The sequence below is a fragment of the Pseudomonas sp. S3E12 genome, assembly GCF_001702295.1.
Lineage (GTDB): Bacteria > Pseudomonadota > Gammaproteobacteria > Pseudomonadales > Pseudomonadaceae > Aquipseudomonas > Aquipseudomonas marginalis.
This window is the reverse complement of record NZ_MBDT01000021.1, coordinates 226,561-340,711: the sequence shown is the minus strand read 5'-3', so window position 1 is coordinate 340,711 and position 114,151 is coordinate 226,561. Positions and strand designations below refer to the sequence as shown.

General features: G+C 62.7%; 101 protein-coding genes, 4 tRNA genes and 2 pseudogenes (1 of these 107 cut by a window edge). 47 read left to right on the top strand and 60 right to left on the bottom strand.

The features are described from left to right. Positions 1-60 precede the first annotated feature (60 nt). The gene (locus tag BB029_RS32965) at positions 61-519 is read left to right on the top strand and encodes a hypothetical protein (protein ID WP_141696564.1); all 459 of its coding nucleotides are present in this window, start codon (positions 61-63) and stop codon (positions 517-519) included. 43 nt (positions 520-562) lie between these two features. Here the strand turns inward: BB029_RS32965 and BB029_RS18160 are convergent, their stop codons facing one another. From BB029_RS18160 to BB029_RS18150, 3 genes are all read right to left on the bottom strand, one after another. After that, a complete protein-coding gene (locus tag BB029_RS18160; RefSeq protein WP_065940429.1) occupies positions 563-2,089 on the bottom strand; it encodes a glycosyltransferase family 39 protein in 1,527 nt (508 codons plus the stop codon). Next, a complete protein-coding gene (arnT, locus tag BB029_RS18155; protein ID WP_065940226.1) occupies positions 2,089-3,744 on the bottom strand; it encodes a lipid IV(A) 4-amino-4-deoxy-L-arabinosyltransferase in 1,656 nt (551 codons plus the stop codon). Before arnT ends, BB029_RS18160 begins: the two co-directional genes overlap by 1 nt. Before the next feature lie 187 nt (positions 3,745-3,931). Next, positions 3,932-4,606, bottom strand: coding sequence for a histidine phosphatase family protein (locus BB029_RS18150; RefSeq protein ID WP_065940225.1), 675 nt, complete (start codon positions 4,604-4,606; stop codon positions 3,932-3,934). Positions 4,607-4,880: 274 nt separating this feature from the next. Here BB029_RS18150 and BB029_RS18145 point away from each other — a divergent pair, with 274 nt between their 5' ends. From BB029_RS18145 to BB029_RS18120, 6 genes and pseudogenes are all read left to right on the top strand, one after another. After that, the gene (locus BB029_RS18145; RefSeq protein WP_065940224.1) at positions 4,881-5,540 is read left to right on the top strand and encodes an ABC transporter ATP-binding protein; all 660 of its coding nucleotides are present in this window, start codon (positions 4,881-4,883) and stop codon (positions 5,538-5,540) included. Further along, the gene (locus BB029_RS18140; protein ID WP_065940223.1) at positions 5,537-7,999 is read left to right on the top strand and encodes an ABC transporter permease; all 2,463 of its coding nucleotides are present in this window, start codon (positions 5,537-5,539) and stop codon (positions 7,997-7,999) included. Before BB029_RS18145 ends, BB029_RS18140 begins: the two co-directional genes overlap by 4 nt. A 76-nt stretch (positions 8,000-8,075) precedes the next feature. Next, positions 8,076-9,167 (top strand): lipocalin-like domain-containing protein, encoded by a 1,092-nt coding sequence (locus tag BB029_RS18135; RefSeq protein WP_065940222.1) that lies wholly within the window; start codon positions 8,076-8,078, stop codon positions 9,165-9,167. Between the two features lie 137 nt (positions 9,168-9,304). Next, positions 9,305-10,290 (top strand): annotated as a pseudogene (locus BB029_RS18130) (hypothetical protein). Between the two features lie 2 nt (positions 10,291-10,292). Beyond that, positions 10,293-10,670, top strand: coding sequence for a hypothetical protein (locus BB029_RS18125; protein WP_065940221.1), 378 nt, complete (start codon positions 10,293-10,295; stop codon positions 10,668-10,670). A gap of 116 nt (positions 10,671-10,786) precedes the next feature. Next, complete coding sequence (locus BB029_RS18120) at positions 10,787-12,298, top strand: hypothetical protein (RefSeq protein ID WP_065940220.1); 1,512 nt, start codon at positions 10,787-10,789, stop codon at positions 12,296-12,298. Positions 12,299-12,358: 60 nt separating this feature from the next. Here BB029_RS18120 and BB029_RS18115 read toward each other — a convergent pair whose 3' ends face one another. The 15 genes from BB029_RS18115 to BB029_RS18045 form a co-directional block, all read right to left on the bottom strand. Next, on the bottom strand, positions 12,359-13,456 hold the full coding sequence (locus tag BB029_RS18115) for an SMP-30/gluconolactonase/LRE family protein (RefSeq protein ID WP_065940219.1): 1,098 nt from the start codon (positions 13,454-13,456) through the stop codon (positions 12,359-12,361). Beyond that, positions 13,453-14,130, bottom strand: a complete 678-nt coding sequence (locus tag BB029_RS18110) for a sterol desaturase family protein (protein ID WP_065940218.1) — start codon at positions 14,128-14,130, stop codon at positions 13,453-13,455. The genes BB029_RS18115 and BB029_RS18110 overlap by 4 nt, the downstream gene beginning before the upstream one ends. An 89-nt stretch (positions 14,131-14,219) precedes the next feature. After that, positions 14,220-15,083, bottom strand: a complete 864-nt coding sequence (locus BB029_RS18105) for a LysR family transcriptional regulator (RefSeq protein ID WP_065940217.1) — start codon at positions 15,081-15,083, stop codon at positions 14,220-14,222. Between the two features lie 111 nt (positions 15,084-15,194). After that, a complete protein-coding gene (locus BB029_RS18100) occupies positions 15,195-16,601 on the bottom strand; it encodes an amidase (RefSeq protein WP_065940216.1) in 1,407 nt (468 codons plus the stop codon). Further along, complete coding sequence (locus BB029_RS18095; RefSeq protein ID WP_065940215.1) at positions 16,598-17,866, bottom strand: Zn-dependent hydrolase; 1,269 nt, start codon at positions 17,864-17,866, stop codon at positions 16,598-16,600. Before BB029_RS18095 ends, BB029_RS18100 begins: the two co-directional genes overlap by 4 nt. Before the next feature lie 13 nt (positions 17,867-17,879). Continuing rightward, positions 17,880-18,575 (bottom strand): ABC transporter ATP-binding protein, encoded by a 696-nt coding sequence (locus BB029_RS18090; RefSeq protein WP_065940214.1) that lies wholly within the window; start codon positions 18,573-18,575, stop codon positions 17,880-17,882. Continuing rightward, positions 18,575-19,324, bottom strand: a complete 750-nt coding sequence (locus BB029_RS18085) for an ABC transporter ATP-binding protein (protein ID WP_065940213.1) — start codon at positions 19,322-19,324, stop codon at positions 18,575-18,577. The genes BB029_RS18090 and BB029_RS18085 overlap by 1 nt, the downstream gene beginning before the upstream one ends. After that, positions 19,321-20,328: a branched-chain amino acid ABC transporter permease gene (locus tag BB029_RS18080; RefSeq protein ID WP_065940212.1), complete on the bottom strand. Its 1,008-nt coding sequence runs from the start codon at positions 20,326-20,328 to the stop codon at positions 19,321-19,323. Before BB029_RS18080 ends, BB029_RS18085 begins: the two co-directional genes overlap by 4 nt. Position 20,329: 1 nt before the next feature. After that, entirely contained in the window at positions 20,330-21,190 is an 861-nt protein-coding gene (locus BB029_RS18075) for a branched-chain amino acid ABC transporter permease (protein WP_065923782.1), read from the bottom strand. A 67-nt stretch (positions 21,191-21,257) separates the two neighbouring features. Next, complete coding sequence (locus BB029_RS18070; protein WP_065940211.1) at positions 21,258-22,460, bottom strand: ABC transporter substrate-binding protein; 1,203 nt, start codon at positions 22,458-22,460, stop codon at positions 21,258-21,260. Between the two features lie 123 nt (positions 22,461-22,583). Then, entirely contained in the window at positions 22,584-23,354 is a 771-nt protein-coding gene (locus tag BB029_RS18065; RefSeq protein WP_027606168.1) for a FadR/GntR family transcriptional regulator, read from the bottom strand. 107 nt (positions 23,355-23,461) lie between these two features. After that, the gene (locus BB029_RS18060) at positions 23,462-24,211 is read right to left on the bottom strand and encodes an alpha/beta fold hydrolase (RefSeq protein WP_065940210.1); all 750 of its coding nucleotides are present in this window, start codon (positions 24,209-24,211) and stop codon (positions 23,462-23,464) included. Between the two features lie 107 nt (positions 24,212-24,318). After that, the gene (locus BB029_RS18055; protein ID WP_065940209.1) at positions 24,319-25,731 is read right to left on the bottom strand and encodes an efflux transporter outer membrane subunit; all 1,413 of its coding nucleotides are present in this window, start codon (positions 25,729-25,731) and stop codon (positions 24,319-24,321) included. Continuing rightward, positions 25,724-27,694, bottom strand: a complete 1,971-nt coding sequence (locus tag BB029_RS18050) for a MacB family efflux pump subunit (RefSeq protein WP_065940208.1) — start codon at positions 27,692-27,694, stop codon at positions 25,724-25,726. The genes BB029_RS18055 and BB029_RS18050 overlap by 8 nt, the downstream gene beginning before the upstream one ends. 1 nt (position 27,695) lies before the next feature. Continuing rightward, a complete protein-coding gene (locus BB029_RS18045) occupies positions 27,696-28,865 on the bottom strand; it encodes an efflux RND transporter periplasmic adaptor subunit (protein WP_065940207.1) in 1,170 nt (389 codons plus the stop codon). A gap of 346 nt (positions 28,866-29,211) precedes the next feature. Between BB029_RS18045 and BB029_RS18040 the strand changes: the two genes are divergently transcribed. The 4 genes from BB029_RS18040 to BB029_RS18025 all read left to right on the top strand — a co-directional run bounded on the left by BB029_RS18040 (position 29,212) and on the right by BB029_RS18025 (position 33,268). Further along, a complete protein-coding gene (locus tag BB029_RS18040; RefSeq protein ID WP_065923789.1) occupies positions 29,212-29,694 on the top strand; it encodes a sigma-70 family RNA polymerase sigma factor in 483 nt (160 codons plus the stop codon). 119 nt (positions 29,695-29,813) lie between these two features. Continuing rightward, positions 29,814-31,151, top strand: coding sequence for a lysine N(6)-hydroxylase/L-ornithine N(5)-oxygenase family protein (locus BB029_RS18035; RefSeq protein ID WP_065940206.1), 1,338 nt, complete (start codon positions 29,814-29,816; stop codon positions 31,149-31,151). A gap of 66 nt (positions 31,152-31,217) precedes the next feature. Then, positions 31,218-32,438 carry a putative DNA modification/repair radical SAM protein gene (locus BB029_RS18030; RefSeq protein WP_065940205.1) on the top strand — a complete coding sequence of 407 codons (1,221 nt, stop codon included), beginning with the start codon at positions 31,218-31,220 and terminating at the stop codon, positions 32,436-32,438. Then, positions 32,435-33,268, top strand: coding sequence for a TIGR03915 family putative DNA repair protein (locus tag BB029_RS18025; RefSeq protein ID WP_065940204.1), 834 nt, complete (start codon positions 32,435-32,437; stop codon positions 33,266-33,268). Before BB029_RS18030 ends, BB029_RS18025 begins: the two co-directional genes overlap by 4 nt. A gap of 52 nt (positions 33,269-33,320) precedes the next feature. Here the strand turns inward: BB029_RS18025 and BB029_RS18020 are convergent, their stop codons facing one another. The 7 genes from BB029_RS18020 to ctlX all read right to left on the bottom strand — a co-directional run bounded on the left by BB029_RS18020 (position 33,321) and on the right by ctlX (position 39,228). Next, a complete protein-coding gene (locus tag BB029_RS18020; protein WP_053138651.1) occupies positions 33,321-33,818 on the bottom strand; it encodes an Lrp/AsnC family transcriptional regulator in 498 nt (165 codons plus the stop codon). Between the two features lie 5 nt (positions 33,819-33,823). Next, a complete protein-coding gene (locus BB029_RS18015) occupies positions 33,824-34,654 on the bottom strand; it encodes an ABC transporter ATP-binding protein (RefSeq protein WP_065940203.1) in 831 nt (276 codons plus the stop codon). A gap of 3 nt (positions 34,655-34,657) precedes the next feature. After that, positions 34,658-35,371, bottom strand: a complete 714-nt coding sequence (locus BB029_RS18010) for an ABC transporter permease (RefSeq protein WP_065923793.1) — start codon at positions 35,369-35,371, stop codon at positions 34,658-34,660. After that, entirely contained in the window at positions 35,368-36,069 is a 702-nt protein-coding gene (locus BB029_RS18005) for an ABC transporter permease (RefSeq protein ID WP_065940202.1), read from the bottom strand. Before BB029_RS18005 ends, BB029_RS18010 begins: the two co-directional genes overlap by 4 nt. Positions 36,070-36,206: 137 nt before the next feature. Beyond that, the gene (locus tag BB029_RS18000) at positions 36,207-36,986 is read right to left on the bottom strand and encodes an ABC transporter substrate-binding protein (RefSeq protein ID WP_065940201.1); all 780 of its coding nucleotides are present in this window, start codon (positions 36,984-36,986) and stop codon (positions 36,207-36,209) included. Positions 36,987-37,243: 257 nt separating this feature from the next. After that, the gene (locus tag BB029_RS17995; RefSeq protein WP_065940200.1) at positions 37,244-38,290 is read right to left on the bottom strand and encodes an ornithine cyclodeaminase; all 1,047 of its coding nucleotides are present in this window, start codon (positions 38,288-38,290) and stop codon (positions 37,244-37,246) included. A gap of 11 nt (positions 38,291-38,301) precedes the next feature. Further along, complete coding sequence (gene ctlX / locus BB029_RS17990; protein WP_065940199.1) at positions 38,302-39,228, bottom strand: citrulline utilization hydrolase CtlX; 927 nt, start codon at positions 39,226-39,228, stop codon at positions 38,302-38,304. A gap of 287 nt (positions 39,229-39,515) precedes the next feature. Here ctlX and BB029_RS32315 point away from each other — a divergent pair, with 287 nt between their 5' ends. Continuing rightward, positions 39,516-40,409 (top strand): GNAT family acetyltransferase, encoded by an 894-nt coding sequence (locus BB029_RS32315; RefSeq protein ID WP_083236443.1) that lies wholly within the window; start codon positions 39,516-39,518, stop codon positions 40,407-40,409. Positions 40,410-40,475: 66 nt separating this feature from the next. Here BB029_RS32315 and BB029_RS17980 read toward each other — a convergent pair whose 3' ends face one another. The 5 genes from BB029_RS17980 to BB029_RS17960 form a co-directional block, all read right to left on the bottom strand. Next, positions 40,476-41,495: a branched-chain amino acid aminotransferase gene (locus tag BB029_RS17980; protein ID WP_065940198.1), complete on the bottom strand. Its 1,020-nt coding sequence runs from the start codon at positions 41,493-41,495 to the stop codon at positions 40,476-40,478. Between the two features lie 103 nt (positions 41,496-41,598). After that, a complete protein-coding gene (gene lpdA, locus BB029_RS17975; protein WP_065940197.1) occupies positions 41,599-42,978 on the bottom strand; it encodes a dihydrolipoyl dehydrogenase in 1,380 nt (459 codons plus the stop codon). A 4-nt stretch (positions 42,979-42,982) separates the two neighbouring features. Next, positions 42,983-44,239, bottom strand: coding sequence for a dihydrolipoamide acetyltransferase family protein (locus BB029_RS17970; protein WP_065940196.1), 1,257 nt, complete (start codon positions 44,237-44,239; stop codon positions 42,983-42,985). Further along, the gene (locus tag BB029_RS17965) at positions 44,240-45,298 is read right to left on the bottom strand and encodes an alpha-ketoacid dehydrogenase subunit beta (protein ID WP_065940195.1); all 1,059 of its coding nucleotides are present in this window, start codon (positions 45,296-45,298) and stop codon (positions 44,240-44,242) included. It lies immediately after the preceding gene. 1 nt (position 45,299) lies between these two features. After that, complete coding sequence (locus BB029_RS17960) at positions 45,300-46,535, bottom strand: 3-methyl-2-oxobutanoate dehydrogenase (2-methylpropanoyl-transferring) subunit alpha (RefSeq protein WP_065940194.1); 1,236 nt, start codon at positions 46,533-46,535, stop codon at positions 45,300-45,302. Between the two features lie 195 nt (positions 46,536-46,730). Here BB029_RS17960 and BB029_RS17955 point away from each other — a divergent pair, with 195 nt between their 5' ends. Beyond that, positions 46,731-47,213, top strand: coding sequence for an Lrp/AsnC family transcriptional regulator (locus BB029_RS17955; RefSeq protein WP_027606189.1), 483 nt, complete (start codon positions 46,731-46,733; stop codon positions 47,211-47,213). 177 nt (positions 47,214-47,390) lie between these two features. Then, positions 47,391-49,016, top strand: a complete 1,626-nt coding sequence (locus BB029_RS17950; RefSeq protein WP_065940193.1) for a methyl-accepting chemotaxis protein — start codon at positions 47,391-47,393, stop codon at positions 49,014-49,016. A 58-nt stretch (positions 49,017-49,074) separates the two neighbouring features. Here the strand turns inward: BB029_RS17950 and BB029_RS17945 are convergent, their stop codons facing one another. Beyond that, positions 49,075-49,938 carry an MBL fold metallo-hydrolase gene (locus BB029_RS17945; protein WP_065940192.1) on the bottom strand — a complete coding sequence of 288 codons (864 nt, stop codon included), beginning with the start codon at positions 49,936-49,938 and terminating at the stop codon, positions 49,075-49,077. Between the two features lie 94 nt (positions 49,939-50,032). Here BB029_RS17945 and BB029_RS17940 point away from each other — a divergent pair, with 94 nt between their 5' ends. From BB029_RS17940 to BB029_RS17920, 5 genes are all read left to right on the top strand, one after another. Further along, on the top strand, positions 50,033-50,368 hold the full coding sequence (locus BB029_RS17940) for a helix-turn-helix transcriptional regulator (protein WP_017527038.1): 336 nt from the start codon (positions 50,033-50,035) through the stop codon (positions 50,366-50,368). Positions 50,369-50,419: 51 nt separating this feature from the next. Next, the gene (locus BB029_RS17935; RefSeq protein WP_065940191.1) at positions 50,420-51,664 is read left to right on the top strand and encodes an FAD/NAD(P)-binding oxidoreductase; all 1,245 of its coding nucleotides are present in this window, start codon (positions 50,420-50,422) and stop codon (positions 51,662-51,664) included. Then, positions 51,665-52,471, top strand: coding sequence for a sulfite exporter TauE/SafE family protein (locus tag BB029_RS17930; protein ID WP_065940190.1), 807 nt, complete (start codon positions 51,665-51,667; stop codon positions 52,469-52,471). A 139-nt stretch (positions 52,472-52,610) separates the two neighbouring features. Then, complete coding sequence (gene nosP / locus BB029_RS17925; RefSeq protein ID WP_027606194.1) at positions 52,611-53,756, top strand: nitric oxide-sensing protein NosP; 1,146 nt, start codon at positions 52,611-52,613, stop codon at positions 53,754-53,756. Next, positions 53,698-55,641, top strand: coding sequence for a NahK/ErcS family hybrid sensor histidine kinase/response regulator (locus BB029_RS17920; RefSeq protein ID WP_065940189.1), 1,944 nt, complete (start codon positions 53,698-53,700; stop codon positions 55,639-55,641). Before nosP ends, BB029_RS17920 begins: the two co-directional genes overlap by 59 nt. A 281-nt stretch (positions 55,642-55,922) precedes the next feature. On the opposite strand, the gene BB029_RS17915 is transcribed toward BB029_RS17920, so the two are convergent. The 6 genes from BB029_RS17915 to BB029_RS17890 all read right to left on the bottom strand — a co-directional run bounded on the left by BB029_RS17915 (position 55,923) and on the right by BB029_RS17890 (position 60,947). Beyond that, a complete protein-coding gene (locus BB029_RS17915) occupies positions 55,923-56,588 on the bottom strand; it encodes a response regulator transcription factor (RefSeq protein WP_010209341.1) in 666 nt (221 codons plus the stop codon). Between the two features lie 15 nt (positions 56,589-56,603). Continuing rightward, positions 56,604-57,152 (bottom strand): PQQ-dependent catabolism-associated CXXCW motif protein, encoded by a 549-nt coding sequence (locus BB029_RS17910; RefSeq protein ID WP_065940188.1) that lies wholly within the window; start codon positions 57,150-57,152, stop codon positions 56,604-56,606. Positions 57,153-57,259: 107 nt separating this feature from the next. Then, on the bottom strand, positions 57,260-58,051 hold the full coding sequence (locus tag BB029_RS17905) for an ABC transporter permease (RefSeq protein WP_065940187.1): 792 nt from the start codon (positions 58,049-58,051) through the stop codon (positions 57,260-57,262). Further along, the gene (locus BB029_RS17900) at positions 58,048-58,788 is read right to left on the bottom strand and encodes an ABC transporter ATP-binding protein (protein WP_065940186.1); all 741 of its coding nucleotides are present in this window, start codon (positions 58,786-58,788) and stop codon (positions 58,048-58,050) included. Before BB029_RS17900 ends, BB029_RS17905 begins: the two co-directional genes overlap by 4 nt. Next, on the bottom strand, positions 58,785-59,744 hold the full coding sequence (locus BB029_RS17895) for a YVTN family beta-propeller repeat protein (RefSeq protein WP_065940185.1): 960 nt from the start codon (positions 59,742-59,744) through the stop codon (positions 58,785-58,787). The genes BB029_RS17900 and BB029_RS17895 overlap by 4 nt, the downstream gene beginning before the upstream one ends. A 30-nt stretch (positions 59,745-59,774) precedes the next feature. Then, positions 59,775-60,947 (bottom strand): ABC transporter substrate-binding protein, encoded by a 1,173-nt coding sequence (locus BB029_RS17890; protein WP_065940184.1) that lies wholly within the window; start codon positions 60,945-60,947, stop codon positions 59,775-59,777. Between the two features lie 168 nt (positions 60,948-61,115). Between BB029_RS17890 and BB029_RS17885 the strand changes: the two genes are divergently transcribed. Together BB029_RS17885 and BB029_RS17880 are read left to right on the top strand one after the other, a co-directional pair. Further along, positions 61,116-62,378 (top strand): sensor histidine kinase, encoded by a 1,263-nt coding sequence (locus BB029_RS17885; protein ID WP_065940427.1) that lies wholly within the window; start codon positions 61,116-61,118, stop codon positions 62,376-62,378. Further along, a complete protein-coding gene (locus BB029_RS17880; protein WP_065940183.1) occupies positions 62,375-63,001 on the top strand; it encodes a response regulator transcription factor in 627 nt (208 codons plus the stop codon). The genes BB029_RS17885 and BB029_RS17880 overlap by 4 nt, the downstream gene beginning before the upstream one ends. Positions 63,002-63,020: 19 nt before the next feature. Here the strand turns inward: BB029_RS17880 and BB029_RS17875 are convergent, their stop codons facing one another. Together BB029_RS17875 and exaA are read right to left on the bottom strand one after the other, a co-directional pair. Further along, positions 63,021-63,668 carry a pentapeptide repeat-containing protein gene (locus BB029_RS17875; protein WP_065940182.1) on the bottom strand — a complete coding sequence of 216 codons (648 nt, stop codon included), beginning with the start codon at positions 63,666-63,668 and terminating at the stop codon, positions 63,021-63,023. A 245-nt stretch (positions 63,669-63,913) separates the two neighbouring features. Next, positions 63,914-65,806 (bottom strand): quinoprotein ethanol dehydrogenase, encoded by a 1,893-nt coding sequence (exaA, locus tag BB029_RS17870; RefSeq protein ID WP_083236441.1) that lies wholly within the window; start codon positions 65,804-65,806, stop codon positions 63,914-63,916. Positions 65,807-66,061: 255 nt separating this feature from the next. Here exaA and pedF point away from each other — a divergent pair, with 255 nt between their 5' ends. The 10 genes from pedF to BB029_RS17825 all read left to right on the top strand — a co-directional run bounded on the left by pedF (position 66,062) and on the right by BB029_RS17825 (position 77,168). Continuing rightward, positions 66,062-66,523 (top strand): cytochrome c-550 PedF, encoded by a 462-nt coding sequence (gene pedF / locus BB029_RS17865; RefSeq protein WP_027606205.1) that lies wholly within the window; start codon positions 66,062-66,064, stop codon positions 66,521-66,523. A gap of 3 nt (positions 66,524-66,526) precedes the next feature. Next, on the top strand, positions 66,527-67,402 hold the full coding sequence (locus BB029_RS17860) for an ABC transporter substrate-binding protein (RefSeq protein WP_065926990.1): 876 nt from the start codon (positions 66,527-66,529) through the stop codon (positions 67,400-67,402). Positions 67,403-67,411: 9 nt separating this feature from the next. Next, positions 67,412-68,161, top strand: coding sequence for a quinoprotein dehydrogenase-associated SoxYZ-like carrier (locus tag BB029_RS17855; RefSeq protein ID WP_065940180.1), 750 nt, complete (start codon positions 67,412-67,414; stop codon positions 68,159-68,161). Between the two features lie 16 nt (positions 68,162-68,177). Further along, positions 68,178-69,110 (top strand): quinoprotein relay system zinc metallohydrolase 1, encoded by a 933-nt coding sequence (locus tag BB029_RS17850; protein WP_065940179.1) that lies wholly within the window; start codon positions 68,178-68,180, stop codon positions 69,108-69,110. A 126-nt stretch (positions 69,111-69,236) separates the two neighbouring features. Beyond that, positions 69,237-71,012, top strand: a complete 1,776-nt coding sequence (locus BB029_RS17845; RefSeq protein ID WP_065940178.1) for a PQQ-dependent methanol/ethanol family dehydrogenase — start codon at positions 69,237-69,239, stop codon at positions 71,010-71,012. A gap of 121 nt (positions 71,013-71,133) precedes the next feature. Further along, positions 71,134-72,654 (top strand): aldehyde dehydrogenase family protein, encoded by a 1,521-nt coding sequence (locus tag BB029_RS17840; protein ID WP_065940177.1) that lies wholly within the window; start codon positions 71,134-71,136, stop codon positions 72,652-72,654. A 240-nt stretch (positions 72,655-72,894) separates the two neighbouring features. Next, positions 72,895-72,966: a pyrroloquinoline quinone precursor peptide PqqA gene (pqqA, locus tag BB029_RS32305; protein WP_010209364.1), complete on the top strand. Its 72-nt coding sequence runs from the start codon at positions 72,895-72,897 to the stop codon at positions 72,964-72,966. Between the two features lie 127 nt (positions 72,967-73,093). Next, positions 73,094-74,257 carry an alcohol dehydrogenase-like regulatory protein ErcA gene (gene ercA, locus BB029_RS17835; RefSeq protein WP_065926995.1) on the top strand — a complete coding sequence of 388 codons (1,164 nt, stop codon included), beginning with the start codon at positions 73,094-73,096 and terminating at the stop codon, positions 74,255-74,257. Continuing rightward, the gene (locus BB029_RS17830; RefSeq protein WP_065940176.1) at positions 74,241-75,611 is read left to right on the top strand and encodes a hybrid sensor histidine kinase/response regulator; all 1,371 of its coding nucleotides are present in this window, start codon (positions 74,241-74,243) and stop codon (positions 75,609-75,611) included. Before ercA ends, BB029_RS17830 begins: the two co-directional genes overlap by 17 nt. Before the next feature lie 78 nt (positions 75,612-75,689). Further along, on the top strand, positions 75,690-77,168 hold the full coding sequence (locus tag BB029_RS17825; protein WP_027606213.1) for a DASS family sodium-coupled anion symporter: 1,479 nt from the start codon (positions 75,690-75,692) through the stop codon (positions 77,166-77,168). A gap of 202 nt (positions 77,169-77,370) precedes the next feature. On the opposite strand, the gene BB029_RS17820 is transcribed toward BB029_RS17825, so the two are convergent. Both BB029_RS17820 and BB029_RS17815 read right to left on the bottom strand, forming a co-directional pair. Further along, the gene (locus tag BB029_RS17820; RefSeq protein ID WP_065940175.1) at positions 77,371-78,369 is read right to left on the bottom strand and encodes an NADP-dependent oxidoreductase; all 999 of its coding nucleotides are present in this window, start codon (positions 78,367-78,369) and stop codon (positions 77,371-77,373) included. 29 nt (positions 78,370-78,398) lie between these two features. After that, positions 78,399-79,187: an SDR family oxidoreductase gene (locus BB029_RS17815; protein WP_065940174.1), complete on the bottom strand. Its 789-nt coding sequence runs from the start codon at positions 79,185-79,187 to the stop codon at positions 78,399-78,401. A gap of 178 nt (positions 79,188-79,365) precedes the next feature. Between BB029_RS17815 and BB029_RS17810 the strand changes: the two genes are divergently transcribed. From BB029_RS17810 to BB029_RS33835, 4 genes and pseudogenes are all read left to right on the top strand, one after another. Continuing rightward, positions 79,366-79,965, top strand: a complete 600-nt coding sequence (locus BB029_RS17810; protein ID WP_065940426.1) for a TetR/AcrR family transcriptional regulator — start codon at positions 79,366-79,368, stop codon at positions 79,963-79,965. A 105-nt stretch (positions 79,966-80,070) separates the two neighbouring features. After that, positions 80,071-81,714 carry an MFS transporter gene (locus tag BB029_RS17805; protein ID WP_065940173.1) on the top strand — a complete coding sequence of 548 codons (1,644 nt, stop codon included), beginning with the start codon at positions 80,071-80,073 and terminating at the stop codon, positions 81,712-81,714. Beyond that, the gene (locus BB029_RS17800) at positions 81,711-82,856 is read left to right on the top strand and encodes an HlyD family secretion protein (RefSeq protein ID WP_065940172.1); all 1,146 of its coding nucleotides are present in this window, start codon (positions 81,711-81,713) and stop codon (positions 82,854-82,856) included. The genes BB029_RS17805 and BB029_RS17800 overlap by 4 nt, the downstream gene beginning before the upstream one ends. A 2-nt stretch (positions 82,857-82,858) precedes the next feature. Continuing rightward, positions 82,859-82,972, top strand: a pseudogene (locus BB029_RS33835) (outer membrane lipoprotein carrier protein LolA); the annotation flags it as partial. Here BB029_RS33835 and BB029_RS17795 read toward each other — a convergent pair. From BB029_RS17795 to copC, 9 genes are all read right to left on the bottom strand, one after another. Continuing rightward, entirely contained in the window at positions 82,968-83,825 is an 858-nt protein-coding gene (locus BB029_RS17795) for an aldose 1-epimerase (RefSeq protein ID WP_065940171.1), read from the bottom strand. The pseudogene BB029_RS33835 and the gene BB029_RS17795 sit on opposite strands and share 5 nt — an antisense overlap. Then, on the bottom strand, positions 83,825-85,105 hold the full coding sequence (locus BB029_RS17790) for a TRAP transporter large permease (RefSeq protein ID WP_065940170.1): 1,281 nt from the start codon (positions 85,103-85,105) through the stop codon (positions 83,825-83,827). The genes BB029_RS17795 and BB029_RS17790 overlap by 1 nt, the downstream gene beginning before the upstream one ends. 1 nt (position 85,106) lies before the next feature. Further along, entirely contained in the window at positions 85,107-85,634 is a 528-nt protein-coding gene (locus BB029_RS17785) for a TRAP transporter small permease (protein WP_027606220.1), read from the bottom strand. A gap of 66 nt (positions 85,635-85,700) precedes the next feature. Then, positions 85,701-86,663 carry a TRAP transporter substrate-binding protein gene (locus tag BB029_RS17780; RefSeq protein WP_065940169.1) on the bottom strand — a complete coding sequence of 321 codons (963 nt, stop codon included), beginning with the start codon at positions 86,661-86,663 and terminating at the stop codon, positions 85,701-85,703. Positions 86,664-86,714: 51 nt separating this feature from the next. After that, on the bottom strand, positions 86,715-87,590 hold the full coding sequence (locus tag BB029_RS17775; protein ID WP_065940168.1) for an SMP-30/gluconolactonase/LRE family protein: 876 nt from the start codon (positions 87,588-87,590) through the stop codon (positions 86,715-86,717). A 30-nt stretch (positions 87,591-87,620) separates the two neighbouring features. After that, positions 87,621-88,439 carry an NAD(P)-dependent oxidoreductase gene (locus tag BB029_RS17770; protein ID WP_065940167.1) on the bottom strand — a complete coding sequence of 273 codons (819 nt, stop codon included), beginning with the start codon at positions 88,437-88,439 and terminating at the stop codon, positions 87,621-87,623. A gap of 223 nt (positions 88,440-88,662) precedes the next feature. Next, the gene (locus BB029_RS17765) at positions 88,663-89,913 is read right to left on the bottom strand and encodes an OprD family porin (protein ID WP_065940425.1); all 1,251 of its coding nucleotides are present in this window, start codon (positions 89,911-89,913) and stop codon (positions 88,663-88,665) included. A 191-nt stretch (positions 89,914-90,104) separates the two neighbouring features. Next, positions 90,105-90,962 (bottom strand): copper homeostasis membrane protein CopD, encoded by an 858-nt coding sequence (copD, locus tag BB029_RS17760; protein ID WP_065940166.1) that lies wholly within the window; start codon positions 90,960-90,962, stop codon positions 90,105-90,107. Positions 90,963-90,965: 3 nt separating this feature from the next. Then, a complete protein-coding gene (gene copC, locus BB029_RS17755) occupies positions 90,966-91,331 on the bottom strand; it encodes a copper homeostasis periplasmic binding protein CopC (RefSeq protein WP_065940165.1) in 366 nt (121 codons plus the stop codon). Between the two features lie 115 nt (positions 91,332-91,446). Here copC and BB029_RS17750 point away from each other — a divergent pair, with 115 nt between their 5' ends. After that, the gene (locus tag BB029_RS17750; RefSeq protein ID WP_027606227.1) at positions 91,447-92,067 is read left to right on the top strand and encodes a TetR/AcrR family transcriptional regulator; all 621 of its coding nucleotides are present in this window, start codon (positions 91,447-91,449) and stop codon (positions 92,065-92,067) included. A 61-nt stretch (positions 92,068-92,128) separates the two neighbouring features. Here BB029_RS17750 and preA read toward each other — a convergent pair whose 3' ends face one another. From preA to hydA, 3 genes are all read right to left on the bottom strand, one after another. Then, entirely contained in the window at positions 92,129-93,403 is a 1,275-nt protein-coding gene (gene preA / locus BB029_RS17745; RefSeq protein ID WP_065927011.1) for an NAD-dependent dihydropyrimidine dehydrogenase subunit PreA, read from the bottom strand. After that, positions 93,403-94,770, bottom strand: a complete 1,368-nt coding sequence (locus BB029_RS17740) for an NAD(P)-dependent oxidoreductase (protein ID WP_065940164.1) — start codon at positions 94,768-94,770, stop codon at positions 93,403-93,405. The genes preA and BB029_RS17740 overlap by 1 nt, the downstream gene beginning before the upstream one ends. 157 nt (positions 94,771-94,927) lie before the next feature. Next, complete coding sequence (gene hydA / locus BB029_RS17735; protein WP_065940163.1) at positions 94,928-96,367, bottom strand: dihydropyrimidinase; 1,440 nt, start codon at positions 96,365-96,367, stop codon at positions 94,928-94,930. 591 nt (positions 96,368-96,958) lie between these two features. Between hydA and BB029_RS17730 the strand changes: the two genes are divergently transcribed. Next, positions 96,959-98,440: an NCS1 family nucleobase:cation symporter-1 gene (locus BB029_RS17730; protein WP_065940162.1), complete on the top strand. Its 1,482-nt coding sequence runs from the start codon at positions 96,959-96,961 to the stop codon at positions 98,438-98,440. Positions 98,441-98,465: 25 nt separating this feature from the next. Further along, positions 98,466-99,749: a Zn-dependent hydrolase gene (locus BB029_RS17725; protein WP_065940161.1), complete on the top strand. Its 1,284-nt coding sequence runs from the start codon at positions 98,466-98,468 to the stop codon at positions 99,747-99,749. Positions 99,750-99,871: 122 nt separating this feature from the next. Here the strand turns inward: BB029_RS17725 and BB029_RS17720 are convergent, their stop codons facing one another. From BB029_RS17720 to BB029_RS17700, 4 genes are all read right to left on the bottom strand, one after another. Continuing rightward, complete coding sequence (locus BB029_RS17720) at positions 99,872-100,330, bottom strand: transposase (protein WP_065940160.1); 459 nt, start codon at positions 100,328-100,330, stop codon at positions 99,872-99,874. 249 nt (positions 100,331-100,579) lie between these two features. Then, positions 100,580-101,998, bottom strand: a complete 1,419-nt coding sequence (locus tag BB029_RS17710) for an efflux transporter outer membrane subunit (RefSeq protein ID WP_065940158.1) — start codon at positions 101,996-101,998, stop codon at positions 100,580-100,582. Beyond that, a complete protein-coding gene (locus tag BB029_RS17705) occupies positions 101,982-103,151 on the bottom strand; it encodes an efflux RND transporter periplasmic adaptor subunit (RefSeq protein ID WP_065940157.1) in 1,170 nt (389 codons plus the stop codon). Before BB029_RS17705 ends, BB029_RS17710 begins: the two co-directional genes overlap by 17 nt. Then, positions 103,141-106,362: an efflux RND transporter permease subunit gene (locus BB029_RS17700; RefSeq protein WP_065940156.1), complete on the bottom strand. Its 3,222-nt coding sequence runs from the start codon at positions 106,360-106,362 to the stop codon at positions 103,141-103,143. The genes BB029_RS17705 and BB029_RS17700 overlap by 11 nt, the downstream gene beginning before the upstream one ends. Before the next feature lie 207 nt (positions 106,363-106,569). On the opposite strand from BB029_RS17700, the gene BB029_RS17695 reads away from it, so the two are divergent. Beyond that, the gene (locus tag BB029_RS17695) at positions 106,570-106,980 is read left to right on the top strand and encodes a hypothetical protein (protein ID WP_065940155.1); all 411 of its coding nucleotides are present in this window, start codon (positions 106,570-106,572) and stop codon (positions 106,978-106,980) included. Here the strand turns inward: BB029_RS17695 and BB029_RS33275 are convergent. After that, positions 106,977-107,138, bottom strand: coding sequence for a hypothetical protein (locus BB029_RS33275; protein WP_162844269.1), 162 nt, complete (start codon positions 107,136-107,138; stop codon positions 106,977-106,979). The two genes, BB029_RS17695 and BB029_RS33275, sit on opposite strands and share 4 nt — an antisense overlap. 212 nt (positions 107,139-107,350) lie before the next feature. Here BB029_RS33275 and BB029_RS17690 point away from each other — a divergent pair, with 212 nt between their 5' ends. Further along, entirely contained in the window at positions 107,351-108,013 is a 663-nt protein-coding gene (locus tag BB029_RS17690) for a peptidase C39 family protein (RefSeq protein ID WP_065940154.1), read from the top strand. A 43-nt stretch (positions 108,014-108,056) separates the two neighbouring features. On the opposite strand, the gene pbpG is transcribed toward BB029_RS17690, so the two are convergent. Then, positions 108,057-108,980 carry a D-alanyl-D-alanine endopeptidase gene (pbpG, locus tag BB029_RS17685; RefSeq protein ID WP_065940424.1) on the bottom strand — a complete coding sequence of 308 codons (924 nt, stop codon included), beginning with the start codon at positions 108,978-108,980 and terminating at the stop codon, positions 108,057-108,059. Between the two features lie 208 nt (positions 108,981-109,188). Continuing rightward, on the bottom strand, positions 109,189-110,043 hold the full coding sequence (gene folD, locus BB029_RS17680) for a bifunctional methylenetetrahydrofolate dehydrogenase/methenyltetrahydrofolate cyclohydrolase FolD (RefSeq protein WP_065940153.1): 855 nt from the start codon (positions 110,041-110,043) through the stop codon (positions 109,189-109,191). A 275-nt stretch (positions 110,044-110,318) separates the two neighbouring features. On the opposite strand from folD, the gene BB029_RS17675 reads away from it, so the two are divergent. The 7 genes from BB029_RS17675 to clpX form a co-directional block, all read left to right on the top strand. Further along, positions 110,319-110,395: transfer RNA gene (locus BB029_RS17675), tRNA-Arg, on the top strand. Positions 110,396-110,427: 32 nt separating this feature from the next. Continuing rightward, a tRNA-His gene (locus BB029_RS17670) sits at positions 110,428-110,503 on the top strand. Positions 110,504-110,559: 56 nt separating this feature from the next. After that, positions 110,560-110,644: transfer RNA gene (locus BB029_RS17665), tRNA-Leu, on the top strand. A 77-nt stretch (positions 110,645-110,721) separates the two neighbouring features. Then, a tRNA-His gene (locus tag BB029_RS17660) sits at positions 110,722-110,797 on the top strand. Between the two features lie 397 nt (positions 110,798-111,194). Then, positions 111,195-112,505: a trigger factor gene (tig, locus tag BB029_RS17655; RefSeq protein ID WP_065940152.1), complete on the top strand. Its 1,311-nt coding sequence runs from the start codon at positions 111,195-111,197 to the stop codon at positions 112,503-112,505. A gap of 91 nt (positions 112,506-112,596) precedes the next feature. Continuing rightward, positions 112,597-113,232, top strand: coding sequence for an ATP-dependent Clp endopeptidase proteolytic subunit ClpP (gene clpP, locus BB029_RS17650; RefSeq protein WP_003174822.1), 636 nt, complete (start codon positions 112,597-112,599; stop codon positions 113,230-113,232). A gap of 112 nt (positions 113,233-113,344) precedes the next feature. Then, positions 113,345-114,151, top strand: the 5' portion of a protein-coding gene (gene clpX, locus BB029_RS17645; protein WP_003238279.1) for an ATP-dependent Clp protease ATP-binding subunit ClpX. It continues 477 nt past the right edge of the window; 807 of the gene's 1,284 nt are visible here — the first part of the coding sequence; it begins with the start codon at positions 113,345-113,347; the stop codon falls past the right edge of the window.

Sequence of the window (114,151 nt, the reverse complement as noted above, 5' to 3'; positions counted from 1 at the left end):
CCCCGGTATGCGTTAAGAGCACCGTGTTGGCACAATTTAATGTTGATAAAAAAGGTGTATATGACTCTTTCTATTGGTAACTCCGTTTCTCAATCCTCCCCTTACGCAGCAGCTGCTGTCTCAGGTGAGAAGATGCCAGGCCTGCCGACCCGTGACGAGCGTAGGCCCGAGGGTGATCAGCGCAACGCTCAGCAAATCCAATACGATAACCCTATCCTGAACCGGACAATTTTGTCGGGAAGCGACGATGCAACCCCTAATGGGCGAGAGAGCCGAGATAGGCTGACCAACAATCTGAAGCAACAGGTAGGCGACTTTACCTCCGACAACCAAGACCCTGAGTCTCGTGCCGATGCGAATTATCGCTTGGCGCATGCGGTCAACTACATTGATAGCGATCCGAGTCTATCCAGGCATCAGAGCAGGTCGCCAGGTGATGGAACTCTGGATCAGAAATCCGAGGTATACCGCTTGGTTACCTTCAGCAAGGAAGGTTATTCCGCCCTGAATCAAAAATAATCGGGTTTTACTGGCGGTTGTATCCGCTGCCCACGTCGCTCACCTACGGTCGGCGTGGTCTCGGGATAAACGCCACACTCCCATCCTCACGCTTCTGAAACAACCGCTCGCCGTTGGCCGGCTGGGTGCTGATCACCTGATGATCCGCACCCAGGAATGCCAGCGGCGCCGGATCATCCTTGGAAAACTGCGCGACGATGATCGTACGGTGCGGGTCGAAGGCCTGGCCGCTGGTTTTTTCCAGCCAGGCCATGAAGGCAGCGGTGTCACCCTGGCGGGGAAAGTCCTGGGTTTCGGCGATGTAGTAGAACGGCTTGCCGCCATTTTGCAGGTACATCGGAACCTTGTTGTCGACTTCCACCAGCACCATCTGCCATTGGTTCCAGGGCGCGCTTTTCACGGCCTCGGCTTGCACATCCTCGGCGAAGCGGGTCACGCCGCCGTTGCCGTTGGACCAGGGATAGGCCACGCCGAGGATCAACAGCATGAGTGCGGCAGCGATCCCCAGAGCCTTCTGCCAGCACGGCCAACTGGCGGGCTTTTTCCACACGCGTTCACTCAGCCACCACGCCGCCAGCAACTGGGCAAACGGCACCAGCGGCAGTACGTAGTAGCTGCGCCGGCTGCCGCTGGCGGTAAAGAACACAAACAGCAGGCCCAGGCCCCCCACCAGCCAGCGCACGTTCGGTGGGGTGTGACGCCAGTGCCGCACGGCCAGCCACAGGCCGAGCAGCCAGCACGGGGTCCAGGGCAGGGTGTAGGCGGGCAGGTAGATCAGGTAGGTGTAGATCGGCCCCATATGGTCGAAGGGGTCGAAGAAACGCACCACGTTTTCCCGGAATACCAAGGCCAGGCCGCTCGCGCCATAGGTCGGGGCGCCGTAGACGTGCGACAGCACGAAGGGCACGGCGTACACCGCGGCGGCGATCAGTACGGCCAACAGCAGGCGCAGGTTGAGGTGGCGCTTGTAGCGCTGTTCGCCGAGCAGGTGCGGCAACAGCACCAGACCGGGCAGCACGAAGCCGATCAGGCCCTTGAACAACGACGTCAGGGCCAGCAACAGGAAAAACACCGTGTAGCGCCACAGCCGTGTGTCGTCGGGGCCGCGCCAATACCAGGCGACGGCCGCCAGCACGCCGCACACGGTGAGCACATCCGCCGTGGCCACGCGGGCCCAGAACAGGAAGTAGAACGTGGTGGCGAGCATCCAGCCGGCGATCAGCCCGGTGCCCTTGCGGAACAGGCGTTCGCCGATCAGGTACACCAGCCACACACTCAACCACGCGCCGATCACCGATGGCAGGCGCAACGACCAGGGGCCGAGGCCCCCCACCAGGTGGGCCGCGCCGGTGATCAGCCAGTAGGAGGGCAGGGGTTTGTCGTAATAGGGCATGCCCTTGAGGTACGGGTCGAAATAATCGCCGCTTTGCAGCATCTGCAAGGCGATATTCGCCCAGCGGGTTTCCGGGCCCCACAGGTCACGTGCGCCCAGGCCGGTGAGCAGCAGCAGGGCCGAGACGCCGAGCAACAGCAGCAGGGCGCCGCGTTCGGTCTTGAAATAACCGGGCATCATGGCGCCTGCGGGTAGAGGATAAGTTCCAGGTAGCCCTTGTAATAGCGTTTGCCTCCGGGCGGCAATTGCCCGGCCTCGCGCATTTCACTGGTGCTGTTGACCCGCAGCAGCACGCCGACCGAGCCGTGCTGGCGCGCCTCTTTGAGCCAGCCCTGAACCTGTTCCAGCTCCACTTTGCGTGTGACCGCACCGGCGTACCGCAAGCCGTAGCGCAACTCGCCTTCGGTGTCATACAGCGCCACGTCGGGTCTTTGCAGACGCCAGGCCAGGGCGCTGGCGCTCCCTAGTTCGTTGCTCAGCAGCGCGTGGGTGTGCTGCAGCTCATCCAGGTGTTCCAGCACAAATTGGTCGGGCATTTCGTTATCGGCGATGCAGGCCGGCATGCTCGACGGCAACAGCACCACCAGCAGGCCGATGCCCAGGGCCGGCATCGCCCACAGCGTCAGCGGCCGCACGCTTTGCAGCAGGTTGGTGAGGATCCAGCCCAGCAGCACGATAAACGCCAGGGACAGGCTGAACATCTCGGCATGGCTGTTGCTGTACAGCGGCCGGGCGATTTGCAGGTAGATCAGCCCGACCATGGCGGCCATGCCGATCATGAAGTTGAACAGGCCATTGAGGCGCAGGGTGCGGGTTTTGCCCTGGCTGACCAGCTCGCTCAGGGTATGCCCCATCAGCAATGCGAGGGGCAGCAGGCACGGCATGATGTAGGTCGGCAGCTTGCCGTTGCTCAGGCTGAACAAGCCCAGGGGCAGCAGCAACCACAGGGCCAGGAAGGCGATTGCCGGTTGGCGCTTTTCTTTCCAGGCCTGGTACAGGGTGTTGGGCAGCAGCCCGGCCCACGGCAGGCAAGCCACCGCCATGATCGGCAGGAAGAACCACCAGGGTCGCACGTGCTGCGCGTTGTCGGCGCTGAAGCGGCGGATGTGTTCATTCCAGAAAAAGAAGCGCCAGAAATCCGGTTCCTGAGTGTGGATCGCCAGCACCCAGGGCAAACACACCAGCACAGCCACGCCGATGGCCAGCGGGCCATACCGCAGCAACTCGCCCAGGCGCCGCTGCCAGAGCATATAGGGCACGGCAATCAGCACCGGCAGCGCCCACGCCAGGAAACCCTTGGTCATGAACCCCATGGCACAGGCAAAACCCAACACGGCCCAAGCGCCCAGGCGGTTGCGCAGGGTGCTGCTGTCGAGGGCAAACCACAGCGCCACCAGGCTCAGGTTGACCCACAAGGTGAATTGCGGATCGAGGTTGGAATACCCCGCTTGCCCGGCCACCAGGCCAAAGCTCAGGTAGAGCAGGGCACAGGCGAAGCTTTTTCGCGGGTCGTTCCACAGGCGACGGGCGATCAGGTAAGCGAGCAGCACGCTCAAGCCGGTGGTCAGGGCCGAGGCGATGCGCACGCCGAACAGGTTCTGGCCAAACACGGCCTGGCCCAGGGCGATCAGCCAGTAACCGGCGGCCGGTTTTTCGAAATAGCGGATGCCCATGAAATGCGGTGCCACCCAGTTGCCGCTCAGGAGCATCTCCTGGCTGATCTGGGCGTAGCGGGTTTCATCCGGTATCCACAAACCGTGCAGGCCCAGTGGCAACAGATAAAACGCGACGAAGGCCAGCAAGAGTACCGGCAGGGGTTTCAGGCGAGTCATGAAAACGTCGCTCCTTGACGTCTGATGGTGGTTTTTTCAACTAATGAAGTAATGGCGAAAGTCGTCACAGCGGTCACTAAATAACAGGAAATAGTCATAACGACCTTAATTAAGGACGCAACTAAACATGCCAGAACAGGGCTGTCTTTTTGCTGAACATAAGCCGTAGCGGCGGGAAGGGAATGACTTAGATTTGTTTAAGCGCGGCAGGCCAGTCCTGGTTTTTCATGATGCCCAGGGCCTTGAACTTGCCGTTGGCCAGCACCTGCACGAACAGCGCGCTGCCGTACTCGGAAAACGTGGCGTGGGGGAAGCCCAGGGCGGTTTCAAAGTCGGCGATGCAACCGCTGTGGGTGACGAATACGAGGTTGCGTCCAGCCTGTTTGTGGCTGAGCAGTTCTTCGCCCATGGCCTTGCCGCAGACGGCTTGTTCGCTGGAGGTCATGTCGGTTTTGCCGAACATGAAACGCGAGGTCTGGGCCGTGCGAATGGCGGGGCTTGAGAGTACGTCGGTGCCGTCCATGCCCAGAGATTTAAAGGCTTTTCCCAGGTTTTCGGCGTGTTGGCTGCCGTTGATCGTCACGCCTTCCACCGGGCCCAGGCACGGGTTGCTCGAACGGTCGCAGCGCTCTTCATGACGCACCAGTACGATCAGGTCGCCGTCGCGCCACAGCGGCAGCACCTGGGAGGTCAGCAGGCGGTTGCCGACGCCAAGGTCCCGCGGGGAAGTCGGCCAGAACAGCGCGCAAGTGAGCAGCACGGCGAGCACGGCAAGTCCGAGCCAAAGCGGTTTGAGGCGCTTGAAAAAGGCTCGGCGCGAGCGTGGTTTAATCAGGGTAAGGTCAACCACTACATTCACCATGGTCACTATCGGCTGTGTTGTATTAATTAGGCGCAACTTGTCGGCAAGTGCCCGAAGTGAAGCGCGAGGCTGTCACAGGGTGGCTGTCTTTTCGCTGAACATGCTGCGGTTAGAAGTTGCCAGGCGTGACAACTAAAAAGTTGCCGACGAGTGACGCATGGCCGGCAATTTAAAGTGCGGTGGGTGGGCGGCCGGTGAAAAGCATGTGAAAAATTTGCGTGGCCTTGATCCTCAGCCGTTATTCTCGATTGCCAGCCATCCGATGAGTGCTCCCATGTTGCAGGTGCAAGGTGTCTTCAAAAGCTACGCCACCCCCCAAGGCCCGTTGGCGGTGTTGGCGGGGGTCGACTTGCACCTGGGAGCGCGCAGCAGCCTGGCGTTGATGGGTGAGTCCGGCAGCGGCAAGAGCACGCTGCTGCACTTGGTTGCCGGGCTTGATCGGGTGGACGGCGGCAGCATCCTGGTAGGTGAGCAGCGCCTTGACCGCATGAGCGAGGCGCAACTGGCCCACTGGCGGCGTACCGAAATCGGCCTGGTGTTCCAGCAGTTCAACCTGATCGGCAGCTTGCGCGTCGACGACAACCTGGCGTTCCAGGCCCGCCTGGCGGGGCGTTTTGACCCGCAGTGGCAGGCGCAATTGGTCGAACGCCTGGGCCTGGGGGACTTGCTCAAGCGTTACCCGGAACAACTCTCGGGCGGCCAGCAGCAACGGGTGGCGGTGGGGCGGGCGTTGGCCTCGCGCCCAGGTTTACTGTTGGCCGACGAGCCCACCGGCAACCTCGACGAAGCCACCAGCGATGAGGTGCTGCAACTGCTGTTGGACCTGCTGCGCGACAGTCCCACCAGCCTGTTGATGGTCACCCACAGCCCACGCATCGCCGCCCGCCTGGACCGGCAAGTGGTGCTGCATCACGGACAGGTCATGCCGACGTGAGGGTGTTCTACTGGACCTTGCGTGCCTTGCTCAGCCATTGGCGACGCCATCCGGTGCAGTTCTTCAGCGTGCTCACCGGCCTGTGGCTGGCCACCGCGCTGCTGACCGGGGTGCAGGCCCTTAACAGCCAGGCCCGCGACAGCTACGCGCGCGCCAGCCAATTGATCGGCGGCGAACCCCAGGCCAGCCTCAGTGCGTCGGACGCTGCCAGTTTCGCGCAAACGCGCTTTGCCGAACTGCGTCGTGCCGGGTGGCCGGTGTCGCCGGTGGTGCAGGGGCGGCTGCAACTCAAGGGGCATGAGGACGTGCGCCTGCAATTGATGGGCATCGAACCACTGTCGTTGCCCGGCAGCGGCGCGGTGGCGGGGCAGCGCCTGAGCCAGGCGCAGATGCTGGCCTTCTTTGAACCGCCGGGGCGTACCTGGATTGCACCGCACACCTTGCAGGCCCTGGGGCTGCGCGAGGGCCAGCAACCGCTCACGCTGACTGGGCAGCGCCTGCCGCCGTTGCAGGTCCAGGCGGATATGGCGCCCGGCCTGTTGCTCACCGATATCGGGTTTGCCCAGGCGCTGCTGGAAATGCCCGGCCAGCTCTCACGCCTGCTGGTGGACAAGGCCTTCGCCGCTCGCCATCCCACACCGCCCGCCGGGCTGCAGCTCAAGCAGGGCGAGGAGAATAACCTCGCGCGGCTGACCGAGAGCTTTCACCTGAACCTTGATGCGTTGGGCTTCCTGTCGTTTGTGGTGGGGCTGTTTATCGTGCACGCGGCCATCGGCCTGGCCCTGGAGCAGCGGCGCGGGTTGTTGCGCACGTTGCGCGCCTGTGGGGTGAGTGCGCGGATGTTGATCCTCGGCCTGGGGGTGGAGCTGGGGGCGTTGTCGCTGTTGGGGGGCGTGCTCGGCGTCGCCAGCGGTTATCTGCTGGCCAGCCTGTTGCTGCCGGATGTGGCCGCCAGCCTGCGTGGCTTGTATGGCGCCGAGGTGCCGGGCCAATTGAGCTTGAGTCCCTGGTGGTGGGCGGCAGGGTTGGGCTTGAGCCTGCTCGGCGCCTTGCTTGCCGGCGCCAGCAGCCTGTGGCGCGCGGCGCGTCTGCCGTTGCTGGCGCTGGCCAACGCCCAGGCCTGGCACGAGGCCCATGGGCGCTGGTTGCGGCGCCAGGGCTGGGTCGCGGCTACGGCCTTGCTGATCGCGTTGTGGGCGTTATGGCTGGGCGACAGCCTGGCGGCGGGCTTTGTGTTGATGGCGGCCTTGCTGCTCGGCGCCGCCCTGGGGTTGCCGGTCGTGCTCAATGGGCTGTTGAAGGCCGTATTGGGGCGCAGCCGTTCGGTCCTCGGCCAATGGTTCCTGGCTGACTGCCGCCAACAATTGCCGGCCCTGAGCCTGGCATTGATGGCGCTGCTGTTGGCCCTGGCCGCGAATATCGGCGCGGGCTCCATGACCTCGGGCTTTCGCCACACCTTCAATAACTGGCTGGAGCAACGCCTTACCGCCGAGCTGTACCTCAACCCGCAAACCCCGGCCCAGGCAGAGCAACTCAGCGCCTGGCTGGCGCAGCAACCGTTGGTGCAAACCGTGTTGCCCACCTGGCAGGTCGCGGTGCAATTGCAGGGCTGGCCGGCGGATCTGTTTGGCGTGGTCGACGACCCGACCTATCGCCAGCACTGGCCGTTGCTGGAAGCGGCGAGGGCGCCGTGGGACCAGTTGCAGCAAGGCGATACCCTGATGCTCAGCGAACAGCTGGCGCGGCGGCTGGAGGTTACGCTGGGTGATGCGCTGAGCATTCCCACGCCCCAGGGGGTGTGGTCGCCCACCGTAGTGGGGGTGTACGCCGATTACGGCAACCCCAAGGGCCATATGCTGGTCAACGCCCGCCACCTGCTGGCCCACTGGCCGACACTGACGCCGGCGCGATTCAACCTGCGGGTGTTGCCGGAAAACGTGGCGCCGCTGGTGGGTGAAGTGCAGCGCGCCTTTGCCCTGGAAGACAGCCGTATCGTCGATCAACAGCAACTCAAGGGCTGGTCGAGCCAGGTGTTCGAGCGCACCTTCGCCGCCACCGCCGCGCTCAACAGCCTGACCCTGGGCGTGGCCGGCGTGGCGCTGTTCATCAGCCTGCTGACCCAGAGCCAGAGCCGCCTCGGCCAACTCGCCCCGCTGTGGGCATTGGGGGTGACGCGCAGGCAATTGATGCTGCTGAACCTGGGACAAACCTGGCTGCTGGCGGGGCTCACGCTGCTGCTGGCATTGCCCCTGGGGCTGTTGCTGGCGTGGTGCCTGGATGCGGTGATCAACGTGCAGGCCTTTGGCTGGCGCCTGCCGTTGCAAGTGTTCCCGTGGCAGCTCGCACAATTGCTGGGGCTGGCGATGTTGGCCACGTTGCTGGCGTCGGCTTGGCCGCTGTGGCAGCTGTACCGCAGCCGTCCGGCGGATTTGTTGAGGACGTTTGCCCATGAAGATTAAGCCCCTGTTCCTGGCTGTACTCTCTGTAGGAGCGAGCTTGCTCGCGAAAAAACCGAGAGCGCCGCGTGCATCCGGAATGCCCGCGTTATCGTTGACGTTTTTCGCGAGCAAGCTCGCTCCTACAGGGCTTCTTCTGTTGCTGCTAGGCGCGTGCGACCAACAACCTGCGCCGCCGGAAAGCTTCGCCGGTCTGGGCAGTGACGCGGCCGACTTTGCTCAGGTGCTGCCCGGCAAGGTCTTCAGCTTTCCCGAGGACCATGGCCCCCACGATGGCTTTCGGATCGAGTGGTGGTACGTCACCGCCAACCTCAAGGACGCCCAGGGCAATGTGTTCGGCGTGCAATGGACGCTGTTTCGCAACGCCCTCAAGGCCGGGCCGACCCAAGCGGGCTGGCACGACTCGACCGTATGGCTCGGCCACGCCGCCGTCACCTCCGCCACTCGCCACTACGCTGCCGAACGCTTCGCCCGCGGCGGCGTCGGCCAGGCCGGGGCGCAGGCAGCGCCGTTCAACGCCTGGATCGACGACTGGAATTTCGCCAGCCAGCCCGGTGCCGCGAGCGCCTTGGCGGACATGCAACTCAAGGCCAGCGGTGCGCAATTTGCCTACGACCTGCGCCTCACCTCCAGCCGGCCATTGGTGTTGCAAGGCGACCATGGCTACAGCCGAAAATCCGATCAGGGCCAGGCGTCGTACTACTACAGCCAGCCGTTTTTTACCGCCGAGGGCAGCGTCAGCATCGACGGCAAGACGTATCAGGTCAGCGGCCCGGCGTGGCTCGACCGCGAATGGAGCAGCCAACCGCTGACCGCCAGCCAGACCGGCTGGGACTGGTTCTCCCTGCACCTGGACCGTGGCGAGCAGTTGATGCTGTTTCGGGTGCGGCAAACCGACGGCGCGTCCTACCTGACCGGCACCTGGATCGACCGCGAAGGCCACACCCAGACCCTGCACAACGCCGATATCCAACTGGCACCGCGGGACACCACGACGATCGACGGCCGCCAGATTCCTACACGCTGGTCGCTGAAGATTCCCGGCAAGCAGCTGGATATCAGCACCCAGGCCGTCAACCCCAAGGCCTGGATGAACCTGAGTATTCCGTACTGGGAAGGGCCGGTGCGGTTTGAGGGTGGGGTGGGGTACCTGGAGATGACCGGATATTAGGGTTGTTTCTGTAGGTGCTGTTTCTTCGTTAAGTAGGCAACTTCCCAAATGCAATTCAGACCACCTGCGCTTGTGTTCGGGGCGTAGGTGCTTGCTTATATTTCGACGCCATATTCTTTGCATCTCGGATGTAGGGCATGGCGCAGAGCTATATCAACGACCGCGCAACGGACTACACCAGTTTGAAATCCCTCCTGATGGGGGGCGCCCCGAGCCGACAACGCTCCGATCATTTTGATGTGCTGAACCGGCACCTGCGCCCCGGCCTGGTCGCGCCGGGGCAACTGGTGATTATTCCCGATGCCTACAGCGTGAGCTGTTCCGGCGAAGAAGCCTGGTTAATGCGTCATGCGGAAACAGTTCGTCGCAACCTGGAAATGAATACCTCGGCGGGCACGGAGTTGATCGGCAACTATGACTTGCTGCAGAGCTTCATGGCCTACGGTTCTATTGGGATCGGCAGTTCGACATCGGCCTGGTCACGGCATCTGGACGAGGTGGCGCAGACCCTGGAGGACATCGAGCGGTTGCATCAGCGCTTGAAGGACGGTGCGTTGGACCGGGATGGCTTTATCAAACAGCGCCAGGCGTTGTTCCGGCGCTTGGATCTGCAACTGCAAGGCGCGGCACGGGGTTGCAGGGCAATGAGTCGTTGAAGAAGGTGCTGGGGATTTCGACCAAAAGCTATCTGCATAAAGGCGAGATTGCGGGGTATGCACAGCGCATGCGCGAGATTGCGCAGATGTCCAAGTGGCTGGGTAACGGGACTTTCATTGGGATCGCGCTGGACGTGGGCGTGACGGGGCTGGAGATCAAGGAGGCGTGTGTGACGGAACGGGAGGCGCAGTGCAGGAGGGCGAAGTATGTGGAGACGGGGAGGTTGGTGGGGGGAGTGGCTGGGGCTGCTGTCGGGGGAAAGTATGGTGCAGCCTTCGCTCTTCGTGCTTGTCACCTATTTTTGGGTATTTCGATGAAGGGACAAGGTGCGCTTGCGTGCGCAGTTATTGGCGGCGCTGCGGGTGGGCAGGCGGTAGGCTCTGGTCTAGGTGATGAAGGTGCGTTATTGGGTGGAAAGATCCTGGAGGTCAACGGTGATTTGATCTTCGAGCCAGAGGGGGCTTAATCGTGTCGTTTTTTCTTGCCTTCACCATTGTGCATTTTGTGGGGGCGTTTGTCGTTTTGGGGCTGGCGCTGTTTGCCGAATATACAAAACTCGACGAGGTAGAAGGTTATTTCAGTCATAACGAAAGGGTTCGCGCCAATAAGCGATTTTGGAGACGAAACCGATGGCTCGACAGGCAATACCGCATGCTGTTGATGTTTGATTTCCTGTCTGACTCAGCTCGCTATGTGAAAGCAGGCGTTGTGACCGAGGCCGAGCTGGCGTCTGTTCCATTAGGACTGAAACGTTGGGTGTTGTGGCCCTATTACGTCGGCTTTATTTGGGTTATCGCAACAGTCGTTTGGACTGTTTGGCGTAGATGGGCCGACATCCCTATTTGAAAGAGTCTGCATTTTTCCATAAAAATACTGTACATCCATCCAGTCTTATCCTACATTCCATCCCAGGTGACCGGATGTCACCTGACCTTCAGTTTTTAACTATGGATGGATAAAAAATGAAATCGAAAAAAGCCTTTATGCTCGGCGCGGCCATGGCGGCCACCTGCTTTGTCTCGGCCTTTGCCCTCGCTGAACAATACCCTCACCTGGCTGCGCAAGCGGCGCCTCCTGCGGTCAAGCAAGGCTTGAAAAACGCTGCGAAGATCAAGGCCAACAAGGCGACGGCTGCCCTCAAGCAGCAATTGCTGGCGGGTGCCCAGCAGAAGAAACCCCTGTTTGCCCCCAAGGCGAAGGCTGACTCGGTGGTGGAAGACAACACTGCGCCGGCCAGGGTGACCAAGCTGCAGAAAACCACGGCCCAGTCGGCGCCTGCCGTACAGGCTGCGCTGGTCCAGGGCTGTGAGCAGACGCTGGACATCAACTCGCTCTACACGATCGATGGCGTGCAAACCGGCGACCTGCTGTGCTACCACTTCAACCTGCCGCAGAAGGCGCGGATCAATGTTCTGCTGGTCAACCAGACCGCAGGCACCGACATGTCGTTGTCGCTGTTCCAGGACGATGGCCAGGGCAATCCGCTGCCCCTGGGCACCTCCAATAACCCCGGCACGGGCGATGAAAGCCTTGGCGGCGTGGTGCCGGCCGGCGATTACTACTGGTTCATGGAAGCCAACGCGGCGGTCCAGGGCTCGAGCTTCCAGTTCGGTGTGGCGGTCGATACCAACCTTGATGCGTTCGAACCCAATGACACCCCGGACACGGCCTTCCAACTGCCGGACACCCTCAACTACATCAACGGCAACGCCGACAGCCTGGATGATGTCGATTACTTCGATTTCACCGCCGTCCGTGGCCAGAGTGTGGGTATTGCGCTGACGGCCGATGCGACCAGTGGCAGCACGCGCAACAAGTGGATCCTCGAGCGTTTCGATGGCGCCCAGTGGGTCACCGTGGGGGCCAACGTCGTGTCGACCTCGATCACGAGCCCGGGTGTCGGTGGCGTGGTCAAGGTGCGTGTGCGGCCGAACCAGCACCCGAACGAGCCGTGGAGCGCGACCGGCAAGTACAACTTGTCGTTCGGTTCCAACCCGCGGGTGAACAGCCCGGATGTGAAGGGCGAGGCGAACGTGTTGCGCATCCCGTATTCGGCTTCCGACGTGGGCTACGGCTACATGACCACCCAAGCCTATCGTGACCTGACCTGGACCATGGGCCTGTCGGACAGCACCGGTGCACCGCTGGTGGGCCTGCACCCGATCGTCTATCTCGACCAGCGGATCGACCCGGCCAACGGCGATATCGTCTACAAGGCGTATTCGGCGGCGACCGGCAGTTCGGGGCAAGCGTCTGGCACGATCAATGTGGGCACCTGCTCCGGTGATTTCCAGACCACCTTTGTCGATTACGCCCAGGGTTACAAGAACACCTGGCGTACCGATTTCAACTATGGCGTGTGGCGCATGGAAGTACTGGAATACCCCGGTATCGGCGTCGGTGGTGACAACGTCGAGTTCGTCAGCTTCGGCCACCTGTGCAAACAGACCTTGCTGAGCAGCACCAAGAGCTGAACATGATTGACCCGTAGTACCCAGGGCATACAGGCCAAGCGCCTGTATGCCCTTTTTGCGTTATTGCGCCAACGCCAGCTTCAACGGCAAGCGCGCCATGCTCGTATTCTTCAATGAGCCCAGGTACAGCCAGTCGCCATATTCCCGGGCCGTGGTGATGGGTGAGTAATTGCCGGCGCTGCCATCCTGCAAATTGGCGATGACCTTGCCGTCGGTATCCAGCCCCAGCACGAAGGCTTTGCGCTCAATGGGCTTGGGCACCACCATCAGCGCGCGGACCATCACCTTGCGCAGCAATGGGTAGCCGGCAAAGCTGTCCAGCAGCGGGTTGCGTGGTGAGTACAGCGCCACCCAGAAACGGTCCTGGCCGTTGAAACTGAGGTTGTCCGGGAGGCCGGGCAGGTTGTCGATAAACAAGTCGTGGTTGCCCGCACGTTCGCCCTTGAGCCAGTAGCGGCTGATGCGATACGCCCCGGTTTCATTGACCAGCAGGTAATTTTCATCGGGGCCGAGGGCCACGCCGTTGGCGAATTGCAGTTGGTCCAGCAACACCTCGGTGGTGCCGTTGCGAAAGTCATAGCGCAGCAGGCGACCATCGCCGCCATGCTCGATCACCGCCTCGCCATCCTGGCCATAACCCCAGCGGCTCGAAGCATCGCTGAAGTACGCATAGCGCCCGCCGGCATCGATGGTCACGTCATTGGTAAAGCCAAAGGGGACGCCATTGGCGCTGGCGCTCAGGACGGTCAGTTGGCGCTGGGGATCCAGCGCGAGCAAGCCCTTGACCCCGTCGGCAATGATCAAGCGCCCGTCCGGGTGCAGTGCCATGCCCAGCGGCCGCCCACCGGTGTTGGCCAGCACTTCCAGGGTGGGGCTGTCGGGCGACGTGCGGATGATGCGGCCGTCATGCAGCCCGCTGATCAGAAGCCCGTTGGCATCGAGCAGCAAGGCCTCGGGGCCGGCGATGCCCTGGGCGCCGATTTTCTGCACAGCCTTGAGGCGTTGGTTGTCGGCATAGGCGCCTTCCTTCATCGATGGCGCCTTGGGCGGAGCCCAGTTCACCGGTTGCACTTTGGTCGGCATCAACAGCAGGAAAGCGATCACCGCTAGCAGCAGCACAAACAGCAGATGACGCATTTTCTTTCGACGGGTACTCATGACGATTCCTGGTTGTCGTTGGGGTTCGGTTCCCAGTACAGGGTGCCGAACAGGTAATCCATCAGCGGGAGGACGATATTGAAATTGCGCCCCTGCATCAGCTCGCGGCGGTGATGCAGGGCGTGCAGTCGGTGCATCTGGCGAATCCACGGCAGGCGCGCCAGCGGGTGGTCGGCGGGCAAGTGCTCGCAGGCGTGGAACACTTCGTAGAGCAGGTAACCGAGGATCATGCTCCCGGCGAACAGCCCGGCGACATTGGTGTTCAGGTGCTGGAGCAACCACCAGGCGGGGAGGGTGATGACCAGGCTGTGCAGCACGATCAGCCACGCCGGAAAGAGAATGACGCGCCAGTCTCGCGGGCTGTCGTAGGTCATGTGGCCGGGGGTAAAGAAGCTGTGGTGATCACCGGTGTGGCGCGCATAGAACAGGCGGGCCAAGGCGTGCTTGTGGTGGCCGAGGTGGCGATGCACCAGGTAGATACAGAGGTTGAAGAACACCAGGGTCAGCGGCACGGTCAGCCACTCGAACGGCGTAACTCGGTGGGTGGAGGCCCCGGCCAGGGAGATGCAGCACACGCCATAGCCGAGCACAAAGCCGACGTGCAGCCAGGGGTTGTAATGGGGGCTGACCTCGGCGCGGTAGCGGCTGCGAAACGTCTCGGTAGGGTGGACCATGGCGGGCTGCTCAGGTTTTTTTGTTGGAGACTGAGCTTAGTTGGTACACGGGAATCTGCGAGTTTTGCGCGCTGCGCCGGGGAAGGGATTCAGATCAACGGGTCCCAGCGCTGCGACCAGTCACTCTCGGCCTTGACCACTTCACGCAGCAGCCCCAGGGCCTGTTGCAACACCGCCGAATCCCGTGCCCGCGAGTACACCAGGAACGTCGGGAAGCTGAACTCAGGGGCCTTGGGCACGCGCTGCATCACGCCGCTGTCCAGGTAGCTCTGGACCACCCGCGTGCGGAAGTACCCGGCGCCGCCGTTCTCGAGGATGTACTGCAATGCCAGCGGCCCGAGGTTGAAACTCACCGCCGCGCGAGCCCTGTCGGGCAGGGCAGCATCGTGCTGCTGGCGGAAACCCGGGCCCCAATCGATGTAGACGTACGGGGCCGGTTTGCTCGCCAGCTGCACCAGGATCAGTTTTTCTTCCAGCACCTGCTCCACCTGCAACCCCGGCCAGTACTGCGGCTGGAACACCAGCGCCGCATCGAGTACGCCGAGCTCCAGTTGCCGCAGCAGGTATTCACCTTCACGCACTTCGGTACGCAGGGCATGCCCGGGAATCTGCTCGCGCAGGGCCCGGGCCCAGCCAAGCATCAACGGGTTGCACAGGCTGACCTCACCGCCGATATGCAGCACATTGCGATAGCCATCGGGCAACGGCAGGTCGCGCCGCGCGGCTTCCCAGGTTTGCAGCAACTGGTTGGCGTACACCACAAACGCCTCGCCGTCGGCGGTCAGGCGAGCACCGGCACGGTTGCGCACGAACAGCGTACTGCCCAGCTGGCTTTCCAGGTTTTTAACGCGTGCGGTGATGGCGGTCTGGGTGACGTGCAGTTTCTCGGCGGCGGCGGCCAGGCTGCCGCAGCGGGTGATTTCCAGGAAAGTGCGTGCCAGTTCGATGTCCATGAAGCCCCCGGGGATGAATGGGGGACATTGTAGAGGCAGGGGATTGGAGTGCGCTCAGAAAATGTGGGAGAGGCAAGTCGAATCGTCGCACCGCCCCTCCCACATTTGGATCTACGGTGTTGGGGTGATCGGTGTCTGTAAGTGCCGGGTTGGAAACTCCTTGGCATACACCCGGCACACTCGCAACACCTGCTCATCGGCAAACCGCGCCGCCACCACATGCAACCCCACCGGCAAGCCATTCGCCGCCAAGCCGCACGGCACCGACGCCGCCGGCTGCTGGGTGAGGTTGAAGGGGTAGGTGAACGGCGTCCACTCGGTCCATTCCTGCATGCCGGAACCGGGCGGTACGTTGTGCCCGGCCTCGAACGCGGTGATCGGCATCATCGGCGAGACCAGCACGTCGTAATGCTCGTGGAATGCCGCCATCCGGGCCACCAGTGCCGCCCGCGCTTCCAGGGCTGCTGTGAAGTCATCCAGGCTCAACTGCTCGCCACGCTGGGCAATTCGCAGCAGCCCAGGGTCCAGCAGTTGTTTCTGCGCGTCGCTCATGGACCCGGTCAGGCGTGCCGCGCCCGCTGCCCACAAGGTGCTGAACACTTCCAGCGGATCGCTGAAACCGGGGTCGATCTGCTCGACATGGGCACCCAACTGCACCAGGCCCTCAACCGCCCGGGCGACTACCCTGGCCACCTGCGGGTCGACATCCACATAGCCAAACGTGGGGCTGTAGGCCACGCGCAGGCCTTTCAAATCCGTGTGCGGCGTGAGCCATGGCGTGGTCCTCGGCGCACCGATCAGGCCATCCCGCGCATCCGGTTGTGCGACGGCTTGCAGCATCAACACGCTGTCTTCCACGGTGCGGGTCATCGGCCCCAGGTGCGAGAGGATGGTCATCGAACTGGCCGGCCACTGCGGCACATAGCCGAACGTTGGCTTGATGCCGAAGGTGCCGGTAAACGCGCAGGGGATGCGGATCGAGCCGCCGGCATCGCTGCCTTGGTGCAGCACGCCCAGGTTCAGCGCCGCTGCCGCCCCCGCGCCGCCAGACGAACCGCCCGCGGTGGTGCGGGTGTCCCACGGATTGCGCGTGATGCCGTACAGCGGGTTATCGGTGACGCCTTTCCAGCCGAATTCCGGGGTGGTGGTCTTGCCCAGCAGCACCGCGCCGGCCTGGCGCATAAAGGCCGGGAAGGGCGCGTCGACGTCCCACGGCCCCTCGGCCGACGAGGTGCGCGAGCCCTTGCGGGTGGGCATGCCGAGCGTCAGCGTGAGGTCCTTGATCGAGGCGGGCACGCCATCCAGGGCACCGCAGGGCTCCCCCTTCAACCAGCGTGCTTCCGACGCCCGCGCCGCGTGCAGCGCACCCTCGGGGTCGACATGGCAGTAGGCGTTGACCACCGGGTTGTAGCGCTCGATACGCAGCAGCGCATCTTCGGTGACGTCCACCGGCGATAAGGTCTTGTTACGGAAATGCTCCAGCAGTTGCACCGCTGTCAGTTGGCCCATCTCACTCATGCCCTGTCTCCCTGCGCCGCGTTGACCATGGCGCGCAACAACACGGCGCACCCGGCCGCCAGGTCATCCGGCGCGGCGTTTTCGATTTCGTTATGGCTGATGCCGCCTTCGCACGGCACAAAGATCATCCCGGCTGGGCCCAGCTCGGCGACGAAAATCGCGTCATGCCCGGCGCCGCTGACGATGTCCATATGGCTCAGGCCCAAGGCACCCGCCGCATCGCGCACGGCGTTGACGCAGGCCGGGTGGAAGTCCAGGGGCGGGAAGTCGGCGGTGGGCGTCAGTTCGAAGGTCAACCCGTGCCGGGCTGCGGTGGCTTCGATCACGCCACGTACTTCATCGACCATGGCCTGCAGCTTGTCGGCATGCAGGTGGCGCAGGTCGAGGGTCATGTGCACCTGGCCGGGAATCACATTGCGCGAACCCGGATGCAGGCTCAGGCAGCCGACCGTGCCGCAGGCGTGAGGTTGCTGCTGATGGGCGATACGGTTGACCGCGCTGACCACCTCGGCGGCGCCGACCAGGGCGTCCTTGCGCAGGTGCATGGGCGTCGGCCCGGCGTGGGCTTCGACGCCGGTGAGGGTCAGGTCGAACCACTTCTGGCCCAGGCAGCCCATGACCACGCCAATGGTGGTGGCCTGGTCTTCCAGCACCGGGCCTTGCTCGATATGCGCTTCGAAATACGCGCCGACCGGGTGGCCCGACACCGCACGCGAACCGGCATAGCCGATGCGCTGCAATTCAGCGCCCACCGACAGGCCCTGGTCGTCGCGTTTGTCGAGGGTGTCCTGCAAGTCGAACTTACCGGCAAATACCCCGGAGCCCATCATGCACGGCGGGAAGCGCGAGCCTTCTTCGTTGGTCCATACCACCACTTCGAGCGGCGCCTGGGTCTCGATCTTCAAATCGTTGAGGGTGCGGATCACTTCCAGGCCGGCCATCACCCCGTAGCAGCCGTCGAACTTGCCGCCGGTGGGCTGGGTGTCGATGTGGCTGCCAGTCATCACCGGCGGCAGGGCCGGATTACGCCCAGGGCGGCGGGCGAAGATATTGCCGATGGCGTCGACACTGACGCTGCACCCGGCGGCTTCGCACCACTGTACAAACAGGTCACGGGCCTGACGGTCCAGGTCGGTGAGGGCCAGGCGGCACACGCCGCCCTTGACCGTGGCGCCCAGTTGCGCCAGGTCCATCAGCGATTGCCACAGGCGGTCGCGGTTGATCAGCGGGGCGTTGCCCTGGAGCGGTTGCGCAAAACTGTTCATCTGCATTCTCCCGTCAGGCGCTCAGCGCCAGGTAGCGGTTCTTGATGGTCGGGTCGGCGCGGAAGGCGGCGGCGCTGCCCTCGTAGACCACGCGGCCCTGTTCGAGGACGTAATGGCGGTCGGCGAGCTTGTCGCAGACCATCAGGTTCTGTTCCACCAGCAGCACCGGCAGGCCGTCGTCCTTGACCTTGCGCAGGATCTTCACCAGTTCGTCGACGATCACCGGGGCCAGGCCTTCGGTGGGTTCGTCGAGGATCAGCAACTGCGGATCGTTGAGCAGGGCGCGGGCGATGGCGAGCATCTGTTGCTCGCCGCCGGAGAGCGCATGGCCGGCGTTCCTGCGCCGCTCCTTGAGGCGCGGGAACATGCCGTACACGTCTTCAAGCTGCCAGCGGCTGGTCTTGCGCACGGCGATGCGCAGGTTTTCCTCGACGGTCAGCAGGCGGAAGATCCCGCGATTCTCCGGCACCAGCGCCAGGCCCTGGCGCGCGATTTCAAAGATTTTCTGCCCCACCAGCGCCTGGCCGTTGAAGTGGATCTGGCCTTGGCGCGGGCAGATGATGCCGAGGATGCTGCGCAGGGTGGTGGTCTTGCCGGCACCGTTGCGCCCGAGCAGGGTCACCAGTTCGCCGGGGTTGACCCTCAGCGACACGCCTTCGAGCACGTGGCTCTTGTCGTAGTAGGAATGGATGTTGTCAACGATCAGCATCAGGCAGCCTCCCCAAGATAAGCACTGCGCACGCGTTCATCGGCACGCACGAACTCCGGCGTGCCTTCCACCAGGATCTGCCCGTGGCTCATCACCGTGATGCGCTGGCTGATGGACATGACGATGCTCATGTTGTGTTCGATCAACAGCACCGTGTGGTCGCGGCCGAGGTCGCTGATCAACTGGGTCATGATCGGGATGTCATCGATGCCCATGCCCGAGGTGGGCTCGTCGAGCATCAACAGTTTGGGCTTGGAGCAGATCGACATGCCCACCTCCAACACCCGTTGCTGGCCGTGGGACAACTCGCCGGCCAGGGTCTCGGCACGGGCGCTGAGTTGCAGGCGTTCGAGCACCTGGTCGGCCATCTCCAGGTGTTCGCGCTTGCTGTCCACGCGGCGCCAGAAATTCAGCGCACGTGCGCCGTCGCGGCCCTGGGCGGCGAGGCGCAGGTTTTCGCGCACGCTGAGGTTCTGGAACAGGCTGGTGAGCTGGAACGAGCGCGCCATGCCCAGGCCGACGCGCGCGTGGGCCGGCTTGCGCATCAGGTTCCTGCCGTCGAAATGAATCGCTCCGGCCGTGGCCTGGCGTTCACCGGTCAGGCAGTGGAACAGGCTGGTCTTGCCCGCGCCGTTGGGGCCGATGATGGTGTGGATGGTGCCGGCTTCGACCTTGAGGTTCACGCCGTTCACCGCACGGAACGCGCCATAGGCCAGTTCCAGGTCCCGGGTTTCCAACAGGATGCTCATAGTCCTTCCTCCTTGGCGACGACGACCTTGGGACGGCCGCGCACGCGCTCGAACAACGCGGCCAGGCCGCCCCACAAACCGCCGCGCATGAAGATCACCACCAGGATCAGGATCACCCCCAGCAGCATCAGCCAACGGGGCCACAGGTCGGAGAGAAAATCCCCCAGCAGCACGATGGACCCGGCGCCCAGCAACGAACCGAACAGCGAGCCGGTGCCGCCGATAATGGTCATGATCAGGATGTTCTCGGACATCGCCAGGTCGATATTCGACAGCGGCACAAAGTGCAGCAGCATGGCGTACAGCGCCCCGGCAATCCCGGTGACTGCGCCGGACAGCACGAACACCAGGATCTTGAAGTGCCGCGTGTCGTAGCCGATGGCCGAGGCGCGGGTTTCGTTTTCGCGGATCGCCATCAGCGTGCTGCCGAACGGCGAGGCGATCACCCGGCGTGCGCCGATAAAGATCAACAGAAACAGCACCGCGACAAAACCATAGAACGCACGGGCGTCGGCCAGGGACAGCAGCACGGTGTCACCCAGGCGAATCTCGGGGCGCGGTACGCTGAGCAGGCCGTTGTCGCCACCGGTCCAGTCGCTCAAGGTGTAGGCGACAAAGTACGCCATCTGGCTGAAGGCCAATGTGAGCATCACGAAGTAAATGCCGGTGCGCCGGATCGCCAGGGCGCCCACCAGCAAGGCCAGGAAGCCACCGGCGATGGCGGCGCCCAGCAGCGCGGCGAACAACCCCAGTTGCAGGTGGATCATCAGCAGCGCCGCGCAGTAGGCGCCGGCACCAAAGAAGATGCCTTGGCCGAACGACAGCAGCCCGGTGTAGCCCAGCAACAGGTTGCAGGCCAGGGCGGCCATGGCAAAGATCAGGATCTCGCTGGCCAGGGTCGCCGAAGGCAATATCAAGGGCAGGCCGATCAGCACCGCCACGACCCACAACAACATGGCGCGCGATTGGGTTTTGGCAAACGGCAGGGGATTTTTCTCGCTCATGTCAGGCTCTCCCAAACAGGCCGTAAGGCCGCACCAGAATCACCACGGCCATGGCGCCGTAGATCATCAGGCTCGCGCCTTGGGGCCAGAGTGTGGTCATCAGGCTTTGCACCACGCCCACCAGCAAACCGCCGACCAGCGCACCGCTGAACGAGCCCATGCCGCCGATCACCACCACCACGAAGGCGATGCCGAGAATCTCCGGGCCAACGAACGGCTGCGCACCGCGCAACGGCGCGAACAGCACCCCGGCCATGCCGGCCAGGCCCACGCCGAGGGCGAAGGTCATGGAAAACAGGCGGAAGATATTCGTGCCGAGCAGCGACACGGTCTCGGTGCTTTCACTGCCGGCGCGCACCAGGGCACCGAAGCGCGTGCGTTCCAGCAGCAGCCACAGGCCCAGGCCCACCAGCCCGGAAAACACGATGAGGAACAGGCGGTAGTAGGGGTAGACGAAATCACCCACCACCAGCACGCCGCGCAGCAGTTCCGGCACGGCGACGCTTTTGCCCACCGGGCCCCAGATCATCACGCTGGCTTCCTGGATGATCAGCGCGATGCCCAGGGTGACCAGGATCTGGAACATGTGCGGCAAGTGATAGATCCGCTGGATCAACAGCCGCTCGATCACCCAGGCCAACGCGGCCACCACCAGCGGCGCAATCAACAGCGCCAGCCAGAAGTTGCCGGTGAGGCTCACGGCGGTGTAGCAGATGTAGGCGCCCAGCAGGAAGAACGCGCCGTGGGCGAAGTTGACGAAGTTGAGCAGGCCGAAAATGATCGTCAGCCCGACCGCGATCAGGAAGTAGATCATTCCCAATCCAAGGCCGTTGAGTATCTGGAACAGGTAAAGATTAAGCATGCAGAAACCCTCGAACAGCTGGCCGCCCGGGCGGCCCTGCCGTGTACAACGGTGGTGTTTTAGCGGATCAGGCGAGCGTGCAGCCCGTGGCTTCCACCGTCGGGAATGACTGGCCGGCGCTGAGCACCTTGGCCAGGTCATCCTTGTCGGCCATGTCGCCGGCGGCCTTGCCGATCAGCAGGTAGTAGTCCTTGATCACCTGGTGGTCGCCGGCGCGGATCGACTCCTTGCCGGTGGGGCCTTCGAAACTCAGGCCCTGCATGGCCTTGGCCACGGTCGGCCCGTCGAAGCTGCCGGTGGCGATGATGGTGTCGAGCATGACTTTGGTGCTGATGTAGTCGGCGGCCAACGGGTAGGTGGGGTTGATGCCGTACTTGGCCTGGGTCAGCTTGACCAGTTCGCGGTTGAGCGGGGTGTCGACCTGATGCCAGTACTGCGCACCGAGGTATACGCCGTCGAGGATATCGCTGCCCAGTTCCTGGAACTGGTCGAGGCCGGCGGACCACACCAGCAGCACTTTCATGCGCTCCTTGATGCCGAAGTTCACCGCCTGGCGCAGGGTGTTGGACGATTGGCTGCCAAAGTTGAGCAACACCAGCACATCCGGCTTGGTGGAAATGGCATTGGTCAGGTAGCCGGAGAATTCCTGCTCCTGCAGCGAGTGGTAGCTGTTGCCGACGTGCTCCAGGCCATGTTCCTTGAGTACGTTTCTGGCGCCTTCGAGCAGCGCTTCGCCGAACACATATTGCGGCGTGATGGTGTACCAGCGTTTGGCATCCGGCAGCAGCTTGATCAGCGGCACCATGGTTTCGCGGATCGCGCCGTAGGTGGGCACCGACCAGCGGAACGTGGCGTGGTTGCAGTCTTTGCCGGTGACTTCATCGGCACCCACCGGGGTCATGAACACGCCGCCGACTTTGTCGACTTCCTTGGCCACCGCGAGTGCCGACGACGACAGCGTGCAGCCCTGGAAGAACCGCGCGCCGTCCTGCTGGATCGCTTCCTGCACCTTGCGCACGGCCTTGCCGGCGTTGCCCTCGGTGTCGATGACCTTGTAGTTCAAGGGCCGGCCCAGCAGCTCGGTGTGTTGTGCCACCGCCAGGCGCGAACCCATGTCGGCAAACTTGCCATAGCTGGCAAAGGCGCCGGACATGGACTTGAGGCCGTAAAAGGTAAAGGGCTCGGCGGCGAATGCCGAACGCACGCTCAGTGGAAGACTGAGGGCGGCGGCCGCGGTAAGACTGGCTTTCAATAACGTACGACGCTGCATGGGGTGACTCCCTGGTTTAGTTATTGGCAGGAGTAGCAAGGGCGATACGGTGGAGCAGGGCCTGTGGGCAGGCCTGTTATTGGGATAACGCAGTGAATGCAGTCAACTGTGGGCGGGGTGTTTTCAGTGGTTGTGGTCGAACTCCAGTAGAAAGTGCGGGCTGACCTGGCCTTCCAGCGCAGTCATATGGTGTTCGGCGTCGCACATATGTTCATGCATCAGGCTGCGTACCGCGCCTTCATCCCCGGCGCGAAAGGCGTTCAGCAGCTGTTTGTGATAGTCGAGGTTGGCGGCGTCGAACTGCTTGCGCTTGGGCTTGTAGGCTTTTTTCAGCACCACCAGGTCGCGCAGCAGGTCGTTGAGAAATTGCGCCATAAAGCTCAGCAACGGGTTGGGGCAGGCCTTGGCCAGCAGGTTGTGGAACTCCAGTTCCGCCAGGCGTTGCTCGCGCTGGCCGGCTTCGCTGTCTTCGGGGGCGCTGCAGAAATCCACGTTGTCCTGCAATGCCCGGTAGTCGTCCTCACTCAGGCGCCCGAGCACCGACACCGCCAGTTCCACTTCGATGACCTTGCGCAACTGGTACACCTGCTCGCCGTCCAGGTGCTGGAAGTGCAGGTAGTTACGCAGCGCGCGGCTGGCGGGTTCGGTGCCGGCCTGGTTCAGGTAGGCACCGCCGCTGGGGCCGGTGCGTGTACTCACCAGCCCCTCGACCTCCAGGGCCTTGAGCGCTTCACGGGCCGAGCCCTTGGAGCACTGGAAGCTCTCCATCAGCTCACGCTCGGTGGGCAGGCGGTCGCCGGGCTTCAAGGCGTCGGTGACGATGGAGCGCTTGACCGACTCGACAATCACGTCGGACAGCTTCTGGCGTTTGCGGCGTAGCGGGCGAGTCAGCATGGGTTCGATTTATCGTATTAATGCGGATAAATAGCACTTAATAACGATTGCGGCGGAGCGTCAACGCAGGGTGTCGTTTTCGGCGGCAACAGGTCGTAAACGACGCGCTACTCCCAATTGCCCGAATCCAGGCAGCGGGTGGACGGGGGCGGTTGCCTGCCATAGGCCAGGAAGTCGCCGACCCATCGGTTGACGCAGCCGCTGGCCGTCGTCTGAGCGGGCTCCTTGAGGCGCAGCTGCTCGACCAGGGGCGCAGCCTTTTCTCCGTAGGGAGCATTGACCAGCACCATGCGCGCGACGCGTTCCGGATACAGCGTCCCGTAGTGGTTGCCCAGCCGCGTGGCGTCAGCATTGCCCAGGTAAAGCAGTTGTGCATCGCCCAGCTGGGCACGTACGAACTCCATGTCCCGAGCGGCGTGTTCGACGCTTTTGTCGTGCTTGAGGTCGCGGTGGCTGAGTTCGATGACGTCATAGTAATTGAGCAGCCTGCGGTAAGCCTGAGTGGAGTAGTCGCCCCAGCGGCTGGCCAACTGAATGGCGAAGGTGCCGCCGGTGTTGCTTCTCGAGGCGTTGCCGGCCTGGGCAAAGACCAGGCCGGCGCGGTTCAGCGGCTCGCGGGCGCCCACACGGGTCAGGTAGAGACGCATGCTGCCTTGACGCGGCGCAGCGTAATTGCGCGGTACGGTCACGATGCCGCACTGGGTGCGCGCGAGCACCTCGGGGTCCAGGCCCTCAACGTGGGGCAGCGGGCAGTCCAGCAACCAGTCGATGGCGGTGGGCTTGATCAGGGGCTCGGCATGGCCAAGGCTCGCCAGCAGCCAGAGACAGGCGCACGCCAGGGAGTTTGCAGCAGTCATCGAGAGGTCCGGGTCAGCCGTGGGATGGCGGCTGTTTTACCAAGGACCTGAGGTCGAAGAATGTAGGTTGAGAAAACGGATTGCGTAGGAAATAAGAGTTTCGTTTATCAGATATCAGTCTTCCAGCCGCCACCCAATGCTTTGTACAACGCAATGCTGGCCTGCAGGCGTGACAGCCGTAACTGCACATTCAAGTCTTGGGCCGCGTACAGGGTGCGCTGGGTTTCCAGTACGGTGAGCAGGTCTTCAGCGCCCGCCTGGTAGCGGCTTTCGGCGATCTGGAAGGCGGTTTGGGCCTGTTGCAGTTCTTGGGTTTGCCAGTGGCGTTGCTGGTCCAGGCGCGTGATGCTGCTGAGGGCTTTTTCCACATCGGCAAAGCCGTTGATGATCGCGCCGCGGTAGGTTTGCAACAGCTCATCCTGGCGCGCGCGGGCCTTGTCGCGCTCGGCGCTTAAACGGCCGTTGTTGAAGATCGGCCCGACCAGGCCGGCCGTCAGCGTGTAGTAGGGGCTGCGCAGGACGTCCACGGCTTTGTAGGCATCGGAGCCGAGCGTGGCGCCGAGGGTCAGGGCCGGCAGCATGGCGGCACGGGCCACGGTGACGTCCGCCTGGGCTGCCGCCAGTTCGGCCTCGGCCTTGGCAATGTCCGGGCGGCGGCTGAGCAGCTGGCTGGGCAGGCCGGCGCCGATGGTTGGCCAGGCCAGCGCCTGGAAGGGTTCGGCGCCCAGGTCCAGGGCCTGGACCGGCTGGCCGAGAAGGGCGGCCAGGGTGATCTGGGATTCTTCGGCCAGTTGTTGAATCAATGGCAGCTGGCGTTGCTGGCTGGCCACCAGGCTGTTCTGCTGGGCCAGTTCCAGGGCCGTGGCGGAGCCTGCGTCGTAACGGGTCTGCACCAGGTCGAGGACGTTACGCGCATTGGCCAGGTTCAACTCGGCGATCTGCTGGCGTTGGCGGGCGGCGAGGGTTTGCGCATAACGGTCGGCGACGTTGCTGAGCAGGGTCAGCTCCACGGTGGCCTGGTCGAACTCGCTGGCCCGCAGGCTGTGCAGGGCGCTGTCACGGGCGGCGGCGCGGCCACCCCAGAAATCCACTTCGTAGCTGGCGGTGAGGTTGGCGCCGAAATTGTTCACGTCGTCATCGCTTTGTGAGGCGTCAAGGTCCGGCCCGCCCGTGCCGTGCAACAACTTCTGGTGGCTGGCGGCAAGGTTGAACTTCACCTCGGGCAGCAGTGGCGCCCCGGCAATCACCGCCGTGGCCTGGGCCTGGCGCACGCGGGCCATGGCGGCGGCCACGTCGAAGCTGTCACGCCGGGCCTGGTCGACCAGGCGGTTCAACTGCGCGCTGCCGAACTGCGTCCACCAGCGCTGGTTGGTGGCCCGGGCGGCGTCGCGTTCGGCGAACTGCCAGGCGGCCGGCGGCGCAATAGCGCTGTCCACGCTGGGCGGGTCACCGGCGCAGGCCGTGAGCAGCAGGCACAGGCCAAGTGCGGGCAGGTACGGGGGGATGGATCGTTTATTCACTGGTCAACGCCTTAACCGGATCGAGCCGGGCAGCTTTACGGGCCGGCATGAAGCCGAATACGACGCCGGTGACCAGCGCGCAACCGAATGCGCCAAGCACCGCCACCAGGGAAAACTGCACCGCCACCTTGGCCAGCACCAGCACACCACCCACCAGCAGGGCCAGGGCAATGCCGCACAGGCCACCGACCACCGACAGCATCACCGCCTCGGTCAGGAACTGGCGCAGGATGTCGCGCTGGCGCGCGCCGGTGGCCATGCGAATGCCGATCTCGCGGGTGCGTTCGCGCACGGTCATCAGCATGATGTTCATCACGCCAATGCCGCCCACCAGCAGAGAAATCGCGGCAATCGAGCCGAGCATCAGCGACAGGGTGTTCTGGGTGCGCGCCTCGGCCTGGATCATCGCCGCGTTGTTGGTCAGCTCGTAGTCGCGCTTGCCGTTGTGCAGCTTTTGCATCAACTGGTCGATGGCCACTTCGGCCTCGTGGACCTTGCGCGCATCGGCTGCGGCAATCACCACGTATTCGGGGTTGTAGCTGCCGAACAGGCGCACGCTGGCGGCGGAGTAAGGGATGGCGATACGGTCATCACTGTCTTTGTTGCCGGAGCTGGCGCCTTTTTCCGCCAGCACGCCGATCACCTGGAATGGTACGTTTTCGATCAGGATGTATTGGCCGATGGGGTCGACCTCTCCCTTGAACAGCTTTTCCCGCACGCGATGGCCGATCACGGCCACGGTGGCGGCCGCACGCTCGTCGGCCGCCGTGAAGTAACTGCCCTCGACCACCGGCCAATTGAAAATGTCCGGGAAATTGGTGTCATTGCCGCCCACATAGGCCATGTAGTCGACGTTGCCATAGCGCACGCCGGCTTCGGTGCCGTTGACCGGCATGATGCGCTTGATCTGGGGCAGCGCCGCCAGCGCCGCGACGTCGTTGAGGGTGACGATACCCAGCGGCGTGCGCGGGTTGGGCGATGAGCCGCTGAGGTAGAGGATGTTGGAGCCGAACGCGCCCATCTGCGCCATGACCTGGCGTTTGCTGCCTTCGCCCACGGCCAGCATCACCACCACCGAGGCCACGCCGATGATGATCCCCAGCAGGGTCAGCGCGGTGCGAAAACGGTTGATCCACATCACCCGCCAGGCGGCCTGGACCGCGTCCAGCAATTCGGCTTTCCAGGCGCCATTGTGTTCGGCGCCGTCGGCCAGGCGCTGGCGCAGGTCCACGGCTTGCAGCGCGCCGCTGGTGGCCGGTAGGGGAGCGGCGCCGTCATCGGCCGAGTCACTGATGATCAGGCCATCGCGAATCTCGATGATGCGGTTGGCCCGCGCCGCGACTTCACGGTCGTGGGTGATCAGGATCACCACATGGCCCTGGCTGGCCAGTTCGTCCAGCAGGGTCATTACCTCGGCACCGCTGTGGCTGTCGAGGGCACCGGTGGGTTCATCGGCAAGGACGATGTGCCCGCCGTTCATCAGCGCCCGAGCGATCGAGACACGCTGTTGCTGGCCGCCGGACAGCTGGTGCGGACGGTTGCCGGTGCGCTCGGCCAGGCCGAGGCGCGTGAGCAGGGCGTGGGCGCGGGCATGGCGTTCGGCGGCGCTGATGCCGGCGTAGATCGCCGGCATCTCGACGTTCTCCTGGGCCGAGCCCGAGGGGATCAAATGGTAGCCCTGGAACACGAAGCCAAAGGCCTCGCGGCGCAGCCAGGCCAATTCGTCGCTGTCCAGGTGGGCGACGTTTTCCCCCGCGAACAGGTACTCGCCCAGGCTTGGGCGGTCGAGGCAACCGAGGATATTCATCAACGTGGACTTGCCGGAACCGGAAGCCCCGACGATGGCGACGAATTCCCCGGCATGGATCGACAGGTCGATGCCGCGCAACACGTCGACCTGCGGGCTGTCGCCACCGCCGTAGGATTTGCGGATGTTCTTGAGTTCGATCAGGGGCGTGGTCACCTCAACCCCCGTTGCCGTCGGCCGGGCCGATCAGCAGGTGATCGCCTTCGTGCAGGCCGTCGAGCACTTCGACCCGCAAGCGATCGCTGATGCCCAGGCGCACTTCACGTTCTTCGATGCGGCCGTTGGTGGCGACCACGCGGGCGATCTGCTTGTCGGTACTTGAGGTGCCCAGCAGCGCGGCCACCGGTGCGGTGAGGACATCCTTGACCTGGCTGGCGACGAAAAATACCTGGGCGGTCATTTCGGCCATCAACGCGTTGTCGCTGTTGTCCACGTCCAGCAGCACGGTGTACAGCACCACGCGCCCGCTGCCGCTCTTGCTGGAACTGTTGGGGCTGCCGCTGCCCTGGGTTTCATTCAGCGGCTTGGGCGGGATCGGCAGGATCTGCCGCACGGTACTGGTCCAGCGCCGGTTGCCGCCGCTGAGGGTGGTGAAGTAGGCGGTCATGCCCGGTTTGACGTGGCCGATGTCGGCTTCCGAGACTTCCGCCCACACGGTCATCGGCGACAACTTGGCGATCCGCAGGATCAGCGGCGTCTGCTGCTGGGCATTTAGGGTCTGGCCGACGCGCGCGTCCACCGCGACCACGGTGCCGGTCATCGGTGCGTAGATGCGCGTATAGCCCAGCTCCGCTTCATCGCTGCGCAGGCTGGCCTGGGCCTGGAGAATCTGCGCCTGGAACATGTCCATCCGGGCCTGGGTGGCGCTCAGTTCGGCCTTGGCGGTTTGCACGTCTTCCTCGCGGGTGGCGTTGCCGGCGGCCAGGCGCTGCTGGCGCTGGTACTTCTGGCGGGCGAGGGCGTGCTGGGCCTTTTGCTCCTGCAACTGGGCCTTGAGGTTTTCGATGGCGTAGCGGCTGGCATCGAGCTTGGCTTTTTGCGTCGAGGGGTCGATCTCCACCAGCAATTGGCCCTCCTGCACCTGGTCGCCCGCTTCAACGTGGATCTTGCGAATCTGCCCGGACGCCTGGGCGCCCACGTCGACATACCGGCGTGGTTGCAGGGTGCCCAGGGCCGTGACGCTGTTTTCGATAGTGCCGCGGGTGACGGTGACGGTGGTCAGGTTGTCACGCCCCGGCGGCAACACCTGCCAGGCGGCGACGGCGATGATGGGAATCAGGCACGCGATAGCGAGCAAGGCGCGTCGGGCAGGTCGAGGGCGTTTCATGCTTAGGTTCCAGCCGGGAAAGTTCGGAGCGCAGTTGCGCAGAGCTGACAGTTAAACGAGAGAATTGCCCGAGGATTTAGGCTGTTACATAAGTGGTTACAGGTCTTGTGGAGAAAAAAAACGGCCTGTAGGTGCAAGTCTTGTTTAAAAGTAGATGAGAATTACTATAAATTGCACCTACCCAAACTGCCATTACTGAATGGCCTGTATTTGTGTAGGAGCGAGCTTGCTCGCGAAGAGGTCAAGGACGCCGCGTTCACTCTGGTTTCCCGCGTTATCGTTGACGTACTTCGCGAGCAAGCTCGCTCCTACAGGACCTAATGCCGCCACCCGGCGGTCGGGAGTCATGTTGGAAAACTACTATCGCGAGCTGGTGTGTTTCCTCAACGCCAAGCTGGGCAACCGTCAGGTGGCCGAGGATGTGGTGCATGACGCTTATGTCCGGGTGCTGGAACGGTCCAGCGAGACGCCCATCGAACAGCCGCGTGCCTTTTTGTATCGCACCGCGCTGAACCTGGTGATCGACGGCCACCGGCGCAATGCCCTGCGCCAGGTCGAACCCCTGGAGGTACTCGACAGCGAGGAGCGCTTTGCCGCGTGTTCGCCCCATGCCACTCATGACTACGGCCAACGCCTGGCCTTGCTCGAGCGCGCCCTGGCCGAGCTGCCGGCGGCCTGCCGCGACAGCTTCCTGTTGCGCAAACTCGAGGGCTTGAGCCACCTGCAAATCGCCGAGCGCCTGGGTATTTCCCGCACCCTGGTGGAAAAACATATCGTCAACGCCATGAAGCACTGCCGGGTGCGGATGCGCGAGTGGGACGCGCACTGATCACCGATCGGTTAAATTTTTTTTCACTGTCCTCGTTTCCTATCAACACATGACCTGTTGTGCAGGTCTCGAAGGTATTCCCGCCCCACCGCCAAGGGGCTTATCCAGAGGACACTGGAATGACACAGGCAATTGCTTCGCCCGCGGTTCACGACCTGATCGGTATCGGTTTTGGCCCTTCGAACCTGGCGCTGGCCATCGCCCTGCAGGAGCGCGAAAAGGCCCAGGGCAAACTGGACGTACTGTTTCTCGACAAACAGGCCGACTATCGCTGGCACGGCAATACCCTGGTGACCCAGAGCGAATTGCAGATTTCGTTCCTCAAGGACCTGGTGACCCTGCGCAACCCCACCAGCCCGTACTCCTTCGTCAATTACCTGAAAACCCACGGCCGGCTGGTGGACTTCATCAACCTGGGCACTTTCTACCCGTGCCGCATGGAGTTCAACGATTACCTGCGCTGGGTCGCGGGGCAGTTCCAGGCCCAGGCCCGCTACGGCGAGGAAGTACTGGCCATCGAGCCGATCCTGCACCAGCAACAGGTCGAGGCATTGCGCGTGATCTCTCGCGATACCCTGGGCGAGCAGCATGTGCGCACCACCCGTTCGGTGGTGGTCAGCGCCGGCGGCACACCGCGCATTCCCGAAACCTTCAAGGCCCTCAAGGGCGACAGCCGGGTGTTCCACCATTCCCAGTACCTGGAGCGCATGGCTGCCCAGCCTTGCGTGGACGGCAAGGCGATGCGCATCGCCATCATCGGCGGTGGCCAGAGCGCGGCCGAAGCCTTTATCGACCTGAACGACAGCTTCCCATCGGTACAGGTCGACATGATCCTGCGCGGTTCGGCGCTCAAGCCCGCCGATGACAGCCCGTTCGTCAACGAAGTGTTCTCGCCGGCCTTCACCGACCTGGTGTTCCAGCAAGTCGGTGCCGAGCGCGAGCGCCTGGTCGCCGAGTACCAGAACACCAACTATTCGGTGGTCGACCTCGACCTGATCGAGCGCATCTACGGGATTTTCTACCGCCAGAAAGTCTCCGGCATCGCCCGCCAGGCCTTCCGCACCATGACCGTGGTCGAGAAGGCCACCCCCGGCCCCCTGGGCATCGAACTGGCCCTGCGCAACAACGCCAGCGGCGAAACCAGCGTCAACCATTACGACGCGGTGATCCTTGCCACTGGCTACGAGCGCGAGACCCACCGCGCATTGCTGGCGCCGCTGGAGGAGTATCTGGGTGATTTTGAAGTGGCGCGCGACTACCGCATCGTCACCGATGAGCGCTGCAAGGCCGGCATCTACATCCAGGGCTTCAGCCAGGCCAGCCATGGCTTGAGCGATACGTTGCTGTCGGTACTGCCGATTCGCGCGGATGAGATCGCGGCGTCGCTGTTTGAAAATGACCGTAGCCGTGGCAAGGGGCGTTCGGTACAGGATCTGCTCCTGGCCACCGCCAGCTGACAGGCTGCACTTGTGACACGGGGGGCTGGCTGATACTGTACAAAAAACCAGTATCGGTAAGCCTCCATGCAGTTGATCGAAAAACTCAGCATCCTCGCCGACGCCGCCAAGTACGACGCCTCCTGCGCCAGCAGCGGCGCGCCCAAGCGCAGCTCGGAAGGCAAGGCGGGGCTGGGCTCTACCGATGGCATGGGCATCTGCCACAGCTACACGCCGGACGGTCGCTGCGTGTCCTTGCTCAAGGTGTTGCTCACCAACTTCTGTCTCTACGACTGCCAATACTGCGTCAACCGCCGCTCCAGCGACGTGCCCCGTGCACGCTTCAGCCCGGAGGAGGTGGTCACCCTGACCCTGGATTTCTACAAGCGCAACTGCGTCAGCGGGCTGTTCCTCAGTTCCGGCATCATTCGTTCGGCCGACTACACCATGGAGCAATTGGTGCGGGTGGCCAAGCTGCTGCGCGAAGAGCATGACTTTCGCGGTTACATCCACCTCAAGACCATCCCCGAGGCCGACCCGGCGCTGATTGCCGAGGCCGGGCGCTACGCCGATCGCCTCAGCGTGAATATCGAACTGCCCACCGATGCCAGCCTGCAAACCCTGGCGCCGGAAAAACAGATCGTCTCGATCAAGCAGGCCATGCAGACCATCTACACCGGCGAGCAGACGGTCTTCAACGAACCCCGTGCACCGCGTTTCGCCCCGGCCGGGCAGAGTACCCAGATGATCGTCGGCGCCGACGAGACCGACGACAGCACCATCCTCCACAGTGCCGAGGCGCTGTATGGCAACTTTAAGCTGCGCCGCGTGTATTACTCGGCCTTCAGCCCCATCCCCAACAGCCCGAAAAGCGTGCCCCTGGCCGCGCCGCCATTGATGCGCGAGCATCGCTTGTACCAGGCGGATTTCCTGCTGCGCAGCTACGGCTTCAGTGCCAACGAATTGTTCGAAGGCCCCGGCCACCTGGCCCTGGACATCGACCCCAAGCTGGCCTGGGCCCTGGAGCACCGCGAGGTATTCCCCCTGGACCTGAATCGTGCCGAGCCGACCTTGATCGCCCGCATCCCGGGCATCGGCCTGCGCACGACCCAGCGCCTGGTGGACCTGCGCCGCGAACGCAAGATCCGCTTTGAAGACCTGGCCCGCATGCGCTGTGTACTGGCCAAGGCCAAGCCATTCTTCATCACCAGTGACTACCACCCGCAACAGGCGGACAGCACCAGCGTGCTGCTGCGCGAACAACTGCGCGACCGCCCGCAGCCGCAGCAGATGGGGTTGTGGGGATGATCAGCCTGGAATGCGACAACCTCTTCAGCACCTGGCGCGAACAGGCGCGCTGGCTGCTCAGCCATCAGGTCGACCCCAGCCAGGTCAGCTGGGGCGAGGTGCAGGCGGCGGACCTGTTTGCCACTGATGAGCCGATCCCCGCGGGCTTGGGGCCGTTCCAGGCGCGTATTCCCAAGGCGCTGCTGGAGCTGTTGGCGTCAGCCGCCTGTTACCACGGCGACCAGCGTTGGAGCCTGTTGTACGAAGTGCTCTGGCGCGTCAGCCATGGCGACCGCACCGCGATGCTGGCGGGGGATAAACTCGGCACTGAGCTGCAGCGGCGCATCAAGCAGGTGAGTCGCGAGGCCCATCACCTGCATGCGTTTGTGCGCTTTATCGCCTTGCCGGCAGAAGCAGGGCCCGAGTTGCCGGAGTACGTGGCCTGGCATGAACCGGCCCATGACATCCTCAAATCGGCCAGCCAGCATTTTGTCGGGCGCATGGGGCGCCATCGCTGGATGATCGCCACGCCGTTGGATGGGGTTTATTACGATGGCGAACAGTTGATTCATCAACGCCAATGCCCTGAGGCCTGGCAGCAGCTGGCGCAGAACGTCGAGGATCCCCACAGTGCGATGTGGCTGACGTACTACAGCCATATCTTCAACCCGGCGCGGTTGAACCCCAAGGTGATGGAAGGGCACTTGCCGAGTCGGTTCTGGAAGAATCTGCCGGAGGGCAGGTTGATCCCGGGGTTGATCAGCGAGGCGCGTACGGGGAAGCAGAAGGATGGGCAGGCGAAGATGATTGGCACCAAGCTCGGCAAGCGTATTTCAAGCGGGCGCGGTTAAAAATCTGGGAGGGGCAAACCCCTCCCAGATTGGATTTCCAGTGTTTGAGGATCTAGGCCAGTTCGATGGCGGTATTTTTCACCACCGCCAACTCCGGATGCGCCACCAACTTATCGATGTGCAGCTCATCATTGTTCAGCCAGATCTCCGATACCACCCGGTAGTGCTCCATGTCCCGGCAGCGCATGCGCAGGCTGTAGTCGAACGGCCCGCTTATCAACTGGCATTCGAACACCTGAGGGCAGGCCTTCATACAGGCTTCGAAGGCCTTTTGCGCCGAGCGCCCGCTCTGGTTGGACAAGGCCACCAGCACCAGCAGCGACAGCCCGGGCGAGACCATCTGCACATCGATGATCGCGCCGTACCCGCGAATTACCCCGCGTCGCTCCAGCTTGCGCACCCGCTCCAGGCAGGGCCTGGGGGTGAGGTGCACCAGTGACGAGAGCTTTTCATAGGTGATACGCCCCTGGTGGCGCAGCACTTCGATGATCGCCTCATCGATGCGATCCAGCGCAGGAGAGGTATGGGGTCCGTTGGCCTTGGTATCCATGGGTTTCACTTCAAACGGTTGGAAAGAAATTGCTGCAAGCGCTCGCTGTTGGGGTGGTCGAGGATCTCGGCGCCGCCTTGTTCCTCGACTCGGCCCTGATGCAGGAACAGCACTTGGCTGGACACCTGGCGGGCAAAGCCCATTTCGTGGGTGACCATCAGCATGGTACGACCTTCCTCAGCCAACGTCTGTATGACTTTGAGGACTTCTCCTACAAGTTCGGGGTCGAGGGCGGAGGTGGGTTCATCGAACAGAATGATTTCCGGCTCCATCGCCAGGGCCCGCGCGATGGCCACGCGCTGTTGCTGGCCGCCGGACAGGAACGCCGGGTACTGATCGGCCACGCGGCCCGGCAGGCCGACCTTGTCGAGGTACATGCGCGCGCGTTTTTCCGCTTCTGCGGCACTTACCCCCAGCACCCGGCGCGGGGCCATGGTGATGTTTTCCAGCACGGTCATGTGGCTCCACAGGTTGAAGTGCTGGAACACCATGGCCAGGCGCGTGCGCAGGTTCTGCAATTGTTCCTGGTGCGGCGCACGGGCGCCGGCGCGGCCCTGGCGCATTTCGATGCTGATGCCGTCCAGGGTGATGACGCCGGCGTCCGGCTGTTCGAGAAAGTTGATGCAGCGCAGCATGGTGCTTTTGCCCGAGCCGCTGGCGCCGATCAGGCTGATCACGTCGCCATTGCGGGCGTTGAGGGACACGCCCTTGAGCACTTCGTGTTCGCCGTAGCGTTTATGGATGCCTTCGACCTGCAGCTTGACGGCAGCAGTTGCCGCCTGGGTAACGGGTACATCGACAGGATAAGTGGCCAGGGCCTGCGCGGACTGATTCATGGGTTAGCCTCGGGTAGGAACAAGAAAACGCATCCAGCGACGTTCGGCCAGTCGGAACAGGCCCACCAGTGCAAAGGACAGCAGCATGTAGAGCAGGGCGGCGATGCCGAAGGCCTGGAACGTCAGGAACGTCTCGGCATTGGCATCGCGCGCCACCTTGAGGATGTCGGCGACGGTGGCGGTAAACGCCAGCGACGTGGCGTGCAGCATCAGGATCATTTCATTGCTGTAGGCCGGCAGCGCGCGGCGCAGTGCGGCAGGCACTACCACAAACAGGTTGAGGCGCCAGCCGTGCAGGCCATAGGCGCGGGCCGCTTCGAGTTCGCCGTGGGGAATGTTGCGGATCGCCCCGGCGAAGATTTCTACGGTGTAGGCGCAGGTATTGAGCACAAAGGCCAGCAGGGTGCAGTTGAGGGCATTGCGGAAAAACTGGTTGAGCAGGGCGTTGTCCTGCACCACCTCCAGGCTGTACAGCCCGGTGTAGCAGATCAACAGTTGGATATACAACGGCGTGCCGCGGAACAGGTAGGTGTAGACCTCCACCGGCCAGCGCAGCCAGAAGTGCTCCGACACGCGGGCCAGCGCCAGCGGGATCGAGAGGAAAAACCCCAGCACCACCGAGATAATGAACAGCCACAAGGTCATGGCAACGCCGGACAACCCGGTGCCATCGCTGAACAGGTAGGCCAGGCCGTATTGCTGGAACAGTTCGATCATCGTGCCATCCCCTTGATGCCGAGGTTATAGCGTCGTTCGAGGCGCTTGAAGATGCGGTTGGAGAGGGTGGTGATCACCAGGTACACCAGGCCTGCGAGGATCAGGAAGTACAACGGCTCGTTGGTGGTCTTGCCGGCGTTCTGCGCAGCCTTGACCAGGTCCGACAGGCCGATGATCGACACCAGCGCCGTGGACTTGAGCAGCACCAGCCAGTTATTGCCCAGGCCCGGCAGGGCAAAGCGCATCAGCTGCGGGAACAGCACCAGGTGAAAACGCTGCCAGCGGCTCAGGCCGTAGGCGGTGGCGGCTTCGAGTTGGCCGACCGGCACACTGAGGATCGCACCGCGAAAGTTCTCGGTGAAATACGCGCCGTAGATAAACCCCAGGGTGATGACCCCGGCGGTAAACGGGTCGATTTCAAAGTAGTCCCAGCCGAACACGTCGCTTAGGTCGTTGAGCCACAGTTGCAGGCTGTAGAAAATCAGCAGGATCAGCACCAGGTCCGGCACGCTGCGGATCAGCGTGGTGTACAGCGTGGCCGGCACCCGCAGCCATTGGGCGCTGGACAGTTTGGCGCCGGCGGCGATCAGGCCCATGGCGAGGCTCAGGGCCAGCGCCAGGAGCGCCAGCTTGACCGTCATCCAGGCACCCTGGGCGAGCATCGGGCCGTAGCCTTGCAGGTTGAGGAGTTCGTTCATGGGGAAATCTCTAAAGGGCGCAGACATACCCCAGCGGGAGGGGGCTTGCTCCCGATGAGGGCGTGCCAGTCGACACCTGTATTGACTGACCCATCGCTATCGGGAGCAAGCCCCTTCCCACAAGGGATTGTGTTGGCTTATTCGTTGTAGATGTCTTGATCGCCGAAGTATTTCTTCTGGATCTGTGCGTAGGTGCCATCGGCCTGGACGGCGGCGATGCCTTTGTTGATGAGCGCACGCAAGTCCTGGTCGTTCTTGCGCAGGCCCACGGCGATGTCCAGGGGCAGGGTCGGGTCCTTGAAGGCCGGGCCGGTCTTGAAGTCGGCGCCTTCAGGCTTGGACAGGAAGTTGAGCTGGGCTTCGAGCTTGTCGGTCAGGGTAGCGTCGAGACGGCCGTTCTGCAGGTCGGCGTAGTTCTGCTCCTGGGACTGGTACGCCTTGATCTGCGCGCCCAGTTTGGCCAGGTGCGCGCGGGCATAGGCTTCCTGCAAAGAACCTTGCAGCACGCCGACCTGTTTGCCTTTCAACGATTCCGGGGTGTCGCCGAAGTCGGCGTTTTTGCGCGTGATCACCGACGTGGGGCTGAGGAACAGGCGGTCGGTGAAGTCGATGACTCGCGCGCGCGCCGGGGTCACGGCCATGGACGACATGATCGCGTCGAACTTGCGCGCGCGCAGGGCCGGGATCATGCCGTCGAATTCGTTGTGCACCCAGGTGCATTTGACCTCGAGCTTGGCGCAGATGGCATTGCCCAACTCGATATCGAAGCCTTGCAGGCTACCGTCGGCGGCCACGGATTCAAACGGGGGGTACTCGGGGAATACGCCGAAGCGGATTTCTTTCCAATCCTGGGCGTGGGCGGCGCCGGCGCACAGTGGCAACAGCAATGCAGCGAAGAGTGATCGCAGTGGAGTCATGTGTCGGTCCCTATATTTTGTAATTGATGTCAGGGCAGTAGAAAGGGTGCAGCGTGCATGCATTCGGTGACTCTTTGGTCGGGCTCAGAATGCTTCATGATGGTGCGTTTTTTGTGTCGTTTACCCGGTGCTCAAAGCGCAAATTGCGCTGTTAAAACACGCAATGCAGCGGAATCGGCTGTGGCACCCGCTGAATCGGCTTTTCAGCCCTGGAAATCCGGCCTGCCCTTGGCGCAAAGGGGCAGGCCAGAGCGGTCTCAGGCGCGCTTTTTGTGCTGTGCACGAGGCTGTTGGGCCAGGCGTGCGAACAGGTCTTTCGGGTCGGCCAGGTCCGGCACCAGTTCCAGCTCGCTGCCGATATCCAGGGCCTTGGCCACGTCCAGCACATAGCGCAGGGCCGAGTAGTCTTCGATGGCAAAGCCTACCGAGTCGAACAGGGTGACCTGGCGCTCATGCTCGCGGCCGGCGACCTGGCCGTTGATGACCTGCCACAACTCGGTCACCGGCGAGTCTTCCGGCATGTGCTGGATTTCACCTTCGATGCGGCTTTGCGGTTCGTACTCGACGATCACACGGGCGCGCTCGACGATGCGGCGGTCCAGTTCGGTCTTGCCCGGGCAGTCGCCGCCCACGGCGTTGAGGTGCATGCCGGGCTCGATCATGTCGTCGGTGAGGATGGTTGCGTAGGCCTTGTCGGCGGTGACGGTGGTGACGATGTCTGCGCCCTTGACCGCTTCGGCCACGCTGCCGGCCAGGATCACCTTGATTGCCGGGAACGCCTTGAGGTTGGCTGCCAGCTTGGCGGTGGCCTTGGCGTCGATGTCGAACAGGCGAATCTCGTTGATGCCGAGCATGGCGTGGAAGGCCAGGGCCTGGAATTCGCTCTGGGAGCCGTTGCCGATCAACGCCATGCTGCGGCTGTTGGCGCGGGCCAGGTAGCGGGCCACCAGGGCCGACGTGGCGGCGGTACGAATGGCAGTGGTCAGGGTCATTTCCGCCAGCAGCACCGGTTTGCCGGTGTCGACGTCACCGAGGGCACCAAAGGCCATCACGGTGAGCATGCCTGCCAAGGTGTTCTTCGGGTGGCCGTTGACGTACTTGAAGGCGTACAGCGAGGCGTCGGACACCGGCATCAACTCGATCACGCCATCCGGCGAGTGGTTGGCCAGGCGTGCGCATTTTTCAAAATCCTGCCAGCGCAGGTAGTCGGCGCGGATGTACTCGGCCATCTCGGTGATGCAGGTGTGCAGGCCCTTTTGCGAAACCAGATAGCTGAGGTCGTTGACGTCGATATAGCGGGTCATGGCAAGACTCCTTATTGAAATGAGGGACGGGCGGGCAGATGCACTTCTGCCAGCATGCAGCGGGCACTGCCGCCGCCGATGCGTTCGATGTTGTCGATGTTCACCACCACCGGCCGGGTGTGGCGCTCCACATGCCGGCGCTGCGCCGGTTGCAGCGCGCCCCAGGCACTGGCAGACATCACCAGCAGCGGCTGGCCGTCGCGGTCGTGGACTTCGAGCATGTTGCCGGCGAAGGCTTCGAGCTGGTCGAAGTCGAGGCCGAGGACGTCTTTACCTGTGTCACGCAGCGAGCGTTCCAGGACCTGGCGTTCGTCGGCGTCGGGCAGCGCTTGCAGGCACACCACCGAGAGGTCGCGGCCGACGCTCATCATCACGTTGCTGTGGTAGATCGGTGCGTGGTGGCGGTCGACGGCGTGGAACACGCAGAGCCGGTAGTCGAGGCGTTCGGCAAACTGGCGCAACGCGTCGTGGTGGGTGCGCCCGGAGTGGCAGGCGTAGCTGATGCGGTGCTGGCGGTCGAGGACCATGCTGCCGGTGCCTTCGAGGAAAATGTTCTGTTGTTCGAGGTGGCTGAGGTCGATGGTGTCCTTGATCGCAAAGCGCTGCTCCAGCACTTGCAGCACGCCTTTGTTGCGCTCCAGTCGTCGGTTCTGGCCTTCCATCGGGTACAGCACCAGGCTGCCGTCGGCGTGGCTGCTCCACCAGTTGTTGGGGAAGATCGAGTCGGGTGTGTGGGGCGCCGGAGTGTCTTGCACCACCAGCACTTCCACGCCGTGCCGGCGCAGGGTGTCGACATAGCCGTCGAACTCTTCCAGCGCTTTCTGCTGTGCACTGAGCGGGTCGAGGGGCGGGCGTTGGAAACGGTTGTTGATCGCGGTATCCGGGTTGAAGGCAAAGCGCGCCGGGCGAATCATCAGGACGGTATTGGTGGTTTGCATGGGGGCACGAATCCATGGGGTTGAGCAGTGGGGCTATTTTGTTCGCTGTGGCAGGGGAATCCCGGCTGAAACCAAGGGGCGGCCCAGCCGGGAAAGCTGAAAAGGGGGGTGAGGCCGCCGAATCGGCTGTTGGAGCTGGAGCGCGGTCAAAATGTGAGAGGGGGCTTGCCCCCGATTGCGGTATATCAGTCACTCAATCCATCAACTGGCACACCGCCATCGGGAGCAAGCCCCCTCCCACATTGGTACAGTGGCGACTGTATTCGCGCCGTCAGCCAGGAGGAATCATGTCTACCGTCGTACGTCTTGCCCAATCCGAGGATGCCGAAGGGATCAGCCAGGTCATCCTGGCGGCCTTGCACAGCAGCAATGCGCGGGACTATCCGGCGGATGTGATTGCCCGGGTGGCCAGCAACTTCACCCCGGACGCGGTGCTCGACCTGCTCAAGCGCCGTGTGGTGCTGGTGGCGGTCCAGGACCGGGTGATCGTCGCCACGGCGGCCCTGGATGCCAATGTGGTGCGCTCGGTGTTCGTCAATCCGGCGCTGCAAGGGCAGGGCATTGGCCGGTTGCTGATGATTGAAATCGAACTGCGCGCGCGGGAAGCGGGCGTGACGACGCTGAGTGTGCCGTCTTCGCTGACCGCCGAGCCGTTCTACACCAAGCTGGGTTTTCACACGGTACGCGACGTCTACCACGGCAATGAGCGCACGTTGGTGATGGAAAAGGCGCTGTTGTCGCGCCATCCCATCGGGCCGTACCGTGACCGCCAGCACCGTGGGCAAGTGGTGGCGTTATGGCAGGAGGCGTTTGGGTATGACACGGCGCATAACCTGCCGACCCTGGCGATCGATAAGAAACTGGCGGTCAATGACGGGCTGTTTTTTGTGGCGACGGACAAAAAGACTGTCATCGGAACGGTGCTTGCCGGCTACGACGGTCATCGCGGCTGGTTGTACTCGGTGGCCGTGCACCCTGGCTATCGGCGTCATGGCCTCGGTTCCTCGCTGGTGCGGCATGCGGAACAGGCCCTGACGGCCCTGGGCTGCATGAAGATCAACCTGCAGATCACCGCTGGCAATGAGGCGGTGGTGGGGTTCTATGAGGCGCTGGGGTATGGGGTGGAGCCGAGGATCAGCATGGGCAAGAAGATTGCCGAGAATATCCCGAAGGATTCTTGAATACACCGGAGAGCAAATGTGGGAGGGGGCTTGCCCCCTCCCACAGGGTTTTGCGGTGTTACTGGCTTAGACTTTTACGATCCAACCCGCTGGCGCTTCGACGTCGCCGGTCTGCACGCCGGTCAGCTCTTTGTAGAGCTTCTGGGTGATCGGGCCGACTTCGGTCTCGCTGTGGAACACATGCAACTGGCCGTTGTACTGGATACCGCCGATCGGCGAGATTACCGCGGCAGTGCCGCAGGCACCGGCTTCCTTGAACTGATCCAGCTTGTCGATGAATACCTCGCCTTCGACCACTTCCAGGCCCAGGCGGGTCTGGGCCAGTTCGATCAGCGACAGGCGGGTGATGCCTGGCAGCACCGAAGGTGACTTCGGTGTGATGAACTGGTTGTCGTGGGTGATCCCGAAGAAGTTGGCCGAGCCGACTTCTTCGATTTTCGAGTGGGTCATCGGGTCCAGGTAGATCGCATCGGCGAAACCGGATTTCTTTGCTTCCGAGCCCGGCATCAGGCTGGCGGCGTAGTTGCCACCGACCTTGGCGGCACCGGTGCCCTGTGGCGCGGCGCGGTCGAAGGTGGAGATCTGGAAGTTGTGCGGCACCAGGCCGCCCTTGAAGTAGGCGCCGACCGGGATGCAAAACACCGAGAAGATGAACTCCGGCGCGGTGCGCACGCCGATGTTGTCACCGGTGCCGATCACGAACGGGCGCAGGTACAGCGCGCCGCCGCTGCCGTACGGCGGGATGAACCGCTCGTTGGCCTTGACCACTTGCTTGCACGCGTCGATGAACGCGTCGGTCGGGACGTGGGGCATCAGCAGGCGGGCGCAGCTGCGCTGCATGCGCGCGGCGTTCTGGTCCGGGCGGAACAGGTTGATCGAGCCGTCCTTGCAGCGGTAGGCCTTGAGGCCTTCGAAGCACTGTTGGCCGTAGTGCAGGGCGGTAGAGCCCTCGCTGATGTGCAGCACGTTGTCGTCGGTCAGGGTGCCGGTTTGCCATTCGCCGTTTTTCCAGACTTGGAGAAACCGCTTGTCGGTCTTGATGTAGTCAAAACCCAGCTTGTCCCAATTGATGCTTTCGTTACCCATGACACCCTCTATCTTTGGTCAAGTCGGTTTTTTTCTGAATGGGCGCAACAATACTTCATTCCCGGGCCCGTTCGCATCCCCTGTAGCGCCCTCGCCACAAACGCTATAGGTGCAAGGCGTGGCCCAGGGCCCGCAGCGCAGCTTCCTGCACCGCCTCGCCAAGCGTCGGATGGGCGTGGATGGTGCCGGCCACGTCTTCCAGGCGTGCGCCCATTTCCAGGCTCAGGCCGAAGGCGGTGGACAGCTCGGACACGCCGGCGCCGACTGCTTGCCAGCCGACAATCAGGTGATTGTCCCGTCGCGCCACCACCCGCACGAAGCCGGTTTTCGACTCCAGGGTCATCGCGCGGCCGTTGGCGGCGAACGGGAAACTCGACACGATGCAGTCCAGGCCGGCGGCCTTGGCGTCGTCGGGCGTCTTGCCGACCACCACCAGTTCCGGGTCGGTAAAGCACACCGCCGGGATCGCTGCCGGGTTGAATTCGCGGTGTCGGCCGCTGATCAGTTCGGCGACCATTTCGCCCTGGGCCATGGCGCGATGCGCCAGCATCGGCTCGCCGCTCAGGTCGCCGATGGCATACACGTTGCGCATGCTGGTCTGGCAGCGGCTGTCGATCCTGATCGCCGCGCCGTTCATCTCCAGGTTCAGCGCCTCAAGGTTCCAACCCTGGGTGTTGGGTTTGCGACCAACGGCAACCAGCACCTGATCGGTTGTCAGCGACAGGATGTCGCCATTCGGGTCGCGTACTTGCAGGCTGCCATCGGCAAAACCCGTGACGCTGTGCTTGAGGTACAGCTTCACGCCCAATTGCTTGAGGGATTCGTGCACCGGCTGCGTCAGCTCGGCGTCGTAGGCCGGCAGGATGCGGTCCTGGGCCTCGACCACACTCACGTCGGCGCCGAGCTTGCGATACGCAATCCCCAGCTCCAGACCGATGTAGCCGCCGCCCACCACAATCAAGCGCTTGGGCACGCGGGTCGGCGCCAGGGCTTCGGTGGACGAGATGATCGGCCCGCCAATTGGCAGCATCGGCAGGTTGACGCTTGTCGAACCGGTGGCCAGCAGCAGGTGTTCGCACTGGATGCGCTGGTCGCCGACGTCGACGGTCTTGCCGTCTACCACTTTGGCCCAGCCATGGATCACCTGCACTTTGTGCTTTTTAAGCAGTGCGGCGACACCCGTGGTCAGGCGGTCGACGATGCCGTCTTTCCATTCCACGCTTTTGCGGATGTCCAGGGTCGGCACATCCACCTCGATTCCCAACCGGGAACCCTGGCTGTGGTGCACGGTTTGCTGGAACTGCTCGGCCACATGAATCAAGGCCTTGGACGGAATGCAGCCGATGTTCAGGCAGGTGCCGCCCAACGCCTGGCCTTCCACCAGGATCGTCGGGATGCCCAGCTGGCCGGCACGAATGGCAGCCACATAACCGCCAGGGCCGCCGCCGATAATCAGCAGCGTGGTATGCAATGTCTGGGTCATGCCCTTACTCCAGGAACAGGCTGGCGGGTTGTTCGAGCAGGCCGCGAATGGCCTGGATGAATTGCGCCGCGTCCATGCCATCGACCACGCGGTGATCGAAGGAACTGGAGAGGTTCATCATCTTGCGGATCACGATCTGGCCCTTGATCACCATCGGCCGCTCGACGATACGGTTGACGCCGACGATGGCCACCTCCGGCAGGTTCAGCACCGGGGTGCTGACGATACCGCCCAGGGCGCCCAGGCTGGTCAGGGTAATGCTCGAACCGGACAGCTCATCGCGGCTGGCCTTGCCATTGCGTGCAGCAGTGGCCAAGCGCGCGATTTCCTCGGCGTTGCCCCACAGGCTGCGGGCTTCGGCGTGACGCACCACCGGCACCATCAGGCCCACGTCGCTCTGGGTGGCGACGCCCACATGCACTGCGCCGAGGCGGGTGATGACCTGGGCTTCGTCGTCGTAGCGCGCGTTGATCTGCGGGAACTCCCGTAGCGCCACGACCATGGCGCGCACGATAAATGGCAGCAACGTCAGCTTGCCGCGCGTGGCGCTGTGCTTGTCGTTGAGGTGCACGCGCAGCTCGTCGAGGGCGGTGACGTCGATCTCTTCCACATAGCTGAAATGCGCGGCACGCCGAGTGGCGTCCTGCATGCGCTGGGCGATCTTGCGGCGCATGCCGATCACCGGGATCTGTTCTTCGTCGTTGCGCTCGGCGTAAGGGTTGGCTGCCGTCGAAGCTTTTGACGCGCCTTGTTGCAGGTAGGCGTCGAGGTCTTCATGCAGGATCCGCCCGGCGGGGCCGGAGCCCTGGACCAGGCGCAGTTGGATACCGGCATCCAGCGCGTGCTTGCGTACAGCGGGGGAGGCCAGGGGGCGTTCGTCGGCTTCGCGAGTCACGGGGGCCTGTGCGGTCACGACGGGCGCGGGCTTGCTCTCAACCACCGGTGCCGGTTTGGCCTCGACGACGGGCGCAGCCTTGGGCGCTTCTTTCGCCACCGGCACGTCTTTGGCGTTACCCGCACCTTCCACTTCAATGCTGATCAGAATACTGCCCACCGCCATGACTTCACCCGGCTCGCCGCCGAGGGCAATCACCTTGCCGTGGACCGGCGAGGGAATGTCCACCATCGCTTTGTCGGTCATCACATCCGCCAGCACCTGGTCTTCGACGACCATGTCGCCGACCTTCACATGCCAGACCGACAGTTCAACTTCCGCGATGCCTTCGCCAATGTCCGGCATCTTGATAACGTGCGTGCCCATTCAGACCTCCATGACCCGTTTCAACGCCGCGCCCACTCGAGACGGGCCTGGGAAATACGCCCACTCCTGCGCGTGCGGGTAGGGAGTGTCCCAACCGGTGACGCGTTCGATCGGCGCTTCCAGGTGGTGGAAGCAATGCTCCTGCACCAGCGCCACCAGCTCGGCGCCAAAGCCGCAGGTGCGGGTGGCTTCATGCACCACCACGCAACGGCCGGTCTTCTTCACGGATTTGACGATGGTGTCCAGGTCCAGCGGCCACAGGCTGCGCAGGTCGATGACTTCGGCGTCGATGCTGGTTTCTTCGGCGGCGACCTGCGAGACATACACGGTGGTGCCGTAGGTCAGCACAGTGACGGCCGAGCCCGGACGCACGATGGCGGCCACGTCCAGCGGCACGGTGTAGTAACCGTCCGGCACTTGCGCTTGCGGGTGTTTCGACCACGGTGTTACCGGGCGGTCGTGGTGGCCGTCGAACGGGCCGTTGTACAGGCGTTTGGGCTCAAGGAAGATCACCGGATCGTCGTTTTCGATCGAGGCGATCAGCAGGCCCTTGGCGTCATAGGGGTTGGACGGCATCACCGTACGCAGGCCGCAGACCTGGGTGAACACCGCTTCGATGCTCTGGCTGTGGGTCTGGCCGCCGTAGATGCCGCCGCCGCAGGGCATGCGCATGGTCAAGGGCGCGGTGAACTGGCCGGCCGAGCGATAACGCAGGCGCGCCGCTTCGGAGATGATCTGGTCGGTGGCGGGGTAAACGTAGTCGGCGAACTGGATCTCGGCCACCGGGCGCAGGCCGTAGGCACCCATGCCCACCGCCACGCCGATAATGCCGCTTTCGGAGATCGGTGCGTCGAACACCCGCGAGCTGCCGTACTTGGTCTGCAAGCCTTCGGTGCAGCGGAACACGCCGCCGAAATAGCCGACGTCCTGGCCGAACACCACCACGTTGTCGTCACGTTCAAGCATCACATCCATGGCCGAGCGCAGGGCCTGGATCATGGTCATGGTGGTGGTGGTCATGGCGGTTTCCAATTCGATGCTGTTGTTGTGATCGTTCATGTCAGATCCCCAACTCTTGACGCTGGCGCTTCAAGTGCTCCGGCATCTCTTTATAGACGTCTTCGAACATGGTCGCGGCGCTTGGGATCTGGCCACCGGCCAGGGTGCCGTACTGTTCGGCCTGTTTCTGCGCGGCGATCACCTCGGCTTCCAGTTCGGCACTGACCGCCGCGTGCTCCTCTTCGGACCACTGGCCAATCCTGATCAGGTGCTGCTTGAGGCGGGCAATCGGGTCGCCCAGCGGGAAGTGGCTCCAGTCGTCGGCGGGGCGGTATTTGGACGGATCGTCCGAGGTGGAGTGCGGGCCGGCGCGGTAGGTGACCCATTCGATCAGGCTCGGCCCGAGGTTGCGGCGCGCACGCTCGGCGGCCCAGGCGGAGGCAGCGTACACCGCGATAAAGTCGTTGCCGTCCACGCGCAGGGAGGCGATGCCGCAGCCGACGCCGCGTCCGGCGAAGGTGGTGGCTTCACCACCGGCGATGGCCTGGAAGGTGGAGATGGCCCACTGGTTGTTGACCACGTTGAGAATCACCGGGGCGCGGTACACGTGTGCGAAGGTGAGGGCGGTGTGAAAGTCGGATTCGGCGGTGGCGCCGTCACCGATCCAGGCCGAGGCGATCTTGGTATCGCCCTTGATCGCCGAGGCCATGCCCCAGCCCACACCCTGTACGAATTGGGTGGCGAGGTTGCCGGAAATGGTGAAGAAGCCTGCGTCTTTTACCGAGTACATGATCGGCAACTGGCGGCCCTTGAGCGGGTCGCGCTCGTTGGACAGCAACTGGCAGATCAGGTCCACCAGCGGCACGTCGCGGGCCATCAGGATGCTTTGCTGGCGGTAGGTGGGGAAGCACATGTCGTCGATGTTCAAGGCCAGGGCCTGGGCGCTGCCAATGGCTTCTTCGCCAAGGCTCTGCATGTAGAACGACATTTTTTTCTGACGCTGGGCGACCACCATGCGGTTGTCGAAGATCCGCGTCTTGAGCATGGCACGCATGCCTTTGCGCAGGACTTCAACGGGAACCCCTTCGGCCCATGGCCCCAAGGCCTGGCCCTGGTCGTCGAGCACGCGGATCAGGCCCTTGGCCAGGTCGGCGGTGTCGGCGGGTTCTACGTCGATGGCGGGTTTGCGCACCAGGCCTGCGTCGGTCAGGCGCAGGTAGGTAAAGTCGGTCTTGCAGCCTGGGCGGCCCGAGGGTTCGGGCACGTGCAGGCGAAGGGGTTCGTACTGCTGGGTCATGGCTTTCTACGCTCTATCTTGTGAATTTCTTGTAGTGGGCGCGCTAGCTGACAGTCAGTCTCCGGGTAAGAGAAATCTTGTCCTACAACAATCATAGGCGTGGCGTAGAAGAATATTTATCTGTGTTTCATTGCGCCCGCGATCAATTGCGGATAAAAAACCTGCATAAACATAATAAACAGGTGATTTTGTCTCATGCGCAAACTGGACCGTACCGATATCGGCATTCTCAACGCCCTGCAGGAGAATGCGCGGATTACCAACGCCGACCTGGCCCGCTCGGTCAACCTGTCGCCCACACCCTGTTTCAACCGGGTCAAGGCCATGGAAGAACTGGGCTTGATTCGCGAGCAGGTCACCCTGCTCGACGCCGATCTGCTGGGGCTGCACGTCAACGTGTTTATCCATGTGAGCCTGGAAAAGCAGAACGAGCTGGCGTTGCAGCAGTTCGAAGGCGCGATTTCCGACCGGCCCGAGGTGATGGAGTGCTACTTGATGGCTGGCGACCCGGACTATTTGATCCGGGTGTTGGTGCCGACGATCCAGTCGCTGGAGCGTTTCATGATGGACTTCCTGACCAAGGTGCCGGGTGTCGCCAACATCCGCTCGAGCTTTGCCCTCAAGCAAGTGCGCTACAAGACGGCGCTGCCATTGCCGCCGGGTGGATTAATGGTTTGATCTCAATAGGGGGCTGCACCGCTGATCCTGATAGTTAGCCAAGTAATAATCAGGGCGGGCTTTTTATTTTTGGTTAATGAAAAATTGCATCAGCGGTCACGTATTTTTCACACGCATTTCAACACATTGGCCCCATCAGGCCGTGAAGTTCGCGGCCCAGGAAAGGGGTAAGCCGCGATGTCCATGAGAGCCTTGAAGTTGAACTTCCGTACCACACTGTGTTTTGGCTTGGTGTGCCTTTTGCTGCTGATACAAGGGGCAATGACCCTGATAAAAGTCGATAAGGTCTATTCGTCGACGGTTGAAATCGAAACTAACTGGCTCCCCAGTATTCGGTTGGCGGGTGAAATAGATTCGGCGTTTTATAAACTTCGTCTCGATCTACGTCGTTATGCCATGGATATCAGCCGACAGGATCCGGCCTCCCTGGAAAAACTCAAGGCGACACGTACCGAAGCCCTCGATATTGCCGAACGCTATGGGCCGTTAGTCTCAGGCCCCGAAGAGCAAGCCAAGTACAACGAAGCATTAGCCAGCATCAAGAACTACAGCCAGAAGATGGATGAGTTCCTCGCACAAGCCTCCACCTTGTCCGCTGAACAGATGTCGACCTACCTGCGCGAAGTCAACGGGCCGATTGCCCTGGATGTGCAGCGTTCCATCAGCGAGTTGATCGCATTGAATGAACGGGGCTCCAAGGCGGCGGTGCAGGTGGCTTCCAGCGAATATGACGCGGCGCGTCTGTTCACCTGGATATTGATGGCCGCCTCCTTGCTGATCACCGTCGTGGTAGCAAGCCTGTTTACCCGCAGCATCATTACTCCGGTGCGTGAGTTGCTGGTATCGACCGGCAAGATTGCCGACGGCGATCTGCGCGTGGCGATTGCCATCAATGGCAATGACGAGTTGACCGCGTTGCAACGGTCTACCGCGTCCATGCAAATGAACCTGAAAAGTACCTTGCAGCACATCTCCGAGGCGTCCGGGCAATTGGCTTCGGCGGCGGAGGAGATGAGCGCCATCACCCGCGAGTCCAGTGCCGGTATTGAACGCCAAAGCATGGAAACCGATCAGGCCGCCACGGCGGTTAACCAAATGACGGCAGCAGTTGAAGAAGTGGCGCGCAATGCGGTGTCGGCGTCCCAGTCCACCCAGGACTCCCAACGCTCGGCCAAAGTGGGGCAGGAGCGTGTGACGCAAACCATCGCCTCCATCGAGAAACTCAGCGCCACGGTGCAGCAGACCGGCGTCGAAGTCGAAGGGCTGGCCAGGCAGGCCCAGGATATTGCTCGGGTGGTTGAAGTGATCCGCTCGATTGCCGAGCAAACCAACCTGCTGGCCTTGAACGCGGCCATTGAAGCTGCCAGGGCAGGGGAGCAGGGCCGGGGCTTTGCGGTGGTGGCCGACGAAGTGCGGGCACTGGCCCACAGAACGCAGACCTCGACCCAGGAAATCGAGCAGATGATCGCGAAAATCCAGACGTGCTCCAGTGAAGCGGTGTCTTCCATGGCCCTCAACCGCAACGAAGCGGTGGACTCCTTGAAGATCGCCCATGAAGCGGGCCTGGCAATTACTCAGATCACCGAAGCCATTACCGATATCAATGACCGTAACCTGTTGATCGCCACGGCCTCCGAGGAACAGGCCCACGTGGCCCGTTCGGTGGACCAGAACCTGATCAGCATCCGTGATCTTTCCATCCAGAGTTCTTCGGCGGCCGGCCAGACCTCGATTGCCAGCCAGGAACTGTCGAGGCTGGCGGTGGACCTCAAGCAGATCGTGTCGAAATTTGCCGTAGCCTGATCACACCTGTGCAGCACCCCCGGAGCATGGAATGGCATGGACGCCAGGCAGGACGGCTTTAGAGCTGGTTCAACGGAATCTTCAAGTACACCACCCCGTTCTCCTCCGCTGGCGGCATATGACCGGCCCGCACATTCACCTGGATCGCCGGCAACAACAGCGTGGGCATCCCCAGCCCGGCATCGCGTTGGGTGCGCATGGCCACGAACGCCGCTTCATCCACCCCGTCATGCACATGAATATTGCCCGCGCGTTGTTCCGCCACGCTGGTCAGGCATTTGGCCTCGCGGCCTTCGGGCGGGTAGTCATGGCACACGTACAGTTGGGTATCGGGGGCAAAGGCCAAGAGCTTGCGCATTGACGCATACAACTGGCGCGCATCGCCGCCGGGGAAGTCGCAGCGGGCGGTGCCGACATCGGGCATGAACAGGGTGTCGCCCACCAGGATCAAGCGGTCGTCGATCAGGTAGGCCATGTCCGCCGGGGTATGCCCGGGCACGTGCAGGGCCTGGGCCTTGATGGTGCCGATGTGGAAGATTTCATCCGGCGCGAACAGGTGGTCGAACTGCGAGCCGTCGACGCGAAATTCCGGCTCCAGGTTGAACAGGTGCTTGAACACGTCCTGCACCTTGCTGATCGCCTGGCCGATGGCAATCTTGCCGCCCAGGGTGCGGCGCAGGTACGGCGCGGCCGACAGGTGGTCGGCATGGGCGTGAGTTTCCAGCAGCCATTGCACTTGCAAGCCGTGCTCACGCACAAAGGCAATGACCTTGTCGGCCTGGGCGGTGTCGGTGCGCCCGGAGGCCGGGTCGTAGTTGAGCACCGAATCGACGATGGCACACGGGCCGCCGTGCGTTTCATAGACGACGTAGGTGTAGGTCGACGACGCCTCGTCCAGAAAGGAATGAATCAACGCTGACATGACGGCTGCCCCTGATGTTGAAAAAAGTGATTACAATCACTTTACATTTACACATAATGTTTTGAGCTTAAGTGACGCAAAGGACCCGAGGCAAATGGAATCTACTCTGAGTGAAGGCGAAGTCGCCCAGTTGCGCGCGTCGGCATCCAAGGCCTGTGCCTTGCTCAAGGCCCTGGCCAATGAGGATCGTTTGTTGATTCTGTGCCAACTGACCCAGGGCGAACGCAACGTCGGCGAGCTGGAAACCATGACCGGTGTACGCCAGCCCACGCTGTCACAGCAGTTGGGCATCCTGCGTGACGAAGGGCTGGTCGCCACCCGTCGCGAAGGCAAGTACATCTTCTACGGGCTGGCCAGCCATGAAGTGATCCAAGTGATGAAGACACTGTCCGGCCTTTACTGCGGCGCGGTGATAAAAAGCTGGGCGTGACGCCATACGGCAGCGACCCTTGTGTGCATTGACGATAAAAGGCAATAGACCATGACCGACCAACACTGGGGGCCAACCATCAGTGGCGATATCGTCGTCATCGGCGGCGGTTCGGCAGGCATCGGCCTGCTGGCCAGCCTGCTCAAGCGCGACCCCGACCTGAACATCACCCTCATCGAACCCCGCGACCATCACTGCTACCAGCCGGCCTGGACCCTGGTCGGCGGCGGTGCCTACGACCTGAAAAAGACCCGACGACCCCTGGCCGATGTGCTGCCCAATGGCGTCACCTGGGTGCAGGCCGCCGTCACCGAACTGCTGCCGGACGAGCACACCCTGGTGCTCGACAGCGGCCAGCGGGTGACCTGGAACAACCTGATCGTCTGCCCCGGCCTGCGCCTGGCCTGGGAGAAAGTCGAGGGCCTGGAAGACACGTTGGGCCGCAACGGGGTCACGTCCAACTACAGCTATGAGCACGCGGCGTATACCTGGCAGTTGGTGCAGCAGTTGAAGCGCGGCAAGGCGATCTTTACCCAGCCGGCCATGCCGATCAAATGCGCGGGTGCGCCGCAAAAGGCCATGTACCTGTCCTGCGATCACTGGCTCAGGCAGGGCGACCTCAAGCACATCGACGTCGAATTCAACCTGGCCGGCGCGGCGCTGTTCGGCGTGGCGACCTTTGTGCCGCCGTTGATGAAGTACGTGGAGAAATACCACGCGCGTCTGGCGTTCAACGCCAACCTGGTCAAGGTCGACGGCCCGGCGCGCAAGGCCTGGTTCGAGGTGAAGGGCGCCGAGGGCAACGTCACCCTGGAGGAAAAAACCTTTGACCTGCTGCACGTGGTGCCGCCGCAAGTCGCGCCGGATTTCATTCGCCACAGCCCGTTGGCCGACGCCGCCGGCTGGTGCGAGGTGAACCCCCACAGCCTGCAACACCTGCGCTACCTGCACATCTTCGGCCTGGGCGATGTGTGCGGCACCACCAATGCCAAGACCGCCGCCGCCGTGCGCAAGCAAATCGTGGTGGTCGCCGAAAACCTGCTGGCCCTGCGCAAACAGGCGCCGCTGCCGCTCAAGTACGACGGCTATGGTTCGTGCCCGCTGACGGTGGAGAAGGGCAAGGTGGTGCTGGCCGAGTTCGGCTACGGCGGCAAGCTGCTGCCGACCTTTCCCCTCGACCCGACCCGGGCACGCCGTTCGATGTGGTTCCTCAAGGCCACCTGGCTGCCGTGGTTCTACTGGAACGGCATGCTCAAGGGCCGCGAGTGGCTGACCCGTCTGAGCAAGGTGGACTGAATGCTGCTGGCGAGCGTTTTAGGCGTGTTGATGGGCCTGGTCATGGGCCTGACCGGCGCGGGCGGCGGCATCCTCGGGGTGCCGGCGCTGGTGCTGGGGCTGGGCTTGACGATGACCCAGGCGGCACCGGTGTCCTTGCTGGCCGTGGGCGCGGCCGCGGCCGTCGGTGCGATCGAGGGCTTGCGCCACGGCCTGGTGCGTTACCGCGCCGCGCTGTTGATCGCGTTGCTCGGCGCACTGTTTTCGCCGGTCGGGGTGTTTCTCGCCCACCAAATGCCGGAGCCCGTATTGATGGGGCTGTTCAGCGCCTTGATGGTGCTGGTGGCCTGGCGCATGTTGCAGCGCGAAAAGATCGAGGCCGGGCCGAGCGATCACGGCGCGGCGTCCTGGGGCCAGAAGAACTGCATGCTCAACCAGCAGACCGGGCGCCTGGCCTGGACCGCCAAATGCAGCGCCACCCTGGCCGCACTGGGCGCGGTGACGGGGGCAGTCTCGGGGTTGCTCGGGGTGGGCGGCGGCTTTCTGATCGTGCCGGCGTTCAAGCAACTGACCGACGTGCAGATGCGCGGCATCGTCGCCACGTCGCTGATGGTGATCAGCCTGATTTCGCTGATCGGCGTGGCTGGCGCGTTCCATGCCGGCGTGCGCATCGAACCCGTGGGCTGGGTGTTCATCGCGGCGAGTATCGTCGGCATGCTGATCGGCCGGCGCCTGTGCTCGGTGATTGCCGCACGCACCTTGCAGGTGGGGTTTGCCAGCCTGTGTGTGGTGGTTGCAGCTGGAATGCTTGTGAACGCTTTGCTGTGAATTTGAAATGCAGTCCAACAGTTGAATCTCCCTTGTTTTTGAGCACTTCATCCCATCGCATCCCCCCACCCAGTACCCAAGTAGCATAGGTCCCGTCCCCCGCCCTTCGTACACTCATGCTTCAGAGGGGGAGGCAACGATGCACAACAGTGAAGGCGTAGTCAGTGCCATGTCCCAGGCCACCGATGCCGGGCAGGCCGCCGAGGAGTTGGCGCGGCAACTGTTGCATCCGTACCTGGGCTTCGTGCTGTTTTTCTGCTCGGCGTCCTACGACCTGCAGGCCCTGGGCCGCGCCCTGCAGGAGTGTTTCGGCAACGTGCGCGTGGTGGGCTGCACCAGCGCCGGCGAGATAACGCCCCAGGGCTATGGCCGCAATTGCATTACGGCGATGGGCTTCAACCATGCGCACTTTTCCATCGCCACGGAACTGATCGACCAGGTGGAACACTTCAGCCTGATCGACGCCCAGCAGATGGTCGAACGTCTGGTCGGCGGTTGCCGCAGCAATACCCTGGCACCGATCAAGGGCAACACCTTCGCCCTGACCCTGCTCGATGGCCTGTCCAGCCGCGAAGAAGTGGTGCTCGCCGCCCTCAGCGCGGCGCTCGGCGACATTCCGCATTTCGGCGGTTCGGCCGGCGACGACAACTTCCTCACCCACACCCACGTGTACTTCAACGGCGCCTTCCACAGCGGCGCGGCGGTGGTGGTGCTGGTCAATACCTGGCTGGATTTCGAGGTGTTCACCACCCACCACATCCTGCCGCGCAGTGAAAAGCTGGTGGTGACCGGCGCCGACAGTCCGTCACGCCGGGTCTTCGAGCTCAACGCCGAACCCGCCGCCGAAGAGTACGCGCGGCATATCGGCGTGGCCGTGGCCGACCTCGACCACCGCGTCTTCGCCGCGCACCCGTTGGCGGTGCGCATCCACGACCAGTACTACGTGCGCGCGATCCAGCAAGTGCACGACGACCTGAGCCTGAGTTTCTACTGCGCGGTGGAAAACGGCATCGTCCTTACCGTGATGAAGCCTGGGCCGATCCTGCCAAACCTGCAAACCCTGTTCGACGGCCTGCAAGCGCGCCTTGGCGATCTGCTGTTGACCATCGGCTGCGACTGCTTCCTGCGCCGCCTGGAGTTGGAAGACAGCGACAATTTGGAACAGATCGGCGGCTTCCTGCGCGACCAGCGGGTGATGGGTTTCAACACCTACGGAGAACAGTTCAATGGCATGCATATCAACCAGACCTTCACCGGGGTCGCCATTGCCCGAGGCCGGCGCTGAACTGCTCGCCCAGGTTGCCCAGCTGCAGCAGGACAACCACAAGCTGGCACGGATCAACGCGGCGCTGATCGAGCGCATCGAGTCCGGCATGGCCCAGGGCAATAACCCCTACACCACCTTCCAGCATTCGGTGGTGCTGGCCGAGCAGGTGCGCGAACGCACCGACGCGCTGAACCAGGCGATGGCCGAACTCAAGGCCAGCAACCACTTGCTGATCAACGCCCGGCTGCGCGCCGAAACCCTGCGCGGCGAACAGGCGGCGGCGCAAAAGGCCCAGGAAAGCGAACGCTGGATTCGTCTGATCACCGATAACGTCCCGGCCCTGATCGGCTACCTGAATGCCGACCTGGTCTACGAGTTCACCAATAAAGTCTATGAAGAATGGTATTGCTGGCCGCGCGGCATGATGCTCGGCCAGAGCCTGCGCGAAGTCCACAGCGAGCAGCATTGCCAGCGCCTGGACGCCTACGTCGCCCGCGCCCTGGCCGGGGAGAGCGTGACCTTCGAGTTCGCCGAGACCAATATCAATAACCAGGAGCGCTACATGCTGCGCTCCTATGTGCCGAATATGCTGGCCAGCGGCGAAGTGGTGGGGATCTTCGTGCTGATCCGCGACATCACCGAACGCCGCCGTACCGCCGAAGCCCTGCACCAGGCCTATCAGCACCTGGAGCAGCGCGTGGCCCAGCGCACCTCAGAACTCACCGCGCTTAACGACCAGTTATTGCAAGAGATCGACGAGCGCCGGCGCATGGAGGCGCGCCTGCGCGAAGCCAAGCTCGAGGCCGAGCAGGCCAACCTGTCGAAAACCAAATTCCTCGCCGCCGTCAGCCATGACCTGCTGCAACCTTTGAATGCGGCGCGCCTGTTCACCAGCGCACTGCTGGAGCGGCCCAGCGAAACCCTGGTGCGCAACGTGAGCAATTCCCTGGAAGACGTGGAAAACCTGCTGGGCACTCTGGTGGATATTTCCAAGCTGGATGCCGGGGTGATCAAGGCCGACATCGCGCCGTTTGCCCTGAGCGAACTGCTGGATAACCTGGCCGCCGAGTACACCGAATTGGCCCGCAGCGAGGGCCTGGAATTGCATTTTGTCGGCTGTTCGGCGCTGGTGCGCAGCGATATCCAGTTGCTGGCGCGGATCCTGCGCAACCTGCTGAGCAATGCGCTTCGCTACACCTACAAGGGACGGGTGGTGCTGGGCTGTCGCCGCCAGCATCAGCGTTTGTCGATCCAAGTGTGGGACAGCGGCATGGGCATCGCCGAGGAGCGGTTGGAGGAGATTTTCCAGGAATTCAAGCGCGGCGATGTGCAACGGCCCGACCAGGACCGTGGGCTGGGCCTGGGGCTGGCGATCGTGGAAAAGATCGCCGGGATCCTGGGGCATCGCATCAGCGTCAGATCCTGGCCGGGCAAGGGCTCGATGTTCTCGGTGGAGGTGCCGTTGAGCGCCACCGCACCCAAGTCGCTGCCGCAGCTGGCCATGAGCGAACCGATGCTCGAACGCCTGCAAGGCGCGCGGGTGTGGGTGCTGGATAACGACGCGGCGATCTGCGCGGGCATGCGCACCTTGCTCGAAGGCTGGGGCTGCCAGGTGATCACCGCGTTGTCGGAGCAGGACCTGGCGCGGCAGGTGGACAACTACCATGCCGAAGCCGACCTGCTGATCGCCGACTACCATCTCGACGACGACCAGAACGGCGTCGACGCCGTCGCCCGCATCAATGGACGCCGCGGCCGCGCGATCCCGGCGCTGATGATCACCGCCAACTACAGCAATGAACTCAAGCTGCAAATTCGCGAGTTGGGGCACACGCTGATGCACAAGCCGGTACGCCCCATGAAACTCAAGACCGCCATGAGCCACCTGCTCGGCCGGCCCTGAAAACGCAGAACCAGTGTGGGAGGGGGCAAGCCCTAATGCCAGTCAGTTAAGGCTTTTTGTAGGAGCGAGCTTGCTCGCGAAAAACTTACAGGCGTCGCGTTCATTCAGGAAGCACGCGTTATCGTTGACGTTTTTCGCGAGCAAGCTCGCTCCTACAGGAGGCGTACGCAGGCAGTAGGGCTTGCCCCGATGGCGGTGGTTCAGCCAAGAAGGTGTTGACTGGTCCACAGCCATCGGGAGCAAGCCCCCTCCCGCATTTGATTTGTGTTGTGTCAGATGGGTCAGCGGCGCAGGTACGAGCCGAAGTCGATATCCCCGGCACTGAGGATTGCCTGCACTCGGTTATGCACATTCAACTTGCGCAATATCGCCGACACGTGGGCCTTCACCGTGGTCTCGGCAATCTCCAGGGTGTAGGCGATCTGCTTGTTCGACTCGCCCTTGGTCATGCGCTCCAGCACCAGCAACTGCTTGCGCGTCAGGGCTTGCAGCAGTTCGGGGGCGAAGCCGGGGTTTTCGTTGAGGCGTCGGTGGGTGCCGGGCTTCTGGGTGCGGATGATGTCCGGCGGCAGGTACACGTTGCCGTTGAGAATCTGCTGGATCGCCTCGGTCATTTGCAGGCGCGGCGAGGATTTGGTGATAAAGCCCACGGCACCATAGGTGATGGCTTGCAGCACGACCTGCTTGTCCTGCTCGGCCGAGACGATCACCACCGGAATGGTCGGCGCCTCGTTGCGCAGGTTGATCAGGCCATTGAGGCCATGCATGCCGGGCATGTTCAGGTCGAGCAGGATCAGGTCGAGGTCGTCGTGTTCCTGGGTCAGCGCCAGGGCGCTGTCGAGGTCGGCGGTTTCCATCACTTCGCTGCCGGGGAAGCCGTCGCTGATGACGTTATGGATCGCTTCGCGAAACAGTGGGTGATCGTCGGCAATCAGGATTTTGTACATGGCCGTTCACCTTTCTTATTGTGAGGTTTGAAATGGCTCGGGTTGGGCGACCGTTACCGGCAGCTTCGCCGCTTCCCAGGCATCCAGGCCGTCGCGATACCAGTACACAGAGGTATAGCCGAGGTTGGCGGCACGTTTTACCGCGTTCCAACTCAGCCAGCAATCGGAGCGGCAATAGAAGACCAACGGTCGCTTGAGGTCGCCGCCGCTGTAGGCATACAAGTGGCGCACGAAATAGCTTTGCCACTCCGGCGTCAGGTCGCCGTCGCCGGTATTGGCCAGCCAGTGGCTGCCGGGCAGGTTGGCGTGGGGCTGGTCTTCGATGAAGCGGCCTTGCAGCCATTGGCGGCGGTACACGTCGATCAGCACTGGTGCCGGGCTTTGATTGAGCAGGGTTTGCAGGGCCGCGGTGTCGACAATCGTGGCGCCTGGCAGGTGGTCGGGCGTGGGGCTGCGGTACAGGCTGATGCGGTAGCCCTCGGCGGAAAACAGCGGGGTGTCGGCCTGGACGTTGGCGACGAACAGGCACAGCAGCGCCAATAGAGGCAGTCGGGCAGGCAGCATGGCAGGGCAATCCTTATCGTTATGCGCGCATTACACGTGAGTCCCGAGCCCTTGGGAATGCGACGATAGACAGGAAAACCAGTACCAAAGTAGTAGTTTTGCCACCCTCAGCCTTTTTTGCGCAACGCCGCATGCTGGGGATTGAAGGTCAGCACCGCCAACACTGCGAACAGTACGGTCAAGCCCAGGCACACCGCCAGGGCCAGGCCGGCGAAGCGTTGGTACAGGGCAAAGCGCACCAGCTCCACGGCGTGGGTAAACGGGTTGACCGCGCACAGCCAGTACAGCCATTCGCTGGAGTCGCGCATCTTCCACAACGGGTACAGCGCCGACGACAGGAAAAACAGCGGGAAGATCACGAAGTTCATCACCCCGGCAAAGTTCTCCAGCTGGCGAATCGCATTCGACAGCAGCAAGCCCAGGGCACTCAACATCAAGGCCACCAGCAGCAACGCCGGCAGGGCGATCAACAGCCCCATGGCCGGCGGTTGCACGCCGTACACCCAGGCGATTGCCAGGAACCCATACACCTGCAACAGCGAAATCAGCGCAGTGGCCAACAGCTTGCTGCACAGCAAAAACGTGCGCGGCAACGGGCTGGTCAGCAGCACGCGCATGCTGCCCATCTCGCGGTCGTAGACCATCGAGAGCGAGCCTTGCATGCCGTTGAATAGTAGGATCATGCAGGCCAGCCCCGGGACGATGTACACCTCGTAGGGGATGTAGGTGTCGTAGGGTTCGATCACCGAGATGCCCAACGCGGCGCGGAACCCGGCGGCGAACACCAGCAGCCACAGTAATGGGCGCACCAGCGCACTGAGAAACCGCGTGCGCTGCAACACAAAGCGCAGCCACTCGCGCAGCACGATGCCGCGCAGGCATTGCCAGTAAGCGTTCATGCCGCCGCTCCCGTCGTGGTGGGGCGCGTCAAGCGCGCGAACACGCTGCCCAGATCGCCGCCTTGTTGCTCGATCAAGGCAGCGACTTGCCCACTGGCCACCAGGCGGCCCTGGTGCAGGATCATCAAGGCATCGTCGGCCTGTACTTCGTCGAGCAGGTGGGTGGTCCACAGCACGCTGATGCCCTGTTCGCGGCACAGGCTGCGCACGTGCTGGTTCAGGGCCAGGCGGCTGGCCGGGTCGAGGCCGACGCTGGCTTCATCCAACAGCAGCAGGCGCGGCTCATGCAGCAACGCCCGGGCGATTTCCACGCGGCGCCGATGTCCGCCGTTCAGTTCGCGGACTTTTTCCCGGCGCCGTTCGGTGAGGGCCTGGCGGGCCAGTTCGACGGCGACGCGCAGGTCGGTCTGGCGCCGCGACAAACCATGCAACGCAGCGTGGTAACGCAGGTTCTGTTCCACGCTCAAATCCAGGTCCAGGGTGCTTTGCTGGAACACCACACCCAGTTGTGTAAGGGCCGCACGCGGCGCCTCACGCAGGGAATGACCGCCCACGCGAATGTCGCCGCTTTGCAGGTCATACAGCCGCGTGAGCAGGGCGATCAAGGTGGATTTGCCGGCGCCATTGGGCCCCAGCAGCGCCGCAAAGCGCCCTGGCGCCAGGCTGAAACTTACCTCGCACAAAGCCTGCCGTGCGCCGTAGGCGAAGCTCAGGTCGCGTACCTCCAGGGCGTTCATGGCGTGACCACCACGCCCCACGGATAACGCCCGACTTTCACCGACTTGATCACCTTGAGACTGTCCACATCGATCACCGACACATCGCCGCTCACGCCATTGGTGGCCAGCAACTGTTTCTCGTCCGGGGTAAATGCCATCTGCCACACGCGGCGGCCCACCAACAGGTAGTCGAGGACCTCGAAGGTCCTGGCGTCGATCACCGCCACATGGTTGGCCGGGCCAAGGGCGACAAAGCCGTACTTGCCATCGGCGCTGAGCTTGATGCCGACCGGCTGCACCTTATCCGGGTGTACGCCCTTGATCTTGAAGGTCAGGGTCTTGAGGATCGCGCGGCTGGCCACGTCGAGGATGGTCACGGTGCCGCCGATTTCCGCCGAGGCCCACAGCTGCGAGCCATCGTGGTTGAACTCGACGAAGCGCGGGCGCTGGTCCACCAGGGTGCTGTCGGCCAGGGTCTGGGTGCTGGTGTCGATCCAGTGCAGCATGTTGGTGGTTTCGCTGGTGTTCACCGCCCACTTGCCATCCGGGCTCACGGCCATGCCTTCGGGCTCGACGCCGACGTTGATCTGGCCGAGCACCTTGGAGGTCTCGGTGTCGATCACGGTGACCAGCGCGTCGTCTTCGTTGGACACGTACAGCCAGCGGTTATTGGGGTGCAGGGCGAACTGCTCGGGGTCTTTGCCGGAGGGCAGTTCCTTGATGATCCTGCGCGTGGCCACGTCCATCACCTGGACGCGGTCCGAGTCGCTGGCGCAGATGTACAGCAGCTTGTTGTCATGGGACAGCAGCAAGCCTCGCGGGCGCTGGCCGACCTTGAGGGTGTCGGTGACTTGCAGGGTCTGCATGTCGATCAGGCTCAGGCTGTTGTCTTTCTCGTTGGAGACCCAGGCGGTACTGGCCACGGCGTGCCCGGCGGCAAGCAGCAGGGCGCATGGGAGCAGGGTGCGGCGCATGGCGGATTCCTTATTATTGTGGGTAGGTGATCAAGGGAAGCGGCAGGTCACCTCGGGTTTGTCATAGCCCAGGCTGTCCATTTCGTTGGTGGGGTGCAGGAAACCGTCCTGGGGCGAGGTGCTGACCAGCGCGCGGGGCTGCACGATAGGAATCGGCTGGCGCAGTTGGCCGTTCCAGGGGCGGTAACTGAGCTTGCGGCCCTTGAACCCGTCCAGGGGCAGTTGCTCGCTGATTTCCACTTGGCGGATCGCCATGGGCTCGACCTGGCGCAACTTGCTCACTGCACTGGCGACGCTGCGCACGGCCATCCAGGCGGCGAAGTCGCGGTCGTTCATCCAACGCCCGGCCAGGGCCTCGAAGCGTTTCTGCAATTGGGCGGCGCCGTAGGTCTCGACGGTTTTGTGCCAGCCGGTGGGCGTCAGGCCCTGGGTGCCGGCGACGGGGCGCGGGTACCAGGTCTGGTAGGGCACGTACTCGCCGAAGTCGCCGCGCTCGTCGGCCACCAGCACCACGTCGTATTCGGCGGTCTGGGTGAACAGCGGCATATCCGCCTGGGCGCTGCGGCGCTGGTCGTTATCGAAGCGCCAGGCCTTTTCCGCCACCAGCTGCACGCCGAAGCGCTTGGCGGCGCGCCGCAGGGCGGCGGCGTAGGCCTGGTCATCCTCGGTGGGGCCGACGATCAGCAGTGCCTTCTGCCATTTGCGCACTACCAGGAACTGCGCCAGCGCATCGGCGAGCATCGCGCGGCTGGGCAGGGTATGCAGCACGTTGCCCAGGCAGTCGCTGCTGCGCAGGCGGTCATCCGGGCTGCCGGCGTTGAACAGCAGGCTGTCGGGCAACGCCGCGCTGAGTTGGCGCAGGCTGGCGGCGGGTGCGTTGATCACGAACAGGCGCAGGCCCTGGGCATGCTGGGCCTGGGCGGCGGCGAGCAGAGCGTCCGGAGTGTCCACCGTGGCGCTGGTCAGGCTGTAGCGCTGGTTGAGAAAGGCGCCGGTGCTGTTGCTGTCGATGATCGCCAGTTCAGCACCGCGCTGCCCGGCATCGGCAGGCTCGGGAATCACATTCGACAGCAGCGGGCCCGGATCGGGCCGATAACCCAGGTAGCCGATCTGCACCTGCAAGGGCGCTTCGGCGGCCTGGCCGGTGGCGGCCCAGGCGATCGCCAGCAGGCAGATCACGGCGTAGGGGGCGAGCTGGCGCATAAGGCACTCCATGACAGGTAGCGCCAGCATAGGAACCCTGAACGTCGCTGCAAATATGCAGAAAGTAGCGCTGGGGCAGTACCAAGGTAGTAGCCCCGGGCGCGCCGTGTGGTTTTAGCATGGAGCACCACGGGCTCTATCCACAGGAGTGACACCAGCATGCGCGTCTTGTCGGCCTTGTGGCGCATCAACCTATGGGTGTTCGGCTTCTTCATCCTGGTGACCTGCGCCTGCACCGCGCTGTTGCTGCACCAGGCCCTGGCCGATGTGGGGCGCGAGCTGCAATCGGCCGAAGCGGTGGTGCACTACCTGAGCGAAACCGCCGCGCGCGACCCGGCCAGCCTGCAACCCCACCTCACCGCGAGTTTGCGCCATGTTCGCGTGCACTGGCTGGCGAGCGGCGACACCGTGCAAGCGCCGGACGCGGACGGGCTGGACGCCTGGCTCGGGCGCCTGTTGTTTGCCGAGGCGCGGCGCAGTGCCCAGGTGCTGGACTTGCCGGACGGCCGGCGCGTGTCCATCGCTGTCGACCCACGGGATGAAATCGACGAGGTCTGGGACTCCCTGCAACAACTGCTGGGCCTGTGCGCCCTGGCTCTGGCCCTGAGCCTGTTGACCATCCGCTGGGCGGTGCGCCGGGGTATGGGCGTGCTGGATGAATTGCTGCGCGCGCTGCAACAGGTGTGCGCCGGCCAGCTCAATGTGCGCCTGGGCAGCCAAGGCGCGCCGGAAGCACGCCAACTGGCGCTGCACTTCAACCGCATGACCGACGCCCTGGAGCAGGCGCGCACCGATAACACCCGGCTTACCCAAACCCTGCTGGCGGTGCAGGAGCAGGAACGCACCCACCTGGCCCAGACCCTGCACGATGACCTCGGCCAATACCTGGCCGGCATTCGCGCCCAGGCCTGCCTGTTGCGCCTGGTCACCGACCAGCCGCACCTGCTGGCGCCCACGGTGGCGCAACTCGAGGATCACTGCGAGCACTTGCAGCAAGGCTTCCGGGCATTGGTCCACGACCTTTATCCGGTGGCCCTGCAACACCTGCCGATGGCCGAGGCGTTTGCGCTGCTGGTCACCCAGTGGCAGGCCAGCCACGGCATTCCCTGCCACCTGCAGGTCAGCACCGACCTGCCGCTGTTGCCCGGCGCCAGCAAGACCCATCTGTACCGCCTGCTCCAGGAAGCCCTGACCAACATCCTGCGGCATGCCGACGCCAGCCAGGTGCACGTGCGCCTGCAACATCGCGGTTCGCGCCTGCGCCTGTGGGTGCGCGATAACGGTCGCGGTGCAGACACGCCCCAGCGGCCCGGCGTGGGCCTGTATTCAATGGCCGAACGCGCCCGTTGCCTGGGCGGCGAATTGAAGATCATCAGCCACCCCGGCGCCGGCTGGGCGTTGGCGTTGAACATGCCGTTGGAGGCCTCATGAATATTCTGTTGGTGGATGACCACGCGGTGGTACGCCAAGGCTATGCCAGCCTGTTGCGTGCGCTGCTGCCGGCCGTTGAAGTGCGCGAGGCGGCCAGTGGCGAAGAGGCGTTGAGCCGGGTCCAGGAAGCGCTGCCGCACCTGGTGATCATGGACTTCGGCCTGCCGGGCATCAGCGGCCTGGAAACCACCCGGCGCCTGCGCCAGCGCCTGCCGCACCTGCGCGTGCTGTTTTTCAGCATGCACGACGAGTTGCCCCTGGTGCGCCAGGCCCTGGAGGCGGGCGCCTCGGGCTACCTGACCAAAACCTCGGCACCCGAGGTGTTGATCGAAGCGGTGCGGCGCATCCTCGACGGCCACGCCTACATCGAACAGGCCCTGGCCACCGAACTGGCCTATACGCCCGGTGATCAACGCTTGCAGGGCATGACCCCGCGCGAGCTGGAAATCTTCCTGATGCTGGCCAAGGGCACGCCGACCCGAGCGATTGCCGACCAGCTGAATATCAGCAGCAAGACCGTGTCCAATCACCTGACGTTGCTCAAGAGCAAATTGCAGGTGAGTTCCCATGCCGAGCTGGTGCACCTGGGGATCGACATGGGCGTGGTGCGGGTGGTTGGATAACAGCGTATGCGCGGGGGGGCTAGCGATCCCAGGTGGTGGGGCAGTCGATGCAGCCTTCCATATTGGCATCCTGTAAGTTCGCGTAGTGCTGGCGGCTGCCGGTGAGGGTGGCCTGTTCCAGGTTGCTCTCGCCGAACTTGGCTTCCTGCAGGTTGGCATCGCTGAGGTCGGCCCCTTGCAGGTCGGCCTTGCTCAGCCAGGTCATTTCCAGGTCGGCCGCACGCAGGTTGGCCTTGTGCATTTTCGCCCCCGACAGCCGCGCAAATTGCAGGTAGGCCGCGCTGAGGTTGGCGTTTTCGAACTGCGCACCCTGGGCGAACAGGCCCCAACCCTGGATCGCCATCAACGTGGCGCCGCTGAAGTCGGCCAGGCGCAGGTTGCTTTGTTGCAGGCTGGCGCGGGTCAGGTTGGCGCCTTGCAGTCGGGCTTTTTCCAGGTTGGCCAGGTCGAGGTTGGCATGGCGCAGATCCGCCTCGCGCAGGTCGGCGCCGGCCAGGTTCATCTTGCTCAAGTCCTGGTTGCGCAGGTTGGCGCCCTTGAGGTTGGCGCCGGGGCATTGGCTGTGTGCGGCGATGGTGCAGCCGTTGATGATCAGCGGCGCATCGTCGCCATCGTCGGCGTGGGCCACGGGCAGGCAGAGCAGGAGTAACAAGGGCAGGTAGTTCATCGTGCGACCTCTGGGGATCCTGTGGTGAGCGGGCTTGCTGTGGTGAGGGCCTTGCTGTGGTGAGTGGGCTTGCTGTGGTGAGCGGGCTTGCCCCGCGCTCGGCTGCGCAGCAGTCGCAGAACCTGAGCGCACGGAGGTGCTGGAGGAATGCCAGGGCCGCTTCGCAGCCCAGCGCTGGGCAAGCCCGCTCACCACAAGGGAAGAAGCCGCTTGCTGCAAAAAGCGGCCCGGCATTCTCGCGGAGGTTATTTTTGCGCGGTCTTCTGATCCCAGCTCGGAATCTTGAACACCCAGAACGACCCGCCTTGCGCCACCGGCTTGGTCAGCTCGGCCATGTCGCCGCCCCACAACGGCACCGCGCCGCCGTAGCCGACGGTGACGCCGACATACTGCTCGCCATCCTGCTCCCAGGTGATCGGCGGCGAGACGATGCCGCTGCCGGTCTGGAACTTCCACAGCTCCTTGCCGGTTTTCGCGTCGAAGGCCTTGAAGAAGCCGTCGCCGGTGCCGGTGAACACCAGGTTGCCCTTGGTCGCCAACACGCCGGCCCACAGCGGCAAGGCTTCCTTGTGCTCCCACACCACCTTGCCGGTAGTCGGGTTCATTGCCCGCAGGGTGCCGACGTGGTCGTCATACATGCGCTTGATGCGAAAACCCATGCCCAGGTACGCCGAGCCCTTCTTGTAGTTGACCTCTTCGGTCCAGTATTCCTCTTTCCACTGGTTGCCCGGGATGTAGAACAGGCCGGTGTCCTGGCTGTAGGCCATGGGGTTCCAGTTCTTGCCCCCCAGGAACGGCGGCGAGACTTCCACCGGCTTGCCTTTGGTTTCACCCGGCAAGGGCTTGGCCGGACGCTGGCCTTCGTTCTCCACCGGACGCCCGGTCTTCAGGTCGATATGGCTCGCCCAGGTGATGTTGTCGACGAACGGGAAGGCGTTCTGCAGCTTGCCGTTGTTGCGGTCCACCACATAGAAAAAGCCGTTGCGGTCAGCGTGGCCGGTGGCCTTGAGCACCTTGCCGTCCTTGTCCTTGTAGTCGAACAGCACCAGCTCGTTGTTGCCGGAGAAGTCCCAGGCATCGTTCGGGGTGTGCTGGTAGAACCACTTCACTTCGCCGGTGCTCGGGTCGACGCCGACCTGGCCGGAGGTGTAGAGGCTGTCGAAGTCGTGGGGGTTGCCGTCCTTGGCGGTGCGCGCCCAGGTGTTCCACGGGCCGGGGTTGCCGGCGCCGACGATGATCGTGTTGGTCTCGGCATCGAAGCTCGCGCTCTGCCAAGGGGCGCCGCCGCCGTGGCTCCAGGCCTCGACCTTGCCGGTTGGGGTGGTCGGGTCATCCGGCCACGAAGGCGCCTTGACGTCGCCGGTGGTGGTGCTGTCCTTGCCGTTGAGGCGGCCCATATGGCCTTCCACGAACGGGCGCATCCACACTTCTTCCCCGGTGTCCGGGTCGCGGGCAAACAGCTGGCCGACCACGCCGAATTCATCGCCGGAGCTGCCGTGGATCAGCAGCACCTTGCCGCTGACCTTGTCTTTGATCAGCACCGGGGCGCCGGTCATGGTGTAGCCGGCGGCGTGGTCGCCGAACTTCTTGTTCCACACCACTTTGCCGGTGTGCTTGTCGAGGGCGATCAGGCGCGCGTCGAGGGTGCCGAAGTAGATCTTGTCGCCGAAAATCGCCGCACCGCGGTTGACCACGTCGCAGCATGGGCGAATGTTGTCGGGCAGGCGGTGGTTGTAGGTCCACAGGCGCTTGCCGGTCTTGGCGTCGAGGGCGAACACGCGGGAATAGGAGCCGGTGACGTAGACCACGCCGTCGCTGACGATGGCCTGGGATTCCTGGCCGCGTTGCTTCTCATCGCCGAACGAATAGGACCAGGCCGGGGTGAGCTTGAACACGTTCTTGTCGTTGACCTGGGCCAGCGGGCTCCAGCGCTGGGCGTTGGTGCCCATGCCGTATTGCAGCACGTCCTGGGTGGTCAGGTGGTCGTTGGCGATGTCTTCCCAGGTGACATTGTGCGTCGGCTTGGCGGGTTCGGCGGCCGCGAACGTTGCCGCACTGAGGGACAGGCTGCCCACCAGCAAAAAGGCTTGCACGGCAAGGCTTAAAGGTGAGCGGGCGGGTAGCGATCTTATTGTCATGGTTGCAGTTCCCAGTGGAGGTTTTGGCCTGCACAGGGTGGAACGCCGGGGCGCCGGGCGGATACGGAAAAACTCCCGCTGTGGCCGGGAAGACTTCCCGAGGCGCCGCTGTTTTAGGCGTGCCCCACAAGCCCTACTACCAAGGGAGGAGAGGGCGGCCACCAAAGCAGCATACGGCCCATGCCCCGGGGTTTCTAAGATGGTTGCCATAGCCTCTGCAATGAGGTTTTGCGTGCAATCCTGAGGGCAAAAATAATGACAACAAAACACAATGCCTTGCTCGTCGCCGGGCTGTTGGTCGGTGTGATCGCCGGGGGCTCCGCCTGGGCCCATGGCAACGTGGTCCCGCAAGCGGTGGAAACCAAGGGCCTGACCTCGATCAAGGACGCCGGTGTGCCGGTCAACGAAGACGGCTGGGCGGCGGTCAACCCATACCGCACCTCGCCTGAACACGACCGCGCCGTGGAAATCGGCTCGTCCGCCTACAACCAGAACTGCGCCGCCTGCCACGGCCTGGAAGCCAAGTCCGGCGGCATCGCCCCCGACCTGCGCATGCTCGATGTGGGCGAAGCCGGTGATGAGTGGTTCGTCGAGCGCGTGCGCCATGGCGCGGTGCGTGACGGTCGCGTGTACATGCCGAAAATGGCCGACTACTTGAGCCAGGAAGCCTTGTGGGCCGTGCGCACCTACCTGGACAGCGTGCACGTCGAGGAGTAAGCCATGCGCCTGTTCGCTTATGTGCTTGGCCTGGCCCTGCTGTGTTGCCAGCCGGCACAGGCGCAGGTGCGCAGCTATGACCAGATGATCGCCGCCGGCGAAATCAACGTGGCGGTGTACAAGGACTTTGCCCCCTACAGTTTCGAAGACGGCGCCACCGCGCGCGGGGTCGACGTGGAACTGGCCCAGGCCCTGGCCACGGCGCTGGGGGTACGGCTCACGTTGATCTGGGCGCCGGCCGGCGAGAAGCTCGACGATGACCTGCGCGACTACATCTGGCGCGGCAGCCCGTTGCACAACCAGCAACTGGCCGACCTGATGATGCGCGCGCCCTACGACCGCGATTACGCACAAAAGCGCAACGACCAGGGCGAACTGGAAAACGGCCATGTGGTGATGTTCGGGCCGTACCAGAACGAACAATGGCAGGTGGCCTACGATCGTCGGCGCCTGGACACGGTCGCCAGCGTGGCGGTGTTCGAGCAGCACCCGATTGGCGTCGAAGTCGACAGTGTGCCGTCGTTCTACCTCACCTCGGTGTTCAACGGCATGCTCGCCGCCAAGACCCATCACTACCCCGACGTACCCCAGGCCTTTGCGGCGATGAAAGCCGGTGAGGTCGATGCGGTGATGGCGATGCGCGGCGAAGTCGATTGGCAGGTGCATGAAGCCCACGACCCGCAACTGGCCCTGGCCGAAAACGCCTACCCGAACATGGGCAAACAACGCTGGGAGATCGGCATGGCGGTGCACGAGAGCAATCGCCAGTTGGCTTACGCGGTGGAAGAGGCGCTGGAAGGCCTGATCCGCGACGGCGCGGTGCAAGCCATCTATGCCCGTTACGGCCTGCAGTACGAAGTCCCCGAGATGTATCAATAGGAGCAGGCGATGAACTGGCGACTGAGCTGCATCCTGGCGTGCTGGCTGCCGCTGGCGGCGCACGCCGTGGAGGTCGATCCGGTGCCGTCGGTGATGTGGGCCTTCTATCACAAGCAGTTCCTGGCGCAGGCGCCGTTCGTGTTCGACGACCGAGTCAAGCTCCTCGCGCCGCCGTTCGCCGAAGATGCGCGTCAGGTGCCGCTGGAAATCGATGCACGGGCCTTCAGCGGCCATGTGGTGAAGATCCTCACCTGGGCCGAGCTCAACCCGTTGCCGAAAATCGTCGACTTCCAGCCCAAGGCCGGGGTGCTGCCATGGCTGTCGCTGCGGATTCGTATCGAGCAGGCCACCCCGTTGCGGGCGGCGGTGCTCACCGATGACGGCTTGTGGCACGTGGGCTCGACCTTGATCGACGCGGCCGGTGGCGGCTGCACCGCGCCCAGCGTGGTACGCACCCAGTCGGGCTGGGAAGAGCACATCGGCGAAGTGCTCGGCGGCCGTTACCCGCGTGGCGAGTTCAGCCGCGTGCGTGTGCAGGTGGCGCACCCGATGGACAACGGCATGGTCAGCGGCATCCCCGAGTTTTTTATCAACCATGCGCAACTGCGCGGCCAGGACGGCCAGGTGCTGGCTGATCTTGAGCTGTTCCCGGCGGTCAGCGAAAACCCCAACCTGGCCTTTGATATCGCCGCGCCGGGCCCCACCCGCCTGGTGCTGCGCGACAACAGCGGCAATGAGTTCGACGCGGCCATCCCCTGACCAGAAGGAGCGCGGTATGCGCTGGATTCTATTGTTATGCCTGGGCCTGAGCCTGCCCGCCCTGGCGGACCTCGACTACGCCCTCAAGCCCCGGCTGATCGCCGACGACACCTGGCTGCTCGAAGGCAGCACCGACAATTTTGCCAAGGCCAACGGCGGCAATATCGTCAACACCGCCTTCATCGTCACCGAGGCCGGTGTGGTGGTGATCGACACCGGACCGTCGCGGCGCTACGGCGAAGCCATGCGCGAGGCCATCGCCCGTGTCACCCCCAAACCGGTGATCCAGGTGCTGATTACCCATCATCACCCCGACCATGCGCTGGGCAACCAGGCCTTCAAGGACGTGCCCATCGGCGCCCTGGCCGAGACCGCGCGCCTGCTGCATGAGCAAGGCGACGGCATGGCGGAAAACCTCTACCGCATGGTCGGCGACTGGATGCGCGGCACCGAGGTGGTGTTGCCCACCCAAGTGCTGGAGCCCGATGTACTGAGCGTCGGCCGCCACGACTTGCGCCTGCTCGCGCTCAGCGGTCACACCGGCGCCGACCTGGCGATCTTCGACCAGAGCACCGGCGTGCTGTTTGCCGGCGACCTGGTGTTTTACCAGCGCGCCCTCACCACCCCCAACAGCCCGGGGCTGGCGGTGTGGCTGGCGGACCTCGGCACCCTGCAAGCCTTGCCCTGGACCCTGATCGTGCCCGGCCATGGCCCGGTGGCCAGCGACGCGCAACCCTTTATACAGATGCGTGACTACCTGACCTGGCTCGATCAACTTTTGCGTGACGGCGCGGCCCAGGGCAGCGACATGGCCGAGATGATCCGCAGCCCAATCCCCGCACGCTTCGCGGCGATCAGCCTGAGCCGCTATGAACTGATCCGCAGCGTCAGCCACCTGTACCCGCGGTACGAGCGCGAACAGATGCAACGCGTGGATTCGCCGCGCTGACCCGCTACTAAGGAACTAGCAAACTCGATACTGCGGTCAATTGTGACAACGGCCCCTGCGCCCAAGAATCTGCACCAGACCGGGAAAATTTCCCGGGTATAACAAAAAACCGCAGAGGTAGCCGTCATGACCCAACCCGCACGTCGCCAACCCTTCGCCTTGAGTGTGTTGCTCGGTGCCATCCTGTTATCCGGCCAGGCCATGGCCTCGGTCACCGATGAGGACATCCTCCAGGACCCGAAAAACCCCGGGCAGATCGTCACCAACGGCCTCGGCGTGCAGGGCCAGCGCTACAGCCCCCTCGATACCCTGAACGTCGACAACGTCAAGGACCTGCGCCCGGTCTGGGCGTTTTCCTTTGGCGGCGAGAAGCAGCGTGGGCAACAGGCGCAGCCGATGATCAAGGACGGGGTGATGTACCTCACCGGTTCCTACTCGCGGGTGTTCGCGGTGGATGCGCGCACCGGCAAGAAGCTCTGGCAGTACGATGCGCGTCTGCCCGATGACATCCGCCCGTGCTGTGACGTGATCAACCGTGGCGTGGCGCTGTACGGCGACCTGGTGTTCTTCGGCACCCTCGACGCCAAGCTGGTGGCGCTGAACAAAGACACCGGCAAAGTGGTGTGGAGCAAGCAGGTCGCCGACCACAAGGAAGGCTACTCGATCAGCGCCGCGCCCCTGGTGGTCAACGGTAAGCTGATCACCGGCGTGGCCGGTGGCGAATTCGGCGTGGTTGGCAAGATCCAGGCCTATGACCCGAAAAACGGCGAGCTGCTGTGGAGCCGCCCGACGGTCGAAGGTCATATGGGTTATGTCTACAAGGATGGCAAAGCCGTGGAAAACGGCATTTCCGGTGGCGAGGCGGGCAAGACCTGGCCGGGCGACCTGTGGAAAACCGGCGGCGCCGCACCGTGGCTGGGCGGCTACTACGACCCGGAAACCAACCTGCTGCTGTTCGGCACCGGCAACCCGGCGCCGTGGAACTCGCACCTGCGCCCCGGCGACAACCTCTACTCGTCCTCGCGCCTGGCGCTGAACCCGGACGACGGCACCATCAAGTGGCACTTCCAGAGCACGCCCCACGACGGCTGGGACTATGACGGCGTCAACGAGCTGATCGCCTTCAACTACACCGAAGGCGGCAAGGAAATCAAAGCGGCAGCCACCGCCGACCGCAACGGCTTCTTCTACGTGCTCGACCGCACCAACGGCAAGTTCATCCGTGGCTTCCCGTTTGTCGACAAGATCACCTGGGCCAGCGGCCTGGATAAGGACGGTCGGCCGATCTACAACGAAGCCAGCCGCCCAGGCGCGCCGGGCAGCGAAACCAAGGGCACCTCGGTGTTTGTCGCGCCGGCGTTCCTCGGTGCGAAGAACTGGATGCCGATGGCCTATAACCGCGACACCGGGCTGTTCTATGTGCCGTCCAACGAGTGGGGCATGGACATCTGGAACGAAGGCATCGCCTACAAGAAGGGCGCGGCGTTCCTTGGCGCCGGCTTCACCATCAAGCCGCTGAACGAAGACTACATCGGCGTACTGCGCGCCATCGACCCGAAGACCGGCAAGGAAGTCTGGCGCCACAAGAACTTTGCGCCGCTGTGGGGCGGGGTGCTGACCACCAAGGGCAACCTGGTGTTCACCGGCACGCCGGAAGGCTTCCTGCAGGCGTTCAACGCCAAGACCGGCGAGAAGGTCTGGGAATTCCAGACCGGCTCCGGCGTGCTCGGCTCGCCTGTGACCTGGGAAATGGACGGCGAACAGTACGTCTCGGTGCTCTCCGGCTGGGGCGGCGCCGTGCCGTTGTGGGGCGGTGAAGTGGCCAAGCGCATCAAGGACTTCAACCAGGGCGGCATGCTCTGGACCTTCAAGCTGCCCAAAGAGCTGGTCGCCAAGCACTGAAACTACGACCAAATGACAAGTGCCCCCCTGCCAACGGCGCATTCGCCCGCCAGCGGGGGCTCTTTACTATCGGGTCATCGCCTGTTGACCGACAGGCCCGGACCCAGACAGAGGCTTTAACATGATCTACGCACAACCTGGCACCCCTGGCGCCATCGTCAGCTTCAAGCAGCGCTACGGCAATTACATCGGCGGCGAGTTCGTCGCCCCGCTCAGCGGTGAGTACTTCACCAACACCTCGCCGGTGACCGGTGAAGCGATCGCCGAATTCCCGCGTTCCAACGCCGCCGATATCGACAAGGCCCTCGACGCTGCCCATGCCGCCGCCGACGCCTGGGGCAAGACTTCGCCCCAGGATCGCTCCCTGGTGCTGCTGAAAATCGCCGACCGTATCGAGCAGCACCTCGAAGTGCTGGCCGTGACCGAAAGCTGGGACAACGGCAAGGCCGTGCGCGAAACCCTCAACGCCGACGTGCCCCTGGCCGCCGACCACTTCCGTTACTTCGCCGGCTGCATCCGCGCCCAGGAAGGCGGCGCCGCCGAGATCAACGAACACACCGCGGCCTATCACTTCCATGAGCCCTTGGGCGTGGTCGGGCAGATCATTCCGTGGAACTTCCCGCTGCTGATGGCCGCCTGGAAACTCGCCCCGGCCCTGGCCGCCGGTAACTGCATCGTGCTCAAGCCGGCCGAGCAGACGCCGCTGTCGATCATGGTGTTTGCCGAGTTGATCAATGACCTGCTGCCACCGGGCGTGCTGAATATCGTCCAGGGCTTTGGCCGCGAAGCCGGGGAGGCGCTGGCCACCAGCAAGCGCATCGCCAAGATCGCCTTTACCGGCTCGACCCCCATCGGTGCGCACATCATGCATGCGGCCGCCGAGAACCTCATTCCCTCCACCGTGGAACTGGGCGGCAAGTCGCCGAACATCTTCTTCGAAGACATCATGCAGGCTGAGCCGCAGTTCATCGAAAAAGCCGCCGAAGGCCTGGTGCTGGCGTTCTTCAACCAGGGCGAAGTGTGCACCTGCCCGTCGCGGGCGCTGGTGCAGGCGTCGATCTACGACGACTTCATGAAAGTGGTGATGAAGAAGATCGTCAAGATCAAGCGCGGCAACCCGCTGGACACCGAGACCATGGTCGGCGCCCAGGCGTCCGAGCAGCAATACGACAAGATCCTCTCCTACCTCAAGATCGCCCAGGAAGAGGGCGCCGAACTGCTCACCGGCGGCGCGGCCGAGCGCCTGGAGGGCGACCTGTCCAGCGGTTACTACATCCAGCCGACCCTGCTCAAGGGCCACAACAAGATGCGCGTGTTCCAGGAAGAAATCTTCGGCCCGGTGGTGGGTATCACCACCTTCAAGGACGAAGCCGAAGCCCTGGCGATTGCCAACGACAGCGAATTCGGCCTCGGCGCCGGGCTGTGGACCCGCGACATCAACCGCGCCTACCGCATGGGCCGGGCGATCAAGGCCGGTCGCGTATGGACCAACTGTTATCACCTGTACCCGGCGCATGCGGCGTTTGGCGGCTACAAGAAGTCGGGCGTGGGACGTGAGAACCACAAGATGATGCTCGATCACTACCAGCAGACCAAGAATTTGCTGGTGAGCTACGACATCAATCCATTGGGTTTCTTCTGATTCCAACTTGAAATGCAATCAGGTGTGGGAGGGGGCTTGCTCCCGATAGCGGTGGGTCAGTCAACAGTGATGTGGCTGATCCACCGCCATCGGGAGCAAGCCCCCTCCCACATTTTGCTCCCTGTACATTCGCGACTAATGCAGTGCGGCATTTACTTCGAAAGTAGCATTCGCACCCCCATCCCCCCATGCATTAATGCCTTCACCGGAATCTTCCGGCACAACAAGAGGACTCTCCCCATGTGGACCAAACCCGCCTTCACCGACCTGCGTATCGGCTTCGAAGTGACCATGTACTTCGCCAGCCGCTGATCCATCTCCGGCCAGCCTCGCGCTGGCCGGTGTCCTATTGGGAATGACCCTTTGGTCTGATTGCAAACGCCTGGGAATGGGTTAGTGTGGAGCGCATCTCCCAAAAATAATAACAACAGGCTTTCCAATGAGCCCCAATCTGAGCCTCCTGCGTAAATTCGTCTCGCCTGAAATCATCTTCGGTGCCGGCTGTCGGCACAACGTCGGCAACTACGCCAAGACCTTTGGTGCGCGCAAGGTCCTGGTGGTCAGCGACCCCGGTGTGATCGCCGCCGGATGGGTCGCCGATGTGGAAGCCAGCCTGCAGGCCATCGGCATCGACTACTGCCTGTACAGCGCCGTGTCGCCCAACCCGCGCGTCGAGGAAGTGATGCTCGGTGCCGAGGTGTACCGGGAAAACCATTGCGACGTGATCGTGGCCATCGGCGGCGGCAGCCCCATGGACTGCGGCAAGGCCATCGGCATTGTGGTCGCCCATGGGCGCTGCATCCTCGAGTTCGAAGGCGTGGACACCATCCGCGTGCCGAGCCCGCCGCTGATCCTGATCCCCACCACCGCCGGCACCTCGGCGGATGTCTCGCAGTTCGTGATCATTTCCAACCAGCAGGAACGCATGAAGTTCTCCATCGTCAGCAAGGCGGTGGTGCCGGATGTGTCGCTGATCGACCCGGAAACCACGGCGAGCATGGACCCGTTCCTGTCCGCCTGTACCGGCATCGACGCGCTGGTGCATGCGATCGAGGCGTTCGTGTCCACCGGCCATGGCCCGCTGACCGACCCCCATGCGCTGGAGGCCATGCGCCTGATCAACGGCAACCTGGTGCAGATGATCGCCAACCCCGGTGACATTGCCCTGCGCGAGAAGATCATGCTCGGCAGCATGCAGGCGGGGTTGGCGTTCTCCAATGCGATCCTCGGCGCGGTGCATGCCATGTCCCACAGCCTCGGCGGGTTTCTCGACCTGCCCCATGGCTTGTGCAACGCGGTCCTGGTGGAACACGTGGTGGCGTTCAACTACAACTCGGCGCCGGAGCGCTTCAAGGTGATTGCCGAGACCTTCGGCATCGATTGCCGTGGCCTCAACCACCGACAGATCTGTGGGCGCCTGGTGGAACACCTGATTGCCCTGAAACACGCCATCGGCTTCCATGAAACCCTCGGCCTGCATGGCGTGCGTGTGGCGGACATTCCGTTCCTGTCCCAGCATGCGATGCACGACCCGTGCATCCTCACCAACCCGCGCGAGTCCAGCCAGCGTGATGTCGAGGTGGTGTATGGCGAAGCGCTCTGATGACCAGCAACAGGCCCTCGCCGGTCTGTTGGGCCTGGGCAATCACTCGGCGCGCAAGAGCCACTACCCGGAGCTCACCGCGCGTCTCGACGAGCTGGAGGCCGAGCGCAACCGCTATATCCGTCTCAACGATGAGCTGGAGCAGCGCGTGGCGGCGCGCACCGATGAACTGCTGGAAGCCAACCGCAACCTGCAACAGCAGATCGCCCAGCGCGAGCAGGTCGAGCAGGAGCTGCGTGATGCCCGCGATGCCGCCGAGGCCGCCAACCGCAGCAAGGACAAATACCTCGCCGCCGCCAGCCATGACCTGTTGCAGCCACTCAACGCCGCGCGACTGCTGATCTCCACCCTGCGCGAGCGCAACCTGCCCAGCGTCGAACAGGTGCTGGTGGAACGTACGCACCAGGCCCTGGAAGGCGCCGAGGATTTGCTCACCGACCTGCTGGATATCTCGCGGCTCGACCAGGCGGCGGTCAAGCCCGATGTGGCGCTGTATCGCCTGGATGAGCTGTTTGCGCCGCTGGTCTCGGAGTTCCAGTCGGTGGCGCTGGCGGCCGGGCTGAACCTGCGCGCGCGTACCGGCCATTATGCGATTCGCACCGACCTGCGCCTGGTGACGCGGATCCTGCGTAACTTCCTCAGCAACGCCTGCCGCTACACCGACGAGGGCTGCATCCTGCTCGGCGCGCGCCGCCGTGGCGATCGCCTGCGCCTGGAGGTGTGGGACACCGGGCGCGGCATCGCGGCCGACCGCCTCGACGCGATCTTCCTTGAATTCAACCAGCTCGACGTCGGCCGTGCCTCGGACCGCAAAGGCGTAGGGCTGGGCCTGGCGATTGTCGAGCGCATCGCCGAGATCCTCGGCTACCCGGTGGCGGTCCGTTCGTGGCCCGGGCGCGGCTCAATGTTCAGTATCGAGGTGCCCATCAGCGAAGAGATGCCCCTGGCGATCAGCCAACTGCCGGTGCTACCGACCACGGGCAACCCGCTGCCGGGAAGACGCCTGCTGGTGATCGACAACGAGGTGAGCATCCTCGACAGCATGCGTGCGCTGCTGGCGCAGTGGGGCTGCGAGGTAATTACCGCCACCGACCAGGCCGGGGCGTTGCTGGCGCTGCAGGGCAGGGCGCCGGAGCTGATCCTCGCCGACTACCACCTCGACCATGGGGTGGTGGGTTGTGCGGTGGTCAAGCACCTGCGCGAGCATTTCGCGCAGAACATCCCCGCTGTGATCATCACCGCCGACCGCACCGACCAGTGCCGCCGCGCGCTGCGCCGCCTGGACGCACCGTTGCTGAACAAACCGCTCAAGCCCGGCAAGTTGCGGGCGGTATTAAGCCAGTTGTTGACCTAGGGTTGATACCCGTCAACACCTGTTGCGGCGCTTTGCCCCATGATGCGGGCTCTGATTCAGCGCCCGACGGAGCCCGCCATGAACGCCCCCGCAACAACCGCAGCCTCTTTCAAGTTGCCCCTGGGCCTGGTGATCGGCGTACTGGTGATGGTCGGCGTGCTGCTGTTGCCGCTGCCCGCCGACCTGCCGGTGGCCGGGCAGCGCATGCTGGCGATCCTCGCGTTTGCGGTGGTGGTGTGGATCACCGAGGCGGTGTCCTATGAAGCCAGCGCGATCATGATCACCTCGCTCATGGCGTTTTTGCTCGGCACCGCGCCGTCGCTGCAAGACCCCACGCACCTGATCGGCTCCAGCCCGGCCATCAGCATGGCGCTTACCGGCTTTTCCAACCCGGCACTGGCCCTGGTGGCGGGCGCGTTGTTCATTGCGGCGGCCATGACCCACACCGGCCTGGACCGGCGTATCGCCCTGGTGACCCTGACCCGCGTCGGCACCAGCACGCGGGGCATTCTACTGGGGGCGATTGCGGTGACCATCCTGCTCAGCCTCGTCGTCCCCAGCGCCACGGCGCGCAGCGCCTGTGTGGTGCCGATCATGATGGGCGTGGTTGCTGCGTTTGGCGTGGACAAGCGCTCCAACATCGCCGCCGGCCTGATGATCGTGGTGGCCCAGGGCACCAGCATCTGGAACGTCGGCATCCAGACCGCCGCCGCGCAAAACCTGCTGACCGTGGGCTTTATGGACAAGATGCTCGGCCAGCGCGTGTCGTGGATCGACTGGCTGATCGCCGGCGCACCGTGGGCGGTGATCATGTCGGCGGTGTTGCTGTTCCTGGTGATCAAGCTGCTGCCGCCGGAAACCGACAGCATCCCCGGTGGCAAGGAGGCCGTGGCCCAGTCCCTGGTGGACATCGGCCCGATGACCGGCCCGCAGAAACGCTTGCTGACGGTGTCGGTGCTGCTGCTGTTGGCATGGGCCACGGAAGGGCGCCTGCACCCGTTCGACACCACCTCGACCACCTACGCCGGGTTGGTGTTCCTGCTGCTGCCGGGCATCGGGGTGATGACCTGGAAGGATGTGCAATCGCGCATTCCGTGGGGCACGGTGATCGTGTTTGGCGTGGGCATCAGCCTCGGTACCGCATTGCTGACCACCCAGGCCGGGCAATGGCTGGGGTCCCAGGTGGTGGCGCACACCGGCCTGGATCAGGTCGGGCCGTTGGGGGTGTTTGCGATCCTGGGGGCGTTTCTGATTGTGATCCACCTGGGCTTTGCCAGCGCCACGGCGTTGACCTCGGCGTTGTTGCCGATATTGATTGCGGTGCTGCAGACCTTGCCGGGGGAGTTCAACCGCTTGGGCATGACCATGCTGTTGGGGTTTGTGATGAGCTACGGGTTTATCCTGCCGATCAATGCGCCGCAGAACATGGTGTGTTTGGGGACCGGGACGTTTACGGCGCGGCAGTTTGCCAAGGTGGGGATTTTGGTGACGTTGATCGGGTATGGGTTGATGTTGGTGTTTGCGGCGACTTACTGGAGCTGGCTCGGTTGGATCTGATTTGAAATGCGCTTGTGGATGCCCATGGGATCCACTGTGGATGTGGTGAGCGGGCTTGTCCCGCGCTGGGCTGCTCGGCAGCCCCAAAACCAGCCACTGCGCAATATCGGGTACACCCCATTCGTCCTTCATTGGGGGCGCTTCGCACCCTCACGGGGGACAAGTCTGCATCGCCATCAGCTTGAGCGTTGGGTGGGCTTAGTCATAGGACCTTGATCACCACCTTGCCCTTGGCTCTGCCCCGTTCGACGTAGCTCAAGGCCTCAGCCGTTGCCTCGAGAGGGAAGGTTCGGTCGATCACCGGTGTGATAGCGCCGGACTCGACGAGCGCGGTGATTTTCTGCAATTGCGCACCGCTCGCACGCATGAACACGAACCCATAGTCGACGCCCTGCCTGCGGGCTTTTCTGCGTATGCCGCTGCTTAACAGGCGCATGATCCAACCGAGTCCCCAGGACAGCTTTTGCTCGCGTGCGAACTCGGCGGTCGGTGGTCCCGAGATGGAGATGAGCTGCCCACCCGGCTTGAGAATGCGCAGGGATTTTTCCAGTTCGGCGGGGCCGAGGCTGTTCAAGACGACGTCGTAGTCACGCAACACGTTTTCGACGTTTTGCTGCGTGTAGTCGATGACCACGTCTGCTCCCAACGCCTTGACCCACTCCACGTTGGCGGTGCTGGTCGTGGTGGCAACGAAAGCCCCCAGGTGTTTTGCCAGCTGGATGGCAATGCTGCCGACACCACCGGAGCCCGCTTGGATAAAGACTTTTTGTCCCTTCTTCACGCGGGCTGTTTCAACCAGCACCTGCCAGGCGGTCAGTGCAACCAGGGGCAGGGCGGCGGCTTGTTCCATGCTGGTGTTTTTGGGTTTCAGTGCGAGGGCACTTTCCTCAATCGCGATCAGCTCGGCAAAGCCACCGATGCGCGCGTCGGGCGGGCGCGCGTAGACCTCGTCACCGGGCTTGAAGGTGCGCACGCCTGACCCTACGCGAACGACGACGCCGGCCACGTCGTTGCCCATGATCAGCGGGAATGTGTAGGGCAGGATCAGTTTGAATTCACCCTTGCTGATCTTCGAATCCAGCTGGTTGACGCTGCTGGCATGTACCTTGACCAGTACGTCGTGGATGCCCGGTTCCGGGTCCGGTACCTCGGCAAGGCGTCCTTGATGCTTGCCGTAACGGTCGATCAGGAAGGCTTTCATCGTTCAGTTCCCATGGCTATACGTGACAATCACGCCTTGGCTTGATAGCGCTCGGCGACGACCGACTGGCGAATGTCTGACAGCAAACCCTGGCGGGCGGCTTGCAGGGCATCCCAGCGGGCGGCGTCTTGCAAGGGCGGAATGGTCACCGGCTCGCGACGATCAAAACCGACCAGCGCAGCATCGACCAACTCGTCCACGCTCATGATTTCGCTCAGGGTATTGATGTCGATGCCTGCGCGATCCCAGATTTCCGTGCGGGTGGCGGCTGGAAGAACGGCTTGCACGTAGACGCCTTTGGGCGAGAGTTCGAGGCTCAGCCCTTGGGATAGAAACAGCACGAACGCCTTGGTTGCACCGTAGACGCTCATGCCGAATTCCGGTGCCAGCCCCACCACCGAGCCAATGTTGATAATCGCGCCGTTACCGGCGTGTACCAGGCGTGGCGCGATGGCGCTGGCGAGTCGCATCAGGGCGGTGGTGTTGAGCGCGACCAGGTTGGTAACGCTGTCGATGGATTGTTCGATGAAGCTGCCGGAGAGGGCGGCGCCCGCGTTGTTCACCAGGATGCCGATACTGGCGTCGTCACGCAGGCGTGCTTCGACGCGGGCCAGGTCACCGGTTTGAGTCAGGTCGGCCTGGATCACGTCAATGGACACCGCGTGTTTCTCACGCAACTGCGAGGCCAGTGCGTCCAGCCGGCCTTTATCGCGGGCAACCAGCACCAGGTTGTGCCCACGTTGGGCAAAACGCTCGGCGTAGGTCGCGCCAATGCCTGTGGAGGCGCCAGTGATCAGTACGGTTTCGGGAGTGCTCATAAGTGGATGCTCTTGAGTGTTCAGGATGATCAGGTACGGCGATCGGCGCCACACAGCCGCAGGGATAGGTGCGGGTGGTTTTATGATGTCGATCATAATCAAAGCTGTCAATGGTTTTGATTATGACCGACATCAGAGTATGATCAGGTCATTGTTCAGGAGTCGTAAGGGCCGCGAAATGAAGATCACCAAGACGCAATCACTCGCCAATCGAGCTCATATTGTGGAGACGGCGTCAGAGCTGTTTCGTGAGCGTGGCTATGACGGTGTGGGTGTGGCAGAGCTTATGGCTACTGCGGGTTTTACCCAGGGAGGCTTCTACAAACACTTTGGCTCCAAGGCCGATCTGATGGCCGAAGCGGCCGAAAACAGCCTGGCCAAATCCCTGTCGAGTACCTGCGATCTCGACGTGCCGGGATTTGTCGACCTGTACGTGTCCAGGGATCACCGCGACGGCAGGGCAGCGGGGTGTACCCTGGCAGCCCTGTGCGGTGACGCCGCCCGCCAGCCCGGTGATCTGAAGGCGACCTTTGCCAGTGGCGTTGAAAATACGCTTGCAGCCCTTGGGGACAAGTACGCGCAGGCGGTGGATGTCACCAGGCAAGAGGCACGCGCGAAGATGATCGACCTGCTGGCCCATGCAATCGGTGCGGTCATGCTGTCGCGGGCGTGTCCGGATGACTCGCCGCTCGCGGATGAAATACTGGAAACCTGCCGCGCCGAGATCATCGCGGCATTGCCCTCGACTAAAGAAAGCGCTGTAGGAGTGACTGAATAGGCGCTGAACGATGCGCCCAAGATGGCAAGATGAACTCCGCTCAGGTTTACTGTCTCTGAGTAGTGGTTTTACCGACGTCACCCGTCGGCTCATCTAGGTCATCGAATGGACAAATACACCCCCCGCCCCTGGGAACCCCACGAGCGCCCGAGCCTGCCGGGCTCGCCGTCGACGCCGTTGCATCCGACGCACAAGCGCTGGCTGTTTGCGATGGTCGGCGTGCTGGTGGCAATCACCGGTGGCCTGGGCAACGCGCTGGTCATCGCCAACCTGCAATACCTGCAAGGCGCCCTCGGTGCGACCACTGCGGAAATGGCCTGGCTGCCCGCCGCCTATGTGATGACCAACGTATGCATGAACCTGCTGCTGGTGAAGTTCCGCCAGCAATTCGGCCTGCGGGCGTTTACCGAGGTGTTCCTGGTGCTGTATGCGCTGGTGACCTTCGGCCACTTGTTCGTCAACGACCTCAACTCGGCCATCGCCGTACGGGCGGCCCATGGCATGGTGGGTGCGGCGCTGAGTTCGTTGGGCTTGTACTACATGATCCAGGCGTTCCCGGCCAAGTGGCGGTTGAAATCCCTGGTGCTGGGGCTGGGCACTGCGCAGTTGGCCTTGCCCCTGGCGCGGCTGTTCTCCGAGGACTTGTTGCAGATCGCCGAATGGCGCGGGCTTTACCTGTTCGAACTGGGCCTGGCGCTGATCTGCCTGGGTTGTGTATTCCTGCTCAAACTGCCCCCCGGCGACCGCTTCAAGACCTTTGAAAAACTCGACTTCGTCACCTTCGCCATTCTCGCCAGCGGTGTCGCGCTGCTGTGTGCGGTGCTGTCCCTGGGGCGTATCGACTGGTGGCTGGAAGCGCCGTGGATCGGCGTGGCCTCGGCCTGTTCCCTGGTGCTGATCATGGCCGGCCTGGCCATCGAGCATAACCGCGCCAACCCGATGCTGATGACCCGCTGGCTGGGCAGCGGCACCATGATCCGCCTGGCGTTGGCGGTGATCCTGATTCGCATGGTGCTGTCCGAGCAGTCCACCGGTGCGGTGGGGTTCATGCAGATGCTGAACATGAGCTACCAGCAGATGCATACGCTGTACGTGGTGATGCTGGCCGGCGCGATCAGCGGGCTGGCGGTCAGTGCGCTGACGATCAACCCGGCGCACCTGCTGATGCCGCTGGTGATTTCCCTGGCGTTGATGGCCACCGGCTCGGTGATGGACAGTTTCTCCAGCAACCTCACGCGTCCGCAGAACCTGTACATCAGTCAGTTCCTGCTAGGCTTCGGTGGCACCTTCTTCCTGGGGCCGACCATGGTGCTGGGGACCAAAAACGTGCTGGCCAACCCGCGTAACCTGGTGAGCTTTTCGGTGATGTTCGGGATCTGCCAGAACCTCGGCGGCCTGATCGGCGCGGCTTTGCTCGGGACCTTCCAGATCGTGCGCGAGAAGTATCATTCCAGCATGATCGTCGAGCACTTGACGCTGCTCGACCCGCGTGTGGCCGCGCGGGTGCAGGGCGGCGGCTCGGCCTATGGCGGTATCGTCGCCGACCCGGAACTGCGGAACCTCATGGGCATCCGTAGCCTGGCCACCGCGGCGACCCGCGAGGCCAATGTCATGGCCTACAACGATGTGTTCATGCTGATCGCGATTGTCGCGATCCTGACCATGATCTGGATCTTTATCCGCAGTCTGTGGCTGATGAGCACCACTAAAACAGCCACTCCCGTTCAACCCAGCGGCGCTACTTCATGACCGAACCGACCACCACGACCACCAACGCCATCGCCGCCACCCCGGAAGGCACCACGCCGCCCGGCGCCACGGTCACCGAGCCGCGCTCATTGCGCGTGCGCATTCTCTCGTCCCTGGGCTTTGCCGCGATTGCCATCGTCGGCGTGCTGATCGTGCTGTATGCCTGGCAATTGCCGCCGTTCAGCAGCGCGGTGGAAACCACCGAGAACGCCCTGGTGCGCGGCCAGGTGACCATTATCGGCCCGCAGCTCAGCGGCTATGTGTTCGAGGTGCCGGTGCAGGACTTCCAGTACGTCAAGGCCGGCGACCTGCTGGTGCGCCTGGATGACCGCATCTACAAGCAGCGCCTCGACCAGGCCCTGGCGCAACTGGCGGTGCAGAAGGCCGCGCTGGCCAATGTGGTGCAGCAACGCAACAGTGCCGAAGCCACCATCAAGCTGCGCCAGGCCGCACTGGTGGACAGCCAGGCCCAGGCGCGCAAAAGCACCGCCGACCTGCGCCGCAACGAAGAGCTGATCAGCGACGGTTCGGTGTCCAAGCGCGAGCTGGACGTGACCCGCGCCGCCAATGCCCAGACCATCGCGGCGGTGGCCCAGGCCCAGGCCAGCCTGGAAATCGCGCGGCAGGATTTGCAGACGGTGATCGTCAATCGCGGCTCCCTGGAAGCGGCGGTGGCCAGTGCCGAGGCGGCGGTGGAGCTGGCGCGGATCGACCTGTCCAACACCCGCATTACGGCGCCGCGTGACGGGCAGTTGGGGCAGATTGGCGTGCGCCTGGGGGCCTACGTCAACTCCGGCGCGCAGTTGATGGCGCTGGTGCCGAAGCAGCTGTGGGTGATCGCCAACATGAAGGAAACCCAGATGGACAATGTGCAGGTCGGCCAGCCGGTAACCTTCACCGTGGATGCGCTGAACCACCGCAGGTTTCACGGCACGGTGCAGCATATTTCCCCGGCCACGGGCTCGGAGTTCAGCCTGTTGCAGGCGGACAACGCGACGGGCAACTTTGTGAAGATTGCCCAGCGCGTGCCGGTCAGGATTACGGTGGACCCGGATCAGGCTGAGAGCGAGCGGTTGCGGCCGGGGTTGTCGGTGGTGGTGAGTATCGATACCGCCGGCCGCCTCAAAAACTCCCCACCTTGAGCATGGCGCTGATCCCCGTAGGAGCGAGCTTGCTCGCGAAGATCGTCAACGATAACGCGGGGCGCCTGATGCCCCGCGTTGCCCTGAGGTTCTTCGCGAGCAAGCTCGCTCCTACAGGGGGGTGTATTTCAGGTTGAAATTGAGCTGGACCGACTGATTCTGTTCCAGCAGTTTCAGGCCCGGCCGTCCCGCCAGGTGATGAGCATTCACCGGATGGCTCACCGGCTCGATGCAAAAGAACCCCAGCCCCGGCGGGCAGTACAGCAGGAAGTAATCGGCCCCGCTGGCCTGGCATTCCAGCGCATAGCCCAGGTCCGGCTGTTCGATCCGGCAATAGCCATCCCACTGACAGAAGCCGTTGTCCACCAGGCCTTCGGGCAGGGGCTTCAATGCCTGGAAGTCCCACTCGCCCGGCACTGGCGCCAACCCCGTCGGCAGCTTGGATGCGTCACTCATCCACACCTGTGCGGCCCTGGCCTGCAACCGGGTACCCGGCCGGCGCGGAAAGTACGGATGCAAGCCCACGCCATGCCATGCGGCTGTTTCGGCCAGATGGGTCACCCGCAGTTCAATACTCAACGCTCCTTCGCTCAAGCGAATCCGCTGCTCGGCGCGATAGGCAAACGGCGTCTCGCACAGCACCTCCAGCACCACTTCATCCGCCGTGTGGCTGACCACCCGCCACGCCTGTTGCCAGGCCGAGCCATGGATCGGCAGCGGATCGGTGAGGCTGTTGGGCGTGAGCGCGAGCCAACCGTCGGGGTTGTCGAAACCGCCGTGGGCAATGCGGTTGGACCAGGGCACCAATGGATAGCACCCCAGCTTGCCCGGCAAACCGGTATGGATCGCCTGCTCATCGTTATGGCGCAACAACGGCTGGCCGGTGGCGCGCACCGTCCAGTTGACCAGGCTGCCGCCCACGGCCGGGTTCAGGGTGAGGTGGGTCAGGTTATCTTCGAGTTCAATCATCACAGCACCACGCTCGGCAGCCACAACGACAGCGCCGGAATGTACGTCACCGCCATCAGCACCAGGAACAGCACGGCATAAAACGGCAGCAGCGCCTTCACGGTCTTCTCGATACTGACCTTGCCCACCGCCGCCCCCACGAACAGCACCGCACCCACCGGCGGGGTGATCAGGCCGATGCCGAGGTTGACCAGCATGATCATGCCGAAGTGCACCGGGTCGACGCCGATACCGAGGATTACCGGCAGCAGGATTGGCGTGAGGATCAGGATCAGCGGCGCCATGTCCATCACCGTGCCGAGCAACAGCAGCATGGCGTTGATGCACATCAGGATCACGTAGCGGTTGTCCGACAGGGTCAGGAACAGCGTGGTGATCTTCGCCGGGATCTGCATCAGGGTCATGATGTAGCCGAAGCTGGCCGCGAAGGCGATCAGGATCATCACGATGGAAATGGTGCGCACCGTGCGGTGCATCAGCTTGGGCAGCTCGCTCCATTTGTAGTCGCGGTAGATGAACATGGTCACGAAGAACGCCCACAGCACGGCAATCGCGGCGGACTCGGTGGCGGTGAAGATGCCCGAGAGGATGCCGCCGAGGATGATCACCATGGCCATCAGGCCCCAGAGCGCGTCGGCGCAGATTTTCAGCGCCTGCTTGAGCGGGATCACTTCGCCCTTGGGGTAGTTGCGTTTTTTCGCGAAGATCAGGCACAGCACCATCAGGCACGCGCTCATCAACAACCCAGGCACCACGCCGGCCATGAACAGCGAGGCGATGGACACCGTGCCGCCCGCCGCCAGGGAGTAGAGCACCGAGTTATGGCTGGGCGGGGTCAGCAGCGCCTGCACCGAACCGCTGACGGTGACGGCGGTGGCAAATTCCCGTGGGTAGCCACGGCGCTCCATTTCCGGGATCAGCACCGAGCCCACCGAGGCGGTGTCGGCCACCGACGAGCCGGAGATGGCGCCAAAAAACGTCGAGGCCATGATGTTCACCAGCGACAGGCCGCCGCGTACAAACCCCACCAGCACCCCGGCAAATGCCACCAAGCGCCGCGACATGCCGCCCTCGGCCATGATCGCCCCTGCCAGCACGAAGAACGGAATCGCCATCAGCGAGAATTTGTTTACCCCGCCTGCCACCTGAATCATCAGGGCCTGGAACGGGATGTCGATCCACCATGCGCCAATCAGCGCCGACAAGCCCAGGGCGTAGGCCACCGGCATGCCGATCAGGATCAAGGCGATAAAGCTGCCCAGCAGAATCAATGCGTCCATATCAGGCAGCCCCTTCGCTTTCTTCCACCAGGTCGAAGCGCACCACGCGCCGGTTGCTCTGGTCACCGAGCAGGAGTTTTTCCACCACGAAGATCAGGGTCAGCAGCCCGCCAATCGGGATCGGCATATAGGTGATGCCCACGCGCAGGGTCGGGATGGCACTCATGAACTGGTTCCAGGTGGATAGGCACAGCTTGGTGCCCCAGATCGCCATGAACAGGCAGATGGTGCCCATCAACAGTTGCGACAGGATGCCGACGATGCGGCGCTGGGCGGGCGGCAGGCGGTCCGTGACCATGGCCACCGACATATGCGCGCCGGCGCGGTAGCTGGCGGCGGCACCGATAAAGGTGAACACCAGCATCAGCAGGATGGCGGTGGGCTCCGGCCAGCTGGAGCCGGTGCCGAGGACGTAGCGGGCGAAGATGCCCCAGGGAATGATCAGCGCGACGCCGAGAACCGAAAGGCCGGCGACCCAGATGCAGGTCATGTAGATGCGGTCGTTGATGCGCAGCAGTAGATTCTTCATGGCGTTCACCGTAACCGGGCGCGTCGGTGCAGACCGCGCCGGGCCTTGTGCGAGAGGCAGGGGAGGTTATTGAACGGCGTCGATGCGCGCGATGATGTCGGCGTAAGGCGCGCCGTACTTGGCGCGAACCGCTGCGGTGGCGTCATAGAAGGGCTTTTTGTCGACGGTGATGAACTCGACGCCGGCCTTTTTGAGTTTTTCCTCACTGCTGGCGGACTTGGCATCCCACAGCGCGCGCTCATCGGCCTGGGCGGCCTTGGCGGCGTTTTTGACCATGACCTGTTGCGCCGGGGTGAGCTTATTCCAGGTGATTTTCGACATCACGATGGGCTCGGGCAGGATCAGGTGCTCGGTGAGGGTGTAGTACTTGGCGTTCTGGAAGTGATTGTGTTCCAGCAGGGTCGGCGGGTTGTTCTCCGCGCCGTCGATCACCCCCGTCTGCAAGGCGCTGAAGATCTCGCCGGTGTCCATGGCAATCCCGTTGGCGCCCATCGCGTTGAACGCATCGATGAACAGCGGGTTGCCTTGCACGCGGATCTTCATGCCCTTGAGGTCTTCGATGTTGCGCACCGGTTTCTTGGTGTAGAGGTTGCGCGTGCCGCCGTCCATCCAGGCCAGGGCCACCAGGCCGAACTCGGAGTCGGTGATCTTGGCGAGGATTTCATCGCCGATCTCGCCATCGATGACCTTGCGCATATGCGCCTGGTCGCGGAACACGAACGGCAGGTTGAACACGTTCACGTCCGGTACTACCGGCCCGACGATGCCGAGGCTGACGCGGGTCATCTGCACGGCGCCGACCTGGGCCTGTTCGACCACTTCCTTCTCGGAGCCCAGCACGCCGCCGGGGAAGTACTTGAAGGTCAGTTCGCCGTTGCTTTCCTTGGTCAGGGCCTTGCCCATGTTTTCTTCGGCGACGACGGTGGGGTAGCCGGCGGGGTGGATGTCGGCGAATTTGATTTCCAGCGCATGGGCGGCGCTGCTGAGGGTAAAGACTGCGGCGGCGAGCAAGGTGCGTTTGAAGTCCATGGGAGGTCACTCCTGTGTTGTTATTGTTGTATTCAAGGCACAGCGATGCAGCTAGAGGATGAAGTGGGGCTCCGGCAATCCGGTGACGCCGGGGTTGAGGGCGAACACGCCGCCGGACACTGACTGGGCACTCTGGTCGTCCCGGATCGAGGTGACAAACAGGGTGTCCAGGCGGCTGCCGCCGAAGGCGCACATGGTGGGTTTTTTCACCGGCACGCTCAGGGAACGGTCCAGGCGTCCATCGGGGGTGAAGCGGTGGATCAGGCCGGCGTCGTTGGCGCAGATCCAGTAGCAGCCATCGGCGTCCACGGCGGCGCCGTCGGGGCGGCCGAGGAAGTTGTGCATGTCGACGAACACGCGACGGTTGGACGGCGTGCCGGTGTCGATGTCGTAGTCGAAGGCCCAGATCTGCTGGACCAGCGGGTGCGAATCCGAGGCATACATCGTGCGACCATCGGGGCTGAAGGCCAGGCCGTTGAGGGTGATAAAACCGTCCAGCTGGGCGTGGGGGGCTGAACCCGATGCATAGCGATAGAGGATACCTTCGGCCGCATTCGCGCCCATGTTCAGCACCATGCTGCCGGCCCAGAAACGGCCCTGGCGGTCGCAACGGCCGTCGTTCAGGCGCATGTCCGGGCGTGGATGCTCGACACTGGCCAACGGCGTGGTATCGAGGCTGGCGTCGTTGTGCGGCGTGAGTTGGAAGAAGCCGGTTTCCATCCCGGCGACCCAGTTGCCCGCGCTGGTGCGGGCAATGCAGGCGAGCATCTGCGGGGCTTTCCAGGCGGCAACGTGGCCGGTGGCGGCGCTCCATTTTTGCAGGCCGCCGTTGGGGATATCCACCCAGTACAGGGCGTTTTCTTCGGGCACCCACACCGGGCATTCGCCCACGGCATTGCGGGCGTCGACAATCAATTCAGCAGTCATGGCCACTCATTCCCTTGGGTTGGTGTGAACTCAGTCACCGAACGGCCCGGCGGCGCAGAACGCCCCACCCTGATAGACCTTGGCCGGGTCATCGGCGGCCATCGGTGGCTGGGCTTCGACCTGGGCACGGAAGACTTCGGAGCTGTCTTTCGGGGCGTAGCCCAGGTGCGCGGCGTAGCGGTTGTCCCACCAGGTGTCGAGGTTATCCGACATGCCGTAGACCACCGTGTGGCCGACGTTCGGCGTATACAGCGCGCGTTCGAGCAGTTGGGTCAGGTCGTCGAAGCTCAGCCAGGTGTGCATCATCCGGCGGTTCTGCGGCTCGGGGAACGAGGAGCCGATACGGATGCTCACGGTCTCGATGCCGTAGCGGTCGAAGTAGAAACTCGCCATGTCTTCACCGTAGGACTTGGACAGGCCGTAGTAGCTGTCGGGACGGCGTGGGGAGTGGGCGTCGAGTTTTTCACCCTGCTTGTGGAAACCGATCACATGGTTGGAGCTGGCGAAGACCACGCGCTTGACCCCATGGCGGCGCGCGGCTTCGTAGATATGGAAGGTGCCGCTGATATTGGCGCCGAGGATTTCTTCAAACGGACGCTCTACCGATACACCGCCGAAGTGCAGGATGGCGTCGACGCCTTCCACCAGGTGGTGCACCGCTTGTTTGTCGGCGAGGTCACAGGCCTGGACTTCTTCCGAGGCATCCACCGGCGGGGCCATGCTGGCGATGTCCGACAGGCGCAGCACCTGGGTGTAGGGACGCAGGCGTTCGCGCAGGACTTTGCCGAGGCCACCGGCGGCACCGGTGAGCAGCAGGCGGTTGAAGGGAGCGAGGGTGGTCGTGGTCATGGGGATTCCAAATTTTTGTTGTAGGTTGTCGTATGACTATGCCGAAGTATTGTTAGGGATCCCCCAGGTTGTCAACGTTCTTGCGGATAGAGTGCGGAGCAAAATGTGGGAGAGGGTTTGCCCTCGATGAGGGCATGCCAGTGAATGCATCTGTTACTGACCCACCGCCATCGGGAGCAAGCCCCCTCCCACAGGGGATTTCCTGGGGCTGGGAGACTAGGTTCTACAGCAGGGAGAGTGGATAGCTGATAAAGATCCGGTTTTCGTCGAACTCGTTGTTGCTGAAATCCCGACGCATGGTGGAATTCCGCCACTTAACGTTGAGGTTCTTCAACGCACCGCTCTGCACGGTGTAGGCCAGTTCCGATTCGCGCCCCCATTCCTTGCCATCGGTGATCGCCCCGGTGTGTACGTTACTGCCGCTGATATAACGGTTCATCAAGGTCAGCCCCGGCACGCCGAGTACCACGAAGTTGAAGTCATGCCGCACCTGCCAGGATTTTTCCTTGGCGTTGTCGTAGCTGGCGTTGTAGCTGTCGTTGGCCAGGGTGCCGCCACTGGTGCCGTTGACGCGCATCCACACGCTGTCGCCGGTGAGTTTTTGCAGGCCCACGTAGAAGGTGTTGCCGTTGTATTTGGCCGAGAGCAGGGCAAACACGGTCTTGTTGTCGAGGTCGCCGGCTAGGGCGCTGCCGTCTTCCTTGCCGTTGAAGAAGCCGAGGTTGGCCCCCAAGGTCCAGTCGCCCACGGGCTGGCTGTGGGTCAGGTTGAGGTACTGCTGCTGGTAGATATCGGCCAGCTCGGCGTACCACACGCCGACCTGGGTGCGCTTGTCGTTGAAGGTGTATTCGCCGCCGCCGAAGTTGAAACGATCGGAGGTGAACGCCGCTTTGCCGTTCATGAACATGTCTTCCATGCTCGCGTCGTTGCGCGGGCTGTTGCCGCGAAACTGGCCGCCGTAGAGGGTCAGGCCGGCGATTTCGCTGGACGTCACCTGGCCGCCGCGAAAGGTCTGGGGCAGCGAGCGGCCATCGTCGGAGCGCAGGATCGGCAGCACCGGCATCCATTCGCCGACCTTCAATTCGGTCTTCGACAGCCTGGTTTTCAGCGCCACGCCCAGGCGCCCGAAGTTGTCGGCGGGGCGGCCGTCGTCGTGGATCGGCAACAGTTGGGTACCGCCGGTGCCTTTGCCGCCATCGAGCTTCTGGGAATACAGCCCCAGCACATCAATGCCGAACCCCACGGTGCCCTGGGTGAAGCCGGACTTGGCGTCGAGAATAAAACTCTGCGTCCACTCTTCAGCCTTGCCCTGGGGGTTGCTCGGGTTGGTGAAGTTGCGGTTGAAGTAGGCGTTGCGCAGGTTGAGCGTGGCCTTGGCGTCGTCGACGAAACCGTCGGCGTGGGCGACGAGGGGCAGGGTAAACAGGCCGATAACACTGAGACGCGCGGACGAATTGCGGGCGAATGGACTCACAGTGACGCTCCCTTTCATTTGTTGTTTTTATTATTTGTTATACGTCGTCGTACAACGTTGGGGCGGATATTTGCGGGGTTTTCGTGGGGTGTCAAGCAGAAGTTATACGATGACTAGGTGTGGGTTGATCCAGAGCGCACAGGGTCAATGTGGGAGGGGCGGTGCGACGATTCGACTTGCCCCTTCCACATTCAGCCCGCCAGGACCATCGGCGGCAAAGTGCCAAGGAGTGAAACGGCCGCGACTGCACAAATACCGAGCAGCCATTCCAGCATCACGCTGGCCTTCAAGCTGCCCAACCGCTGTTCGCCGCTATCCAGGCGCAACCGGTTCAACAATGCCAGCGCCAACATGCCCAGCACCAGCATCACCTTGATCAGCAGAATCAGGGCAAAACCACTGAACAACGGCGTGGGCCACAGCTGCCCGGTAAGTACGCGCACATTGATCAGGCCGGTCACCAGCAGGCCGGTGACCAGGCCATAACCCACGCCGCTGAAACGACGCAGGACAGGCGCCAGTTCAAGGCGCTGTGGCTGCCTGAGGATCAATACCAGCAGCAGTAACCCACCCAGCCATGCGCCGACGCATATCAGGTGCACCACCTGGTTGAGGATCAACAACTGCCCGCTCAGCCCATCGAGCATGGCGCCATGCCCGACCGGGGCGAGGGTCATCAGCAGCAGTGTGAGCAATGGCAGGCGCGGGGTTTTCCACGGGGTCATCAGGGCGATGACCAGCAAGCCATTGACGATCAGGTGCCAGGTCCACACCTGGCCAAAAAAGGTCTTGCCCAACACCAACTGCACGGTCGACAGCTCCAGTGCCGCCGGCCATGAACCGGCCATGCTGGCGGTAATCAACCCCAGCCAGATCAGCCCCGACGCGAGGGCCGTCCATGCCAGCCCACGGGTGATGCGCAGCAATTGCCGGTCCAGCACCGGCTGCGGTTCAGCGCCGAGGAGCCAGGGCCTGAATACACTGGCCCCGAACATCAACAGCACGACGATGAAATGCACGAACCGGCACAGCACCAGCAGCGTTGCCATGGGTTATTGGCCGACCTTGAAGCTGTATTCACCGTTGCTCTTGTGGGTGTCCACCGACACCGCATTCCACACCACCTTGTAGGTGCCCGCCGCAAGTGGGGCGGCCGGTGTCACCACCAGGGTTTTCTTGTCGGCGTCCGGGGTTTCCAGGCCTTTGATGGCGATTTCGGTGCCGTCCTTGCTCAAGGAGACTTTGGTGAAGGTGGCTTCGACGCCTTCGCTGAAGGTCAGGCGCAGGTCTTTGGGCGCGGTGACGCTGCTGTCTGCCGCAGGCGTGGCACTTTTCAGATGAGCATGGGCAAATGCTGCGGAGGCACCCAGCAGGGAGGCGAGCAGGGCGACAGTGGTCAGGGTTTTCTTGATCAACATGGTGCAATACCCATCAATGGTTAGGAGCGGGCAGTGTACGAAGTTTCGGCTGCGCCTGTCGCCCCGATCTAGAGCGGTGGTAGTCTTTGGGGCATGTCTTTGTCAGGGAGCCCTTATGGGCAATCACAAGAGCGGAATTCGTCGGGTCAACGTCGAGAAAATCCTGCTGGCGGCGGAGAAAATCTTCGCCGAAAAGGGCTACGGCAGCACTGCCATGGCCGATATCGCCGAAGAAGTACAACTGCCTCGCTCCAACCTGCATTACTACTTCACCACCAAGAGCGAGCTGTACAGCGCGGTGCTGTTCGACCTGCTGGAAGTGTGGAAGCAGGACGCCCTCAGCTTCGAAACCTTCGATGACCCCCGGGTGGTGCTCAGCAGCTATATCCGCGCCAAGATGCAGCGCTCGCGCACGCGGCCCTATGGCTCCAAGGTCTGGGCCAACGAGATCATCCACGGCGCGCCGACACTCGGTGAGGCGTTGGATGAAAGCCTGTACGACTGGGCCAAGATGAAGGAAGCGAAAATTCGCCAGTGGGTGGAAGACAAGCGCATCCTGCCGGTGGAGCCGTCGAGCCTGCTGTACATGATCTGGGCGTCGACCCAGCACTATGCCGACTTTGATCACCAGGTGAAGATTTTGAATGATCACCAGCCATTGTCGGATATGCAATTCGAGAAGGCGATCCAGACGGTGACCAGTGTGATTTTGCGTGGGATTGGGTTGGAGCCTTGAGTTGTTGTGGTGGGGCTGAGGGCCGCTATCGGGGGCAAGCCCCCGATAGCGGCCTGCAGGCCTACACCGCTTCCCGGTACGGATTCCTCGGATCCTGCGTCCAATTCAAAAACGGCTTGCCCGTGTCGATCGGCACCATCTCGATGCAATCCGCCACCGGGCAGGTGATCTGGCACAGGTTGCAGCCCACGCATTCATCATCGATCACTTCGTATTTATGCGTGCCGTCCGCCTGTTTCAGACTGGCGATGGCCTGGTGCGAGGTGTCCTCACAGGCAATATGGCAACGCCCACAGCCAATGCACGCCGCTTGGTCGATCCTGGCGATCACCTGGTAATTGATGTCCAGGTACTTCCAGTCCGTGGTGTTGCCCACCGCACGCCCGGAAAATTCTTGCAGGCTGGTGTAGCCCTGGCTGTCCATCCACCGCGACAGCCCATCCTTCATCTCTTCCACGATGCGAAAACCATGCAGCATCGCCGCCGTGCACACCTGCACCGCGCCGCAACCGAGGGCGACGAATTCCGCGGCGTCGCGCCAGTTGCCGATGCCGCCGATCCCGCAGATCGGCAGGCCCTGGGTCTGCGGGTCACGGGCGATTTCGGCAACCATGTTCAGGGCAATCGGCTTGACCGCCGAACCGCAGTAACCGCCGTGGGTGCTCTGGGTGCCAACCATCGGCAGGGCGACCATGCGTTCCAGGTCCACGCTGGTGATGGAGTTGATGGTGTTGATCAGCGACACCGCATCCGCACCGCCGCGATACGCCGCCCGCGCCGCCACGCGGATGTCGGTGATATTCGGCGTGAGCTTGACGATCACCGGCAGCGAGCAATAGGTCTTGCACCAGCGCGTCACCTGTTCCACGTACTCCGGCACCTGGCCCACCGCCGCGCCCATGCCGCGTTCGGGCATGCCGTGGGGGCAGCCGAAGTTCAGCTCGATACCGTCGCAGCCGGTGGCTTCCACCAGGGGCAGGATGTTTTTCCAGGATTCCTCCACGCAGGGCACCATCAGCGACACGATCAGCGCGCGGTCGGGCCAGTCCTTTTTGACCTGGGTGATTTCCCGCAGGTTGATCTCCAGGGAGCGGTCGGTGATCAATTCGATATTGTTGATGCCCAGCACTTCACGGTTGGCGCCGTAGTGCGCCGAGTAGCGCGATGACACGTTGACCGCCGCCGGGTCTTCACCCAGGGTTTTCCACACCACGCCGCCCCAGCCGGCTTCAAATGCGCGGACCACGTTGTAGGCCTTGTCGGTGGGCGGCGCGGAGGCCAGCCAGAACGGGTTGGGGGCCTTGATACCGGCGAACACAATCGAGAGATCGGCCATTACGCAGCCTCCACATTCAGCATGAGTTGGGCGTGCATGGCTTCGGCGGCCAGCTTGCCGTGTTGCACCGCCTGCACGGTGAGGTCCTGGCCGAGGCTGACGCAGTCACCGCCGGCGTAGACCCCAGGGATGCTGGTGCGCAGCTGTTCGTCGACGAAGATACGCTCGCCGACGCGATGCAGCTGTTGCGCCAGGGGGTCGTGCAAGGCGTCGTTGTCGAAGCCCTGGCCGATGGCCTTGAAGACGGCATCGGCGGCCAGTTCGAAGGTTTCTCCGGTGGATTGCAGGCGGCCGTTTTCCAGGCGGGTGCGGGCGAAGCGCATGCCACGTACGTGGCCCTGGCCGTCGAGCAGGACTGCTTCGGGTTGGGCCCAGGTCAGCAGGCGCACCTGATTGGCCTTGGCGATGTCCTGCTCATGCTGGGTGGCGCCCATATCGGCCAGACCACGGCGGTAGACGAGGTTTACATCACGGGCACCGAGCCGGGCCATTTGCACGGCCATGTCGATGGCGGTATTGCCAGCGCCGAGCACGATGCAGCGGTCGGCCAGGGGCAGTTGGGTCAGGTCGTCGGCCTGGCGCAGTTCACGGATATAGTCGGTGGCAGCGAGCAGGCCGGGTGCGTCCTCATGGGGTAAGCCGAGTTGCTTGCTGGCCGCCAGGCCCAGGCCGAGGAATACCGAATCGAATTGCTGGTGCAGTTCGCTCAGGGTCAGGTTGTCACCCAGGCGCTGGCCGTGGCGGATTTCGATGCCGCCGATCTGCAGGAGGAAGTCCAGTTCCTTCTGGGCGAAGTCGTCCACCAGCTTGTACTTGGCGATTCCGTATTCATTCAGGCCGCCGGCTTTTTCCCGCGCTTCGAAGATCACCACGTCATGCCCGTGCAGGGCGGCACGATGGGCACAGGCCAGCCCTGCGGGACCTGCGCCGACCACGGCGATGCGCTTGCCGGTCGGTACGGCGCGCTGGAACGGGTGTTCGCTGAAGTGGGCGTTATCGATGGCGTAGCGTTGCAACAGACCGATCAGCACCGGCGCGCATTCTTCGGCGTTGTTGCGCACGCAGGCTTGCTGGCAGAGGATCTCCGTCGGGCAGACCCGCGCGCAGCTGCCGCCGAGGATGTTGGCCGAGAGGATTTTCTGCGCTGCGCCCTGGACGTTGTCGGTGTGGATATTGCGGATGAACGACGGGATATCGATTTCGCTGGGGCATGCGTTCACGCACGGGGCGTCGTAGCAGTACAGACAGCGCGAGGCTTCCAGTTGGGCCTGGCGCGCATTGAGGGGCGGCGCCAGGTCGGTGAAATGGCTGGCGAGGGTGGCGCCGTCTTCATGGGGATGGGGGAGGTGGGTCAGGGTCTGGATCACGGTGTGGGCCTCACGGTTTTTTTTGGATTGCCTCTAAGTGGGCATTTTTGTTGCTTGTTCGGGCCTCATCGGGGGCAAGCCCCCTCCCACATTCGACCGAGTTGTATCTGAATGAATGCGGTCAAGTGTGGGAGGGGGCTTGCCCCCGATAGCGGTCTCAGCGCTTCACAGCAACCGGCCTGGAATGCTCCGCCCGCTTGCTCAACTGCTCGAACACCGACGGATACGCCGGCCGTTCCACATAGCGCCCGGCCCCGCGCTCGGCGCGCAGGTCGCCATCGGCCCAGACCAGCTTGCCCTGGCTGATGGTGTGGCTCGGCACGCCGCGCACGGTCTTGCCTTCGAAGATGTTGAAGTCGACCTTCTGATGGTGAGTCTTGGCGGAAATGGTCCGCGTGCCTTCGGGATCCCACAGCACCAGATCGGCATCCGCACCCACGCGGATCGCGCCTTTGCGCGGGTAGAGGTTGAAGATCTTCGCGGTGTTGGTGGAGGTCAGTGCGACGAATTCCTGCATCGACAGGCGCCCGGTGTTGACCCCTTCGTGCCACAGCAGCGCCATGCGGTCTTCGATACCGGCGGTGCCGTTGGGGATCTTGCTGAAGTCGTCACGCCCGGCGGCTTTTTGCTCGGCGCAGAAGCAGCAGTGGTCGGTGGCGGTGGTGTGCAGGTTGCCCGATTGCAGGCCATGCCACAGCGCTTCCTGATGCCCGCGCGGGCGGAACGGCGGGCTCATCACATAGCCGGCGGCGGTTTGCCAGTCGGGGTGCTGGTAGACGCTGTCGTCCAGCAGCAGGTGGCCGGCGAGCACTTCGCCGTAGACCGCCTGGCCCTTGCCCCGGGCGTAGGTGATTTCATCTAGCGCTTCCCGGGTGGACACGTGCACCAGGTACAGCGGCGTGCCGATGGTTTCGGCGATACGGATCGCGCGGCTGGCCGCTTCGCCTTCCACCTGGGACGGGCGCGACAGCGGGTGCGCTTCCGGCCCGGTGATGCCCTGGGCCATCAGCTTGCGTTGCAGGTGGTACACCAGCTCGCCGTTTTCCGCATGCACGGTGGGCACGGCGCCGAGTTCCAGGCAGCGTTCGAAGCTGGCCACCAGGGTATCGTCGGCCGCCATGATCGCGTTCTTGTAGGCCATGAAATGCTTGAAGCTGTTGATGCCGTGGTGGCTGACCAGCTCGGCCATTTCCTCGCGCACCTGTTCGCTCCACCAGGTGATCGCCACGTGGAAGCCGTAGTCGGACGCGGACTTTTCCGCCCAGCCCCGCCATTGATGAAACGCTTCCATCAGCGATTGCTGCGGGTTGGGAATCACGAAGTCGATAATCGACGTAGTGCCCCCCGCCAAACCCGCCGCCGTGCCGCTGAAGAAATCTTCACTGGCCACGGTGCCCATGAAGGGCAGTTGCATATGGGTATGGGGATCGATGCCGCCGGGCATCAAATATTGTCCGCTGCCATCGAGTTGTTCAGTGCCGGCGGGAATATCCAGGTCCGTGCCAATGGCGCGAATCAGACCGCCTGCGCATAAAACATCGGCGCGGTAACTTTCATCATGGGTAATAACGGTGGCGCCACGGATCAACAGCGACATGTCGAGTTCCTCACAGGCTTGACCGGCTTGTGCCAGTTCTAAGTGTTGTATGGCTACGCGCCGATGCTTGGTTAATTCCTGTCATCGGTGACAGGAATAGAAACTAGCCCGAGTTTTTCGATTGGGCAAGAAGATTTTTTATAAGCTTATATTGAATTTAAGTTGTTGATTTATAAGGATAAAAATAATAAATCACCAAAATGCAGCGGCCTCTCACCATTTTGACGCACTTGACAGGTTACCAATATGAGCAACATTTCTTATTGCAAATCAGACGCTTGAGAGATGCCTCTTGACGGGGTCGGTAAATAAAAATAATTGTGGTGCACCAGATTGAGTCCTGACAGTTCGGATAACTTGCGCGTTATTTAGCCTGAGTCACGCGGCAAGTACCGTAGGCACAATCGGAAAGCTGATTAACATCAGCGAGTTATATAAGCGGTGCGGGTTCAAGGGCAGTTGTCGGCACGGTTATTGAGTGCAGTGATGGCTGGCCGGGCCCGTGATGTCATGTTGTTTACGAGGTACTCCGGCCACCCTGCGTTCAGCGCGGGGTGAGCAACAATAATTCGAAAAAACCGTGGAGCGGCCATGCAACAGAACAGATCGCAAGTCATTGAGCGCAACGGCCTGTACGAACTCGACGCCGGCCCCGACGTCCTCGACAGCCCTCGCTACAACCACGACATGGCACCGACCAAGGTGCACGAACGCACCTGGAACAAGTGGCACATCACCGCGCTGTGGGTCGGCATGTCGATCTGCGTGCCCACCTACACCCTGGGCGGGGTGCTCACCGCGTATTTCGGCCTGTCGGTGGGTGAGGCACTGATGGCGATCTTGCTGGCCAATATCGTGGTGCTGATCCCGCTGACCCTCAATGCCTTCCCCGGCACCAAGTACGGCATTCCGTTTCCGGTGTTGCTGCGTTCGTCCTTCGGCATCCTCGGTTCCAACGTGCCGTGCCTGATCCGCGCGCTGGTGGCGTGCGGCTGGTTCGGGATCCAGACGATGTTCGGCGGGCTGGCGATCCATCTGTTCCTGGGCTCGATTTTCGAGGGATGGAAGTCCCTCGGCGGCACCGGTGAAGTGATCGGCTTCATGATTTTCTGGTGCCTGAATCTGTGGGTGGTGCTGCGCGGTGCCGAGTCGATCAAGCGCCTGGAAACCCTCTCGGCGCCGTTGCTGGTGGCGGTGGGCATCGGCCTGCTGGTATGGGCGATGCCCAACGTATCGATCAGCGAGTTGATGGCGATCCCGCCCAAGCGTCCCGAAGGCGCGAGCCTGACCGGTTACTTCATGGCCGGCCTTACCGCGATGGTGGGGTTCTGGGCCACCTTGTCGCTGAATATTCCCGACTTCAGCCGCTACGCCAAAAGCCAGAAGGACCAGATCCTCGGGCAGATTTTCGGTCTGCCGCTGACCATGTTCCTGTTCGCCGCCCTCGGCGTGATCATGACCGCCGCCTCGGTGAAACTGGTGGGCGTCAGCGTATCCGACCCGGTGACCCTGATCGGCCATATCCAGAGCCCGGTGTGGGTGGCCGTGGCCATGGCGCTGATCATCGTCGCCACGTTGTCCACCAACACCGCTGCAAACATCGTCTCGCCCACCAACGACTTCCAGAACATCGCGCCCAAGCTGATCAACCGCACCACGGCGGTGATCCTCACCGGGTTGGTGGGCTTGGCGTTGATGGGCCACGAACTGCTGAAAAAACTCGGCTTGATCGTCTCGGATGTGAGCCTGGAAACCGTGTATTCCAACTGGTTGCTGGGCTACTCAAGCCTGCTGGGCCCGATCGCCGGGATCATGGTGGTGGACTACTTCATCACCCGCAAACAGCAACTGGACCTGGCTGGCCTGTACCGCGACGACGTGTACCCGGCGTGGAACTGGAGCGGTTTTATCGCCTTCGGTGTGCCGGTGGTGCTGACCTTGCTGTCCCTGGGCAGTGATGCGTTCAGCTGGTTCTACAGCTACGGCTGGTTTACCGGTTCGGCGTTGGGCGGGTTGTTGTATTACGGCCTGAATGCCAGGCGTGGAGCCAGCCCGGTGGTTGTCAATTCATAAGAAATACAAGCCTGAGGAGATCCCCATGAACGCTGCCCTCGACGTTCTGCAATCGACCCACCAGCACATCAACCGCGACCGCTTGTGGCAGTCGCTGATGGACCTGGCCAAACTCGGCGCCACCCCCAAGGGTGGCGTGTGCCGCCTGGCTCTCACCGACCTCGACCGCAAGGCCCGCGACCTGTTTGTGCAATGGTGCGAAGACGCCGGTTGCACCGTGACCGTCGACGGCATCGGCAATATCTTCGCGCGCCGCCCTGGGCGTAATCCCGACCTGCCGCCGGTGATGACTGGCAGCCATATCGACACCCAGCCCACAGGTGGCAAGTTCGATGGCTGCTTTGGCGTGCTGGCGGGAGTGGAGGTGCTGCGTACGCTCAATGACCTCAAGATCGAAACCGAGGCGCCCTTGGAAGTGGTGGTGTGGACCAACGAGGAAGGCTCGCGCTTCCCGCCGTGCATGATGGGCTCGGGTGTGTTTGCCAGGAAGTTCACCCTGGCGGATACCCTGGCCAAGGTCGATGCGGACGGGGTCAGCGTGGGTGATGCGCTAAATGCGATCGGCTACGCGGGAACCCGTCCTGAGAGTGGGCACAAGGTCGGTGCGTATTTCGAGGCGCATATCGAACAAGGGCCGATTCTGGAGGATGAGAAAAAGACCATCGGAGTGGTGCTCGGCGCCCTCGGGCAGAAGTGGTTCGACCTGAAACTGCGCGGTGTCGAGGCCCATGCGGGGCCGACGCCGATGCACCTGCGCAAGGACGCCCTGGTAGGCGCAGCGGCGGTGGTGGCGGCGGTCAATGCCGCGGCGTTGGGGCATCAGCCCCATGCGTGCGGGACCGTCGGTTGCCTGCAGGCGTATCCCGGTTCACGCAATGTGATTCCGGGCGAAGTGCGCATGACCCTGGACTTCCGGCACTTGGAGCCGGCGCGGTTGGATTCGATGATTGCCCAGGTGCGCCAGGTGATTGACGAGACCTGTGCCAGGCATGGGCTGAGTTTTGAAATGGAACCCACGGCTGACTTCCCGCCGCTGTACTTCGACAAAGGCTGTGTGGACGCCGTGCGCGATGCGGCCAATGGGCTGGGCTTGTCGAACATGGACATCGTCAGCGGGGCAGGGCACGACGCGATTTTCGTCGCCGAGTTGGGGCCGGCGGGGATGATCTTTGTGCCGTGTGAGGGTGGCATCAGCCACAATGAAATCGAGAACGCCGCACCGGATGACCTGGCGGCGGGGTGTGCGGTGTTGTTGCGGGCCATGGTGGCTGCATCGGCAGCCATCGCCAGCGGCAAACTCGCGGCTTGAAGTGCGGGTAAAAAAAGTGGGAGGGGGCTTGCTCCCGATAGCGGTGTATCAGTTACAGATAAGCTGACTGACCTACCGCAATCGGGAGCAAGCCCCCTCCCACATTTGGACTGTGTATGACGTTAAACCCAGATGGCATCCCATAGTGGGTAGTCGCCAATCCGCTCGACCAGACCCGCTCGCAATGGATTAGCCACCACATACCGGGCCATTTTCACCAAGTCATCTTCCTTGCGCAGGGCCCGGTCATGAAAGCTTTCTTGCCAAAGCCGTCCCTTGCGACCACTCACGCCATTGACGGTCCTGGTGCTTTTTGACTTCACCTGGCACATCAAGTCCGCCAGTGAGCCTTTTTTCAGTTCAAGCAGCCAATGGAAATGGTCCGGCATGATGACCCATGCCAGGGAGTTGGCCAGCCCTTGGTACTGGGCTAACCGAAATTGCCAGACCACCAGGCGACCGAGATGGAAATTGTTGAATATCGGTATGCGTTCGTGGGTGTTGGTGGTGATGAGGTAGATACGGTTGGGTTCGCTGAATCGACCGATGCGCAGGCGGTGTGAAGCGGGTAAATCTGCCATTCCCTGGCCCTCTCTAGATGTGCTTAGAGAGGCTAGATTGGCGAGCAGGAGGTTGATGGGCGGGCTCTTGGCAGGATGTGTCTGGACGGTCGCAATCGGGGGCAAGCCCCCTCCCACATTGGCTCAGCGGCGCTTATACATTATGTGTCTGACGCAGGACCCGTGTGGGAGGGGGCTTGCCCCGATGGCGGTGGCTCAGCTACGGATAAACTGGCTGTTCCACCGCTATCACTGTGCCTTGGGGTGATGTCAGGCGCCAGGTTGCCAGCCGCCGCCGAGTGCGGTCATGAGTCCTACACTGGCCTGCAACTGCCGCGTCTGCACCGCCTGCAATGTCCGCTGCGCCTGCAGCGCCGCCGTCTGTGCGGTCACCACATCCAGGTAACTCACCGCACCCGCTTGATAGCTGTTCATCGCCAGCGATTGCGTGTGTTGTGCCGCATCCGCCGCTGCCTGTTCATCCTGCGCCTCCTGTTGCAAATCCCGTAGTTGCGCCAGGTTATCTTCCACCTCGCGCACGGCCTTCAGCACCTGGCTGCGGTACTGCGCCGACGCCTCTTCAAACTCGGCCTTGGCCTGGCGTTCATTGGCGCTCAAGCGGCCACCGTCGAAGATCGGCAGGTTCACCAACGGGCCCAGTGCCCAATACCGATTGCCCGCCGACAGCAGATTGCCGACGCCCTGCGTCTGCCCGCCGATCAACCCGGTCAAGCTGAAGTCCGGATACCACGCCGCCTTGGCCACGCCGATATTTGCGTTGGCCGCAAACACCCGTCGCTCTGCCGCTGCAATATCCGGGCGACGTTGCAAAAGGTGGCTTGGTAACTGTGACGGAATTCCCGGCAGGGCGATCAGTTGCTGGCCGGGCGGCAAGGTAAAGTCGCTGGCTGCCACACCCACCAACTCGCCGATGGCGTGCTCGGTGAGGTTGCGTTGGCCGCGCACTTCATCCAATTGCGCCCTGGCCTGCGCCAGTTGATTTTGCGCACGGGTCAGGTCCAGCTCCGAGGCTATCTGGCCCTCGTAGCGGCTGCGGGTCAATTGCAATGCCTGGCTGAAATCATCCAGCGAGCGAGTGAGAATCCGGCTCTGTGCATCCAGCCCATTGAGCTGCACGTACAAGGTGGCCAACTGACGCTGCAAACTCAGGCGCGCCACCGCCAGGTCATCCCCGGACGCTTGCGCCTGGGCATCGCCGGCCGCGACCTGGTTGCGGATTTTGCCCCACAGGTCCATGTCATAGCTCAAGGAAAACCCCGCGATGTTGCTGTTGTACACCGACGGTTGCGTATCCCCCCGCAACGGTCGCGAATCCGATTGCCGCTGGCGCAGCGGTTGCGCGCTGGCGGTGATCTGCGGGAACAGGCCTGCGTGCAGTTGGCTGGCATACGCTTGGGAAGCATCAAAGTGCGCCAGCGCCGCCGCCAGGTCCGGGTTGGCCTTGAGCAGCTGCTGTTGCAGGTCATTCAGGCGCGAATCGTTGTAGAGCTTCCACCATTCGGGCGCCAGTTGGTCGGACGGCTGCGCGCTGTGCCAGGGCCCATCGCTGGTCTGTTCGCGGTAGTGGGCCGGCAGGTCGATCGCCGGCACCTTGTAGGTCGGCGCCATCGAGCAACCCTGCAAGACCAGCAGCGTCAATGCAGCGAGCGGTTTAAGCTTTATGCGCATGTGCACCTCCGGAGGCATCGGCGAGTTGCACGGGATCACCTTCGCGCAGCGCATCGGGCGGGTTGTCGACGATGCGGTCGGCGGGTTTCAAGCCCTGGTCGATCACCAGGCGTTCGCCCAGGTCGAGGCCGATATGGATGGCCTGCAGGTGCACATGGTTCTGCCCGTCCAACACCGCCACCTGGGTGCCCTGGGCGCGGAAGATCAGGGCGCTGGCCGGGATGCTCACGCCATGGGTATCGGCCGGAATCGGCAGGGTGGCTTCGGCATAATCACCGGGCAGCAGCTCGCCGTTGGGGTTGTCGGCGACGAACTGGGCGAGCAGGGTGCCGGAGCGGCGGTCGATGGCGGTGGAGTCACCGATCAGGCGCGCCTTGAAATGCTTGCCGGGGTGCTCGGGCACGGTCAGTTCGGCTTCAAGGCCCGGATGGATGACCGCTGCGTAGTTCTGCGGCACCGGTACGTAGAGGCGCAATTGATGGGTGTCGGCAATGTTGAACAGTTCCGGATCGCTGTCGGTGTCGGCCTTGATCAGCTGGCCGATATCGGTGTTGCGCGCGGTGATGGTGCCGGCGAACGGGGCGCGAAGGGTCTTGTAGTTTTCCAGCGCCGACAGCCGGGCGTAGTCGGCAGCGGCGGCCTCGGCGTTGGCCTTGGCGGCAGCGGCATTGGAGGTTTTTTCATCGGCCTCCTGGCGCGATACCGAATGGCTGGCCAGCAGGTTTTGCCAGCGCGTGGCGGTGGTTTCGGCCAGGCGTGTGTTGGCCTGTTCCTGCACCAGGCGTGCATGGGTCTGCGCCAGCTGTTGATCCAGGTCGGGGCTGTCGATTTCCGCGAGGACTTGCCCGGCCTTGACCCGGCTGCCGATATCGACTTTCCAATCCTTCAGGTAACCGCTGACCCGGGCGTGGATCGGCGCCTTGCTCCAGGCTTCCAGGTGCGCCGGCAGGCGCAAGGTATCGCCGGCCACATTCTGCCGGGGCTGGAACACCATCACGTGCGGGATGGCGGCGGTCTCGGTCCAGGCCGTGACCGATTGTTCGTGCAGCGTACGGGCATGCAGGCCGTTGGCGACCAACAGAGCGGCCAGGGTCAGGCCGCCGACACCCATGAGCATCAGACGCTTGCGCGAGGGTTTGTGATCAGACGACATGTGGGGTTTCTCCTGCAACTGCGCGAGTAGGGTGACGACCGTGGACCAGGCTGAAGACCACGGGAACAAACAACAATGTGGCGAGGGTGGCGAAGATCAAACCGCCGATGACGGCGCGCCCGAGCGGGGCGTTCTGCTCCTCGGAAATTGCCAGGGGCAACATGCCGATGATCATCGCCAGGGCGGTCATGCACACCGGGCGGAAGCGCGTGTAACCGGCCTCCATGGCGGCTTTCAACGCATCACCATGTTCGGCCAGGCGCTCACGGCAGAAGCTCACCACCAGGATCGAGTTGGCCGTGGCGACGCCCATGCACAGGATGGCGCCGGTGAGCGCCGGCACCGACAAGGAGGTGCCGCTGAGGAACAGCATCCACACGATGCCTGCGAGCGCCGCCGGCAACGCGGTGATGATGACGAACGGGTCGGCCCACGACTGGAAGTTGATCACGATCAGCAGGTAGATCAGCACCACCGCACCCAGCAGGCCAAGGCTCAAGCCGCTGAAGGCCTCATGCAGCGCATCGATCTGCCCGTGCAGGCTGATCGTCGCGCCTTTGGGGCGCAGATGCGCGGTGTCATCCAGCACCTTTTGCACGTCGCGGGCTACGCCGCCGAGGTCGCGGCCCTGCACGTTGGCGTACAGGTCCAGGGTCGGTTCGATGTTGTAGTGGGTCACCACCGCCGGGCTTTGCACGCGGGAGATGGTGGCCACGCCACCGAGGATCTGTGACTGCCCATTGGCGCCGGTGACCGGCAGCGCTTCCAGTGACGGCAGGCTGTCGAGTCGGTATTGCGGGGTGGCGGCGACAATGGAATAGGACACGCCGTTGGCCGGGTTGAGCCAGAAGGTCGGCGCGGTCTGTGAACTGCCGGCCAGCGACGCCACCATGCTGTTGGTCACGTCCCGCTCGGTGATGCCCAGGCCGTTGGCGCGCATGCGGTCGACATTCACCTGCAGCGACGGGTAGCCGGTGGACTGCTGGATGCGCAGGTCGGCGATGCCGGGCACGTGTTGCAGGCGACGTTCCAACTCGACGGCATAGGCGCGGTTTTCTGCATCGCTGCGCCCGGAGATTTTCACGTCCAGAGGCGCCGGTGCGCCGAAGTTGAGGATCTGGCTGCTGATGTCCGCCGGCAGGAACGCGAAGTGGCTGCCTGGGAAACTTTGCGGCAGCGCTTCACGCAGTTTCTTCACGTAGTCGGCGGTGGGCGCATGGCCCTTTTTCAGGCTGACCTGGATGTCGCCATCCTGCGGGCCGATGGTGCCGCTGCTGCTGTAGGCCATGTCGATGCCGCTGAGCGGAATGCCAATGTTATCGACGATGGTGTCCAGTTCTTCGGCGGGGATCACTTCACGGATCCGCGCTTCGATGCGGTCGAAGGCGGCGGCGCTTTCTTCGATACGCGTGCCCAGGGGCAGGCGCACATGCAGGGCCAGCGCACCGGCATCCGTCGCCGGGAAAAAGTCCTGGCCCAGGCTTGGCAACAGCAGGAATGAGGCGAGCACGCAGGCCAGGAAACCGACGATAAAACCCTTGCGATTGCCCAGGGCCAAGGTCAGCAGGCCGTGGTAGGTGTCGCGGATATTCGAGAAGTGACGCTCGAAACCCTGCTGGAAATTCAGCACCGTTTGCAGTGCGGCATTGCGCGGTTTCGGGTGCTGCTCGCCCTCATGGTGGTTGATGAATGCATCTTCGGGATGGTGCCCCACGCCTGGCTCCGGCGTGTGCGGCTTGAGCAGGAACATCGCCAGCGTCGGCACCAGGGTGCGCGAAAGAATGAATGAGCTGGCCATGGCGAAGATCACCGCCAGCGCCATCGGCCGGAACAGATAACCGGCGATGCCCTGCAGCAGGAACATCGGCACGAACACGATGCAGATGCACAGCAGCGAGACGAACGCCGGGCCGACAATTTGCGCGGCACCGTCGAGGATCGCGGTCTTCACCGCCTTGCCTTGCTCCAGGTGCCAGTTGATGTTTTCGATGGTCACCGTGGCGTCGTCCACCAGGATCCCTACGGCCAGCGCCAGCCCGCCGAGGGTCATGACGTTGAGGGTCTGCCCGCTGACCGCCAGCAGCGCAATGGCCGACAGCACCGCCAGGGGAATTGACGCCGCGATAATGATCGTGGAGCGCCAGCTGCCGAGGAACAGCAGTATCATCGCACTGGTCAGCAGCGCGGCGATGATGCCTTCCTGGGCCACGCTGCCCACCGATTGCTTGACGAATACCGAGGCGTCGCCCAGCAACGAGGTCTTCAGTGACGGCGGCAGGGTTTCGTTGATGCGCGGCAGCATCTGGCGGATACCGTCGATGATCGACAAGGTGGAAATGCTGCCGTTTTTCAACGCCGGCATCAGCACCGCGCGATGGCCGTCGACGCGCACGATGTTGGTTTGCGGCGGCGAGCCGTCGCGCACGTGGGCGACCTGGCCGATGGTGATCAGAGCGCCGTCGACGGTCTTGATCGGCAGGTCGTTGAGCTCATCGATGGCCTTGGGGCTGTTGTTGAGCAGGATCGTGTATTCGTTGGGGCCAAGTTTGGCGGTGCCCACCGGGATGATCTGGTTCTGCAGCGCCAGGGCATTGCCCACATCCTGGGCCGATAAGCCCTTGGCCGCCAACGCCTGGGGGTCGAGGTCGAGGGTGATCTGCCGCTGCTTGCCACCCATCGGCGTGGGCATGGCCAGGCCGGGCAGGGCGCTGAGGGGTAGGCGGATATTGTTCTGCACCAGGTCGCGAATTTTGGCTTCCGACAGCGTCGGGCTGGAGAACGCCATTTGCAGGATCGGCACCGTGGAGGCGCTGTAGTTGAGGATCAGCGGTGGCGTGATACCCGGTGGCATCTGCTTGAGCACCGTTTGTGATACGGCGGTCACTTGGGCGTTGGCGGTGCGGATGTCGACGCCGGGCTGGAAGAAAATCTTCACGATGCCCATGCCGGGCAGGGATTGTGACTCGATATGTTCGATGTCGTTGACGGTGGTGCTCAGGGAGCGTTCGTAGGTGTAGATCACCCGGCCGGCCATGGCGTCCGGCGACAGGCCGTTGTACTGCCAGACCACGGCGACCACAGGGATGCCGATATCGGGAAACACGTCGGTGGGGGTTCGCAGGGCCGCCATCGGCCCGATGATGCAGATGAATATGGCCAACACGATAAACGTGTACGGCTTTTGCAGTGCGGTCTTTACCAGCCCGAGCATGCGTGAACCTCCGAGGGAGCAGGATTGCAAACCCCGGCAGTCTTGCCCGACCCACCTAACACGCGCCTTTCAGCCAGGTGAAGGAACATTTAGGTAAGGGCTGAAGATCGTTTCATATGGATTCATTTGTTCTACAGGGCGTGGCTGCCCAAGCTTGCACCCCATCGGACGACTTGTCTTTTTACTGATGTTCTTTGGAGCCCTGCCATGTCACTCAAACCTTTATTGTTGATCCCCGCCCTGGGGGCTGTTTTGTTGTTGTCAGCCTGTGCCGGCCCGATTCCCAAGGCGGACCCCAGCGAAGCCTGGATCGGCTTGAAAGAAGAAGCGCCGAACGATCTGATGGCTGAACGTGTGGACGGCAAGCGTGTCGACGACGGGCGCTTTTTCGAAGTGCCCCCCGGGGATCATCGCCTGGACGTGACGTTGTTCGAGGAAGAAGCCGGCGACGACAACCAGCAGGACTGCGAGGGTCGGGTCGAGTACAAGGATTTCAAGGCGGGTGAGCATTACACCCTGGTGGAGTCGAGCCTGGGCACCACCGTGCGCGCATCCCTGATGGACGGGCACGGTAAGGAGGTCGCGGCGACTCAGGATTTCAATTGCATGCCTGGCTAGGCGTGGTGCACCGCCGCTCTATGGGGCTTGGCGGGTGCCGCAGGTTTGACGTGGGGGTGATGGTGCCGGCGAGTAATGCGCAACACCCCCCACAACATGGCGCCGGCTACCGCCAGCCAACCGCAGATCAACAGGAAAATCGTTGTTGCAAGGCTCATTTTGGCCTCCTTTCGCCCCGCAGGGGGCACACACAGTCTTCTCAATGGACAGTCTAGCTACCCGGCGGTTGCCTGCTATTGACCAATGGTCGTGTTCGTCCAACTCGTTTGCTCTAACCGCGACGCTTTACTGAGCCTATGGGCTATACCCGCGTGGCAGAGCGTCCTATGATCAGGGCCCTCACCGGCAGTTGATCAAGAGAGTAAAAAAATTGCGGTTACGGTCGAACCTTAAAACATCCTTGTTGCTGGCCTGTGCCCTGGGGCTCGCGGCCTGTTCCGGGCAGCCGTCGAAACTTCCGGGCCTGCCGGAACGTGTCGAACTCAATGGTGTGCCGACCTTTCGCAGCGAGGCTTATCAGAGCGGTCCTACGGCATTAGCCAGCATGCTGTCGCAACAAGGCATTGTGATGACACCGGGCTTGTTGGATAAGCCGTTGCATTTGCCGGGCGGTGAAGCGGACCTGGAGCGCAACATGCAGGTGCTGGCCCGTGAGTACGGGCTGATGGTGTACCCCCTGGATGCCAAGCTGACCGCGGTACTGGCGCAGGTGGCGGCGGGTTATCCGGTGATGGCGCGGATTGGCGGCGGCCTGTTGTCTGACGCGCGCTACGTGGTGGTGGTGGGTTTCAACCAGCAGAAAAGCACGGTGCTGTTGCGTTCAGGCATGGACCGACGCCTGCTGATGAGCTTCAGCGACTTTGAGTCGAAGTGGAGCAGTGCCGGGCACTGGGCAATCGTCACCCAGCGCCCGAGCCAATTGCCGGCCAATGTGGATGCGCAGCGCTGGCGGGATTCGGCGAACGCAACGGCCCAGGCCGGGCAGGAGCGGGCGGCGGCGCAGGCGCTCAAGGTGTTGGCGGAACACAAATAAAATGGGAGGGGCGAGCCCCTCCTAAGTGCGTTCTCGGTGTTCCTTAACGGCGGACTTCGGCGGCATTCGCGCGGTTCTTCAGGTTCTTGTCAGCCTTGTAGCGCAGCGCGACGTCCGGCACCGAGCCGCCCTTGCCGGTCTCGACCCAGCTACGGATACGGCTGGCATCGGCAAAGTGGGTGAATTTGCCGAAAGCATCCAGGATCACCAGCGACACCGGACGATTACCCATGCGGGTGACCAGCACCAGGCAATGACCGGCCTGGTTGGTGAAACCGGTCTTGGTCAGCTTGATATCCCAGTTGGCGCGGTTGATCAGGTGGTCGGTGTTGGAGAAACCCAGGGTGTAGTTGGGCTTGCGGAACGCTACGGTCTTTTCCTTGGTGGTGCTCAACTGGCTCAGCATCGGAAATTTTTGCGCGTAGGCCAGCAGCTTGCTCAAGTCGCGGGCGGTGGACACGTTGTGGATCGACAGGCCGGTGGGCTCGACATAATGGGTGCTGGTCATGCCCAGGGCCTTGGCCTTGGCGTTCATCGCGGCAATAAAGGCCGCGTAGCCGCCCGGATAGTGGTGCGCCAGGCTCGCGGCGGCGCGGTTTTCCGAGGACATCAGGGCAATCAGCAACATCTCCTTGCGCGGCATCTGGCTGCCGATCTTCACGCGGGAGAACACGCCTTTCATCTCCGGCGTGTCGGTGATGTTGATGTCGATGTACTCGTCCATGTTCTGCTTGGCTTCAAGCACGATCAGGCCCGTCATCAGCTTGCTCACCGAGGCGATAGGCACCACCACGTCGGGGTTGCTGGCGTAGATGACCTTGTTGGTTTGCAGGTCCACCAGCATGGCGCTGCCGGAAGCGATCTGCAGTTTGGATGGATCCCGCGGCGCCAGGGCGGAGTCGGCAGCGTGCGCAAAGGTGCCGCTGAACGCAAAAAACAGGCTGACAATGGAAAGACGAATTTTCACGCGGATGAACTCGCTAAAAAAGTAAGAAATACCGTTGGGAAACGGGTTTTGTGACAAATGGCGTTACATTTTAGGAGTATGGACGACAGACTGTCGAATGTTCTTCTAAAACCAGACGAAAGTGCTTAAAAACTAAGAAAAAACAGGTTTTCTTCCGGGCAATAAAAAGCCCTGCGATAAGGCAGGGCTTTTTCAGTACGACTGGTTATTAACCGTGCAGGGTTTCTGCGGCGTACAGGGTATTTTCCAGCAGGCAGGCACGGGTCATCGGGCCAACGCCACCCGGCACCGGGGTGATCCAGCCGGCGCGGGGCAGGGCGGTTTCATACACCACGTCGCCGACCAGCTTGCCGTCTTCCTGGCGGTTGATGCCCACGTCGATGACGATGGCGCCTTCCTTGATCCATTCACCCTTGACCAGGCCCGGCTTGCCGGCGGCCACGACAACCAGGTCGGCACGGCCAACGTGGCCGGCCAGGTCTTTGGTGAAGCGGTGGGTCACGGTGACGCTGCACCCGGCCAGCAGCAACTCCATGGCCATTGGGCGGCCCACGATGTTGGATGCGCCGACGACGACGGCATCGAGGCCGTACAGGTCGACACCGGTGCTTTCCAGCAGGGTCATGATGCCTTTGGGCGTGCACGGGCGCAGCAGTGGGATACGCTGGGCCAGGCGGCCGACGTTATAAGGATGGAAACCGTCGACGTCTTTGTCAGGGCGGATGCGTTCGAGCAGCTTGGACGCGTCCAGGTGCGCGGGCAACGGCAATTGCAGGAGGATGCCGTCCATCGCCGGGTCGTCGTTGAGGCTGTCGATCAGGTCGGTCAGGGCCTGCTGGGTGGTGTCGGCAGGCAGGTCGTAGGCCTTGGAAATAAAGCCGACCTCTTCACAGTCTTTACGCTTGTGCGAGACATAAACCTGAGAGGCAGGATCGCTGCCGACCAGAATCACCGCGAGGCCAGGCGTGCGCAAGCCTTGCTGGCTGCGCTCGGCGACTCGTTTGGCGATCTGCTGGCGCAGGCTGGCGGCGATTGATTTGCCGTCGATAAGTTGTGCAGTCATTACGCGTGATTAACCATCGAGAGGGGGAGGAAAAGTGCGCGCATTCTCGCACGCCACGGCGTGAGGGCAAAGGCGCTTGGTCCGCAAATTGGCCTAACCCCTTAAATAAAATGAATTTTTTTCAAAAAAGATTTGACGGGTTTCCAGGCCCTCTATACTATTCGTCGCACTTGTCGGGCACAGCCTAGCACTGGTTAAGAAGGTCGAGCAGAATCGTTGTTCTGCAAGGCTGGAAGCACTTAGTTTGTAATCCTCCAAGAGTACAGATTAATAAGGCGCCCGTAGCTCAGCTGGATAGAGCATCCGCCTTCTAAGCGGATGGTCGCAGGTTCGAGTCCTGCCGGGTGCGCCATTAGGCAGCTTTGGCACAAGTAGCGCTATATGGTGGGCGTAGCTCAGTTGGTAGAGCACGGGATTGTGACTCCCGTTGTCGAGGGTTCGATCCCCTTCGTCCACCCCATATTTTGAAAGGCGCCAGATTAACCGTCTGGCGCCTTTGCTTTAAGAGCTTCAAGCGCGGATGTGGTGGAATTGGTAGACACACTGGATTTAGGTTCCAGCGCCGCGAGGCGTAAGAGTTCGAGTCTCTTCATCCGCACCAAATAAGGCCTTACTCGGTTTGCATGCAGGGTGGGGTTAGACAAAGAAGTAGTTTGGTTTCTTTGTTAACGCAATATGGTGGGCGTAGCTCAGTTGGTAGAGCACGGGATTGTGACTCCCGTTGTCGAGGGTTCGATCCCCTTCGTCCACCCCATATTCGAAAGGCGCCAGATTTAACAGTCTGGCGCCTTTTTTGGTTTTGGCGGTTCGGTTTTTCGTGGCTGCGGGTTGTGGGTCGCGATGGTGATGCGTTTCATCGTATTTATGTGTCTCGATGATACTGCATTGTTATCTGCCTTCATTGCGAGGTAGGCCGTCAGGGAGATGGGCGACGATCCCTTCTATATATAGAGGGGCGGCGCAGAGCCCTGGCGTGATTGGCTTTATTTGTCACCGGGGCGGGGCGCGACAGTGCCTTCGTACCGATAAATTGCCGGCTGTTTACGGGCGTATTTCCAGTAGGGTGACTTCTTGAGTTTGACCCACTAGAATGCATGCCCTTGATTGGGGTCGGAAATGGCCGGCTAACGTCTGTGCAACGAGGAATATCCATGCAAGTTTCTGTTGAAAATACTACTGCTCTCGAGCGCCGCATGAGCATCACCGTGCCGGCTGAGCGCATCGAGACTGCGGTCAACAAGCGTCTGCAGCAGACTGCCCAAAAGGCCAAGATCGCTGGTTTCCGTCCAGGCAAAGTGCCAATGAGCGAAATCAAGCGCCGTTTTGGTGCTGATGCACGCAATGAAGCCGTCGGTGACGTGATCCAGGCTTCTTTCTACGAAGCAGTGGTTGAGCAAAAGCTGAACCCGGCTGGTTCGCCTTCGATCGAGCCCAAGTCCCTGGAAGCGGGCAAGGACCTGGAATACGTTGCCGTATTCGAAGTGTTCCCCGAGTTCGAAGTGGCCGGTTTCGACGGTATCGCTATCGAGCGCCTGAGCGCCGAAGTGGCTGATTCGGACCTGGACAACATGCTGGAAATCCTGCGCAAGCAGAACACCCGTTTCGAAGTGGTCGGCCGTGCTGCCCAGAACGAAGACCAGCTGAACATCGATTTCGTTGGCAAGGTTGACGGCGAAGCATTCGCTGGCGGCTCCGCCAAGGGTACTCAGCTGGTGCTGGGTTCCAACCGCATGATTCCTGGCTTCGAGGACGGCCTGGTTGGCGCCAAGGCCGGCGAAGAGCGTGTCCTGAACCTGGAATTCCCTGCTGACTACCAGAACCTGGACCTGGCTGGCAAAGCCGCCGAGTTCACCGTGACCGTCAACAGCGTTTCCGAGCCTAAGCTGCCAGAACTGAACGAAGAATTCTTCAATCAGTTCGGCATCAAGGAAACCGGCATCGAAGGCTTCCGCACCGAAGTTCGCAAGAACATGGAGCGCGAGCTGCGCCAGGCTATCAAGTCCAAGGTCAAGAACCAGGTCATGGACGGTCTGCTGGCCTCCAACCCGATCGAAGTGCCTAAGGCCCTGCTGTCCAACGAAGTGGATCGCCTGCGCGTACAGGCTGTCCAGCAGTTCGGCGGCAACATCAAGCCAGACCAACTGCCGGCCGAGCTGTTCGAAGAGCAAGCCAAGCGCCGTGTGGTGCTGGGCCTGATCGTGGCTGAAGTGGTCAAGCAGTTCGACCTCAAGCCTGACGAAGATCGCGTCCGCGAAATGATCCAGGAAATGGCCTCGGCCTACCAGGAGCCTGAGCAGGTCGTGGCTTGGTACTACAAGAACGACCAGCAGCTGAACGAAGTACGTTCGGTTGTGCTGGAAGAACAAGTTGTGGATACTGTTCTGCAGAAGGCTAAGGTGACCGATAAAGCGGTCTCTTACGAAGAAGCAGTCAAGCCGGCGGAAGCAGCACAAGCCGACTGATTGTCCAACTCGTTGGAAATTCAACCATAAGCCAGCCTCGCGCTGGCTTATGCGTTTTCAAGACATGACTATTTGGGAGTAACTGCAGAGCATGTTCCGTAATTCCTATATTCAGCAGAACTCTGATATCCAGGCCGCAGGCGGCCTGGTCCCGATGGTTGTCGAGCAGTCCGCTCGTGGCGAACGCGCCTACGACATCTACTCGCGCCTGCTCAAGGAGCGAGTGATCTTTCTGGTGGGCCCGGTAGAGGACTACATGGCCAACCTGATCTGTGCGCAACTGCTGTTCCTTGAAGCGGAAAACCCGGACAAGGACATCCATCTCTACATCAACTCACCGGGCGGTTCGGTGACTGCGGGCATGTCGATCTACGACACCATGCAGTTCATCAAGCCGAACGTATCCACTACCTGCATTGGCCAGGCCTGCAGCATGGGCGCGTTCCTGCTGACCGCAGGTGCCGAGGGCAAGCGTTACTGCCTGCCGAACTCGCGCGTGATGATTCACCAGCCACTGGGCGGTTTCCAGGGCCAGGCGTCGGACATCGAAATTCACGCCAAGGAAATCCTCTTCATCCGCGAACGTCTCAACACGCTGATGGCCAAGCACAGCGGGCACACCCTGGAAGAAATCGAGCGCGACACCAACCGTGACAACTTCATGAGCGCCGAAGCTGCACGTGAATATGGGTTGATCGACGCAGTGATCGAAAAGCGCCCCGCTTAATATAAGCCGCTCAAAATAGGGCTGGTTGGGTTTCCCGATCACCTGCGGGCTTGAAAAAGCCCGCATAAGCCTTCATCTTGTGTTGCAAGCCTATCGGATTTGGATCGAACGAATGACTGACACCCGCAACGGCGAGGACAACGGCAAGCTGCTCTATTGCTCCTTCTGTGGCAAAAGCCAGCATGAAGTGCGCAAATTGATTGCCGGCCCCTCGGTCTTTATCTGCGACGAGTGCGTCGACCTGTGCAATGACATCATCCGTGAGGAGGTGCAGGAAGCCCAGGCCGAAAGCAGCGCGCATAAATTGCCTTCGCCTAAAGAAATCAGCGGCATCCTTGATCAGTATGTGATTGGTCAAGAGCGTGCAAAGAAGGTTCTGGCCGTAGCGGTATACAACCACTACAAGCGCTTGAACCAGCGTGACAAGAAAGGCGACGAAGTCGAACTCGGCAAGAGCAACATCTTGCTGATCGGTCCTACAGGCTCGGGTAAGACCCTGCTTGCAGAGACCCTCGCTCGCCTGCTGAACGTTCCGTTCACCATCGCCGACGCCACCACCCTCACCGAGGCTGGCTACGTGGGCGAAGATGTCGAGAACATCATTCAGAAATTGCTGCAGAAGTGCGACTACGACGTAGAGAAGGCCCAGATGGGTATTGTCTACATCGACGAAATCGACAAGATCTCGCGCAAGTCCGACAACCCGTCGATCACCCGGGACGTTTCCGGTGAAGGCGTGCAGCAGGCCCTGTTGAAACTGATCGAAGGCACGGTCGCTTCCGTACCGCCACAAGGCGGCCGCAAGCACCCGCAGCAGGAATTCCTTCAGGTTGATACGCGCAACATCCTGTTTATCTGTGGCGGTGCATTCTCCGGCCTGGAGAAGGTTATTCAGCAACGGTCTACCCGTGGCGGCATC

What these genes read in the sequence shown, in the direction of transcription:
- BB029_RS32965 (WP_141696564.1), top strand. Translation starts at nt 61, where the DNA reads ATGACTCTTTCTATTGGTAACTCCGTTTCTCAATCCTCCCCTTACGCA.
- BB029_RS18160 (WP_065940429.1), bottom strand. Translation starts at nt 2,089, where the DNA reads ATGCCCGGTTATTTCAAGACCGAACGCGGCGCCCTGCTGCTGTTGCTC.
- arnT (WP_065940226.1), bottom strand. Translation starts at nt 3,744, where the DNA reads ATGACTCGCCTGAAACCCCTGCCGGTACTCTTGCTGGCCTTCGTCGCG.
- BB029_RS18150 (WP_065940225.1), bottom strand. Translation starts at nt 4,606, where the DNA reads ATGGTGAATGTAGTGGTTGACCTTACCCTGATTAAACCACGCTCGCGC.
- BB029_RS18145 (WP_065940224.1), top strand. Translation starts at nt 4,881, where the DNA reads ATGTTGCAGGTGCAAGGTGTCTTCAAAAGCTACGCCACCCCCCAAGGC.
- BB029_RS18135 (WP_065940222.1), top strand. Translation starts at nt 8,076, where the DNA reads ATGCCCGCGTTATCGTTGACGTTTTTCGCGAGCAAGCTCGCTCCTACA.
- BB029_RS18120 (WP_065940220.1), top strand. Translation starts at nt 10,787, where the DNA reads ATGAAATCGAAAAAAGCCTTTATGCTCGGCGCGGCCATGGCGGCCACC.
- BB029_RS18115 (WP_065940219.1), bottom strand. Translation starts at nt 13,456, where the DNA reads ATGAGTACCCGTCGAAAGAAAATGCGTCATCTGCTGTTTGTGCTGCTG.
- BB029_RS18110 (WP_065940218.1), bottom strand. Translation starts at nt 14,130, where the DNA reads ATGGTCCACCCTACCGAGACGTTTCGCAGCCGCTACCGCGCCGAGGTC.
- BB029_RS18105 (WP_065940217.1), bottom strand. Translation starts at nt 15,083, where the DNA reads ATGGACATCGAACTGGCACGCACTTTCCTGGAAATCACCCGCTGCGGC.
- BB029_RS18100 (WP_065940216.1), bottom strand. Translation starts at nt 16,601, where the DNA reads ATGAGTGAGATGGGCCAACTGACAGCGGTGCAACTGCTGGAGCATTTC.
- BB029_RS18095 (WP_065940215.1), bottom strand. Translation starts at nt 17,866, where the DNA reads ATGAACAGTTTTGCGCAACCGCTCCAGGGCAACGCCCCGCTGATCAAC.
- BB029_RS18090 (WP_065940214.1), bottom strand. Translation starts at nt 18,575, where the DNA reads ATGCTGATCGTTGACAACATCCATTCCTACTACGACAAGAGCCACGTG.
- BB029_RS18085 (WP_065940213.1), bottom strand. Translation starts at nt 19,324, where the DNA reads ATGAGCATCCTGTTGGAAACCCGGGACCTGGAACTGGCCTATGGCGCG.
- BB029_RS18080 (WP_065940212.1), bottom strand. Translation starts at nt 20,328, where the DNA reads ATGAGCGAGAAAAATCCCCTGCCGTTTGCCAAAACCCAATCGCGCGCC.
- BB029_RS18075 (WP_065923782.1), bottom strand. Translation starts at nt 21,190, where the DNA reads ATGCTTAATCTTTACCTGTTCCAGATACTCAACGGCCTTGGATTGGGA.
- BB029_RS18070 (WP_065940211.1), bottom strand. Translation starts at nt 22,460, where the DNA reads ATGCAGCGTCGTACGTTATTGAAAGCCAGTCTTACCGCGGCCGCCGCC.
- BB029_RS18065 (WP_027606168.1), bottom strand. Translation starts at nt 23,354, where the DNA reads ATGCTGACTCGCCCGCTACGCCGCAAACGCCAGAAGCTGTCCGACGTG.
- BB029_RS18060 (WP_065940210.1), bottom strand. Translation starts at nt 24,211, where the DNA reads ATGACTGCTGCAAACTCCCTGGCGTGCGCCTGTCTCTGGCTGCTGGCG.
- BB029_RS18045 (WP_065940207.1), bottom strand. Translation starts at nt 28,865, where the DNA reads ATGAAACGCCCTCGACCTGCCCGACGCGCCTTGCTCGCTATCGCGTGC.
- BB029_RS18040 (WP_065923789.1), top strand. Translation starts at nt 29,212, where the DNA reads ATGTTGGAAAACTACTATCGCGAGCTGGTGTGTTTCCTCAACGCCAAG.
- BB029_RS18035 (WP_065940206.1), top strand. Translation starts at nt 29,814, where the DNA reads ATGACACAGGCAATTGCTTCGCCCGCGGTTCACGACCTGATCGGTATC.
- BB029_RS18030 (WP_065940205.1), top strand. Translation starts at nt 31,218, where the DNA reads ATGCAGTTGATCGAAAAACTCAGCATCCTCGCCGACGCCGCCAAGTAC.
- BB029_RS18025 (WP_065940204.1), top strand. Translation starts at nt 32,435, where the DNA reads ATGATCAGCCTGGAATGCGACAACCTCTTCAGCACCTGGCGCGAACAG.
- BB029_RS18020 (WP_053138651.1), bottom strand. Translation starts at nt 33,818, where the DNA reads ATGGATACCAAGGCCAACGGACCCCATACCTCTCCTGCGCTGGATCGC.
- BB029_RS18015 (WP_065940203.1), bottom strand. Translation starts at nt 34,654, where the DNA reads ATGAATCAGTCCGCGCAGGCCCTGGCCACTTATCCTGTCGATGTACCC.
- BB029_RS18010 (WP_065923793.1), bottom strand. Translation starts at nt 35,371, where the DNA reads ATGATCGAACTGTTCCAGCAATACGGCCTGGCCTACCTGTTCAGCGAT.
- BB029_RS18005 (WP_065940202.1), bottom strand. Translation starts at nt 36,069, where the DNA reads ATGAACGAACTCCTCAACCTGCAAGGCTACGGCCCGATGCTCGCCCAG.
- BB029_RS18000 (WP_065940201.1), bottom strand. Translation starts at nt 36,986, where the DNA reads ATGACTCCACTGCGATCACTCTTCGCTGCATTGCTGTTGCCACTGTGC.
- BB029_RS17995 (WP_065940200.1), bottom strand. Translation starts at nt 38,290, where the DNA reads ATGACCCGCTATATCGACGTCAACGACCTCAGCTATCTGGTTTCGCAA.
- ctlX (WP_065940199.1), bottom strand. Translation starts at nt 39,228, where the DNA reads ATGCAAACCACCAATACCGTCCTGATGATTCGCCCGGCGCGCTTTGCC.
- BB029_RS32315 (WP_083236443.1), top strand. Translation starts at nt 39,516, where the DNA reads ATGTCTACCGTCGTACGTCTTGCCCAATCCGAGGATGCCGAAGGGATC.
- BB029_RS17980 (WP_065940198.1), bottom strand. Translation starts at nt 41,495, where the DNA reads ATGGGTAACGAAAGCATCAATTGGGACAAGCTGGGTTTTGACTACATC.
- lpdA (WP_065940197.1), bottom strand. Translation starts at nt 42,978, where the DNA reads ATGACCCAGACATTGCATACCACGCTGCTGATTATCGGCGGCGGCCCT.
- BB029_RS17970 (WP_065940196.1), bottom strand. Translation starts at nt 44,239, where the DNA reads ATGGGCACGCACGTTATCAAGATGCCGGACATTGGCGAAGGCATCGCG.
- BB029_RS17965 (WP_065940195.1), bottom strand. Translation starts at nt 45,298, where the DNA reads ATGAACGATCACAACAACAGCATCGAATTGGAAACCGCCATGACCACC.
- BB029_RS17960 (WP_065940194.1), bottom strand. Translation starts at nt 46,535, where the DNA reads ATGACCCAGCAGTACGAACCCCTTCGCCTGCACGTGCCCGAACCCTCG.
- BB029_RS17955 (WP_027606189.1), top strand. Translation starts at nt 46,731, where the DNA reads ATGCGCAAACTGGACCGTACCGATATCGGCATTCTCAACGCCCTGCAG.
- BB029_RS17950 (WP_065940193.1), top strand. Translation starts at nt 47,391, where the DNA reads ATGTCCATGAGAGCCTTGAAGTTGAACTTCCGTACCACACTGTGTTTT.
- BB029_RS17945 (WP_065940192.1), bottom strand. Translation starts at nt 49,938, where the DNA reads ATGTCAGCGTTGATTCATTCCTTTCTGGACGAGGCGTCGTCGACCTAC.
- BB029_RS17940 (WP_017527038.1), top strand. Translation starts at nt 50,033, where the DNA reads ATGGAATCTACTCTGAGTGAAGGCGAAGTCGCCCAGTTGCGCGCGTCG.
- BB029_RS17935 (WP_065940191.1), top strand. Translation starts at nt 50,420, where the DNA reads ATGACCGACCAACACTGGGGGCCAACCATCAGTGGCGATATCGTCGTC.
- BB029_RS17930 (WP_065940190.1), top strand. Translation starts at nt 51,665, where the DNA reads ATGCTGCTGGCGAGCGTTTTAGGCGTGTTGATGGGCCTGGTCATGGGC.
- nosP (WP_027606194.1), top strand. Translation starts at nt 52,611, where the DNA reads ATGCACAACAGTGAAGGCGTAGTCAGTGCCATGTCCCAGGCCACCGAT.
- BB029_RS17920 (WP_065940189.1), top strand. Translation starts at nt 53,698, where the DNA reads ATGGCATGCATATCAACCAGACCTTCACCGGGGTCGCCATTGCCCGAG.
- BB029_RS17915 (WP_010209341.1), bottom strand. Translation starts at nt 56,588, where the DNA reads ATGTACAAAATCCTGATTGCCGACGATCACCCACTGTTTCGCGAAGCG.
- BB029_RS17910 (WP_065940188.1), bottom strand. Translation starts at nt 57,152, where the DNA reads ATGCTGCCTGCCCGACTGCCTCTATTGGCGCTGCTGTGCCTGTTCGTC.
- BB029_RS17905 (WP_065940187.1), bottom strand. Translation starts at nt 58,051, where the DNA reads ATGAACGCTTACTGGCAATGCCTGCGCGGCATCGTGCTGCGCGAGTGG.
- BB029_RS17900 (WP_065940186.1), bottom strand. Translation starts at nt 58,788, where the DNA reads ATGAACGCCCTGGAGGTACGCGACCTGAGCTTCGCCTACGGCGCACGG.
- BB029_RS17895 (WP_065940185.1), bottom strand. Translation starts at nt 59,744, where the DNA reads ATGCGCCGCACCCTGCTCCCATGCGCCCTGCTGCTTGCCGCCGGGCAC.
- BB029_RS17890 (WP_065940184.1), bottom strand. Translation starts at nt 60,947, where the DNA reads ATGCGCCAGCTCGCCCCCTACGCCGTGATCTGCCTGCTGGCGATCGCC.
- BB029_RS17880 (WP_065940183.1), top strand. Translation starts at nt 62,375, where the DNA reads ATGAATATTCTGTTGGTGGATGACCACGCGGTGGTACGCCAAGGCTAT.
- BB029_RS17875 (WP_065940182.1), bottom strand. Translation starts at nt 63,668, where the DNA reads ATGAACTACCTGCCCTTGTTACTCCTGCTCTGCCTGCCCGTGGCCCAC.
- exaA (WP_083236441.1), bottom strand. Translation starts at nt 65,806, where the DNA reads ATGACAATAAGATCGCTACCCGCCCGCTCACCTTTAAGCCTTGCCGTG.
- pedF (WP_027606205.1), top strand. Translation starts at nt 66,062, where the DNA reads ATGACAACAAAACACAATGCCTTGCTCGTCGCCGGGCTGTTGGTCGGT.
- BB029_RS17860 (WP_065926990.1), top strand. Translation starts at nt 66,527, where the DNA reads ATGCGCCTGTTCGCTTATGTGCTTGGCCTGGCCCTGCTGTGTTGCCAG.
- BB029_RS17855 (WP_065940180.1), top strand. Translation starts at nt 67,412, where the DNA reads ATGAACTGGCGACTGAGCTGCATCCTGGCGTGCTGGCTGCCGCTGGCG.
- BB029_RS17850 (WP_065940179.1), top strand. Translation starts at nt 68,178, where the DNA reads ATGCGCTGGATTCTATTGTTATGCCTGGGCCTGAGCCTGCCCGCCCTG.
- BB029_RS17845 (WP_065940178.1), top strand. Translation starts at nt 69,237, where the DNA reads ATGACCCAACCCGCACGTCGCCAACCCTTCGCCTTGAGTGTGTTGCTC.
- BB029_RS17840 (WP_065940177.1), top strand. Translation starts at nt 71,134, where the DNA reads ATGATCTACGCACAACCTGGCACCCCTGGCGCCATCGTCAGCTTCAAG.
- ercA (WP_065926995.1), top strand. Translation starts at nt 73,094, where the DNA reads ATGAGCCCCAATCTGAGCCTCCTGCGTAAATTCGTCTCGCCTGAAATC.
- BB029_RS17830 (WP_065940176.1), top strand. Translation starts at nt 74,241, where the DNA reads ATGGCGAAGCGCTCTGATGACCAGCAACAGGCCCTCGCCGGTCTGTTG.
- BB029_RS17825 (WP_027606213.1), top strand. Translation starts at nt 75,690, where the DNA reads ATGAACGCCCCCGCAACAACCGCAGCCTCTTTCAAGTTGCCCCTGGGC.
- BB029_RS17820 (WP_065940175.1), bottom strand. Translation starts at nt 78,369, where the DNA reads ATGAAAGCCTTCCTGATCGACCGTTACGGCAAGCATCAAGGACGCCTT.
- BB029_RS17815 (WP_065940174.1), bottom strand. Translation starts at nt 79,187, where the DNA reads ATGAGCACTCCCGAAACCGTACTGATCACTGGCGCCTCCACAGGCATT.
- BB029_RS17810 (WP_065940426.1), top strand. Translation starts at nt 79,366, where the DNA reads ATGAAGATCACCAAGACGCAATCACTCGCCAATCGAGCTCATATTGTG.
- BB029_RS17805 (WP_065940173.1), top strand. Translation starts at nt 80,071, where the DNA reads ATGGACAAATACACCCCCCGCCCCTGGGAACCCCACGAGCGCCCGAGC.
- BB029_RS17800 (WP_065940172.1), top strand. Translation starts at nt 81,711, where the DNA reads ATGACCGAACCGACCACCACGACCACCAACGCCATCGCCGCCACCCCG.
- BB029_RS17795 (WP_065940171.1), bottom strand. Translation starts at nt 83,825, where the DNA reads ATGATTGAACTCGAAGATAACCTGACCCACCTCACCCTGAACCCGGCC.
- BB029_RS17790 (WP_065940170.1), bottom strand. Translation starts at nt 85,105, where the DNA reads ATGGACGCATTGATTCTGCTGGGCAGCTTTATCGCCTTGATCCTGATC.
- BB029_RS17785 (WP_027606220.1), bottom strand. Translation starts at nt 85,634, where the DNA reads ATGAAGAATCTACTGCTGCGCATCAACGACCGCATCTACATGACCTGC.
- BB029_RS17780 (WP_065940169.1), bottom strand. Translation starts at nt 86,663, where the DNA reads ATGGACTTCAAACGCACCTTGCTCGCCGCCGCAGTCTTTACCCTCAGC.
- BB029_RS17775 (WP_065940168.1), bottom strand. Translation starts at nt 87,590, where the DNA reads ATGACTGCTGAATTGATTGTCGACGCCCGCAATGCCGTGGGCGAATGC.
- BB029_RS17770 (WP_065940167.1), bottom strand. Translation starts at nt 88,439, where the DNA reads ATGACCACGACCACCCTCGCTCCCTTCAACCGCCTGCTGCTCACCGGT.
- copD (WP_065940166.1), bottom strand. Translation starts at nt 90,962, where the DNA reads ATGGCAACGCTGCTGGTGCTGTGCCGGTTCGTGCATTTCATCGTCGTG.
- copC (WP_065940165.1), bottom strand. Translation starts at nt 91,331, where the DNA reads ATGTTGATCAAGAAAACCCTGACCACTGTCGCCCTGCTCGCCTCCCTG.
- BB029_RS17750 (WP_027606227.1), top strand. Translation starts at nt 91,447, where the DNA reads ATGGGCAATCACAAGAGCGGAATTCGTCGGGTCAACGTCGAGAAAATC.
- preA (WP_065927011.1), bottom strand. Translation starts at nt 93,403, where the DNA reads ATGGCCGATCTCTCGATTGTGTTCGCCGGTATCAAGGCCCCCAACCCG.
- hydA (WP_065940163.1), bottom strand. Translation starts at nt 96,367, where the DNA reads ATGTCGCTGTTGATCCGTGGCGCCACCGTTATTACCCATGATGAAAGT.
- BB029_RS17730 (WP_065940162.1), top strand. Translation starts at nt 96,959, where the DNA reads ATGCAACAGAACAGATCGCAAGTCATTGAGCGCAACGGCCTGTACGAA.
- BB029_RS17725 (WP_065940161.1), top strand. Translation starts at nt 98,466, where the DNA reads ATGAACGCTGCCCTCGACGTTCTGCAATCGACCCACCAGCACATCAAC.
- BB029_RS17720 (WP_065940160.1), bottom strand. Translation starts at nt 100,330, where the DNA reads ATGGCAGATTTACCCGCTTCACACCGCCTGCGCATCGGTCGATTCAGC.
- BB029_RS17710 (WP_065940158.1), bottom strand. Translation starts at nt 101,998, where the DNA reads ATGCGCATAAAGCTTAAACCGCTCGCTGCATTGACGCTGCTGGTCTTG.
- BB029_RS17705 (WP_065940157.1), bottom strand. Translation starts at nt 103,151, where the DNA reads ATGTCGTCTGATCACAAACCCTCGCGCAAGCGTCTGATGCTCATGGGT.
- BB029_RS17700 (WP_065940156.1), bottom strand. Translation starts at nt 106,362, where the DNA reads ATGCTCGGGCTGGTAAAGACCGCACTGCAAAAGCCGTACACGTTTATC.
- BB029_RS17695 (WP_065940155.1), top strand. Translation starts at nt 106,570, where the DNA reads ATGTCACTCAAACCTTTATTGTTGATCCCCGCCCTGGGGGCTGTTTTG.
- BB029_RS33275 (WP_162844269.1), bottom strand. Translation starts at nt 107,138, where the DNA reads ATGAGCCTTGCAACAACGATTTTCCTGTTGATCTGCGGTTGGCTGGCG.
- folD (WP_065940153.1), bottom strand. Translation starts at nt 110,043, where the DNA reads ATGACTGCACAACTTATCGACGGCAAATCAATCGCCGCCAGCCTGCGC.
- tig (WP_065940152.1), top strand. Translation starts at nt 111,195, where the DNA reads ATGCAAGTTTCTGTTGAAAATACTACTGCTCTCGAGCGCCGCATGAGC.
- clpP (WP_003174822.1), top strand. Translation starts at nt 112,597, where the DNA reads ATGTTCCGTAATTCCTATATTCAGCAGAACTCTGATATCCAGGCCGCA.